The sequence below is a fragment of the Pseudomonas sp. P135 genome, from assembly GCF_020312125.1.
Taxonomy (GTDB): domain Bacteria; phylum Pseudomonadota; class Gammaproteobacteria; order Pseudomonadales; family Pseudomonadaceae; genus Aquipseudomonas; species Aquipseudomonas fragariae.
The window spans coordinates 397,788-479,811 of sequence record NZ_JAGPYR010000004.1; the positions used below are offsets into that span (position 1 = coordinate 397,788).

An 82,024-nucleotide genomic window follows, 5' to 3' on the forward strand; every position below is an offset into this window, starting at 1 on the left:
TGCTCAATCGCGCTAAGCAGCTCGACTTCGACGAAAAAATGGAGGTGATCCGGCTTCTCGGTAAAGCAGTCCGGCTGCTTTCCAAAAAGGAGAACGCTGGAGATCTCGCCGACGCACAGCTTCAACTGGCGCTTGCTTACCAAAGTGCAGGCTTGCTTTGGGCAGCACGCGCGGGCTGTACCTCAGCAGCGGCGACCCTCTTCATCGAAGGTGAAAAGGATGGAGAGCCGCCGCTAATAGTGTTCCCGGCGCTCATGAACGCAGCATGGCAAGCAGCCCAGCTTAAGCACTTCCCCGAACTGCTTGAAACTATCCAGATTGCGCGGGGATGCCTGGCCTCTCTGCCTTTCAGTGATAGCGCAAAGAAGCGCGCCGCTGAACAGCTGAAAAACTATGACATGGTCCTTGCCTGTCAGTTGGCAAACCTGTCCAGGGATCAGATTCCAAGGCTGAAATCGATCCCTGATGTCCTCGCAGGATTAGGACTGGATGTAAGCAGGACTACGCTGCTATACCTCCTGGGATATGAGGACGTACTGAGAAAGGAAGGTTGGGTACCCGAAAGCGAAACTACTGAGGCTGTTGAGACTTTTTTCAATCAGTTAGCAGGACAGCCGGCGGGCGATGCGAGCTGGCGACCGCCAATTTTCAACGGCCCGGATGCTCAAGAGTATGTCACCTCGGTATTGGGCGTTCAGGTGCATGTTCGGCATGAACCTACCGATGTGAGTATCACCGTCGCCGAAGCCATCGTCGGGACGATCGAGGCCTTCTTCGCAACAGCGTTTGAGCTAGAAGCTTTCGCTCATACAGAGCGTTTCCAAATCGAGATCATCGAAACGGAAATCGCGTCTTTCGAGATTGCTGCTGATTTGGATCGAATGAGCGTGACCGTCCGCTGGCCTAAGAATATGTTCCCGTGGAACCCGGCGGTTCACAGCGATTTTCTCTCCATGCTGCTAGAAGTCGCAGCCATAGTTTTCTCTGCGACCTGCACCGCAAAGAATTTCGAAGATGCCGTTGACCAGCTATTCAAAGCAGATGCCGCAATGGAACGGGTCGCGATGATCGGTTCGCTTTGTTTTAGTCGGGAGCGCATTTTCAATGGTGTGGCACGCCTTGAGTTGTGGGAAAAGCATGCACTAAAAACGTTCGAAGCCACTCCAAGTAGGCCGCAGGTTAGACGAGATCCGAAGGCAGCCAGAGCAGGCGTGCAACCCGAGAAACCACTACCCACCGATGCAGAACCTCCGAAGTTTGCGGACCATCGCGGTGTAGCAGTACGATCAGTGATCGACGTTCACCTTTGGGACCGCGCTCGCTGGACAGGCGTGGCTTATGGGGCGCTCGATCTAGCCGCCCCGCCCTTCATGGCGCTAATGTTCAGACATCGGGATGCGGCCGTAAAAATTTTTGAGCGGTGGCGAGAGCGATTCGGGACAATAGATAAGAACGATGAGATCCTCATCGACATAGTTCGCCATTTTTCCTCAGAGCATCCATCGCATTACGGAATGGCTATCACTTCAAACATCCAAAGGGATGAAGAAGATCAACGAACGCCGATGCTCACTGTACGCTCCATAACAATGGAGCCTGCAAGTGAGGTAAATCTTTCAAGGTTTTTGGCAGACTACAAGAAGGCCGGGGCTTACCTGTTAATGCCCATGGTCCTACTCCCAGGGCATCCACCGCAACTCATCAAAGAGGTATACCTTCTGAAGAAGTCGTTGACCGTCAGTGAGGCTTCTGACGTAGGTCCAAGCGACTTAGGGTATATGTTCCTTTACCCCCGAGGCTTCGACCGAAGCCCTGGATGAGCGTGAATCATTCGATAACTTCGGAGGCAGATTGAAACGGATCGCTTGCCTGGGATGGGGCTCTCTGATTTGGGAGCCTAGGGATCTCCCTATTCGTGGCCCGTGGGCAGAGGACGGACCTTTGCTGTCGGTTGAGTTCGCTAGGCAATCACAAGACGGGCGGATGACGCTGGTGCTGGTCGAAAACGAGCGTCTAGTCCCTTCGCAGTGGGTGTTCATGGAGTCGGCGGATCTTGCATCCGCCGTCGAAGCATTACGTCTGAGAGAGGGCATTCCCGCTAAGAACGTGGGTAAGCATATCGGCCAGTGGTCTCGCGGTGAAGCCGCACCAACATCTATACCTTCCTTGACTGGATGGGCGGATGCGCGCGGTATTACCGACGTCGTTTGGACCGGCTTACCGCCGAAATTCAGTGGGCAGGAAACCACACCGTCAGCTGACCAGGTCGTCGAGTATTTGCTCAAGCTCTCTGGCGAAAAACTCCAACGTGCTGAGCGATACGTTCGCTTGGCTCCTGCGCAGATTGATACTCGATACCGGAGCCAAATTGAATTAACGCTTGGCTGGTCTCCTTATGTTGCAGATAGCAAACTTTAGCCTGGATTTGAGTTGAGCAGGACGTTGCTAATCCTTGGGACGGGCTCTCATCTGGCGGCCGAGCGCCGACGCTGCGTCAAAAAACCAAGACGCAGGGCAGGCGTAGCGGCGCCTTTCGACAGGCAACACTGTGCCGTCGAGTAGTCTCGCTAAGGTCGAAAAGATGGGGGAGGATTGACAGCCGCTTTGAAAAAATAGACATTGCGGGTTCTCAGGACGCAAGTCTGCTTCGCTAAGCGCGGTCAGTCCTCTCAGGATTGGCCGCGTTTTTCTACATTTTGGGCTCTCCTTTTCTGCTCATAGGTCATGATATTTATGACTGATCAGAATCTCAAGCAAACGGCTTGCTCTCATTTGTTCTAAACGATCACATATGGATCGTCAGAGCAGTTGAAATCTGGTTTTAAATTTTCGCTTCAATTCGCTGGTTCGATTACGAATCTTCTAAACGAAGCAGAATAATGGTCATTGATCTTATTCCAATATCTATCCAAAATCCACAATAAATCTAACTGTGGATTTTCTAGTCAAATAGTCCCAATACTAAGTTTCTCAAAATAAATACTTAACAAGTAATCATAATTAACTATCTACTTGTACAGCTATTATTTCAACGCATCAGCCTCTCAACACCTGAGTTAGCCTGCTGACCTTTTCAGCCTATACGGGCGGCCATCTGATCCTCCCCCGATGCATCGCCACCTCAGACGAGAGGAGTAGGGCGTTCCGACATGAAAACCTAGGCAAAAAAAACCGCGAAGCGGGCTTGATGATGATCGGCGGAGACCAGAACTGATCCCCGGCCGGTCAACTATTTGTGAAACCGTGCAGCTATTTTGTAAACCTACAGCCTGAAACAGACTCTTGCGGCGAAAATGGAACCGCTCCACCTGTTTGCTCCACTCAAGGTTTGAACCTTTCTGATGGAGTATCAGGACATGATAAATTTCAAATCCCTGCAAAATAACCTCGATTCCACGCTCACCCGCGCGTTGTCCGACGTGGATGACGTGCTGGACGGGGGCAATGGGCATTTCACCGCCGACGACATCGATGCCTTCAGTGAGGCGAGCCAGCAGGCTGCGGTCAGCTCCAACATCGCTGATCAATGCCAGCAGGCTGGTTATAAAATGACCAAAAATGTCATCGATGGATTTCAGTGAGTTCGAGGAGGTCGTCGGCCTGTGGCGTGATCAGCGTCCGGCGAGCCCGCTCGACTGCTGGGTTGACGACGCCAACGCACGGCTGGAAAGGGTGGGCGGCGGAGTCCGTTGCAGCATCGAGTTACTCGACCCCTATGACGCCAACGACCCTCAGCGTATCGAAGCATTGCTCAGTCACGGCGGTGCCAGCCTGGCGTGTGCCTGTGACGGCGCGTTCGCCATCGATCCGCAAACGCGCTGCATGGTGCTGGTCAGCTGGATGCCTGGCCCCTGCAGCCTTGCCGATCTGCTGAACCGTCTGGAAAGCCTGGCCAATCAGCGCGCGGCCTTGCTCAGCCTGATGCACACCACTCTGGTCAATTCCGTGCCCGCCTTAGCCGGGCGCACGACCCTCAATCACCGGCAACCGGGAGTTTGAAATGCGCAAGGCCTTGATGTGGTTGCCTTTATTGTTGATCGGGCTGTCCCCCGCCACGTGGGCGGTGACCCCCGAAGCCTGGAAACATACGGCTTACGCCTACGATGCCCGGCAGACCGAGCTGGCGACAGCGCTGGCCGACTTCGCCAAGGAATTCGGCATGGCGCTGGATATGCCGCCCATTCCCGGGGTCCTCGATGACCGGATACGCGCTCAGAGCCCGGAAGAGTTTCTCGACCGCCTGGGCCAGGAATATCACTTCCAGTGGTTTGTGTATAACGACACGTTGTACGTCAGCCCCTCCAGCGAGCACACCTCGGCACGCATCGAAGTGTCATCCGACGCGGTAGATGACCTGCAGACTGCCTTGACCGATGTAGGGCTGCTGGACAAGCGCTTCGGGTGGGGGGTACTGCCTAACGAGGGCGTGGTTCTGGTTCGTGGCCCGGCAAAATATGTGGAACTGGTGCGCGATTACAGCAAGAAAGTCGAAGCGCCGGAAAAGGGCGACAAGCAGGACATCATCGTATTCCCGCTCAAGTACGCCAGTGCCGCGGACCGCACCATTCGCTATCGCGATCAACAACTGGTGGTCGCCGGGGTGGCCAGTATTCTCCAGGATTTGCTGGATACCCGTTCTCGTGGCGGGTCGATCAATGGTATGGATCTGCTGGGGCGAGGCGGTCGCGGTAACGGCCTGGCGGGCGGTGGCAGCCCGGACGCTCCGAGTCTGCCGATGAGCTCCAGCGGCCTCGATACCAATGCGTTGGAGCAGGGCCTCGATCAGGTGCTGCACTATGGCGGCGGCGGCGGCAAAAGCGCTGGAAAAAGCCGCTCTGGCGGTCGGGCCAACATCCGTGTAACGGCCGATGTCCGTAACAACGCCGTGCTGATCTACGACTTGCCCTCGCGCAAGGCCATGTACGAAAAGCTCATCAAAGAGCTGGATGTTTCGCGCAACCTGATCGAAATCGACGCCGTGATCCTCGACATCGATCGCAACGAGCTGGCAGAACTGTCCAGCCGCTGGAACTTCAATGCCGGGAGTGTCAACGGGGGCGCCAACATGTTCGACGCTGGCACCAGCTCCACCCTGTTCATTCAGAACGCCGGCAAGTTCGCTGCCGAACTGCATGCGCTGGAAGGTAACGGTTCAGCCTCGGTGATCGGCAACCCGTCCATTCTTACCCTTGAAAACCAGCCGGCCGTGATCGACTTCAGTCGCACCGAATACCTCACCGCGACGTCGGAACGCGTGGCCAATATCGAGCCCATCACCGCTGGCACCAGTCTGCAGGTGACTCCGCGCTCGCTGGACCACGATGGCAAGCCTCAGGTGCAACTGATCGTCGATATCGAGGATGGTCAGATCGACATCTCCGACATCAATGACACGCAGCCAAGTGTGCGCAAAGGCAATGTCAGTACCCAGGCCGTCATAGCCGAACACGGTTCACTGGTCATCGGCGGTTTCCATGGCCTTGAAGCCAACGACAAGGTCCACAAGGTTCCGTTGCTGGGCGATATTCCCTACATCGGCAAACTGCTGTTCCAGTCCCGCAGCCGCGAACTGAGCCAGCGCGAGCGCCTGTTCATTCTGACGCCAAGACTGATTGGCGACCAGGTCAACCCGGCTCGCTATGTGCAGAACGGCAACCCTCACGATGTCGATGATCAGATGAAAAGGATCAAGGAACGGCGTGACGGCGGTGAGCTGCCTACCCGCGGCGACATTCAGAAAGTCTTCACGCAGATGGTCGATGGCGCTGCGCCAGAGGGCATGCATGATGGCGAAACACTGCCCTTTGAAACCGACAGCCTGTGTGACCCGGGCCAGGGCCTGAGCCTCGATGGCCAGCGCTCGCAATGGTATGCACGCAAGGACTGGGGTGTGGCCGTCGTGGTAGCGCGTAACAATACCGAAAAACCGGTGCGCATCGACGAGAGTCGCTGCGGTGGTCGCTGGGTCATCGGCGTCGCCGCCTGGCCCCACGCATGGCTGCAACCGGGCGAGGAGAGCGAAGTGTATATCGCGGTACGTCAGCCACAGATATCGAAAATGGCCAAAGAGAGCCGGCCATCACTGCTCCGGGGGGCAAAGCCATGAAGATCAGCAGCGTTGCAGTCGTGTTGGTGGTGTTCGCTACCCTGACCGGGTGCGCCACCCACGGTTGTTCGGGCACTGCCTGCAAACGTCCGGACTCCACCAGCCGCGAACTGGTCATCTGGTGGCCCCCGGACATGCGTGACGGTCTTGACGATCAGGACCACGAGCGCGATTACACCGTCGTGAAGTTAAGGGACTAGACATGATTGAGGTCGAGGAGAAAACAGCGTTCTACTACAACGTTGCGGCACAGAGCCCTGCGGTCTGGCCGGTGGCAAACGGAGTCTCCTTCGTCAGCCGCCGCGAGCACCATGACTGGGGCATTGCGCTGCACATCGAGGGTCGAGCGCTGCGTCCCGAACAACTCAGAGAGGCGCTGCAACTGAGGTTTTCAGAAGCCGAACGATTCAATGACTACTTTCTGTTCCTGGATATGCGGCGTGATTTCGTCGTGTGGCACGCGGTGAGCGACGCCCCCCATGCCGTCACCAATCTGGATGATATCCGGCGAAACGAACTGATACTGGCAGGCCTGGATCATCTGGCTTAGGAGATAACAACCGCATGAAAAAAAGACCGCCCCAGTGCAGATGGGGCGGTCTTTTTTTGGGGCAGCTGAAAGCTGCGAGCGGCAAGCCTCAAGCAGTATTGGGGAATCTTGCAGGACGCAGTCAGTAGCAGGAGATAATACGCAGGGAATGGGAGAGGGCTGGTGCATAAGCAATCACCAGGCTCTATACGTAAAGTGGCTTCGCTCGGTGATGCTGCGTTAAAAACAGGCTCGAGCGCGGGTCCGATCGGAATGCTCATTTACAACACGTAGAGTCGAACGCGACCCCGGCCGTTCCTCGCCTGTTTTTGCCTTGCCTGACCTTCGCTCCTCGACTTTTCGTACAGAGCCTAAAGTCAGTAGGTCAAGATTGCAAAGTGGTATGAACCCCTCGACGTAGTTCGAGACCTGATTTCAGATTCATATCCGCTTTAACGAACAGTATTTGATTGACCTGAAAGATGAGTGATCAACTCCCTACCGTACTAACATCCACAACATACGTGGGCTATCTTTTCGGGCTGACGGTAAGCCCGTCAGCCATTGCATGATCTAATCTATTGCGCAAATGCCATGACGGGCTCCCAGTAGGTGAATGGGGTCTAGATAAGCCGATGCGCTCCATTGGACCTCAGCGGTTTGCTCACAACGTGCCGTTGGAGTTCCCGCACAGCATCCTGGTTTTTAAGAACACCTTGATAGAAGGCCGTCGCCCAATTATTAGGGTATGGATCGCATTCTCGCTCGCTGAGCCTGGACTCAAATATAGATTTTATATCGCAGGGCTTGCTCTGGGCAATCCTAATCCAATGGCGGTATTGTTCATCGCAGTAGTCCACGATTCGCTGCTTGATATGCAGGTTTTTTAAGTGAGAACTTATTCTCTTCTCATCAACATCTGTAATGCTTTCTGGAATACTGAAGGCCGGTGAGAAAACAAGCTTTCCCTTCACGATCGTTACCTCAATCTTAAACCTCAGTGTCGACAACGCAGGGCTATAGATAGGATGAAGAAAGAACGACTGATTTTCATTTTCACAAAAATATTTCACCCCTTTTATTGGGGCGCAGTCACGACATTGAGGCACCAGATTATCAGAAAAAATCGAATATTCCGGCCAACGCTCTTTCGGTAAGAAATGGTCGAGCGTTTCCGGCGCTCGAGGAAATCCACAATAGGGGCACTCATCCAGCGTATGATCATGACGGCGAGCCTCTAACAGTGTTTTTAACGCCGCTGGAGGGCGCTCATAAAAGTCTATCAGTACGTGGCCAGAAAGTGAGATCCCGCTTTTTCGTGGCTCTGTTTGATAGTCCTCAATAAAACCGTCAAACTCTTCATAGCGCTCGCGAACGGCATACTTAATAAATCCAAGTATGGCAGTGTTTTTTTTAGCTGAGCCAATAGCCAATTCAAACCAAGAGCAACCCGGTCCAGTGCGAAGGTATGAGAGGTCCTTCATTTCGGCCTCCGCTCAATATCCGGCTCCACATCATTCTCACCCGCGATAAGTTTACCGCTCAGATACGCCAGTGCCTCGTCTCCTACCTTGGGACCGAGCTTCTCAAGGGCCTCCTCGGGACTCGCGCAATCGGCGACAGCTTCGTCAATTGAGTCTTCGTAGGGCTTGCGCGTCTGATAGTCATCAAACGCCAGTCCCATGATGACTTCCACGGTCTGACCAAATGTTTCAAAATTGGGTCTCGAAACATCTGTCCTATCCTCCACCTTTCGCAGCACCGAAATCGCAGACCGCTCCACCTCTCGCGCTAATATCGTCGAATGCGTAGCAATGATCGCGTTGGATTTTGTCGCGGCAAGCAACTGCTTCAGCATATCCAAAAGCCCGACCTCCATTGACGGGTGGAGATACAGTTCTGGCTCGTCAAGGATGAGCAGGCTCTCCTCGTCCACTTCGGCGACTAAGTTCGGCAGCAGGTAGGAATAGATGGTCTGCCCGGAACTCAGAGGAACCGTTCTACCTCCTTTTAGGAATTCGATACCCGCCGCGTAATTAAAATCCTTGCGCGTAGCGAGACTCAGCCGTACCGCTTCCGTGGTGCGGCTAAGCACTATCGACGAATCATCTGAATTGAAAACTTGAACTGCATCAAAATCAATGGAGTGGGACAACGTATCAAACAGCAGCTCGAAACGGCTACCGCCAGTCCATTCGTTATCTGCATCATATTGAACAATACGATGGAGTGCTCGAGCGCTACTTTCTTTAGGCCACGTCAGGGAAAACTTACCCTCAGGGTCACGGAAACCAATGTAGACATATTCATTGACCAGTCGCCTGCGTCGTTCTTGCTCATCTTTAGCTGTCAGATCACTTTCGTGACTGTCGTCAGTCTGGGCCATGGCTTGGTTTGGCAAGGCATTTGACAGCTCAACCTCGGTTTTGAACGACTCAAAGGGTGAATAGGCTGCCACAATGACTTTATGGAAGAAGGGCCAGCTCTCAGCATGTTTTTCCACTCCCGTAACCAAATCTATCAAGTGGCGGAGGACGTGGCTTTTTCCGACACCGTTCCGGCCAATGAGTAAGTTGATATTGGTACGACCTAACTGCCTGGCGTTGTCAAAATTAAATTCGACAGCGTCAAAGTTATCCGGAAGTCCCTCCAGCTTGAACGAGAACTGTTCCTGCGCTTCATAGCTGCCTAGCGCTATCTGATAGCCTTTTTTTAAGATGGCCTTAGCAAGGCGATCTCTGAACAGGGACAGCTCGAAACCCTCCCAGTTTGAAAAATCTCCGTACGCATGCAGATTATAACTCCCGTCACAAATCTGACGCAGGTAGTCTTCTGCCCTCTGGGGAATGAGAGCGTGGATCCTACGATAATAATCAATGTCGGATGATAGCGAGACCACCTTTTTATGATCCAACAGTTTCGTAATTCGAACGCTTTCTCCGACTTTATCATGGGATGTTAAAAAATAAATTGAAGAGTCATCATAACCATTCACAAGTAACTTGGTGCGCCCCAAGGACTCGCGCCTGCCATGCTCTACATGATAGACCTGAAAGGTGACGATATAACCAAAGTCATCCCAGGCCTTGGAATAATAGGTGCCAATGTGATCTTGCAGTAGATGGATGCCATCAATGTTGTCAATGTTAAGTGCGGTTGAAAAGTAAAACTCTATCCCTGGCATGCATAAGTCCTTTTAAAAATTTTCCCAACTACTTTAAAACAGCCTACGCTTGGCAATGTTCCACTGCAAGCCCTTTGCAATGCATCAAGCGGGTGCCACATCGCCGACTATACTGACCTCTCAGCACAGCGCGCAATGGTATTCAAACAACCCCTTTACTATCCGCCAATCGTCCAGCCCAATTAGAACGACGCTTTATCATCCAGGTTGAGTCTCTGTGCAAGCGTCAACTGACCCACCGCCGACACCTGGTATGGATAGCCACTGTCAATCATTCAAGGCGCTTTCATGGCATACACAGCTCCCGAGGGGCTTAGTCCTAATACAACGATTTACCGATACATGGACCTGGCCACACTTCTCCTTGATTCGTCAGCGACTCCTGTTCTTCGCGGAGGTCAGTCATGAAGGCCTCCTCGAGGGGATGCTCATGGATCTGGATAGTTTAATGGACAGTGGCATGGCAGAGATGCTCGAACATGCCGTAAACAAGTACAGCTGCATTTTGGTTCGTCAGTGGACAATACGCCATCACAGCTCGACTTCAACCTGAATCACCTCATCGGTGACTTCGTCCAGTTGCCGAACCACTTTGTAGATGTGACCGACAGCTTGCAGGGTGGGCCGGGGGATATATTTTCCGACCTTGGCGCGGTACAGCGTCCTGGTCAGCCAGATGCTCTGCACCACCGGGATGCCGGCTTTTTTGGCGCGGGCAATCAATGCCAGGGCTTCCTCGTCTTCACCTTTGCAATGAATCAGCGGCAGAGGCGTTTCGCCTGGTCGGTAATACAGGGCCACCGCGTAGTGCGTCGGGTTGACCAGCAGCATGTCGGCGTCTTCCACCGGCTTGGGCGCAGCACTGGGCTCCTGATTGAGGATCTCCTGGGCAAGTTGCCGACGATGGCCTTTGACGTGGGGGTCGCCTTCCGATTGCTTGTACTCTTTCTTGATGTCCTCGTGGCTCATGCGCAGTTTTTTCGCATGGAAGTATTTCTGCATGGCGAAGTCGATCATCGCGATCGCCAGCAGCAGCCCCAATATCACTCGCAAAATATGCCTGAACAGCTCGACCAGGGCATGCCAGTAGGTCGTCAGATCGCTGTTGGCCAGCAACACCAGGGTGCCCAGCACAGGTTTGACTTGCACATACAGCGTCGCGCCGATGGCAATGGCCTTGAGCACACTGAGCAGCAGGTTGAGCAGGTTTTGCCCGGAAAACATCTGTTTGGCGTGGGAGAACGGGTTGATCTTGTTGGGATCGATTTTCAGCGCCTTGGGCGCGAACAGAAAACCGATCTGCATCCAGCTGCTGATCAAACGCATGAGCATCGCTATACCGACGCTGCACAAGGTAAAGCTGAGCAGTACCGAGAGTCCTTCGCTGGCGATCAGCTCGACCGACGCGGCAAAGCTGCGGTCGATGCCTTGAAAGGACAGCGACAACAGCGCCTCCAGTCGGTTGACGCTTTCATCAGCCAGGGCCAGGGTAATTTCACTGACGGCCATCAACACCAGCAGTTTGCCGAGGTCCTGACTTTGCCCGACCTGACCCTTTTCCCGCGCGTCACGCAGTTGCTTGGGCGTGGCCTTTTCGGTTTTTTCGCTCACGGCACTTGCACCAGAAGCGTCAGTAGCGACTTCAGATCAACCAGCTTCAACAATTGACCGGTGCCCAGTTCCAGCAGCGTCGGCAGATAGATCAGCAGAAAAGCGAGGCCGGCCATACTCTTGGCCGGCATGGCGAGGATCGAAACGTTCAGCTGTTGCGCATACAGACCAATGATCGCGAACGCCGCTTCGATCAACAGCAGCAGCGCAATGAAGGGCGCCGCGTACAGCAGCATGTGCTGCATCGTCTGGTTCAACTGCTCCAGAAAGACATCCAGGCCGCCAGCGTTCATGCCCGGCATCCAGGCCGTTGGAGGCCAGACGCTGTAGCTGTCCCAGATGATCTGAGTCATCAGCGAAAGCCCCCCGGTGAGGATTACCAGCATGATCAGGGTTTCTTGAAACAATTCGCCCAGTGGCGTGGCGTCAGGGCCCAGCGCCGGGTTCAACTGGCCGCCGCTGAGCGCACCGCGCTGGCTGTCGAGCAGCGCGCCCACCGAGGCGAACATCCAGAATGGCGCATACAGCAATAGCCCCAGTAGCGTGCCGAGTACCGCTTCCTTGATCAGCAGGCCGCCGATTGCGAACCAGTTGTCGTCGAGGGACTCCAGAGCCTTGCTGATGGCCGGTGCCGGGATCATCGCCATCACCGCCACGACGGCATAACGCAACGGGCCTTTCAGGTATTTGAAGCAAAAGGCTGGCACCAGCAGCATGCAGGGCATCAGCCGCGCCATTGCCAGTCCCATGCCCAGCATGAATTGAAAGGCGCTGTGCGCGTCGAAGGGCATTTAGTGACTGACCCCGGAGCGGGCAATCAGGTCGAAGGCCATATTGATGAACTCGATCAGCTCGACGCCGATCCAGCGGCCGGTCATGGCCAGGGTCAGTCCGACGGCGCCCAGTTTGATGCCGAAGGGCAATGTCTGATCCTGAATCTGCATGAGTGCCTGCAGCAGCGAGGTGACCACACCCACCAGCACCGCAACGGCCAGCGGCGGGGCGGTCAGGATGACGACCAGAAACATGCCTTGCTTGAACAACGCCAACGCTTCCATGACCGCCTCACATGTAGGAATAGAACAGGCTGTCGAGCAGACGCGACCAGCCCGATACGAGCACGAACAGCAGCAGTTTGAGCGGCAGCGACAGTGTCATCGGCGAGACCATCTGCATGCCCAGTGCCAGCAACAGGTTGGAGACAATCAGGTCAATGACGATGAAGGGGATATAGATCAGAAAACCGATCTCGAAACCGGCCTGCAATTCCGACAGCACAAAGGCCGGGATCGCCAGCAGAAGATCGTCTTTGCTGGCCTGATCGGCCATTTCCTTGGGCCACATGCGCTGGGTATTTTCCAGCAGGTGGGCCACGACGTCCGGATCGGTGTTGCGTGTCATGAAGCGTTGCAGCGGCTCGATGACGACTTTGAGGCTGCTCTGCAGTTTGTCGGCGTTGCTCAGTTCCAGCGGGTGTTCATGGACCCGCTGCTGTATGTCATGCGCCACCGGAGCCATGACGAACATCGTCGCGGCCAGGGCGATGCCATACAACGCCATGTTCGGCGGTACTTGCTGAACGCCGATCGCATTGCGGGTGATCAGCAGCGTCATGGCGATCTTCAGAAAGGCGGTACAGACGATCAACAGGAACGGGATCAGCGACAGCGAGCCGAGAAACAGCGCCAGCATGATCGGGTTGATGCCCTCCATGATCATGAGCGCGCCACCAGCCGGGTAATCTGCAAACCGAGGCGGCCTTCGACGTCGACCAGTTCGCCTTCGGCAACCACCTGCTCGCCATGGCACAGCGTGGCGTGGCCTGGCGCGATGCCGCTGACTTCGAGAATGGTTCCGGCGTCCAGTCGGCGCAGTTCGGCAAGGGTTAATCTGAGCTCGCCGCAGCGCAAGGTCAGGTCCAGCTCCAGTGAGTCGAGCATCGGCGACTCATGGGGGGCTCCGGACTGCTCTTCATGCTCCGGTTCGTCCGCATACCCGAATGCCTGCTCGGCGTGTTCGTCGTCATGCGGTTGCTGATCAGCCTGTTCAGGCACCGGTTCTTCATAGTCGTCGAGCATCTCGACGTCGTCCTGATACAGGTCTTCAGTACTCATGGTGACTGTGCTCCTCATGACTGAGCTGCAGAAAAAGATGCTGTGCCTGTTGGTCGGTGCAGGCCGCCCATTGACGGCCAGCGAGTGTCACGGTCCCTTGTCCGGCGCTGTCGAACCGGCAGCGGGCAGGCAGCACGACGTCACCGGGGCGTAGCGCGGCGATTTGTTCCAGGGTCAGTGACAGTTCGCCTACGATCAGCGGTGTCGCCACCGACCAGGATTGGTCCACGTCACGCTTCAAGACTTGCCAGTCAGCCGAACCCAGAAGCCTGAGCAGGGTGGCGGGTGCGGCGTGCAGGTAGGCATCCAGTCGTTCGCTGCCCAGCCGCACGTGAACCCGGCAGCCGATGGCCGGCTCGGTCGGGGCGTCGGAAAACGGCGCAACAGGCGCCAGCAGGTCGGCAATCACCGGGCTCAGGCGCTGGTTGAATAGCTGCCAGTACCAGGCCTGGTGCTCGCCGCCAAGCGAGAAGGGTATTTCGCCCAGCAGGCTGAGCAACGCTTCGGCATCGCTCAGCAGCAAGGGGCCGACCGCAGTATTCAACCAGACACCGTCTGCCGGTATCCGCGCGTCTTCGAGCTGCGGCAGCAGGCTCAGTTCGGCGTGTTGACCGCGGGTGCTGAAGCCCAGGCGCCGTCCGGCGCCGAGTGCGCGGGTGGCTTGGGCCAGCAGGGCGTCGACCTTGCGCAGACGCAGGGCGCTCATGCTGTGAAGTCTTCATGCATGTCCAGCTCGACATCCTGCCCGAGTGCCTGCGCCAGCGAGTCCCGGCATGCGCCGACCTGGCCCTGCAAGCGCTTGAGAACGTCACGTCGGCCAAAGCCCAGTTGAATGCTCCAGCGGTTTTCGGATTTGCTGGCGTTGACCCGCACGCTCCCCAGATTGGGCATGAGCAGGCTGAAGGCCAGCGGACCGTCCGGCTGATCGGGCAAACGCTGCGCCAGCTCGTCGATCAACTGCGTCGGTACGTTTTCGGATTGTGCAGAGAAGGCCACACCGCTGCCTCCGAAGCCCTGCTGATCCGGCTCTTCACCTACCTGCGGTATCAGCAGTTGCGAGAAGAACATGCCGTCGGCGCTCATCGGGCTGTCGGTGACTGAACGGTTCAGCGCGAAACGAACCTTCTGTACATCGCCGCGAGGCGCCCCGGCAAAGGCTGGCGGCTGGTCATCGGACCTGTCGGGTTGACGCAGCGAAGGCAGGGCGCGTGAGGTGGCCGGCGGGGCACTCGGCACGGGTGGCGCTTTGGCAGGGGTTTTGATCGGTGCGGTCATCGTCACTTAACCTTCTTCGTTGAGCGTCTCCTCCATGCAGGCGAGTTTCTCGACCGCGCGCTGGGACGCCTTGGCTTGCAGCCGTTTCTGTTCAAGCAACGCCTGTTGTTCAGCTACTCGCATTTGCTGTTGCTCCACGTCCTGGCGGATGTAAGCCAGGCGGTCGAGCATGGTTCTTTCCTTTTCGTGCCAGCCGTCGACATCAGTCAGGCTGAGCGTCTTTTGCAAATGCGCATGGGACAGACTCTCGCGGCGGCGCTTATGGTTGTCGCGTTCCTGATTCAGCGACGCCCTGGTCTCTGCTAAGTGGTCGAGCATCGATTTCAGTTCCAACTGCGCCTGGCGATGGGCGCGCTCGGCACTGGCCTGACGATGTTGGCGCAGTGGCGTGAGCAGCCCGATCACCTGCTGCAGAGCGACCTGTTGCGGGTCGTCTTCCAGTGGTTCGTCCATGGCTACTCCGGCAGTTGAGAGGTGAGTTGCAGCAGCCTGTCGAGGGTTTCCTGCAACGGCACGGGCTCACGCAGGTCCTGGCGCAGGAACGCGTTTATAGCCTCGTTCAGTTGCACGGCACAGTCGGTGACCGGGTCGGCCCCGGCCTGGTATTCGCCCAGGCGCAGGAGCATTTCCACTTGTTTATAGGCGGCCAGCAACTGACGCAGGCGATTGTTCGCCCGTTGATGTTCGCGACCGGTGACGTTGCTCAGGATCCGGCTGATGCTGGCCGACACATCGATCGCCGGGTAGTGCCCGCGTTCAGCCAGTTTGCGCGACAGTACGATGTGCCCGTCGAGCAACGAGCGCACTTCGTCGGCGACCGGATCGTTCATCGAGTCCTGTTCGATCAGTACCGTGTAAAGCGCGGTGATCGAACCGTTTTCGCTCATCCCGGCGCGTTCCACCAGGCGTGGCAGCAGGGTGTACACCGAGGGCGGCAGACCGCCGCGCCCCAACGGCTCGCCCGAGGCAATGCCGATTTCCCGTTGCGCGCGGGCGAAGCGGGTCAGCGAGTCGAGCAGCAACAACACTTTCTGGCCGCGGGCGCGAAAGGCTTCGGCAATGGCGGTCGCGGTGAACGCAGCGCGGGCGCGCTCCATGCTGGAACGATCGGATGTCGCACAGACCAGCACCGAGCGGCGGCGCAGGGTTTCATCCAGTTCATGGTCGAGAAACTCGCGCAGCTCGCGGCCCCGTTCGCCGATCAGGCCGAAAACGATGACGTCACAATCCATGTTGCGCGCCAGTTCGGCCATCAGCGTGGTCTTGCCGCAGCCCGCACCGGCGAACAGCCCGACACGCTGGCCCTCGCCGAGCAGAATCGCACTGTCGATGGCGCGTATCCCGGTGGGTAACGCCCGGGTGATACGCGGTCGCTGGGTCGGCGGCAGGGCGTCGGCGATCACCGGCAGCGTCGTGCGGCGATCCTCGGGACCCGCGAAAGCGCCGAGGCAATCGCCCATCAGCGGGCGCCCGAAACCGTCCAGTACACAGCCGAGCAGGCTGTCATCGACACCGATCCGGTGTGCCACGCCCAGCGGGCGGATCGGCGCGCCGACCTGAATACCGTCGGGTGGCCCCAAGGCACTGAGCAGCGTGCATTCTTGGGTGAAGCCGACGATTTCGGCCAGCAGCAACGAGCCGTCGGCTTTGCTCACTTCACAGAGATCGCCGACCTTGGCCGACGGAATCTTGCACTCCAGCAGAATCCCGCGCACGGCGCTGACCCGGCCAATGACGCGCACCGCGCAGTACTCGCTCAAACGCCTGGCGTGGGCGTCTTTCCACAGGTTCAGTGCTGCATTCACCAGTTCACCTCGATATGGCGATTACCGTCGAATTGCAGACGCTGATTGTCGATACGGGTGAGGCGCAGGCCATCCACTTCATCGCCTACGTACACACGTCGACCGTCGGCAGTCACCAGGTGCGCATGCGGCCCGGTCATGATCTGAACCACCACAAAGGGCAGGGTGTTGCGATTGCTGCCCACGTTGTCCAGAACGGTGACCGGCGAGTCGTACAGGGCCTTGAAGCGCTGAAGCATGCGCTGGTAGACCAGCAGCGATTCTTCTTTCAGATCGCCGTTGAGAATCAGCCCGTCGGGCGTCTCTTCCACGCTGACGTCGGTCAGCAGGCGGTCGCTGAGCATGGTGCTCAACTGGTGGCGGACGGCATCTGCGCTGCTCAGGCGTATGCGGTTGTCGGTCACAGGGTTTGCCGCCCTGGCTGGCGCCTTGGGTGTATCGGGCGAGGCCTCTGTCGTGGCGGCCGCCAGGTGTGCCGGGCTCTGATCCATCGCAATAGCGGGCGGGCGGGTCAGGCTCCAGGCGCTGCCGATGACGCCCACCAGCAGCCCGGCGATGATGCCCGTGGTGCGGTTGAGAAACTGCGAGCGGGACTTGACCTTCTCCAGCGGCACGTCGTTGCGTGCCGGCCCGGACTCGGCCTCAGGCTGTTCGGGAATCACGGCGGGCACCGAGGGCCACTCATCGCCCGCAGGCGAAACGCACAGCCACACCGAACCCAGCATGAAGGCGTTATTGAGCGTCAGGTCGATGCTCGGCCGGGCGTTGCCCTGTTCGTCGCAGACCGAGCCTTGTTCAGCGTTCAGTGTCCAGTTGTCGTCGACACGTTGCAGGCGGCAATGCAGGCTTTCCACGCCCGCATCGTCCAGCGCCAGATCGTGTTGCCCGGCAGAGCCAATCGACCATTGCTCACCGATCAGCGGTAATGCCGCGCCTTGGTGCTGGCCGTTCAGTACGCGTAATTCAAACATCTGAAAGTCTCCGTGCATTCAGGCCTTACAGGCTCAGGCAGCGTGCTCGTTGTCCAGCGCCTCGAGATCGTCTTCAAGGTCGAATCGACCCATGACCTTGACCTTGGCCGCGTTGCTGATTTCCGCGAAAGATAGTACGGGTACATGGTAGAACTCCTCCCTCAACAAGGTACGCAGAGGGCTGCGCAGATCCTGTGCCACCAGCAGAACCGCCTGTTCGGGAGCTCGTACCGGGAAGGCAATGTGCAGCTGTTGCACGAGCATCTGGCTGATCTCGTTGCTCAGCGCGAAGAATGTTTCGGTTTGCGTCTGGCGCAGGCCATCACGCAACAACCCCTCGCTTTCCGGCGTCAGCAGCCACACTTGCAGGCCTTCGGCACCGCAGTACTGGTGGTAGATCTGCGACTTGAGCGCAATGCGCACATAGTCGGTCAGCACATTGGTATCGCGTTCATGCTGACAGTGCTCGATCAGGGTTTCGGCAATGACCCGGATCGCCCGCAGCGGCACACACTCCGAGGCCAGGCGTTGCAGGACAGCCGAGAAGCGCGTCAGGGTGAGGACCCGTTGCATTTCCTGAGCGAGTTCCGGTTGCTCGGACTCCAGCCAGCTGAGGATGGCTTTGGTTTCCTGCAAGCCGATGAACTGCGGTGCGCAGGACTGCAATGCGCGCTCCATGCGTTCGATGATCAGGGTTGTGGAGCTGACCGGGTTCAATTCGCCGGACTGCTCGGCAGGCAGCCAGACCCATTGATCTTCCTGGCGGTCGGTATTGCCCGGGATGGCTGCCGGAAGGTTTTCACCTTCCAGCTGGCGCGCTTCCACGGCGACATGGCTCTGCGTAAAGGTGGCCTTGAGCATCGGTACGTCATAGACGGTGAAGCGAAACTCGTCCGGGGCAATGTCATCGACGTGCTCGATGATGAACGAAGGCAGGGTCAGGCCGTACTGCACCACCAGACGGTTGCGGCGCTTGCGTATTTCGCTGACCAGCGCTTCGATCTGCGCGCTGTCCTGACCGGGGTGGAATTGCAGCACAAACTGGCGGCTGGGCGAAAAGGTACGCAGGTCTTCCTTGCCGTTCATTTCTGGCGCCACAGTGGCTGTACGTTGCTCATCGGCCTTGGGTTTTGCCCGCTGCAACTGCAGCAGTCCACCGGCACCGCAGATGATCGCGATGGTGATGAAAACACCGGTCGGCATTCCCGGCAGGGCAGCGAAGCCAAGCATGGCCACCGAGGCGATGATCCAGGCCTTGGGCTGACTGGTGATCTGTTCGGCGATCTCGCGGCCGATGTTGGCTTCCACACCCGCCTCGGTGTTGGGCACGCGGGTGATGATCATGCCGCTGGTCACGGAGATCAGCAGCGCCGGAATCTGCGCGATCAGGCCGTCACCGATGGTCAGCACGGTATACAGCTGCAAGGCGTCGCCCGCCGCCATATTGTGTTGCAGCACGCCGATGGAAATGCCGCCGATCATGTTGATGGCAACAATGATCAGGCTGGCGATCGCATCGCCGTTGACGAACTTCATGGCGCCGTCCATCGCACCGAACAACTGGCTTTCCTTGTTCAGTTCGGCGCGTCGTTTACGGGCCTCGTGGACGGTGATCAGGTTGGCGCGCAGGTCACTGTCGATGGACATCTGCTTGCCGGGCATCGCGTCCAGGGTAAAACGCGCACCGACTTCGGCGACCCGTTCCGAACCTTTGGTGATCACCAGAAAGTTGACCACCGTCAGGATCAGGAAGATCACCAGACCCACCGCCAGGTTGCCGCCCACCACGAACTGCCCGAACGCCTCGACGATGTGCCCGGCGTCCTGGTTGAGCAGAATCAGCCGCGTGGTGGAAACCGACAGGGCCAGGCGAAACATCGTGGTCAGCAGCAGCACGGCAGGGAAGGTCGAGAACGCCAGTGGCCTGGGCAGGTGCATCGCCAGCATGATCAGCAGGCAGGAAATACAGATGTTCACGGCGATCAGCACGTCGATCAAGCCGGTTGGCAGCGGCGTGATCATCATGAACACGATGGCGATCACAAAAAACGCACCGACCAGTTCCGAGCGGCGCATGGCCGACAGCGCGACCATGTTCAGAAAGTTGATGACCCGGTTCATCAGGCAAGCCCCTCGTATAGTTGCTTCTGTTCCTTCTGCGTAAGCTCGGCCATCAGCGTGAGTAGATTATTCAGCGCGGCCTGACGGCTTTTCAGGTCCCGCCAGAGCAGGATCGGCAACTGCATCAGCATCGGCCGCAGGCCATTGAGAAAGGCCAGCTGGTGTTCGAGCCTGTTGCCCCCGATGTGCTGGGTCAGTTGCAAGGTCTGATTCACATTCATGCCATTGGCCGTCAGGGTCAGCATGTGTTTGAGGAAGGCCGGCGGGTCCACCGTCAGTTTGGGATTCTTTTTGCGCATGCGCCCCAGCAGGTGTTCGCAGCCGCGCAGCAGCGTGGTGACATGGCGCGCGGTGGTCAGGCCATGCATCAGCGTGCGCAGTTGTTCATGGGAAGCCGACGGGGTAATCGCCGAAAGATCGTCGGCGATGGCGATGCGCATGTCGCGCAGGTTCAGGTCGAACTCGCCGGGTTCCTGTTGCTCGCCAATCAAGGCTTCGATCAAGCCCGTGACATTGGGTTGTCCGGAAACCGCTACGCCATACAGATTGCGTAAGGCAGTGCGGCGCTTGTTATCGATGTTCTGGCGCCCGAAGGCTCTTGCGGTATTGATTCCGGCGCGGGTACGCGGGCCGAATTGGCGGCGCAGATGTTTAAGCGTCTGGGTCAGCGCTACATATTCTGCTTCCGCCCCATCGTCTTCTGCCTGTTTACGCGCTGCCTGCAACACCACGTGAGCCTTGGCAGCGTCGCCGTCAGCGAATTCCAGAACCTGTTCCAGATCGGCGTCGTTGTCCTGCAGCAGTTTTTTGCGCAGCAGTCTGGCGGCGTTATCCAGCCCGGTGTCGCTGGCGCTCATCAGCAGCTGATAAAGCTCGCCCAGCTTGACGGCCCGCGACTGCAGCGCGTTCCTGCTCGCGATCAGTTCTCGCTCACGCAGGATCCGGCTGTGCTGCACCAGTGCTGCGGCGAAGCGCGAAACCTGCAGTGACGAGGTGCCTTTTTCATCAGGCAACCCGCCGCCGGGAATCGCTCGCACAGCCGGTGTGATGGCGCGGATTGGCGCTACCGGACGAATGGGCAATGTAGGCGGGGCGACAATTTTCATAGGACGATTCTGGGCCTGGTGTGACCGCTGAGTGGGTCGTTGGCCCGGTTCGGTTCCCTGGTGGCGAAGGCTCAGGCGTTTGTGCCAAAAGCTGCAGAGCTAAAAATCGTGTTGCGCAAAAAAATGTATTACAAAGAATTTCATATTTTAAAATATTTATATAAATCATGTGGTTATGATTATTTTTGGGCTGGCATGGTTATCGCTATAGGACTTGCACTCCATCAATTGAGGCAAGCCCATGCTCCCGAATCTTGTGATCCTTGATGCAACCGAACCACGCCAACCATCGTCGTCCGCCGGTATCCGGCAATTGACGGCCGATCAGGTCCAGATGCTCAGGGCGTTCATCCAGAAGCGGGTGAAGAACGCCGATGATGTGGATGACATCCTGCAATGCGTGTTTCTCGAGGCGTTACGCAATGAGCACAAGTTTCAGCACGCCAGCAAACCGCAAACCTGGTTATGTGGCATTGCGCTGAATCTGATCCGCAATCACTTCCGCAAAATGTATCGCCAGCCCTATCAGGAAAGCTGGGAAGACGAAGTCCATACCGATCTGGAGTGGAACGGCGATATCACCCATCAGGTAGACGGTCACCGACAGCTGGCACGCGTCATAGAGGCCATCGATTGCCTGCCGGCGAACATGCAGAAGGTTCTGGAAGTTTCGCTGGAAATGGATGGCAATTATCAGGAAACCGCCAACACGCTCGGTGTTCCGATCGGCACTGTCCGCTCCCGACTGTCCCGGGCGCGGGTGCAGCTCAAGCAACACATAGACCCGTTCGCCTGAGTGGTCATCTGTCTGGAACCAACTTGCACGCAAAACCACACAGTTGCCATCCCACACCACCACTTGGATGGCAACCATGCGTATATCCAGTTCTCCCAGTCCTGCCCTCGGCAGCATCGTGAATCAACCCACCTCTGGCGAACTGGCTGCTGAGACGCCATTGGCCAAAGCCTCGCTTACGCAGGGCAGCGCAGGTGGTGGTCAGGCTTTTGTGCAGTTCGGCCAGGCCAACGACAGCCCATCTTCCTTTTCGGGAACCGAGCAAAGCGGCTCATCGCTGATGAGTCTGCTGACTCGCAGCAGCAGTAGTGACAGCACCTCCAGCGTCGATCAGGACAGCGATCAGGTGTCACCGATGACGTCGGTCTCGTCTACCGCGAGTGCGTCACCCACGACGGCCTCCAACGCGGCGAATGCCCCGAGCGCTACCGATGCAGCGTTTCTCGATAACTCCGAATACTCTTCGCCCGAGGCGCTCAAGCGCTGGGAACCGATGGTTGCCAACCTGCCGCCCGAAGAGCGCGAGCAGGCCGCCAAAGAACTCAACCGGCCCATCGCCGCAGCCTGGATGGCCAGAGAGCATGGTCCCAACGCCGAAAAGGCGATGGCGTTCATCAATGCCAATCCCGCGTTGAAGACGGCAGTCGACGTCGGCAAGGACGGCGGTAATGCGGATGGCAAAATCACCAACAAAGACCTCAAGGCGTTCGCCAAAAACATGGAGAAGGCTGCCGACAATGCCGACAAGGACGTGGCCAAGTACATGGAAGATAACCCCGGCGCCGATCCTCAGTCCCTTGAAATGGTGCGCAGCGCAGCGGTGATGCGCGCCAATATGCCGTTGGCGACGGCTGCCGACCCTCATCATGCAGTCGGGGCGGCGGACAAGACCGATGTCGATGGCAATGTCAGCGCCGAGGGTCTGAAAGCGCTGATTAAAAGTAACCCCGGGTTGTCAGGCACGCTCAAACAGTCCTGCAACATGTGGTCGCAGGCGGGCTTCCTCAGCCAGGTGGACGAAGCCGGTCTGACCGGGCGCAAGAAGGCTGCGCATAGCCCCGACCAAGTGTTCGATGCGTCCAATATGAGCGAGTGGATCAGAAAGAGCGCCCCCAAAAATGGTGGCCAGTTCGCCAGCATGCTCAGCGACGCCGCGACGTTGAATTCGGTAGCCGGTATCGATATCAGCAAACTCAACGCGCAGGTGTTCGAGAAGCCCAAGGCTTACACCGGCGCGCAGAAAGCCGCTGTGATGATCAAGTTGCAGCAGACTCAGCAAAGCGTGATAGCCGGGCGGGATTTGCGCAATACCGAGAAGACCGAGGCGGGCCTTAACGAGCGAATCGCCCAGTTGCAAGCCGATCCCGACGTTCAGGAGTACCTCAACAAAAGCATTCCCGAACAGGAGCGCAGTCTGGTGCGCAGCGATTCAGCGCTGCAAAAGGCCGTGACTGAGCAGGCTCAAAACGTCAACAGCGGAAAGGCCTTGCAAACCGACATGGCAACCGCGGACAAGGCGGTCGACAAACACAACCCCAACCCCGATTACAGCGGCGCCATCACCGGCCTGTCGGTTCAACTGCAACTGCAAAAAGACCTGTTTCCCGATGCTCAGGTGCCCACTGCCCAGCAAGTCTTCAACAACCAGCCTGATGAACTGCAAACGAAGATCGCCGACTCCTACGTTCGCAATTTCAGCGAGGGGGGCGCTCTGAAACAACTGCTTGGCCAGAAAAAGTCTGACGCCGGTGAGTCTCTGCAAACCGCAGATAACCAGAAAGCGGCGTATGAAAGCGTGCTGCCCGCTGACTTCGTTAATGGTGAGCGTGAGAGCTACACGGCCAGCACCCTGTCCGAGCTGCAGAACTCCAAAAAAGGCCGCAAGTTGCTGGAGGGCAAGACCGATGAAGAGGGCGGCCCTTCGCTGGCCGCGCAGCTCGCCGAGCAAGGTATCGGAGGCAAGGCATTCAACTCGGTCATGGGCTTCGCGTCAGTGTCTGACAGACTCGCCAGCGGCGACAAGCTGGGCGCTGCTCAGGGCATCATCGACAGCTCCAGGTTGGGCGCGGAGGCAATCAAGGGCGGCATAGACACCGGCGCGAAAATGATGGGCCGTGAGGCGTCCGCGGGTCTTGGTCGTCTGGGCGGACAGATGATCGGCCGCGCTGTCGGTCTGGTTGCCGGTGAAGCCACAGGGCTTGCCGCAGGCGCAGCGCTGGGTGCTGCAATCCCGGTCATCGGTTGGGCCATCGACGGCGCCATGGCGTTGGGTTTTGGTATTTCGGCGATTATCGACGCAGTCAAAAAGCACAAGGCGCAGAAGGCGTTTGATCATAACGTTGACCCGGTGCTGGATCAGTTCGGGATTGACAGGGCGCATTGATGCAATGGAGCAGGGCGGCGGCCTTATCTTCCATCCTGTTCCGAGAATGCGTTGTTTTGCAGACTTCGATGATTAATACCCCGCCTGGGGAAGTGATTTATCGACCTCGTCCATTCGTACAGTGTTCAGGGCACCGAGGTGTATTAATGACTGACCGATTATACAAAACTGTTCTTGCCGACTTATCAACGTCTTTGACGATGCAACCTTTGATGTTCGACGACACAGGCGCTTGCGACGTGTTGGTCGATGAAGAGATTGCGCTGAAAGTGGTCGTGGACCCCGTATTCCAGCGTCTGTTGCTGATCGGACTGATGGACATTTCCCCCGATCTTCCCTTGCAGCGTTTGTTGAGTGGCGCACTTAACCCTCTGTTCAATGATGGCCCCGGGTTGGGGTGGCATGCAGGCAGCGAGCTGTATATCGGCTTTAAGGCAATTCCCAGAGAAAATGTGAGTGTGGTGACGCTCAAGCAGGCGATCGCTGAACTTGTAGAGTGGATAAAAACGTGGCGCGACGCGCATTGAAAGAGGATGAGTCATGAACCCGATACAAACGCGTTTCTCTAACGTCGAAGCACTTAGACATTCAGAGGTGGATGTACAGGAGCTCAAAGCACACGGTCAAATAGAAGTGGGTGGCAAATGCTACGACATTCGCGCGGCTGCCAATAACGACCTGACTGTCCAGCGTTCTGACAAACAGATGGCGATGAGCAAGTTTTTCAAAAAAGCAGGGTTAAGTGGGAGTTCCGGCAGTCAGTCCGATCAAATTGCGCAGGTACTGAATGACAAGCGCGGCTCTTCCGTTCCCCGTCTTATACGCCAGGGGCAGACCCATCTGGGCCGTATGCAATTCAACATCGAAGAGGGGCAAGGCAGTTCGGCCGCCACGTCCGTCCAGAACAGCAGGCTGCCCAATGGCCGCTTGGTAAACAGCAGTATTTTGCAATGGGCCGAAAAGGCGAAAGCCAATGGCAGCACAAGTACCAGTGCTCTTTATCAGATCTACGCAAAAGAACTCCCGCGTGTAGAACTGCTGCCACGCACTGAGCACCGGGCGTGTCTGGCGCATATGTATAAGCTGAACGGTAAGGACGGTATCAGTATTTGGCCGCAGTTTCTGGATGGCGTGCGCGGGTTGCAGCTAAAACATGACACAAAAGTGTTCATGATGAACAACCCCAAAGCAGCGGACGAGTTCTACAAGATCGAACGTTCGGGCACGCAATTTCCGGATGAGGCTGTCAAGGCGCGCCTGACGATAAATGTCAAACCTCAATTCCAGAAGGCCATGGTCGACGCAGCGGTAAGGTTGACCGCTGAGCGTCACGATATCATTACTGCCAAAGTGGCAGGTCCTGCAAAGATTGGCACGATTACAGATGCAGCGGTTTTCTATGTAAGCGGAGATTTTTCCGCTGCGCAGACACTTGTAAAAGAGCTTCAGGCACTGCTCCCTGACGATGCGTTTATCAATCATACGCCAGCTGGAATGCAATCCATGGGCAAGGGGCTGTGTTACGCCGAGCGTACACCGCAGGACAGGACAAGCCACGGAATGTCGCGCGCCAGCATAATCGAGTCGGCACTGGCAGACACCAGCAGGTCGTCACTGGAGAAGAAGCTGCGCAATGCTTTCAAGAGCGCCGGATACAATCCCGACAACCCGGCGTTCAGACTGGAATGAGTATGAATTGCTGAACATCCCAAAAGTCGCGGGCCCAGGACGACGGACCTGAGGGGCCATTCTCAGGCGTATCCGTCCCTTGCTCGAACACAGGCTTGCCGTGAATCTGTTTCATGTTTCAGGCAGCCTGCCCTGACAGAGAAAGGCGTTTTTAGAGATTGAGCCAGGCAGATTTTTTTCAGGAGATGCATGCGGTAAACGACAACAAGACACTTTCCACCAGACGAAAAAAAAGACCTTGAAATTCAAGGTCTTTTTTTAAGGTGGTGCCCCGAGGGAGAATCGAACTCCCACTTCTTTCGAAAACGGATTTTGAATCCGCCGCGTCTACCAATTCCGCCATCAGGGCTCAATGGCGGCGAAGTATAAGGATGAGTTTTCTGTTGGTCAACAGGGATTTACGCAGGTTTTTTACTAATGCCGTCAAACCGGATAAACTTCCCGGCCCTGCTAAACGAACCCGATCATGCGCGTCGCTGACTTTACCTTCGAACTCCCCGATTCCCTGATTGCTCGCCATCCACTGGCCGAGCGTCGCAGCAGTCGTCTGTTGACCCTCGATGGGCCGACGGGCGCGCTGGCACATCGTCAATTCACCGATTTGCTCGAGCATTTGCGCCCGGGCGACTTGATGGTGTTCAACAATACCCGGGTCATTCCTGCACGCCTGTTCGGGCAGAAAGCCTCCGGCGGCAAGCTGGAGATTCTGGTCGAGCGCGTGCTGGACAGCCATCGTGTGCTGGCGCATGTGCGATCGAGCAAGTCGCCCAAGCCTGGCTCGTCGATTCTGATCGATGGCGGTGGCGAGGCCGAGATGGTGGCGCGGCACGATGCACTATTCGAGCTGCGCTTTGCCGAAGAAGTGCTGCCGTTGCTCGAGCGTGTCGGCCATATGCCGTTGCCTCCTTATATAGACCGTCCGGATGAAGGGGCGGATCGCGAGCGCTATCAGACCGTTTACGCGCAGCGTGCCGGTGCGGTGGCTGCGCCGACTGCCGGCCTGCATTTCGATCAGCCGCTGCTCGAGGCGATTGCTGCCAAGGGCGTTGAAACCACGTTCGTCACTCTGCATGTCGGCGCAGGGACGTTCCAGCCGGTGCGCGTCGAGCAGATCGAAGATCATCACATGCACAGCGAATGGCTGGAAGTTGGCCAGGACGTGGTCGACGCCGTCGCCGCGTGCCGTGCACGGGGCGGGCGGGTGATTGCCGTCGGGACCACCAGCGTGCGCTCGCTGGAGAGTGCCGCGCGTGATGGCGAACTGAAGCCGTTCAGTGGCGATACCGACATCTTCATCTATCCAGGCCGGCCGTTTCACGTGGTCGATGCCCTGGTGACCAATTTCCATTTGCCTGAATCCACGCTGTTGATGCTGGTTTCGGCGTTCGCCGGTTATCCCGAGACGATGGCGGCCTACGCGGCGGCCATCGAGCACGGCTACCGCTTCTTCAGTTACGGTGATGCGATGTTCATCACCCGCAATCCCGCGCCGACGGCCCCACAGGAATCGGCACCAGAGGATCACGCATGAGTCGCACCTGTCGTATGTCTTTCGAGTTGTTGACCACCGATGGCAAGGCCCGTCGCGGTCGGCTGACCTTCCCGCGTGGTGTGGTGGAAACCCCGGCGTTCATGCCGGTGGGCACCTATGGCACGGTCAAGGGCATGCTGCCCCGTGATATAGAGGCGACCGGCGCGCAGATGATTCTGGGCAACACGTTTCACCTGTGGCTGCGTCCGGGGACCGAAGTCATCAAGGGCCACGGCGACCTGCACGATTTCATGCAGTGGAAGGGGCCGATTCTGACCGACTCCGGCGGTTTTCAGGTGTTCAGCCTGGGCGCCATGCGCAAGATCAAGGAAGAGGGCGTGACGTTTGCCTCGCCGGTCGATGGTGCCAAGGTGTTCATGGGGCCGGAAGAGTCGATGCAGGTCCAGCGTGATCTGGGTTCGGACGTGGTGATGATCTTCGACGAATGCACACCATACCCGGCCGACGAAGATGTCGCGCGTGTCTCCATGGAGCTGTCGCTGCGCTGGGCCAAGCGTTCCAAAATCGCCCACGGCGAAAACACTGCCGCGCTGTTCGGCATCGTTCAGGGGGGCATGCACGAGAACCTGCGCAAGCGCTCGCTGGAAGGCCTGGACGAAATCGGTTTCGACGGTCTGGCGATTGGCGGTCTGTCGGTAGGCGAACCCAAGCACGAGATGATCAAGGTGCTCGATTACCTGCCGGGCCTCATGCCGGCAGACAAACCTCGTTACCTGATGGGTGTAGGCAAGCCGGAAGATCTGGTCGAAGGTGTGCGCCGTGGCGTCGACATGTTCGACTGCGTGATGCCCACCCGTAACGCTCGCAACGGCCATCTGTTCACCGATACCGGTGTATTGAAAATCCGTAACGCGTTCCATCGTCACGACAATTCGCCGCTGGATCCGACCTGCGATTGCTACACCTGCCAGAACTTCTCGCGCGCTTATCTGCATCACCTGGACAAGTGCGGGGAAATGCTGGGGAGCATGCTCAATACAATCCACAATTTGCGGCACTACCAGCTGCTTATGGCTGGTTTGCGCGAGGCTATTCAACAGGGTACATTGGCCGCCTTCGTCGATGCCTTCTATGCCAAACGCGGCCTCCCAACGCCGCCTCTGGGTTGAAACAGAACGAGTTTTTCCTGCTTTTTATACTAATTATGTAACTGGAGCGACAAATGAGCTTTTTCATCTCTCCCGCTTTTGCGGATGCTGCTGCACCGGCTGCCGGTCCTGCGGGCAGTGGTTTCGAGTGGATTTTCCTGGTCGGCTTCCTGGTCATCTTCTACCTGATGATCTGGCGTCCACAGGCCAAGCGTGCCAAAGAGCAGAAAAACCTGCTGGGTAACCTGCAGAAAGGCGACGAAGTTGTCACCAGTGGCGGTATCGCGGGCAAGATCAACAAAGTGACCGATGACTTTGTGGTCATCGAAGTGTCTGACACCGTTGAGCTGAAAATCCAGAAGGGCGCCATCGCGGCCACTCTGCCTAAAGGCACCCTGAAAGCGATCTGAGCAACAACTTTTTACCCATCGACGGGGCGCGCAAGGCGCCCCGCGTTTTAAGCGGGCGGCGTGATGCTGAACAAATACCCTCTGTGGAAATACGTACTGATCCTGGCGGTGCTGGTGGTCGGTTTTATTTATTCCGCACCCAATCTCTACCCTGATGATTCTGCCATCCAGATCAGCGGCGCAAGCACTGCGCTGCAAGTCAATCAGGCGGACGTGGATCGTGCAGCCAAGGCGCTTGCCGATGCCGGTATCTCGGTCAAGGCTTCTTCTCTGGCCGAGAATGGCAAGGGCGGTTTGTTGCGTCTGAGCAAGCAGGAAGACCAGTTGCCAGCCAAGGATGTCGTGCGCAAGGCGTTGGGTGACGACTATGTCGTTGCACTGAACCTGGCGCGTACCACGCCGACCTGGTTGCGTAACCTGGGTGCAAGCCCGATGAAGCTCGGTCTCGACCTGTCCGGCGGTGTGCACTTCCTGCTGGAAGTCGACATGGACAAGGCGATCGATGCACGTCTGAAAGTCTACGAAGGCGAAGTCAAATCCCTGTTGCGCAAGGAGAAGGTGCGTTATCGCAGCCTGCCGCAGCTGGGCAATGTGATTCAGCTGGGCTTCACCGACGATGCAGAGCGTGAGCAGGCGCGTGCACTGGTACGCAAGACCTTTACCGATTTCGAAATCACGCCTGCCGAGCTGAACGGTATCCCGGTGCTGCGCATGGCGTTGACGCCGGCCAAGCTGGCCGAGATTCGTGAATACTCGATCAAGCAGAACCTGACCACCGTCCGTAACCGGGTCAACGAGCTGGGTGTTGCCGAGCCGCTGGTTCAGCGTCAGGGCGCCAACCGCATCGTGGTCGAGTTGCCGGGTGTGCAGGACACGGCCGAAGCCAAGCGTATTCTGGGCAAGACCGCCAACCTCGAATTCCGTCTGGGCGCAGGCCCGGATGATTCGAAAGGCACCACCGAGATGTTCGAATTCCGCGAAGGCGGTCGTCCGGCAGCGGCGGTGGAGCGTGGTCTGATCATTACCGGTGATCAGGTGACTGACGCCAAGGCCAGCTTCGACGAGCATGGTCGTCCACAGGTGAACATCAACCTCGATGGTCATGGTGGCGAACTGATGAGCCGTGCAACTCGCAGCAATGTGGGACGCAGCATGGCGGTGATCTTCATCGAACAGCGTCCGACCACCACCTACACCAAGCAGATGGTCGACGGTGTCGAGAAAGACGTGCCGGTGCAGACCTTCAAGGAAGACAAGAAAATCATCAGCCTGGCGACCATTCAGTCGCCACTGGGCAGTCAGTTCCGGATTACCGGTCTGAACGGTCAGGGTGAATCTTCCGAGCTGGCGCTGCTGTTGCGTGCCGGTGGTCTGGCGGCACCGATGTACTTCGCCGAAGAGCGCACCATTGGTCCTAGCCTGGGTGCCGACAACATCACCAAGGGTATCGACGCTTCCCTGTGGGGCATGCTGTTCGTCTCGATCTTCATCATGGCGATCTACCGTTTCTTCGGTCTGATCGCGACTGTCGCGCTGGCCCTGAACATGGTCATGCTGCTGGCCTTGATGTCCTTGCTGGGGGCAACGCTGACCCTGCCGGGTATCGCCGGTATCGTGTTGACCATGGGTATGGCGGTGGATGCCAACGTGCTGATCTTCTCGCGGATTCGTGAAGAGATCGCCAACGGCATGACGGTCCAGCGTGCTATCAACGAAGGTTTCGATCGTGCCTACACGGCGATCCTCGACGCCAACCTGACGACGCTGCTGGTCGGCGGCATTCTCTTTGCGATGGGCACCGGCCCGGTCAAAGGGTTTGCGGTGACCATGTCGCTCGGGATCTTTACCTCGATGTTCACGGCCATCATGGTGACCCGCGCTATGGTCAACCTGATCTACGGCGGTCGTGACTTCAAGAAGTTGTGGATTTAAGGGGCTGCCATGTTACGTACCATCAACTTCATGGGCGTTCGCAATGTTGCGTTCGCCATCACGATGCTCCTTACCGCACTGGCGTTGTTCAGCTGGTTCCATAAAGGGCTCAACTTTGGTCTGGACTTCACCGGCGGTACGCTCATCGAGCTGACCTACGAACGTCCCGCCGACCTGGGCAAGGTCCGTCAGGAGCTGGTTTCGGCGGGCTATCACGAAGCCGTTGTACAGAGCTTCGGCGCCACCACTGACTTGCTGGTGCGCATGCCGGGTGAAGACCCGCAACTGGGCACTCAGGTTGCCGAGGCGCTGCGCAAGGCCGGTGCCGATAACCCGGCAGTGGTCAAGCGTGTCGAATTCGTCGGCCCGCAGGTGGGTGAAGAGCTGCGCGATCAGGGCGGCCTCGGCATGCTGATGGCGCTGGGCGGTGTTCTGATCTACCTGGCATTCCGCTTCCAGTGGAAATTCGCCGTCGGGGCGATCATCTCGCTGATCCACGACGTGGTGGTGACGATGGGTATCCTGTCGTTCTTCCAGATCACCTTCGACCTGACGGTGCTGGCGGCGGTGCTGGCGATCATCGGTTACTCGCTGAACGACACCATCGTGGTCTTCGACCGGGTACGCGAAAACTTCCGCCTGCTGCGCAAGGCTTCGCTGATCGAGAACATCAACATCTCCACCACCCAGACACTGCTGCGCACCATTGCCACCTCGGTTTCGACCCTGCTAGCGATCGTGGCATTGTGGGCATTTGGCGGCGACAGCCTGGAAGGCTTCTCCATCGCGTTGTTCATCGGTGTGCTGGCGGGTACCTACTCGTCCATCTACATCGCCAACGTGGTGCTGATCTGGCTGAACCTGACCACCGAGGACCTGATTCCTCCAGTGGTCGTCGAGAAGGCTGACGACCTGCCGTAGATCCGGCCATCATAAAAAAGGCGCGAGTGCTGAACTCGCGCCTTTTTTTATGCTCCAAGGCTAGGCATTGCGCAGCCATGCTGCGTTTCGATTGGTCAGGAGGTTCAAGTGAACAAGTCTATGCTTGTTGGTGCTGTGTTAGGTGCTGCTGTCGTGACTGCTGGCGGCGCCGTTGCCACCTATAGCTTGGTCAAGGGTGGTCCTGAGTATGCGGATGTATTGGCGGTAGAGCCGATCAACCAGCAGATCAAAACCCCCCGTGAAGTTTGCAAGGACGTAACCGTTACCCGTCAGGCGCCGGTCAAGGACCAGCATCAGATCGTCGGTAGCGTGATTGGCGCGGTTGCCGGTGGTTTGCTCGGCAATCAGGTCGGCGGTGGTAATGGCAAGAAAATCGCCACGGTCGCGGGCGCGCTCGGCGGTGGGTATGCCGGTAACAAGGTTCAGGAAGGCATGCAGGAGCGTGACACCTACACCACTACGCAGAACCGCTGCACGACGGTCAACGATGTGAGCGACAAGGTTGTGGGCTACAACGTCAAATACAAGTTGAATGAGAAGGTCGGTCAGGTTCGTATGGAGCGTGATCCGGGTAGCCAGATTCCGGTCGACAAGAACGGTCAGCTGATACTGGGTCAGGCGCAATAACGCCAGTCGCTGAGTTTCACAAGACATAAAAAAAACCGGCTTGCGCCGGTTTTTTTATGCCTGCCGCTTAACGCTTGAGCGAAGCTGGCAGGTGCGGTGCGATCGCGGTCAGAACCGCCTTGAAGCACTTGGTATTGCCGGCAACGATGTGGCCTTTCTCGAGGAAGTCGTGACCGCCGGTGAAGTCGCTGACCAGGCCGCCTGCTTCCTGAATGAGCAGGGCGCCCGCAGCCATGTCCCACTCGGACAGGCCTGACTCCCAGAACGCATCGAAGCGACCAGCAGCAACATAAGCCAGGTCGAGGCTGGCAGCGCCTGCGCGGCGGATGCCGGCGGTCTGGCCTACCAGGCTGCGGAACATACCCAGGTAGTTCTCGATGTTGTCCATCTGGTTGTCACGAAACGGGAAGCCGGTGCCGAGCAGGGCGCCTTCCAGGCTCTTGCGCTGGCTGACGCGCAGGCGGCGACCGTTCAGGGCTGCGCCACGACCACGGCTGGCGGTGAATTCTTCCTGGCGGACCGGATCGAGAACCACGGCGTGCTCGAGGCGGCCGCGGTATTTGCAGGCGATGCTGACAGCAAAGTGCGGGATGCCGCGAACGAAGTTGGTGGTGCCGTCCAGTGGATCGATGATCCACAGGTAGTCGGTGCCTTCGCCGCTGCCTTCGTGCAGGCCGCTTTCTTCGCCGAGAATGCCGTGAGTCGGGTAGGCCTTGCGCAGAGCGGTGATGATGCTTTGCTCGGCAGCGCGGTCGATCTCTGTGACGTAGTCTTTGGCTTCTTTTTCGTCAACCTTGATGGTATCCAGGCGCTCGATGGAGCGGAAAATCAATTCGCTGGCGCTGCGGGCGGCGCGCAGCGCGATATTCAGCATGGGCTGCATGGATAATTCACCTAAGGTTGTTAAAGAGAGCCGGGCATTCTATGGGCTGATTCGAATTATTTCCAGCCTTGCGTTGTTACGGTTGTCGGGTTCGTGTGTGTTTTTTTGCGTCCGGCGCGGTCGCTTCTGCGGTTGCGGTCCGCACAGCTTCATAGCGTTAGCCGAGCCGTTTCTGTAAGATTTGCCCCCCTAATTCGTGTCAGTGAGCGTTCGCTTTGTTGCAGAACATTCGTGTTGTCCTGGTCGGCACTACCCATCCCGGAAATATCGGCGGGGCGGCTCGCGCCATGAAAAACATGGGGCTTTCGCGTCTGGTGCTGGTCGATCCGCGGATCTTCCCTTCGCCCGATGCCGATGCGCGTGCGTCCGGCGCTACCGACATCCTCGAGGGCGCGCAGGTAGTGGCGACCCTCGAAGAAGCGCTGGTCGGCTGCCGTCTGGTGCTGGGCACCAGCGCGCGGGATCGAAGCCTGCCGTGGCCCATGCTGGATCCGCGCGCCTCGGGTGAAAAAGTCATCGAGCAGGCCGGTGAGGGCGCCGAGGTGGCGCTGGTGTTCGGTCGTGAGCACGCGGGCTTGACCAACGAAGAGCTGCAGCGCTGCCACTTCCATGTGCACATCCCGTCTGACCCTGTGTTCAGTTCGCTCAATCTGGCGGCTGCCGTACAGGTGCTCAGTTATGAGGTGCGCGTGGCCTGGCTGGCTGCGGCGGAGCAGGGCGAGGCTTCCAAGCCCGCCTCGGCGCACAATGCCGAGCTGGCGACGATGGACGAAATGGAAGGTTTCTACACCCATCTTGAGGCCACGCTTGTGGCTATCGGCTTTCTTGATCCGGAAAAGCCGCGGCATCTGATGGCCCGGCTGCGCAGACTGTACGGGCGTAGCGAAGTCGAACGTTCCGAGCTGAGTATCCTGCGCGGTGTGCTCACCGAAACCCAGAAAGCCGCACGCGGTGAACCCTACAAGCGAAAGGATCAGTGATGTTCGAGCGTCTGCGAGAAGACATTCAAAGCGTGTTCCACCGCGATCCCGCAGCGCGCAACGCCTTTGAAGTCCTGACCTGCTATCCGGGGATGCACGCGATCTGGCTGCACCGCTTCGCCCATATTCTGTGGCGCAACGGCTGGAAATGGCCAGCGCGGGTAGTCTCGAACTTCGGCCGCTGGATGACCGGTATCGAGATCCATCCGGGGGCGCGCATCGGTCGCCGCTTTTTTATCGACCACGGCATGGGCATCGTGATTGGCGAGACCGCCGAGATCGGTAATGACGTCACCCTCTATCAGGGCGTGACCCTGGGCGGCACCAGCTGGAATGCCGGCAAGCGCCATCCGACGCTGGAAGACGGTGTGGTGGTCGGGGCGGGCGCCAAGGTGCTCGGGCCGTTCACGGTGGGGGCGGGTGCCAAGATCGGCTCCAACGCAGTGGTCACCAAGGCCGTGCCTGCGGGCGCAACCGCAGTGGGTATTCCGGGGCGGATCATCGTCAAGTCGGACGACGAGGTTGAGGCCAGGCGTAAAGCCATGGCCGAGAAGCTCGGTTTCGACGCGTACGGTGTCAGTGCAGATATGCCTGATCCGGTCGCGCGCGCCATTGGCCAGTTGCTTGACCATTTGCAGGCTGTCGACGGCCGTCTCGAAGGCATGTGCGATGCGCTCGGCAGGCTTGGCAGCGATTACCGCGCCAAGGAGCTGCCGGAGCTGCGCGACGAGGTATTCGACTGCGTGAAAGACCGTCAGGACGACAAGGTCGGCTAGGTATTGCAGCGGGCGAGCGCGTGCCATTACGCCGCACCTTTGCTATGATGCAGCCCGCACTTTTCGCTAATCCCGACTGTTTTACTTGGTCTAATAGTTGACTCTTTTACTCGGGAATAGCATACTCGCTCTCATTCCGAACCTCTGCGGTATACGCCATGCGACTGACTACTAAAGGCCGATACGCTGTAACAGCCATGCTTGACCTGGCGTTGCATGCGCAGAACGGGCCAGTGTCTCTGGCCGACATCTCCGAGCGGCAGGGGATTTCCCTGTCATACCTCGAGCAGCTGTTCGCCAAGCTGCGTCGCGGCAATCTGGTTTCCAGTGTTCGTGGTCCGGGTGGTGGTTACCAGCTGTCGCGCGACATGAAAGGCATCCAGGTTGCTCAGGTTGTCGATGCAGTCAATGAATCGGTCGATGCCACGCGGTGTCAGGGTCTGGGCGATTGCCACGCCGGCGATACCTGCCTGACCCACCACCTGTGGTGCGACCTGAGCCAGCAGATTCACGAATTTCTAAGCGGTATCAGCTTGGCGGATCTTGTCACTCGCCGTGAGGTACAAGAAGTCGCTCAGCGCCAGGATATGCGCCGTGGTCATAACCACATGTCGCAACTGGGTAAGATCGAAACGTCCGCCGTCGAATGAACGCAGATGAATGAGCGGTGCGCCTGCCTGATAGGAGAGCTTCAATGAAATTGCCAATTTACCTCGACTACTCCGCGACGACTCCGGTCGATCCGCGTGTCGCGCAGAAAATGATCGATTGCCTGACCGTCGAAGGAAACTTCGGCAACCCGGCCTCGCGCTCCCACGTCTTTGGCTGGAAAGCCGAAGAAGCGGTCGAGAACGCCCGTCGTCAGGTCGCTGATCTGGTCAACGCCGATCCGCGCGAAATCGTCTGGACCTCGGGTGCTACCGAATCCAACAACCTGGCTATCAAGGGTGTTGCGCATTTCTATGCCAGCAAAGGCAAGCACCTGATCACCTCCAAGGTCGAACACAAGGCTGTCCTCGACACCACTCGCCAGCTGGAACGCGAAGGTTTCGAAGTGACCTACATCGAGCCCGGTGAAGACGGTCTGATCACGCCTGCCATGATTGAAGCGGCACTGCGCGACGACACCATTCTGGTTTCGATCATGCATGTGAACAACGAGATCGGCACGATCAACGATATTGCCGCGATCGGTGAACTGACCCGTTCGCGCGGTGTGCTGTTCCACGTCGATGGCGCGCAGTCGACCGGCAAGGTTGAAATCGATCTGGCCAGCCTCAAGGTTGACCTGATGTCGTTCTCTGCACACAAGACCTACGGCCCTAAAGGCATCGGCGCACTCTACGTCAGCCGCAAGCCACGTGTTCGCCTTGAGGCGACCATGCACGGCGGCGGTCACGAGCGCGGCATGCGTTCCGGCACCCTGGCGACCCACCAGATCGTCGGCATGGGCGAAGCATTCCGTATCGCCAAGGAAGAAATGGCTGCTGAAAACGTGCGCATCAAGGCACTCAGCGATCGTTTCTTCAAGCAGGTCGAAAATCTGGAAGAGCTGTACGTCAACGGCAGCCTGACTGCCCGCGTACCGCACAACCTGAACCTGAGCTTCAACTATGTCGAAGGCGAGTCGCTGATCATGGCACTCAAGGATCTGGCGGTATCGTCCGGTTCGGCCTGTACTTCGGCCTCGCTGGAGCCCTCGTACGTGCTGCGTGCCCTGGGTCGCAACGATGAGCTGGCGCACAGCTCGATTCGTTTCACCTTCGGCCGGTTCAGCACCGAAGAAGAGATCGATTACGCCGCGCAGAAGGTTTGCGAGGCTGTCACCCGGCTGCGCACACTTTCGCCGCTGTGGGACATGTTCAAAGACGGCGTCGACATCTCCAAGATCGAGTGGGCGGCGCACTAATTTAAAGTCGCCTCCAATGCAGGTCATGGGCAATTGCGCGTGACCTGCAGAGCGGCTCCCTGATGTGAGAGGAATAGAATCATGGCTTACAGCGAAAAGGTCATCGACCACTACGAAAATCCACGTAACGTCGGCAAGATGAACGCGGAAGATCCTGACGTTGGCACCGGCATGGTCGGCGCTCCTGCGTGCGGCGACGTGATGCGTCTGCAGATCAAGGTCAACGAGCAGGGCGTTATCGAAGACGCTAAGTTCAAGACCTACGGCTGCGGTTCGGCCATCGCGTCCAGCTCCCTGGCGACCGAGTGGATGAAAGGCAAGACTCTGGATGAAGCAGAGACCATCAAGAACACTCAGCTGGCTGAAGAGCTGGCACTGCCGCCAGTGAAGATTCACTGCTCGGTACTCGCTGAAGACGCCATCAAGGCCGCCGTTCGCGACTACAAGCAGAAGAAAGGTCTGCTGTAAGCAGGCTTTTCAAGAGAAGCTTGCAACAGAGTCAACTGCAACAGGCTAATGCAACAGGCTAAGGAGTTCCGATGTCTATCAGCATGACAGAAGCTGCCGCTAACCACGTACGACGTTCCCTCGAGGGGCGCGGCAAGGGTGACGGCGTTCGTCTGGGTGTTCGCACCACAGGCTGTTCAGGTCTTGCCTATGTGCTCGAGTTCGTCGATGAGGCGGCCAGCGAAGACACCGTGTTCGAAATGCACGGCGTCAAGGTGATCATTGACCCGAAAAGTCTGGTCTATCTGGATGGCACCGAGCTCGACTTCGTGCGCGAAGGGTTGAACGAAGGCTTCAAGTTCAACAATCCCAACTCGCGCGGTGAGTGCGGCTGTGGCGAAAGCTTCAACGTCTGAGGCTTTTATTGTGGGTACTCCCTGTCACTTCGCCCTGTTTGACCTCAAGCCCGAGTTTCAGCTTGATCTTGACCAGCTGGCCACGCGCTACCGTGAGCTTGCGCGCAACGTGCATCCGGATCGTTTTGCGGATGCCCCCGAGCGTGAGCAGCGTGTGGCGCTGGAGCGCTCGGCCAGTCTCAACGAGGCCTATCAGACCCTGAAAAGCCCGCCGAAAAGGGCGCGTTATCTGCTGGCAATGAACGGCAACGAAGTGCCGCTAGAAGTCACGGTGCATGATCCCGAGTTTCTTCTGCAGCAGATGCAATTGCGCGAAGACCTCGAGGACTTGCAGGACGAGGCTGATCTGGCCGGCGTCGCGACCTTCAAGCGTCAGCTCAAGATCGCTCAGGACGAACTGAACCAGAGCTTCGCAGCCTGTTGGAATGATGCTGCACAACGCGAGCACGCTGAAAAGCTGATGCGGCGTATGCAGTTTCTCGACAAGCTCTCTCACGAAGTGCGCCAGTTAGAAGAGCGCCTCGACGATTAACCCCGCGCGGCTTCGGCCGCGCGCCAGTGATTATTCTGAACAGCATGGCTTTACTGCAGATCGCCGAACCCGGCCTGAGTCCTCAACCGCACCAGCGTCGTCTGGCTGTGGGTATCGACCTGGGCACTACCAATTCTCTGGTTGCTGCAGTACGCAGCGGCCTGTCCGAACCGCTGGCCGATGCAGAGGGGCAGGTCATTCTGCCGTCTGCCGTGCGCTATCACGCTGATCGTGTCGAAGTAGGGCAGTCAGCGAAGATCGCCGCCTCCCAGGACCCGTTCAATACCGTTCTATCGGTCAAGCGTCTCATGGGCCGTGGTCTGACCGACGTCAAGCAACTGGGCGAGCAACTGCCGTACCGGTTCGTCGGCGGTGAGTCGCACATGCCGTTCATCGACACCGTGCAGGGGCCGAAAAGCCCGGTCGAAGTGTCTGCCGACATCCTCAAGGTCCTGCGCCAGCGCGCAGAAGCCTCACTGGGTGGCGAGCTGGTAGGCGCGGTGATCACCGTTCCTGCCTACTTCGATGACGCTCAGCGTCAGGCGACCAAGGACGCTGCCAGACTGGCGGGACTCAATGTACTGCGCCTGCTCAATGAGCCTACGGCTGCGGCGGTGGCCTACGGCCTGGATCAAAAGGCCGAAGGTGTGGTTGCCATCTATGACCTGGGCGGCGGAACCTTCGATATTTCGATCCTGCGCCTGACCGGTGGTGTGTTTGAAGTACTGGCCACTGGCGGCGATACCGCTCTGGGTGGCGATGACTTCGATCATGCGATAGCCAGCTGGATTGTCACGGATGCCGGTCTGTCAGCCGATATTGACCCTTCCGCGCAGCGCAGCCTGCTGCAGGCTGCCTGCTCGGCCAAGGAAGCGCTGACTCACGCCGAGTCTGTCGAGGTCGTCTACGGTGAGTGGCGTGGCACGCTGACGCGCGAGGCGCTCAATGCGCTGATCGAACCTATGATTGCCCGCAGCCTCAAGGCCTGTCGTCGTGCGGTGCGTGATACTGGTATCGAGCTTGAAGAAGTCGAGGCGGTGGTCATGGTCGGCGGTTCGACCCGTGTTCCGCGAGTGCGCGAAGCGGTGGCCGAGCTGTTCGGTCGTCAGCCGCTGACCGAGATCGACCCGGATCAGGTGGTGGCCATCGGGGCTGCGATCCAGGCCGATACCCTGGCCGGCAACAAGCGTGACGGTGGCGAACTGCTGCTCCTCGATGTGATTCCGCTCTCGCTGGGGCTGGAAACCATGGGCGGGCTGATGGAGAAAGTCATTCCGCGCAACACCACCATTCCTGTGGCGCGTGGTCAGGAATTCACCACGTACAAGGATGGCCAGACGGCCATGAAGATTCATGTCCTGCAGGGCGAGCGTGAATTGATCAGCGACTGTCGTTCGCTGGCGCGCTTCGAACTGCGTGGCATCCCGCCGATGGTCGCTGGCGCGGCAAAGATTCGTGTCACTTTCCAGGTCGATGCTGATGGTCTGCTCAGCGTCTCGGCGCGTGAAATGGGCTCGGGCATCGAGTCGAGCATTCAGGTCAAGCCGTCCTACGGGCTGACCGATGACGAGGTCACCCGCATGCTCAAGGATTCCTTCGAGTATGCCGGCGACGACAAGGTCGCTCGCGTGCTGCGTGAGCATCAGGTTGATGCCGAGCGTCTGCTCGAAGCTGTTCAGGGTGCTCTGGACGCCGATGGCGAGCGTCTTCTCGACGAGGAAGAGCGCCTGGTCATCAACCTGCAGATGGACGAACTCCGTGAACTGATGCAAGGCACCGATGGTTATGCCATCGAGCAGCAGACCAAGCGTCTGTCGCAGGTGACCGATGCGTTTGCTGCCCGACGCCTCGATTCGACGGTAAAAGCCGCACTGGCCGGGCGCAACTTGAATGAGATTGAGGAATAACTGATGCCGCAGGTGATTTTTCTGCCCCACGCCGAGCATTGCCCGGACGGGCTGGTTGTAGAAGTGGAGCCCGGCACGTCTATTCTCGACATTGCCCACGAGCACCACATCGAGATTGAAAGCGCCTGTGGTGGCGTGTGTGCGTGCACTACCTGCCATTGCGTCATTCGCGAAGGGTTCGATTCGCTGAATGAGGCCGATGAGCTGGAAGAAGACATGCTCGACAAGGCGTGGGGGCTGGAACGGCAGTCACGTCTGTCCTGTCAGGCCATTGTCGGCAACGAAGACCTGACGGTCGAAATACCCAAGTATTCGCTCAACCACGCCGCTGAAGCGCCGCACTGATTCAAGGATTGCTCATGAGTCTCAAATGGGTTGATGTTCAGGAAATCGCCATCCAGCTGGCTGAAAGCCACCCGGAGGTAAATCCGCTCACCGTGAGCTTCCCCAGGCTGCGTGGTCTGGTCATGGCCTTGCCTGAATTCGATGACCATCCGGACCGCAGCGGGGAAAAGGTCCTGGAAGCGATCCAGACATTGTGGATCGAAGAGCTGGATTGACGTTCAGTAACGCGCGCAGTTAGGCAATACACCAGAACCCGCGTATAATTCGCGGGTTTAATTTTTCGCTTCAATCACTGCTTCTGGAGTTTCACCATGGCTGTTCAACGTACTTTCTCCATCATCAAGCCTGACGCCGTTGCCAAGAACGTAATCGGCGAGATCACCACTCGTTTCGAAAAAGCCGGTCTGCGCGTTGTCGCTTCCAAGCTGAAGCAACTGTCCAAGGCCGAAGCTGAAGGTTTCTACGCTGAGCACAGCGCTCGCGGTTTCTTCGGCGACCTGGTTGCTTTCATGATCTCCGGTCCGGTTGTCGTTCAGGTTCTGGAAGGCGAAAACGCTATCGCTCTGAACCGTGAGCTGATGGGCGCTACCAACCCTAAAGAAGCGGCTGCCGGCACCATCCGTGCTGACTTCGCTGATTCCATCGACGCCAACGCTGTTCACGGCTCCGATTCCGAAGCAGCCGCCGCTCGCGAAATCTCGTACTTCTTCGCAGCTACCGAAGTAACCGCTCGCTAAGTCATTTTTGACTGACGAGTGAAGGGTGAATTCATGATTGCATCGACTGGTAAAACCAACCTGCTGGGGCTGACTCAACAGGAAATGGAGAAATTCTTCGACTCTATCGGGGAGAAGCGCTTCCGTGCCGGTCAGGTCATGAAGTGGATTCACCACTTCGGCGTCGACGATTTCGACGCGATGACGAACCTCAGCAAGGCCCTGCGCGAAAAGCTCAAGGCCTGTGCTGAGGTTCGCGGTCCTGAAGTGGTCAGCGAGGACATCTCCAGCGACGGCACCCGTAAATGGGTGGTGCGCGTAGAGTCCGGCAGCTGTGTCGAGACCGTCTATATTCCGCAGGGCAAGCGCGGCACCTTGTGTGTTTCGTCCCAGGCGGGCTGTGCCCTGGATTGCAGTTTCTGCTCCACGGGCAAGCAAGGCTTCAACAGCAACCTCACCGCCGCCGAAGTCATCGGTCAGGTGTGGATTGCCAACAAATCCTTTGGCAGCGTCCCGGCGACCGTCGACCGTGCCATCACCAACGTGGTGATGATGGGCATGGGTGAGCCGCTGCTGAACTTCGACAATGTCATTGCCGCCATGCATCTGATGATGGATGACCTGGGGTATGGCATTTCCAAACGCCGGGTGACCTTGTCCACTTCCGGTGTGGTACCGATGATCGATGAGCTTTCCAAGCACATCGACGTGTCCCTGGCCTTGTCGCTGCACGCACCGAACGATGCGCTGCGCAACCAGCTGGTGCCGATCAACAAGAAATACCCGCTGAAAATGCTTCTCGAGTCCTGCCGTCGCTACATGTCCAGTCTGGGCGAAAAGCGTGTGCTCACCATCGAGTACACCATGCTCAAGGACATCAACGACAAGGTAGAGCACGCGGTCGAGATGATCGAACTGCTCAAGGACACGCCTTGCAAGATCAACCTGATCCCGTTCAACCCGTTTCCGCACTCCGGTTACGAGCGTCCCAGCAATAACGCGATACGTCGTTTTCAGGACCTGTTGCATCAGGCCGGTTATAACGTCACTGTGCGCACCACGCGTGGTGAAGACATCGATGCTGCATGCGGCCAGTTGGTCGGGCAGGTGATGGACCGCACACGCCGTAGCGAACGCTATATAGCCGTGCGTGAGTTGAGCGCCGAGGCCGATGCGGCCCCTGTCGCGGTGACTCGAACCTGACTGCGAACCTGACCGAGAGAGACCCCATGCCTGTGCGTGCCTCGCTGCTGCTCTGTGTTGTCGTCTTGCTGACAGCGTGCGTGTCCACCGGCAACGTCAACCCGCTGACGACGGCCCAGGGGCGCGAGGAAGCGCGCAAGGCTTACGTGCAGCTGGGGCTGGGTTATTTTCAGCAGGGCCAGACCGAGCGTGCCAAGGTTCCGCTGAAAAAGGCGCTCGAACTCGACAGTTCCGATGCGCAGGCCAACGCCGCGCTGGCCCTGGTGTTCCAGACAGAGATGGAGCCGGAGCTGGCTGAGCAGTACTTTCGCAAGGCGTTGGCCGCTAGCAATAACGAAACACGCATCGTCAATAATTACGGCAGTTTTCTGTTCGAACAAAAGCGTTACAAGGAAGCCTACGAGCGTTTTGAACAGGCGGCTGCCGACAACCTGTATCCTGAGCGGTCACGGGTTTTTGAAAGCCTGGGCATGACCTCGCTGAAACTGGGCAACCGCGAGCAGGCTCGCGAGCATTTTACCAAGGCATTGCGCCTGGACCGTCAGTTGCCGTTATCCTTGCTGGAAATGGCTCAGCTGTCCTACGAAGACAAGCAATATGTGCCGGCGCGTGACTATTACGACCGTTTTAGCCAGCTCAGCGAGCAAAATGCACGTAGTCTATTGCTCGGTACGCGGCTGGCGAAGATATATGATGATCGTAACAAGGCGGCCAGCTTTGGCCTGCTGTTGAAAAGACTCTATCCCGGTACGCCGGAATATCAGCAATACCTGTCGGAGCAATGATGAAAGCGGCGCATCCCGAAGTTGTAGCAACCAATCGCGTGAATCCTGGAGAAACCCTGCGCCAGGCCCGCGAGAGCAGGAGCTGGTCGCTGCCAGATGTGGCCTTGAGATTGAATCTCACCGTGACCTCCCTGACCAATCTGGAGAACGGCCAGTTTGAAAAGCTGCCTGGGCATACGTTTGCCCGGGGTTATGTGCGTGCTTACGCCAAACTGCTTGACCTTGATCAGGCGGCGCTGGTCGAGCAGTTCGACCAGTTCACCGGCACCGACGGTAAAGGCAGTTCGGTTCACGCGCTGGGCCGTATCGAAGAGCCGGTCAGGCTGTCGCACAATATTCTGCGTATCGTCAGCCTGCTGTTGCTGGTGATTCTGGTCGGCGGCGGTTTCTTCTGGTGGCAGGATCAGGCGACCTTGCGCGGCAAGGATCAGTCCGGGCTGAACATGGAGCACGTCGAAGTCGAAAGCGCGGATGGCACCACGCAGATTCACCCGCTTGACGAACCGGAAGAGCCTGCTGTGGCTGAAACGCCTGCCTCTGGACAAACTTCCTTGCCGTTGAATACCGGTGCGCCTGCCAGTGAGGCGCCCGCTGCTGCGCCTGCGGCCCCGGCTTCCAGCGTCACAGGTCACGCAACCGCACAACCACAGACACCTGCTGCTGCCACGCCACCGGCGAGCGCGCCTCAAGCACCCGTTGCTGCGCCGAACGTGCCGTCGATGCCGACTGCACCTGCCGAGCAGCCAGCGCCTGTCGCGGCGGGTGCCGGTCAGGTGACCGTACAGTTCGTTGCCGACTGCTGGACCCAGGTCACTGACGGGAACGGCAAGGTGCTGGTCAGCGGTCTCAAGCGCAAGGGCGAGAGTCTGGATGTCAACGGCAAGCCGCCGTTGACCCTGCGTCTGGGCTACGCGCGCGGTGCGCAGGTCAGCTACAACGGTCAGCCTGTGGATGTAGCACCTTTTACCAGCGGCGAAACTGCTCGCCTGAAGCTAGGGCAATAAGTCATGCACGGCGAATCTCCAATCAAGCGTCGCGAATCCCGGAAAATATGGGTCGGTTCCGTACCGGTCGGCGGTGATGCGCCGATCGCGGTGCAGAGCATGACCAACAGCGATACCAACGATGTGGCCGCTACCGTGGCACAGATCAATCGTCTGGAAGCGGCGGGTGTCGACATCGTGCGTGTTTCGGTGCCGGACATGGACGCTGCCGAAGCATTCGGCCGCATCAAGCAACTGGTCAAGGTGCCGCTGGTCGCCGACATTCACTTCGATCACCGCATCGCCTTGCGTGTGGCGGAGCTGGGCGTCGACTGTCTGCGTATCAACCCGGGCAACATCGGTCGCGAAGACCGTGTGCGGGCGGTGGTCGATGCTGCACGTGATCGGGGCATCCCGATCCGTATCGGCGTCAATGCCGGTTCGCTGGAAAAAGACCTGCAGAAGAAGTACGGCGAGCCCACGCCAGAGGCCCTGGTAGAGTCTGCGCTGCGCCATGTCGAGCATCTGCAACGCCTGAACTTTCAGGACTTCAAGGTCAGCGTCAAGGCTTCCGATGTGTTCATGGCGGTCGCGGCCTATCGGCTGCTGGCCAAGGAGATTGTTCAGCCGCTGCACCTGGGCATCACCGAAGCCGGTGGCTTGCGTTCGGGTACGGTGAAATCGGCTGTCGGTCTCGGTATGCTGCTTGCCGAAGGAATTGGCGATACTATCCGCATCTCGCTGGCGGCTGACCCGGTCGAGGAAGTGAAGGTCGGGTACGACATTCTCAAATCGTTGCGCCTTCGTTCGCGTGGAATCAACTTCATCGCCTGTCCGAGCTGCTCGCGGCAGAACTTCGATGTGGTCAAGACCATGAACGAGCTGGAAGGTCGACTCGAGGATTTGCTGGTGCCGCTCGATGTCGCGGTCATCGGTTGTGTGGTCAATGGTCCGGGCGAAGCCAAAGAGGCGCACATCGGCCTGACCGGTGGCACGCCGAACCTGATCTACATCGACGGCAAACCCGCGCAGAAACTGACCAATGACAATCTCGTGAATGAGCTGGAACGCTTGATTCGCGAGAAAGCGGCTGAAAAAGCCGAAGCCGACGCCTCGGTCATCGTGCGCGGCTAACCCGGATTGCTAAGGATTTTTTGTGAGTAAGTCTCTACAAGCCATTCGTGGCATGAACGACATTCTGCCCGAGCAGACGCCGCTGTGGCGTCACTTCGAAGGCACTGTTGCCCGTCTGCTGGATAACTACGGTTACCGGCAGATTCGTATGCCTATCGTCGAATTCACCGAGCTGTTCAAGCGCTCCATCGGTGAAGTGACCGATATCGTCGAGAAAGAGATGTACACCTTCGCCGACCGCAACGGCGACTCTCTGACCCTGCGCCCTGAAGGCACTGCCGCGTGCGTGCGTGCGGTCCTCGAGCACGGCATCACTGGCGGCGGCCAGGTTCAGAAACTGTGGTACATCGGTCCGATGTTCCGTCACGAGCGCCCGCAGAAAGGCCGTTATCGTCAGTTTCACCAGATCGGTGTCGAGGTCTTCAACCTGGACGGTCCCGATATCGATGCCGAACTGATTGTCATGACCTGGCGCCTGTGGGGCCTGCTGGGCATTCGCAACGCCGTCAAGCTCGAGCTGAACAGCCTGGGCACCAGCGAGGCGCGTGCGCGTTATCGCGAGGCGCTGGTCGAATACCTCTCGGCACGTCTCGACCAACTGGACGAAGACAGCCAGCGCCGCCTGAAAACCAACCCGTTGCGCGTGCTGGACACCAAGCACCCTGAAACCCAGGCTGTGCTGATCGATGCGCCGAAACTGGCTGACTATCTGGATGACGAATCCCGCGTTCACTTCGAAGGCCTGAAGGCCCGTCTGGACGCCGCCGGTATTCCTTATGTGATCAATCCCAAGCTGGTGCGTGGCCTGGATTACTACAGCAAGACCGTTTTCGAGTGGGTCACCGACCAGCTCGGTGCCCAGGGTACGGTCTGTGCGGGCGGTCGTTACGACGGTCTGGTCGAGCAGATGGGCGGCAAGCCTACTGCAGGCGTCGGTTTCGCGATGGGCATCGAGCGACTGGTGCTGCTGCTCGAAACCCTTGAGCAGGTGCCGGAAGAGATTGCCCGTCAGGTCGATGTCTACCTGTGCGCATTTGGCGAAGCCGCCGAGCTGGCTGCGCTGGCACTGACCGAAAAGGTGCGTGATCAGCTGCCGACTCTGCGGTTGCAGGTCAACGCCGGTGCCGGCAGCTTCAAAAGCCAGTTCAAGAAAGCCGACAAGAGCGGTGCGCTGTACGCGCTGATCCTCGGCGAAGAAGAACTGGCGGCGAAGGTCATTGGCGTCAAACCCCTGCGCGGTCAGGGTGAACAACAAAATATTGCCTGGGATGCTCTGTCGGAGCACCTGGCCTCCTGCGTCGTGCAGGGTTGAAGCTGATTTAACAGCCGTTTAGCGAATAGGAGTATTGGGGTGTCGGGTACCGAAGATGAAGAGCTGGCGGTAATGAAGGACTGGTGGCAGCGCAACGGCAAACCTCTGTTGACCGGCGGTCTGCTTGCGCTGGTCGTGGTTCTGGGTTGGCAGTTCTGGCACAGGTATCAGGCCAGCCAGTCGCAAGGCGCCTCGATGCTTTATCAGCAATTGCTGGAAACCGCACTGACGCCCAGTGGCCAGGCAGACACCGCACGTGTCGCCGAGATCTCCGGCAAACTGAAAAGCGAATTCGGTGGCACTACCTACGCACAGTTCGGTAGCCTGTTCGTCGCCAAGGTGGCGGTCGATGCCGGCAAGCTGGATGATGCTGCAGCCGAGCTGAAAACCGTGGCCGACAAGCCTGCCAACGACACGCTGGGCGAGATTGCCCGTCAGCGTCTGGCACGCGTGCTGGCTGCGCAGAACAAGACCGATGACGCGCTGAAGCTGCTCGACGGCGATGCCGACAAGGCTTTCCTCGCCAGTCGTGAAGAACTCAAGGGTGACCTGCTGGTACAGCTGGGTCGTACCGACGAGGCGTATGCTGCATACCAAAAGGCCAAATCTGCTCTGTCCGAAGACGCAGCAGTGGGTGGCCTGCAAATGAAGCTCGACGATCTGGCGAAAGGGGATGCGTGACGTGATTCGTTGGAAACATGCAGCATTGCTGGCTCTGGCCATTCTGGCCGCGGGTTGCAGCAGCAACAGCAAAAAGGAATTGCCTCCGGCCGAGCTGACCGACTTCAAAGAAGAAGTGGTTCTGCACAAGCAGTGGAGCCGTTCCGTTGGCGACGGCCAGGGCAAGACTTACAACATGCTCGTGCCAGCCATTGACGGCGACCGCATCTATGCGGCGGACGTCACGGGCGAAGTCGTGTCGCTGGATCGTCTGACTGGCGACGTGATCTGGAAGAAGGATCTCGATCTGCCCGTTTCCGGTGCAGTCGGCGTGGGCTATGGCCTGGTAATGATCGGCACCCTCAAGGGTGAAGTGATTGCCATGGACGCCACGTCCGGTGAGGAAAAGTGGCGCGCCCATGTGACCAGTGAAGTGCTGGCTCCGCCGGCCACCAACGGTTCTGTGGTCGTTGTCCAGACTCAGGATGACCGCATCGTCGGTTTCGACGCTTCTACCGGTTCGCAGCTCTGGATCTACGAAAGTACGCCGGCGGTGCTGACCCTGCGCGGCACGGGTGCTCCGCTGGCAACCAACCGTCTTGCCGTAGCGGGTCTGTCGACCGGCAAGGTCGTCGCTCTGGATATCACCAACGGCGTGCCGATCTGGGAACAGCGTGTTGCCATCCCGCAAGGCCGCTCGGAACTGGATCGTGTCGTCGATATCGACGGCGGCCTGTTGCTGTCCGGCGGTACGCTGTACGTCGCTACCTATCAGGGTCGCGTCGCCGGTCTCGATCTGGAAAGCGGTCGTGTGCTCTGGCAGCGTGATGCTTCGAGCTACTCGGGTGTCGCCCAGGGCTTTGGCAGCGTCTATGCCACTCTGGCCTCCGGTACTGTCGAAGGTATCGACGAGCGTTCGTCCTCTGCACTGTGGAGCAACGAATCACTGGCTCGCCGCCAGCTCGGCGCGCCGGAAGTGTATTCCAGCTACGTAGCGGTCGGTGACATGGAAGGCTACCTGCACCTGTTGAGCCAGGTGGACGGTCGTTTTGTCGGTCGCGAACGTATCGACAGCGACGGCCTGCGTGCGCGTCCGCTGGTGGTTGGGGACATGATTTACGTGTATGGCAACAGCGGCAAACTGGAAGCCCTGACCATCAAGCAATAAGTGTCCATGCCCGGGGCCAATGGCCCCGGGTGCCCTTGCTTCGGCAAGGCTGCGGTGCCTTTGTGGCATCGCCCCGAACTCCGGCCGCTGCCCTGCAGCGGCTTTTGTATTTTCTGAAATAACGAAGTGGAGAGCCGCATGGTTCCCGTAATCGCCCTGGTGGGTCGACCGAACGTCGGCAAGTCCACCATGTTCAACCGCCTGACCAGGACTCGCGACGCCATTGTCGGCGATCTGTCCGGTCTTACCCGTGATCGCCAATACGGAGAGGCGAAGTGGCAAGGGCGCTCCTATATTCTGATCGACACCGGCGGTATCTCCGGTGACGAGCATGGCATGGACGAAAAGATGGCCGAGCAGTCGCTGCTGGCCATTGAAGAAGCCGATGTGGTGCTGTTTCTGGTGGACGCCCGTGCGGGCTACACCGCTGCTGATCAGATGATTGGTGAGCACCTGCGCAAGCGCAACAAGCGTTCCTACGTAGTTGCCAACAAGATCGACAACATCGACGAGAACCTGGCGCGTGCCGAGTTCAGCCCGATGGGTCTGGGCGACGCCATTCCGGTGGCCGGTGCCCACGGCCGTGGCATCTCGCAGATGCTTGAAATCGCCCTGCGGGAATTCCCCAGGGACGAGGACGAGCCTGAAGAGGGCGTTGAGGTCGAGGAAGTCGCCGAAGGTCAGGAAGCCAAGCGCATCCCCGGCCCGAGCGAGAAAGACGGCATCAAGATCGCCATCATCGGTCGTCCCAACGTCGGCAAGTCGACGCTGGTCAACCGCATGCTGGGTGAAGACCGGGTTATCGTCTATGACGAGCCAGGCACCACGCGCGACAGTATCTACATTCCCTTCGAGCGTAACGAAGAGAAGTACACGCTGATCGACACCGCCGGTGTGCGCAAGCGCGGCAAGATCCACGAGGAAGTCGAAAAGTTCTCGGTGGTCAAGACGCTGCAGGCCATCAAGGACGCCAACGTGGTGATCTTTGTGATGGACGCCCGCGAAGGTGTGGTCGACCACGACCTGAACCTGCTGGGCTTCGCCCTTGAAGCGGGTCGTGCGCTGGTCATCGCGCTGAACAAGTGGGACGGCATGACGCCGGGCGAACGCGATTTCGTGAAGATCGAACTGGAGCGCCGGTTGTTCTTCGTCGACTTCGCCGACATCCACTTTATCTCGGCCATGCATGGCACGGGCGTGGGCAACCTGTATCAGTCGGTACAGAACTCGTTCAAGTCCGCGGTAACGCGCTGGCCAACCAGCCGCCTGACGCAGATTCTCGAAGATGCGGTCAGCGAGCATGCGCCACCGATGGTCGGCAGCCGCCGCATCAAGCTGCGTTATGCCCACCTGGGGGGTGCCAACCCGCCGCTGATCGTAATCCACGGTAACCAGGTCGAGAAGGTACCCAAGTCCTACGTCCGTTATCTGGAAAACACCTACCGGCGTGTGCTCAAGCTGGTCGGTACGCCAATCCGTATCGAGTTCAAGGGCGGCGAGAACCCGTATGAAGGCAACAAGAACACGCTCACTGACCGTCAGGTCAACAAGAAGCGTCGGATGATGTCGCACCACAAGAAGGCCGACAAGAAGCGCCGCGACAAGCGCTGAGTCAGCATCGGGAAAAAGGCGCTTCGGCGCCTTTTTTTGTGGCCGTTTAATGGGCTATCCTGCTTGACCCGTGCCGCCCGGTGCCGGGAGATTGCAGGGAAAGGGTTCCATGATCGACAGCAAGTTGCCCAACGTGGGCACCACTATCTTCACCGTCATGTCACAGCTGGCCGCCGAAACCGGCGCTATCAACCTGTCCCAGGGGTTTCCCGATTTTGACGGGCCGCAGGCGCTGCGTGATGCAGTCTGCCGACACGTCACTCAAGGCCATAACCAATACTCACCGATGACCGGCCTGCCTGCGCTTCGTCAGCAAGTCGCGGCAAAGATCGCCCGCAGCTATGGGCGTACGGTCAATCCGGACAGCGAAATCACCATCACACCGGGTGCCACGCAGGCGATTTTCTGCGCGATCCATAGCGTTATTCGCGCTGGTGACGAAGTGATCATTTTCGACCCTTGCTATGACAGCTACGAGCCCGCCGTCGAACTGGCCGGTGGGCGCTGCGTGCATGTGCAACTGGGGCTGGATGACTTCTCCATCGACTGGCAAAAGCTCAGCGATGCGCTGAGCCCGCGTACCCGCATGATCGTCATCAACAGCCCGCACAACCCCAGCGGCGCGTTGATCAGCCGTGCAGAGCTCGATCGGCTGGCCGCGTTGATTGCCGATCGCCACATCTACCTGCTCAGCGACGAAGTCTATGAGCATCTGGTGTTCGACGGCGCACGCCATGTCAGTGTGCTTGACCATGAAGCGTTGTATCAGCGCGCCTTCGTCGTCAGCTCGTTCGGCAAGACGTATCACGTCACTGGCTGGAAAACCGGCTATGTGGTCGCGCCGCCAGCATTGACCGCCGAGTTGCGCAAGGTGCATCAGTATGTGAGCTTCTGCGGTGTCACGCCTTTGCAGTACGCGTTGGCCGACTTCATGGCCGAACACCCGGAGCATGTCGATGAACTGCCAGGCTTTTATCAGGCCAAGCGCGACTTTTTCTGTGGTCATCTGGCCGAGTCGCGTTTCAGCTTCCGGCCGGTGGGCGGGACTTATTTCCAGTTGGTCGATTACTCGCAGATCAGGCCCGACCTCAACGATGTCGACATGGCCTTGTGGATGACCCGTGAACACGGTGTGGCGAGCATTCCGATTTCTGTGTTCTACCAGAGCCCGCCAGCAGGGCAGCGCCTGATCCGCCTGTGCTTTGCCAAACAGGAAGAGACGTTGCGTCAGGCGGCGGAGAAACTATGCGCGATCTAAGCGGGCTGCCGAACCTCAACCTCGCGCTGATCCAGACCACGCTGGCGTGGCATGATCGCGAGGCCAATCTCGAGCATTTCGAGCCATTGCTGGATCAGGCGCGCGGCGCGGACCTGGTGATCCTGCCGGAAATGTTCACCACCGGGTTCTCGATGGAGTCCGAGGCGCTGTCAGAACCGGAAGCCGGGCCTACATCGGCATGGCTACTGGCGCAGGCCAGGCGTATCGACGCCGTAGTGACCGGCAGCGTCATGATCCGCGCTGCCGATGGCAGTCATCGCAACCGCTTGCTGTGGGCGCGACCGGATGGTGCGCTGCTGCATTACGACAAGCGCCACCTGTTTCGCATGGCCGGAGAGCACGAGCATTACACGCCGGGCGATCGCCAGGTCATGTTTGAACTCAACGGCTGGCGTGTACGGCCGCTGATCTGCTATGACCTGCGCTTTCCGGTCTGGAGCCGTGACGCTCAGGACACCGACCTGTTGCTGTACACCGCCAACTGGCCGGGTGCGCGGCGTCTGCACTGGAATCGCTTGCTGCCTGCCAGAGCCATTGAAAACCTGTGCTATGTGGCGGCAGTCAACCGGGTCGGATCGGACGGCAAGGGCTTCGCTTACACTGGTGACAGTCAGGTTCTGGATTTCCAGGGCGAGAGCCTGTTGAGCGTGGGCGAAGCGGACGGAGTGTTCAAGGCGAAGCTAAGCGCGGCAGACTTGCATGCCTATCGCACACGGTTTCCAGCCGGGCTGGATGCTGATTCATTTAATATTGAATAAAAGTACTTCAGAATGTTTCTGGTCGGCCGATAGCTTCTCCAGAATTCCTGGAGACCGCCATGACTACCATCAATACATCCACGCTGAACAGTTACTCAAGCTCGTTGACCTTAGCGATTAAACCTACCGAGGCTGAAACAGCCAAGGCCACTGCTGCTGCCGCCACCACGACTACCGAAACAGAGAAAAGCTCTGATCAGGCATCCACCGAAGGTGGCAAGGCCGGTGCGGCGGGTGGCGGCGGCAGCGTGGGTGGCTCCAGCGAGTCGTCTCTCAATCAGACCATCGAGCAAATAAAGCAGCAGATCAAGGACGCTCAGAAACAACTCGCCGAGCAGAAAGCGCAGTTGGCTGCCGCACAGAGCAGCAAAGGCACGGCGGAAGAAAAGGCCCAGAAATCCATGGCGATTCAGGGTCAGATAGCGAGCACCAGTGCCAACCTGCAGACCTTGCAGGCCTCGTTGTTGCAATTGGAGACTGAAGGTGGCGTGAACACCACTGCGTGATCCCTCCTGATGAGCGTCCGAAGTGACGCTCATCATGCCCACGCGCGGTGTCGCGTGGGCATTCAGCTGCGTCTGCCCCCGATCAGGCGGCGCAGCGTCCGGCGTTGCCTGTCACTCGTTCACGTTCATGAACTTGCGGGCCCACTCTACGTAGTCTTCAGGCTGCGTATAGGTGTGGGTCAGTTCGGTTGCGCTCATGTTCGATTCGTTGCCCAGTATCTGGCGCTGTTCGCGCAGGCAATCGTAGGTGGCCTTGATCGCGGCGAAGTACGCTGCGTGGCCATGTACGCAGACCCTCACACCCATCTCGGCAAGGCGCGCGTTATCGTGCAGTTCCGGGTTGCCGTACGTCACCAGCATCAGCGGCACGGTCACACCTTCGGATATCTGCGCCAGGTGATCGAAGTCACGAATGCCGACGATGGTAATGCCGTCAGCTCCGGCAGCCTGGTATTGCTGGACCCGGCTGATGGCTTCCTGAACCGGAATGATCGCCGCGTTGGTGCGAGCGAAAATCGACATCTCCGGATCGACACGTGCTTCCAGCGCTGCGCGGATCTTGCCAACACCTTCTGCAGTGGAAATCAGGTCCGTGGATTTGCGTCCGAACTGCGCCGGCAGCAGGGTATCTTCAATCGTCAGTGCAGAAATACCGGCACGTTCCAGTTCGACAACGGTGCGCATGACGTTAAGGGCATTGCCATAACCATGGTCTGCGTCCGCGATGACCGGGAGCTGTGCGACACGGCCGATGCGCGTGGCCTGTTCAACGAATTCACTCAGGGTGATGAGGGCGAAGTCAGGGGCTGCCAGGACTTGCAGCGACGCCACGGAGCCGCCGAGGATGCCTACTTCAAAGCCCAGATCCGCTGCGATTCGCGCTGACATGGGGTCGAACACCGAGGCTGTGTGAAAGCAAGCGTTCGACGAGGTGAGCGCACGGAAGCTGCGGCGCAAATCTTGATGGGAAGCCTTGGGCATAATCGCTCCAAATGTGATTGGATCAGCTCAGCGTACCGAGGCCGATGGTAATTTCAATGCACGGTGGGTCTGCCCGAGCATTCTTTTCGTCCGGAAATCAATGCAATAGTCGTCTTGGTTTTATAGGAAAGGTGCAGCTGGCAGGTAAGTCCGAGCAGGCATCGTCAGCATATGAATTGCTGTTGGATTGGGCGCGCTCTGGAGTAAGGGCAGCATGCTACCACAGCATAAATGAAAAAGATTATGCCGAAACAGGCAGGGTCATGCGCGGAATGCAAGAGGCAGGTGCCGCGTGAGGCGGGGGAGGGAAGCGGGCGCTGCGGATGGCGGACCTGCGTCCGCCATCCGGCTATCGAATCAGGCAGCCTTGGCTTGCGTCTGACTGATTGAACGATTAAGCGCGCTGAACAGGGCGCGGAAGCTCGCCGTGGTGATGTTTTCATCGATGCCCACACCATGCACGGCGCGTTCGCCATTCACGCGCAGCTCAATGTAGGCGGCCGCCTTGGCGGTCGTACCCGAACCGATCGCATGCTCGTTGTAGTCCATGATTTCCACGGCCACTGGCAGACCGGCGACCAGTGCTTCCAGGGCGCCCTTGCCCTTGCCACGCCAGTGCTGGGTTTCGCCGTCGACGTGCACCTCGGCATCTACCGAGCTGTTGCCGTTCTCTTCCTGCAACTTATGGCTGATCAGCGCATAAGGAACGTTGGCTTGCAGGTATTCACGACGCAACAGCGAGTGAATCTGCTCGGCCGTCATCTCCAGGCCCAGGCGATCGGTTTCACCCTGAACCACCTGGCTGAACTCGATCTGCATGCGGCGTGGCAGGGAAATGCCATATTCCTGTTCCAGCAGGTAAGCGATGCCACCTTTGCCTGACTGGCTGTTGACGCGAATCACCGCCTCGTAGCTGCGACCGATGTCGGCCGGGTCGATCGGCAGGTAAGGCACTTCCCACAACTCGCCTTCCTTCTGCTGGGTGAAACCCTTGCGGATCGCATCCTGGTGCGAGCCGGAGAACGCGGTGTGAACCAGGTCGCCAACGTACGGATGACGTGGGTGCACCGGGATCTGGTTGCACTCTTCGACGACCTTGCGCACGCCGTCGATGTCCGAGAAGTCCAGCCCGGGATTGATGCCCTGGGTGTAGAGGTTCAGCGCCACGGTGACCAGATCGACGTTACCGGTCCGCTCGCCGTTACCGAACAGGCAGCCTTCGACGCGATCCGCACCGGCCATCAGGCCCAGTTCGGTAGCTGCAACGCCCGTACCACGGTCGTTGTGGGTATGCAGGCTGATCAGCACGCTGTCGCGGCGGGTAATGTTGCGGCCAAACCATTCGATCTGGTCGGCGTAAATGTTGGGTGTCGCCACTTCCACGGTGGCCGGGAGGTTGAGGATCACCTTGTTCTCGGGTGTGGGGTTCCACACCTCGATCACCGCATCACAGACTTCCTTGGCGAATTCCAGCTCGGTCGCACTGAAGGTCTCCGGCGAGTACTGGAAGGTCCACTGGGTTTCCGGCTGCTGTGCTGCGTATTTGACGAACAGCTTGGCGGCGTTGACCGCGATCTCCTTCACCCCGGCCTTGTCCTGATTGAAGACAATGCGGCGGAACGATGGGCAGGTCGCGTTATACAGATGAACGATGGCTTTCTTGGCGCCGCGCAGTGATTCGAAGGTGCGGGCGATCAGGTCTTCGCGAGCCTGGGTCAGTACCTGAATGGTGGTGTCATCCGGGATGTGGCCGTCTTCGATCAGGGTACGCACGAAGTCGAAGTCAGTCTGCGAAGCCGATGGAAAGGATGCCTCGATTTCCTTGACGCCGACGCTGACCAGGGTTTTCCAGAAGCGCAGCTTCTTGGCCGCGTCCATCGGTTCGATCAGCGACTGGTTGCCGTCGCGCAGATCGGAGCTGCACCAGATCGGCACTGCGTCGATGGTCTTCGAAGGCCAGGTACGGTCAGGCAGATCAATGGTCGGGAACGCGCGGTACTTCTTCGACGGGTCTTTGAGCATGGTCATCAGGAAATCCTTTTGTATTCACGGGGCCGGGGTTGGGCGGCCTGCCGTTCTGGATAGATAGCACAGGGAATTGCGAACACAGGGACGGGGCACGGCATGCTAGCCAGGCAGTCGGGCGCTGACCAGGCTGAGGCACCGGTGTTGGCGCAACAGAATAAGGGTTTGAGAGGTTTTCATGAGGCCAACCGTAACCATTGGCATGGATGATGGCAAGCACTTGAAAAAGATTAGAATAAATTCTCGAAAATACGTCGTTGGCGAGTTTTTATAGCGGTATCTGAAGCGTTATGTGCGGGTTATTGTTGTTCGAAAGCGATGTGCGCAAGTGAGGGGTCGTGTGAGCGAGCGCCGTAGCGCTCGCTCACCAACAGGCTTACGGCTGAAACGCGCCGATGAAGATCGCCGGGTCCACGCGTGCATCGTTGAGGCTGACGTTCCAGTGCATGTGCGGCCCGGTTGCGCGACCTGTGGCGCCGACTTTGCCGACCACTCCGCCACGCGGGACGAGGTCGCCGACCTTCACGTCGATCTTCGACATATGGCAAAACATGCTGATGAAGCCTTGCCCGTGGTCGACGAATACCGTGTTGCCATTGAAGAAGTAATTGCCGGTCAGGATGACCTTGCCCGCTGCCGGGGATTTGATCGGCGTGCCGGCCGGCACCGCGAAGTCGAGGCCCGAATGCGGGTTGCGCTCTTCGCCATTGAAGAAGCGACGCACGCCGAACTTGCTCGACAGCGGGCCGTTGACCGGCTTGTCCAGAATCAGGTTGCTCGGCGTGCCTGGGCTGAAACTGCGGTAGGCGCGCAGTTGCTCGGCCAGTTCGCCCTCGATGCGTTTGTTGTCTTCGGGGTTGGGATTGACCTGACGTTTGTTCTTGAGCGTGATGTGCTGTTCCGGGTATTTCTTGATGCCAACGGTGAAGTTGAGCGTGCGCCCGCCGGAGGTGACCTGCTGGGTGCCGGGTTTGACGGTCAAAGGAATGCCGACGATGGCCAGCCAGCGCGTGCCCTGTTCCTTGACCACCAGCACCGGTTTGCCTTGATAGGTGGCGGTCGGTGCCTGGGCGCCTGTGCCCAGATCGATAACCGCCACACCGCCGGGCACCGGTTTGTCGAGTGCGCGGGCAATAAAGCTGTCGGCGTGGGCGGGCAGACAGAGCAGCAGGGCGAACAGCGGGGCGATAAAACGTAGCATCAGGCAGTCAGTCCAGAAGGGAGAGGGTCACAGGTGTGAGGTGATTGTCTTCGACGCGTACTTGCAGTTCGCCTTCGCCGAGCCTGGCGGTAAGTCGTTGGCCCGTTTGCGTCTGTGCCGCGTTGCGGATCGCGTGGCCGCGCTCGTCGAGCAGAATGCTGTAACCGCGTCCCAGTGTGGCGAGCGGGCTGACCACGTTGAGGGTCTGCACCTGGCTTTGCAGTTGCAGCTTGCGCGCCTTGATCTGTTCGCGAATGGCTCGCGGCAGACGCTCGGCCAGGGTATCCAGACGCTGGCGCAAAAAGGCCAGGGTCCGGCCTGGATGCTGGGCAGCAAGGCGGCTCTGCATATGCGCCAGACGCAGCTGACGTTGATGCATGTTCTGTTCAAAGGCGCGGCGCAGGCGCATGTCCAGGTCATCCAGCCGCTGCGACTGCTGACGCAAGCGCTCGCCGGGGTGACGCAGACGCCGGGAAATACCCTCGAGACGCAGCCGCTCGCGCATCAGACGGTCCTGCATGCGGCTGACCAGTCGCCGGTGCAGGTTGTCGACGCGTCGATGCAGGTCGCTGGAGTCCGGGGCGAGCAGTTCAGCGGCGGCAGAGGGCGTCGGTGCCCGCACGTCGGCGACAAAGTCGCTGATGGACACATCGGTTTCATGCCCGACAGCGCTGACAATCGGCGTTACGCAGGCGTCGATGGCACGGGCGACGGCTTCTTCGTTGAAGCACCACAGGTCTTCCAGCGAGCCGCCGCCACGGGCCAGGATCAGCGCATCGAAGCCTCTGCTGTCGGCCAGCTTCAGTGCGCGGACAATCTGGTTGATCGCCTCGCGGCCCTGAACGGCGGTGGGAATCAAGGTCAGCTCGACCCGCGGCGCGCGACGGCGGAACACGCTGATGATGTCGCGGATCACCGCACCGGTCGGAGAACTGATAATTCCGATGCGTTGCGGGTGCAGCGGCAGCGCGACCTTGCGCTCGGCGCTGAACAGGCCTTCGTCGCTGAGCTTGGCTTTCAGCGCATCGAACGCCAGGCGCAATGCACCGTCACCGGCAGGTTCCACCGTATCGAGAATCAACTGATAGTCGCCGCGGCCTTCAAACAGCGATACCTTACCGCGCACCTTGACCTGCAAGCCGTCCTTGAGCGCCTGACGCACCCGCGCCGCGCTCTGCCGGAACAAGGCGCAGCGGACCTGCGCGCCGGAGTCCTTCAACGTGAAGTACACATGGCCCGAGGCCGGGCGCGAGAGGTTGGAGATCTCGCCCTCGACCCAGATGCTGCTGAACACGTCTTCCAGCAGCACGCGGGCGCGGCCGTTGAGCTGGCTGACAGTAAGGACTTCCCGGTCGAGGCCGAGTCTTGCGAAAGGGTCTTTGATCATGTCGGGCATCATAATGGCAATGCCGGTCTGGCGCACAGGTCTGTCTCGTCAGTAAAGGCAGGATTGCTTCTTGACCTGAATGGCCAGCCCATTAAGCTGCGGCCTCGAACAGCTTTAAGCGACGCTCCGTTATGAACACCCAAAGCATCATCGTCCCGCAAATTTCCACCTTTCCCGGGCACGAGGCCAGGGCGCGGCTCATTCTGCGCTGGCTGGTCAAGCTCGATGTGGTCGAGCCGGAGCTGACCACCTGCGGACGCACCTATAACAAGATGGCCTACGCGGTGGCATCGGGAGCGAAGCGGGTGGTGAAGAGTCCCGATGCGCTGCCGTTCGGGCAGGTCGTCAATGGCCTGGAAATCGTCACCAAGCGCTGCATCTATACCCCGCTGAACGACTTCGCCGAAGAGGCCGGTTGCCCGGAGTGTCGCCGTGAAGTGGGGGAGGCGCTGTTCGACAGCCTGGAAGACTGGATGCCCGGTCACACCGATAATTTCACCTGCCCCGAATGCCGCCATGAAGATGACATCAACGGCTTTCTTTTTCTCGACGCCTGCGGGTTTTCCAACCTCGGTTTCATCTTCAACAACTGGCTGGATGCGTCGTTCACGCAGACCTTTCTGGATGACTTCGCCGAACGTCTGGATCGCCCGGTCTCCTGCGTTAATGTGCATCTATAAACAGCTTTGATAATAGGCTGAGGTTTACATTGAGCCGGGCGGGGTCTGTGGGTATAATGGCGCGCTTCCAATTTCCCGCCCGGGAGCCCCCGCGATGCTGCGTATCAGTCAAGAAGCCCTTACATTCGACGACATTCTCCTTGTGCCCGGTTATTCCGAGGTACTCCCTAACGAAGTCAGTCTGAAAACCCGTTTGACCCGTGGCATCGAGCTGAATATACCTTTGGTCTCTGCTGCAATGGATACTGTCACCGAGGCCCGTCTGGCAATTGCCATGGCCCAGGAAGGCGGTATCGGTATCATCCACAAGAACATGACCATCGAGCAGCAAGCTGCCGAAGTGCGCAAGGTCAAGAAGTTCGAGGCCGGTGTCGTCAAGGACCCGATCACGATCGAAGCCGACGCCACTGTTCGCGATCTGTTCGAACTCACCCGCATGCACAACATTTCCGGCGTACCGGTCCTGCACAATGGCGACCTGGTCGGCATCGTGACGTCCCGCGACGTACGCTTCGAAAACCGTCTTGATGTCCCTGTCCGCGAAGTGATGACGCCCAAAGAGCGTCTGGTCACCGTGCGCGAAGGCGCCGACAAGAACGAAGTGCGCGAACTGCTGCACAAGCACCGTCTTGAAAAAGTCCTGATCGTGGATGCCAATTTCGCGCTCAAGGGCATGATGACCGTCAAGGACATCGAAAAAGCCAAGGCTTACCCGCTGGCCAGCAAGGACGATCAGGCTCGCCTGCGTGTCGGCGCTGCAGTCGGTACCGGCAAGGACACCGGCGAGCGCGTCACCGCACTGGTCGCGGCTGGCGTTGACGTTGTTGTCGTCGACACCGCTCACGGTCACTCCAAAGGCGTGATCGACCGCGTCCGCTGGGTCAAGGAAAACTTCCCTCAGGTGCAGGTCATCGGCGGCAACATCGCCACTGGCGAAGCAGCCAGGGCACTGGTTGCCGCAGGCGCCGATGCAGTCAAGGTCGGTATCGGCCCGGGCTCCATCTGCACCACGCGTATCGTTGCCGGTGTCGGCGTGCCGCAGATCAGCGCCATCGCCAACGTCTCCGCTGCCCTTGAAGGCACTGGCGTGCCGATGATCGCCGACGGCGGTATCCGCTTCTCCGGTGACCTGTCCAAGGCCATCGTGGCTGGCGCCTCCTGCGTGATGATGGGCTCGATGTTCGCCGGTACTGAAGAAGCGCCAGGCGAGATCGAACTGTTCCAGGGCCGTTCCTACAAGGCCTATCGCGGCATGGGCTCGCTGGGTGCGATGTCCCAGGCGCAAGGCTCTTCCGATCGCTACTTCCAGGATTCGTCCGCCGGTGCCGAGAAGCTGGTGCCGGAAGGTATCGAAGGCCGTGTGGCCTATAAAGGTCCGCTGTCGGCCATCATCCATCAGTTGATGGGCGGCCTGCGTTCCTCCATGGGTTACACCGGCAGTGCCGACATCGAACAGATGCGCACCAAGCCCGAGTTCGTTCGCATCACCGGCGCCGGTATGGCTGAGTCCCACGTCCATGACGTGCAGATCACCAAGGAAGCGCCGAACTATCGCGTCGGCTAAAGCCTCCAGCTTCAAGCCCCAAGCAATCAGCTACAAGCGGTAGTTACGCACATGTAACTACCGCATTGATTCCGACAACTTGCCGCTTGCAGCTTATAGCTTGCAGCTGCTCAGAGAGTTTCCATGGCCCTCGACATTCACGCCCACCGTATCCTGATCCTCGACTTTGGTTCCCAGTACACCCAGCTGATCGCCCGCCGCGTGCGCGAAATCGGCGTGTATTGCGAGCTGCATCCGTTTGACATGGACGACGAAGCGATTCGCGAATTCGCTCCAAAAGGCGTGATCCTCGCCGGCGGCCCCGAGTCCGTACACGAAGCCGACAGCCCGCGCTGCCCGCAAGCGGTATTTGACCTGGGTGTGCCGGTTTTCGGTATTTGCTACGGCATGCAGACCATGGCCGAGCAGTTGGGCGGCAAGGTTGCCGGTTCCGAGTTGCGCGAGTTCGGCTACGCTCGCGTTGACGTAGTCGGCAAAAGCCGTCTGCTCGATGGTATCGAAGACCATATCGACGCCGACGGCCTGTTTGGCCTCGACGTATGGATGAGTCACGGTGACAAGGTCACCAAACTGCCGGAAGACTTTCACATTCTGGCCAGCACCCCGAGCTGCCCGATTGCCGGTATGGCTGACGACGCTCGCGGTTACTACGGCGTGCAGTTCCACCCGGAAGTGACCCACACCAAGCAGGGCGGTCGCATCCTGTCGCGCTTCATCCTCGACATCTGCGGCTGTGAAGCACTGTGGACCCCTTCGAAGATTGCTGAAGACGCTATCGCTCAGGTTCGCGCTCAGGTGGGTACTGACAACGTGTTGCTGGGCCTGTCCGGCGGCGTTGACTCCTCTGTCGTTGCCGCGCTGCTGCACAAGGCCATCGGCGATCAACTGACCTGCGTATTCGTCGACAACGGCCTGCTGCGCCTGCACGAAGGCGAGCAGGTGATGGCCATGTTCGCCGAGAACATGGGCGTCAAGGTGATCCGCGCCAACGCCGAAGAGCAGTTCCTGAACAACCTGGCAGGCGAGAGCGATCCAGAGAAGAAGCGCAAGATCATCGGCCGCACCTTCATCGATGTGTTCGATGCCGAGTCCTGCAAGCTGGACAACATCAAGTACCTGGCGCAAGGCACCATCTACCCGGACGTCATCGAGTCGGCTGGCGCGAAAAGCGGCAAGGCCCACGTCATCAAGTCGCACCACAACGTGGGCGGCCTGCCGGAAGAAATGAACCTCAAGCTGGTCGAGCCACTGCGCGAGCTGTTCAAGGACGAAGTCCGCCGCCTGGGCCTCGAACTCGGCCTGCCCTACGACATGGTCTACCGCCACCCATTCCCAGGCCCAGGCCTGGGCGTGCGCATCCTCGGCGAAGTGAAGAAGGAATACGCCGACCTCCTGCGTCGTGCCGACCACATCTTCATCGAAGAACTGCGCAAGGCCGACTGGTACCACAAGGTCAGCCAGGCATTCGTCGTGTTCCAGCCGGTCAAATCAGTCGGCGTCGTCGGCGACGGCCGCCGTTATGCCTGGGTTGTCGCGCTGCGCGCTGTCGAAACCATCGACTTCATGACCGCTCGCTGGGCCCACCTGCCTTATGAGCTGCTGGAGACAGTGAGCGGCCGGATCATCAACGAGATCGAAGGGATTTCGCGGGTGACTTACGACGTGTCGAGCAAGCCGCCGGCTACTATTGAGTGGGAATGATTGGACGTCCGGCATTGTCCGGCACGATCTAGTAAGAAATGCCCTGGAGCCCGCGTAATTGCGGGCTTTTGGCTTTTTGGGTCTGGCAAATTCCGGCAGCTTTGTGCATCGCCAAGCACCGTGTTTGTATGGCATGGTACGGGGTATTGACTGAGCCAAATGCCATGTTCGGTGCTCGATACCATGTCGCCCTAGTAGGGAGGGGCATGGTATCAAATCTCATCATCAGCCCGGTTTCATTGGGTTTTATCGTGGTGCATGAGTGCTTTTCTGAGCATGGTATTTTTTCCATGGAATCCGTAACTGCCATGCTGACCGATACCAAGCTGCGTAACCTCAAACCGCAAGAAAAACTCTACAAGGTGAACGACCGCGACGGGCTGTACGTGGCCGTCACTGCTGCCGGTTCCATCTCATTTCGTTACAACTACTCAATCAATGGCCGTCAGGAGACCATCACGTTCGGTCGTTATGGCGTGGGTGGCATCACACTTGCGGAAGCCAGAGAGCGCTTGGGCGAGGCTAAAAAGATGGTTTCGGCGGGTAAGTCACCTGCCAAAGAGAAAGCCCGTGCCAAGGCACGCACCAAAGGGGCAGTGTAGTGGTCAACTGATCCCGGACACGACGTTAAGGTTTTTCTCGTACTGAGCGGGTGCCAGTCCATCATTGAACTGGTGTGGCCGAATCCAGTTATAACGATTCATAAGATAATGACTGATATCCCGCTGAGCCTCTTGGGCCGTCATGTAGCCCACGGTCGGCATCCATTCAGTTTTCAAACTGCGGAACACACGCTCCATCGGCGAGTTGTCGTAGCAATTACCCCGGCGAATCATGCTCTGGCGCATGCGGTATCGCCAAAGCCGCTGGCGAAACTGTCGGCTCCCATATTGGGAGCCCTGAGTGAAACAGCAGGCCTTGAGGCTTGCCGCGTTGCTCATAAGCCATGTCCAGCGCCTTGATCACCAAGTCCGTATCCGGCTTGTTCGAAAACGCCCAACCCACAATCCGACGCGCTTAAAGATCCATAACCACTGCCAGGTAATGCCATTTCCCTTGCGCCCAGATGTAGGTGATGTCGCCACACCAGACCTGATTGGGCGCGGGTACATTGAACTCTCGATTCAAAATGTTCGGAATGTCAGGCCGCTCCACTGTTGCTTTTTTATAAGCATGCGAGCCCGGTTGCTTGCTGATCAATCCCAGTTCCCGCATCAGGCCACGGACCTTGAACCGACCGATTTGCTCGCCATCTTCTTGCATCATCGACACGATACTGCGGCTGCCGCCAGCGCTTCGACTTTGCCCGAACAGCTCATTGACTCGGCTGAGTAAACGAACCCGCTCGGGGTCTGGAGCCCGGCGTCGCAGGCAATAGTCGTAGTAACACGAGCGAGGTATCTCGAACGCTTCGCACAGCAACTCGATCGGCTCATGGGCACCGAGCTGATCGATCAGCGCATGCGCTCGTGTTCTTCCGACATCAAGAGCGCGGTAGCCTTTTTTAAAATGGATTTCTCCCGCTCAAGACGGGCGATCCGGGCTTCTAGTTCCTGGATTTTCTGCTGCTCTGGCGTCAGGGCTTTGCTCTGAGGCGTTACGCCATTGGGCTCCTGCTGGAGTTGGCTCACCCAACGACGCAGCGCAGACTCGACCACCCCAAGCGAGCGTGAGGCTTCGATATGGCTATAGCCTTGATCAAGCACGAGGCCTGCGGCTTCACGTTTGAATTCAGTGGAAAAGGTACGGCGTTGTTTGGCCATCAGACACCTCTATATCTGGCGATATTCTCGCCTAAATGAGTGTCCAGAATCATTAGACCACTACAATACGTTAGCGTCGAATCGAACGGCAAGATGTGTGTTGTACGGGTGCGGGCTTCCCCCCCCCCTTCCAACACCTTGCCTTATTCGCCTTCGGCTCAACGGAGATCTTGCTCCACAAGGCATCCCGTCGCTGCCGCGACCAAGCGCTTGAGAGGCAATGGAGAGTACCGTCATGACAAGCAACACCAATGCGCAGCCATCGGCTCGCCGGCGGGGGAAGACAATAGAGGTATGGGTTACCGAGGAAGAGAAAGCGATCATCACAGCGCGGGCAAAAGAGGCTGGTATGGCACGTTCGGCGTACCTGCGCGCGTTTAGTTTGAATACGCCTGTAAGGTCAGTTGTAGATCTATCGTCTGTGACCGAACTGGCGAGGATAAATGGTGATATGAGCCGGGCTGCTGCTCTGCTGAAGCTTTGTCTTGCGCATAAGCACGGAGAAGGGATGAGTACCGTTGACCTCGAAGCCACGATGCTAGAGTTTAGAAGATTGCAAGTCTCTATCGGGAAGGAAATGGGATCTATAGTTAATGCCCATAAGTGAGTTTTTTGGTGCCGAGTGAGTGCAGCCTTCTGGTGATCACAAATGTAATGGCTGGAGGGCCTTTTTATTCGTAACAGCCATCTACACTGGTAGATTGGATTTCTATTCATGGATTGGAGTTGAAATATGCAGCTTGAGGAAGCAATTAAGCACGCCCTGGATGGAGACGCGGTACTTTTTGTAGGGTCCGGGTTTTCCTTTGGTGCGACCAGTCTATCGGGCGGGCAGCCCCTTTCTGGACGAGAGCTCGCGAAAGAGCTGTATAAATTAGCAGGCATAGATGCAGAGGATTCAGATCTAACAAATGCGTCACAGTTCTACGTTGAGAAATTTGGTGAGGCCAATTTAACAAAATTTTGTCGGGAAATGTTCACGATTCGTTCTCCAGCGCCGCACCATCAAGAAATTATGAACTTGCCGTGGCAGCGAATTTACACCACTAACTATGATGATTTGGTTGAAAGGAGTGGTGTAGAAAATGGGAAGGTGATCACGGCGCTTACCCCATCAGACTCACCTGAGCGATATTTATCGAATAGTAACGTTTGTTTGCATATCAATGGACTCATAAGCAGATTAGGGTCCGGAGATTTGTCAGGTGATTTCAAGCTAACATTCAAAAGCTATCTTACGGATGCATTTAAAGATACGCCGTGGCTGAGGGTTTTTCGTCAAGATCTGCAATTGGCGAGGTCGGTAGTTTTCATAGGCTATTCAATGTATGACTGGAATCTAGCGCAAATTGTCCATGCGGAAGATATTCAGAGCAAGACTGTTTTTATTACAGGGCCTGGCTTAAAGTCTAATTCCCCAGATGCTCTAAGGTTGCCGCATTTTGGGGCGCTATTCCCTATCGGTGTCGGAGCTTTTTCGAACGAGGTGGCAAACTTAAGGAGTAGCTATGTCCCTTCTCCATCCTCGATTAAGTTTCTTTCCCTCGATAAGGTTAAAGTCGAGGTTAGTACAAAATCCCCATCGAACGCTGATGTAGAGAAACTTTTCCTTTACGGGGATGTTGATGAAAAGCTTGTTGGTGCAACATCGGCTAATGTGCTTCCTAGATGTTATCTGCTCGATCGTGATATCGTAGCTGATGCGGTTAAGGTCATTACAGAGGGAAATGATGTTCTTATAACATCTGAGTTAGGTAATGGGAAAACAATTGTCTCAGAGCAAATTGGGCGAGAGTTATCTAGTCTAGGGTGGTCAGTCTACAAGGTCTCTGAAGACACTCGCCAAGCGCGAAAAGAGGCTGGATCTCTTAGGTCGAGAGAAAACCCTGTTGCAATCATAATAGATGGGTATATCCCATTTCTTGAATTTATTGATTTTGTTTCTGTTCGGAGAGTTGGTAGGGACATTAAATTTATCCTTACTGCTCGCTCTCATGCGCACGAGGCTTATCTCGAAAGGCTAGAGAATGCACTGCATGTCCAACAAGTTTATGAACTTGATGCGGATGTGCTTACCAAGAAAGATACTAAAAATTTGGTGTCAATGATTGACGCGTACGGTTTGTGGGCAGAGCTTTCTGCGCTGCCAGATATAAATCGAATGCGGGCAATTGACTTGGAGTGTGCAGGTCAGTTTCATCAGATTTTACTGAGGCTATACGAAGCCCCGCAAATAGCAAGTCGGATTAAAGTTCTATTTGAATCTATAAAGCCCGAGGTTCGCCGCCTCGCGATATCGATATTTTTGGTAAAGATCAGTGGCCTAGAGGTTCAAAAGCTTCTTATTAATGATCTCTTAGATAACTCTCCTTTGATAAACTTATCAAATAACGATAAAGATTCGGTAAGGTTTCTATGGAGTGAGAACTCAGGCCATATTCGGTTGAAATCATCGATCTTGGCAGAGTACTTCCTGACATCATTAGGTGATGCTTCTGAAGTTCTTGGTGTGCTGAAAGGGATGTTCTTAAAGGCGGATGGAGCAGATAAAACAGAAAATCCAGATATTGCGAAATATGGGTATTTTATGCGCAGTGTGATGACGTATTCGTCCCTGCAAAAAATGCTTCCTAGGAATGGGCTGCCGGTGGCGGTGGTGAAATTCTATGAAGATATTCAACAAACAAAGTTTGCGAAGAAGAATCCCCACTATTGGTTGCAATATGCGATTGCGCGTATGGCGTTGCAAGGTAATACATTGGAGCAAGTAGAGCAGTACTTTAAGTCTGCATACGAATTTTCTAGGCTGAGGCCTAACTATAATACCTATCAAATCGATAATCATTTTGCCAGATTTCGACTTGAGCAAGCGATTCAGAGCGAGGATGTGCAACAAGCATTTGGTATGTATCTAGATGCTAAGGCGATTCTTCTTAAGCAGATGCTAAATGAGTTGAAGCATTACCCTTATCGAGTTGCTACAAGCGTGGCAAAGGTTGTTTCTATACATATTGATAATATGTCTTCAGTCCAGATTTCAGACGTCGCTAAGTTTTGTGAGTTGGTTTCTGAGAGGATTGGTAGGTTGCCTGTTGCAATACGCACCCATAAATATGTTGAGACTTGTAAGCAGCAATTGGCCATTGCGTATGACAGCTTAGCATCCCGAATTAATTAAGAGGTCTATTGTCTGCAAGCCCACTTAGTGTGGGCTTGATCTATTCTGATGTTGTCAGTAGGGCCAGGATTATGGTGGGAATGCAAACCATATACGGTTCAGTTCATAATTCACACGAGTAGCTTAATTTGCTGGAATTTTACGAGATAACCGAGAAGTATGATGCATCTTATATCGATAAGCACTTCAGCTCTTTAGAAGGGATACACGCGTTTTCGATTAATTTTTTTCAAGATGTAGCGCAAATCTATGACGCCCTTACTAGAGTTCGGAATATTGAACGCAATCCAACGGGCTTTTCGATCAATGATGCACCCATACTTGGACTTCTCGTTCGAATTTCCAAGCTCCTCAGAGAATGTGTGAAATATCACGAGCAAAACAATGCTGAAGTGATCGCGATTTTCGAGCGTCCCCTCATCGAGGCGACAACTATTGCTAGCTATTTGATGCAGGGTGGTAGCAATACCATCGAGGATTACCGTAAATGCTCCTATAAAGATAGACTCAGGATTCTGAGGGAGTTGGAAGGCGGTTCATTGTTTTTTCATACGAAAGCTGGGAAGCGCTTACTATTTGCAGTTCAAGAGAAGATGGATTTGGAAGGCCTTACTAAGGACGATTTTGCTGAGCAAAAAAAGAATAAGTGGCGTCTTCAAGGTAAAAGCTTCAGAGAAATATTCGCTGAAATTGAGCGTGATGATTTGTATCCTGTAACCTATGGGATGATGTCTGAATCGATCCATGGCTCTTGGAATGAGTCCATGGATTGGGGATTAGTGCGTAATGGCGATGGCACATTCTCAGCATTCACAGACTATCATCCCGCCGACATTAGATACATGGCCCCGACTGTCAAATTCACTATCAAACCTTTCAAACTTTGGCTTCAGCGGATCGGCGCTTACGATAATGGCTTTGAAAGCACGATGGAGTGGATCGATCGGGTGAATACCCGTCTCTTTCATGCGTTTGATCGTCTCTACGATGGTGATTACGACGCCAAGGTTGGTAAGGGCACTTAGGTAAGGCTTGTCGTCCAAGGGTTTGGCGCAACGTTTCGGTGCTTGGCCGGAGTGCGGCCGCACAAGCGTCGACCGATTTCCATTCGCGGCAAGGGGTTGGGCGGGAGGTGCGCCGATAATTCCGCAAGTTCGCGTTTGTCATTTTTGGCTTATTAAATGTCCTTGACGTATGAGCATCCCTCTGTAATCTGGAACACACTTAATGTGTTTCAGAGGGCTGAGCGATGAGTCTGGTCAGATATCCTGAATTTGCTGTGCTTCTCCTTTCACTCAGAAACGCTAAAGGTTGGAAGCAGAAAGAATTCGCCACACGAGTGGGCGTTACCCAGCAGACTATAAGTCGTTGGGAGCAAGGGGTATCCCGACCAAGGGCGAAGGAGCTCATTAATCTAGCTCTGCTTCTCGATGTAGATTTGAGCTCCATGACGGTGGCGGCTGAGTACGCGCTGTCGAATTCCAGCAGCTGTCAGGCTGAGGGTGCACCTACATATGACATTCCTCTCCCGCTGCACTCACTGCGTCCTGATAGCTTCGAGAACTTCAGCTCTGACTTCCTTGCCCGTTATTACCGGGACCGTGGTGGCGTGGTGAATCGCTTTGGCGGTACCGGCAGCAAACAGCACGGCATTGATATTGAGGTGCGAGGAAGCCTTTTCGGGGTTCATACATTCCAGTGCAAACGGGTTGAGGAGTTCGGGGAGCAGAAGGTCCATGGGGTTGTAGCTGAGCAAACATATGTTTCAGACCTCAAAGTTTTGCTGCTTTCCAATATAGCGAGTCCGAAGGCACGTATTGCAATCGCGCAGCATCAGGGCTGGCAAATGTGGGATCGGATCGATATATCTGCGAAATTCCGTGAGCTCTCCATGGTCGATCGGAGGGATTTGGTCGATATCTATTTTCGAGGGCAACGCCAAGCACTTCTTGGCGAGGCTGAGTCAGGGCCGTTTCAAAAACCTGATGACTTTTTTAAAGGCTTCACCGACCCCGATAGGTTCTTCAATCACGCATGGTCGCTGGTTGGTAGGGAGGAGGAGCTTGAGAAGGTGACAGAGGGAGTTTTGGATGACAACTCTCTAGTTACGATGCTCTTGGGGGCACCGGGTAATGGGAAGACTCGCCTACTGCGAGAAGTCGTTGAGAGTGTGCGTGAAAAACGACCTGATATTTCCATTCTGTTCGTCTCACCCACGGAGGACGTCAAAGCCCAGCATTTAGGGGAGTTGGGCAGCAGTACAAAGCTATTGATAATTGACGATGCTCATGACCGTGACGACCTGGCACAGTTGATGCGATATGCGACAGTGGCTGAGAACGATACCAAACTGCTGATCTCGTTGAGATCATACGGGCGGGCTATGGTTCGCAGTCAGGCGTCACTCGTCGCGATGGATAGCCCGCAGGTAGCGACTGTTGAATTGAGGCCGCGCACAAAGCAGGACGCGGTGATCCTCGCTACACAAGTATTACAGGCCTGCAACGGACGCCTTGAGATGGCTGAGGTCATCGCGGAGTTGACCTATGCTACGCCACTAGTCACGGTGTTAGCTGCTCAGATAGTTGCTAAAGAGAACGTTCCTCCGGCGTTGATTGGCAATAGAGAGGACTTCCAGGAGCACGTGCTCGCTAGACTTGAGGACATTATCGCTGGCAGGATCGTCACAGGGCAGGATGTGCCGAAGCTCCAAGCCGTCTTACGAATGGTGGCATTATTGCAGCCTGTGGTGTTTGATGACCCTGCTTTTCTTAGCATCTTGAGGGCGGTTGAGGGGCTGGAGCATGAAGACGCTCAGCGCCTTCTTCGCCTTTTAAGTGAGGGAGGGGTTCTATTTAAACGCGGCCTTCGCCACCGACTGGCCCCCGACCTCCTAGCTGACTCAATCATCCAGCGCAACTTTATAGGTGTCGGCGGGGGCGTAACTCCCAAGGTGGAACACGCATTCGACCTTGCCGATGCAGAGTATTTGAAGCATCTGCTGGTCAACCTTGGTCGTCTTGACTGGCGTTTGCGGAACGGGGACACCGAGGGCAGCACATTGCTCTCCAGTATTGTGCGCAAGCTCCGATGGCACGACGATTATCATAATCCGCATGTTCAAGCCGTTGAGGCAGTAGCCTATTACCAGCCACGTTTAGCATTGAATTTCGCTGAGAGACTTATAGAGGATGGTCATGGTGACCACGACGGCGTATGCGGAATAATTCGGAATGCAGTCTTTAACCCGGAGGTTCTGGAGGATGGATGCGTTTTGCTTTGGCAAGCTGGGCGTCGGGACTCCCGTGCGCTGAACTCGGAACCGAATCACGGAATTCGGATTTTAAAAGAGCTCGCTGAGTTTGCTCCAAATAAACCTGTCAGTTACGTCAAGCAAGTGGTTGCTTTTGCGATTGATCTTCTGGAACGCCCTGTATCTCTGACTGGGTTGTACACGCCTTTCACTATTTTGGAAGGCGCTTTAAAAACTGAGATGGAAGAAGTCACCTCCAGCAACCGCAGCTTAACTATCAAACGATATCGACTTGATTTCGAGCTCGCGAAGTCTGTGCGTGCACAAGTGGTCGACGCCATAGTTAGCTCCCTTAAGACAGGTTCCCCGCGTAAGGCATTGCTTGCTGCGGGTCTGCTTTCCGAAGCCCTGCGCGGACCTATGCATGATAGCGAAGATCATGAAGCATGGGCCGTCGCGCATTCAGAGTTGCTCGATCGAGTGCATCGTGCACTGGACAATGCCGAGATTCATCCAGTAGCGATAGTGCAGGCGGGGATATCTGTTAGCTGGCATGCTTTTTACAATAGCAAATTAGAATGTCGTTCTAAGGCACTTGCCGTAATAAAACTGTCCGCTCGTGATCTGCCTACCCGACTTGTCAGGCTAATTGGAGATGCCTGGGGGCATCAAACCTGGGACTGTAACGAGCCATTTGAGCATAAAAATCATGAGTTGGAAATCCGCAATCTCATCACCGATCTTGCCGCCGAATTTCCAAAGGCATCGGACTTATACAGCTTTCTGAATGAGTGGCTTCGCCAGATAGAGCAGGTTGCAAGTGGAGGTTGGGGCAATCCGCAAATTTTTATTAGTCACCTTCTACAAGCTCGCCCTGATGTTGCCAAAGTTGTGTTGGCCAAACAGTCTGATTCGCGCGCACCATTGGATAATTTCTCAGGTGCTGCGCTCGCAGTTCTCATGAGGGATCAGATTCACCATACGCAAATTAATTCCTTGTTAAGGACTGATTCAACCCGCGCTTGGGAGATGGTTTCTGAAGCGTATGCACGTCAGGCTGATGATTTTTTCACCGACGCTGATCTACCAATTCTGCGGCGTATTTTCTGTTCGAATGAACCGTCAGTTTTACGCAACGCCGCGGCAATTGCGCGCCAAGTTGCTCGACGTAATCCTGCGCTAGCGGTGGAGCTCATCTGCACCGCAGACTTGATTGTAAGCCCTGCCGCCACCCATGAGTTCTTCATGTTGCTGGGATATCGCAGCACCGTTCCTGCAGGGAGAATAAGCTCCGATCAATTGCGAGTTCTGTTGCGGGCGTTAGGGAAGTTGCCGGAGCTTGATGATCATTGGGTAATTAAATTCCTCAAACAAGCTGTTGAGACGGTCCCCGCGGACGTTGTTGACATGTTGAAGGAAAGGTTGCAGGCAGTAGGCCGCGGCCTTGGGTATAGGTCGATGCGCATGGACCGTAAAGGTGCAGGGCTTGGGCTGCTTTCTCACCCTGATGGGCATCGACTGTTGCAGGAACTTCTCGCGTGGGCTGTGGATGTCCAGAAGGAAGGAAAATTGGCCATGGATCTAGGTGCTTGTGTGACGGGGCTTTCCGGTAAATATGGTGCTCAGGTTCTTGATTTGTTGCTGGATGTCCTTAAGGGCGGGGGCCAGGCTCATGTGAACGTCGTCGTGAGCACCTTGCGAAGCGCTTACCAGACATTTGTTATCGATGAGATGCCTTTTGTTCGGAAAGTGTTGAATCAGGCGGAGCTCGTGAGTGATCAAGCAGTAAAAGATATCTCTTCAGCGTTATGGTCGTCTGCCGTCTCCGGTGGACGTAGTGGTCTAGCCGGAGAGCCTTTTAAAGAAGATTTAGAGTTACAGGATTATGCAGAAAAAACTCTTAAAGGAATGAGTCGTATGGATCCGGCACATAAATTGTACAGCTGGCTCTTTCAGCACGCCAAGGACAGCATTGAGCGGCAAGCAGACGAGAGACGGGCCATGGAGTTAGACGAGGAGTAATACAGCATTGCTATGACAGTATTGATATTAATCTCATCATCTGTTCAAGCAGGTCGTCGTAAGTCATGATCTTAATAGTGCGGTTGGTGTTTATTACGCGGAGCGTTTCTTTCTGCCTGAGAGTGAGGTTTTTTGATCGGCCGATTACAATGGCACCTTCAACGACATATTCCTTGCTAAGCCAGTCGGGGACATTATCTTTGCCTCCTCTAATTTCACCTATCCAGTCTTCGACTTGCTGTCCCGCATGGGTCACTTTGCTACGTAAACGGTTGTCTTTGGTGAAGATTTGATCCACATGCCTTTCCAATTCCACCAGTAATATCCGCCTGTGTGACTGATCATACTCCAGGACCATGTCGGCCCTAAAGTTACCAATGGGTACCTCCATATGTATTTTCCCGAAGTGACAATCGAATATTTCCGGGTGGTTTTTTATGAATTTGTGAAGGTCTTTTTCGAGTGTCGAGTCTTTCCCTAATAGTCTGCAGAAATCTGTAAACTTTCGCTTCATGGTGTTTTTTGAGCTGCTGGTAGGTATAAGGGCTAATAATTTTCGATCTAGCTGTTCGTCTTTCGAAAGAGTGTGCGTTTGCGCTCTTTTGCTCGGGTGATTAACTTGTATTGGCGGTATTAGTTCGCCATGCCCTCGAGCAAGAATCTTTATATTAGACTCATCGAAGTTTCCGACGACTACGGCTGTTATTAAATTTACTTCCAGTGCCCTGTAGGCGCAGTATGTTACGTAGTCATCGTCCATTGTAAGATGACCATTTTCTTCATATAGCAAAATCTCCGCCAGCGGAGCTCCCCAAGTTGCGATCCTTCGCATGAAACTTTTTATCTCGCTTTCCGCTATGCTGAGGGTATAATCAATATCGCGTGGCAGGATACGGGTGATTGGTATTCTGATACGGGTGCATGGAACAGTTCCTTTGAAAGCATCCGCGATCAATCTTACTAGATAGTCATTCTCAGCTGGTTTCGAAAGTCGAGTATCAATAATCCGATTCGTATCAATTCTTGGATTTTTATAGTTGCAGTATGCTGCTAACGACCTAAAGATTAAATCTAGGTAGTCATTTTTAGAAAATACCTCCTTGCTCACCCGAATCCATCCATTGTTGCTCAGTCGCGATATGAACGGTTCAGGGCTTGCGGCGTTAACTCTGAGTTCAAGTCTTGATACCTTGCCGCCCAGGTCACATGAATCAAACCCGGTTACGGAATAGACTCGGCCGCCATCCCTCAAGGCTTCTCTTTGAAATAGAAAGCCCACAAACTCATCTTCATAGTCAGTGGAAACAAAAAAGTATTCGGGGATCGGATAGTGCTCAAGTGCATGTAGTTGTTCTAGCGCAGCTTTACTCGATGGTAATTGAGCTGACGGTGACACATAGTCTTCGCCAAGAGACAGTAGCGCGCGGTAGATGTCACCTGCTGAGGCGTTATCTTGATATTTTTTCAGTATCCATGTGGTGATTTCTTCGTCAGTTGCCGCACGTTTTTCACCGGAAGTTATCTCCCTAAGCATTTCCTGCCTCAACTCTGTCAGCAGCGGCATTGCTTCTCTGGAACCGGGTAAGGTTTCAGCGCTGCGCTTACCGCTGCTGGCAGCACCGTGTTTAATCTCTCTCACGTCCATGCGTAATTTACCGGTCATCAGTCCTCAAGTAGGGGGAGGCTACCAATCCTCGCGCAACGGTGTCTATCCGAAACGAAACAATCCATGACTTGGGAAGGATCACATCAGTGGAGGGTTGGGCTCGAAGCGGACTTTTTATCAGGAATGGCACTTTTCATGGCACTAACGGATTGTGCCAATCTAAGACACTGATTTATATGAATTTTACCTTATTAAAAATAATAGAGTGGGATGATTGGACGTCCGGCACTGCCCGGCACGATCTAGCAAGAAATGCCCTGGAGCCCGCGTAATTGCGGGCTTTTTGGTTCTGGCCGATCTCTTTTTGAGAATGATGTGATTACTTTTCACGCAAGATGCTCACCCCCAGCCTACCTGCGAGCCGAGTCAGGTTCGCGCGATCCAGATTAAGACCTCTAGCTGCAGCAGAAACATTGCCTTCTGAAAGCCTGAGAGCCTCTTCCAATATCGCTTTCTTGTATCCGTCGACAGATGATTTGAAATCGTGAGACGGGAGCTGCTGTGCAAGGATAGAGCCTGATTTTTCCGCAACCCGCTCGGAGGGCGATTCCAGTAGGTCAAGGTCCTGCAATTCCAGCGACAAAACACTCTGCCTTTTCAAAGACGCCGCTCTTTTTTTTGCCTTCAGCGCGGCCCTCGCCATCAGGTGTTCCAGTTCCCGGATATTCCCTGGCCACGAGTAGCCGACTAATGCTTGGCGGGCAGAGTCGGAAAATCGCAATGAAGGTACGCCGACCCTCCAGCGGTTTTCTTCCGCGAATGCTCCGGCGAGCAACATGATGTCGTCCCGACGTTCTTTCAAAGAGGGGACGCGTAATGGGTAGACGCTTAGTCGGTGATACAAGTCTGCTCGAAAGCGACCCGCACGCACTTCCTCAATCAGGTCTCGGTTGGTGGCGGCAATCAAACGAATATCGACGACATGGAGCTTGTCTGAACCGACCCGCTGAAGCTGGCCACCCTGAAGTACGCGAAGCAGGGTGGCTTGCGCGGCCAACGGCAGCTCGCCGAGCTCATCCAGAAATAGTGTGCCAGTGCTGGCCACTTCAAATTTACCCAGCCGATTTTCGATGGCTCCCGAAAAGGCGCCTTTGACGTGTCCGAAAAGCTCGCTTTCAATCAGGTGCTCAGGAAGGGCGGCGCAATTGACCGTTATGAACGGTTTGTCCGCTCGCGTCGAGAGATCGTGCAGCCGCTGGGCAACCAGTTCCTTACCTACTCCGGTTTCGCCGGTAATCAAAACCGTGAGGTCGCTTGAAGCGACCAGATCGATTTCAGAGAGGAGTTGCCTGAAACTTTCGCTGTTCCCAATCATTTCAGGCTTGGGCCTGCGTGCAGAGAGCCGGTACGCTTCTGCTCGTTTCCGTTCTCCGGCAACGGTGCGCAATAGATCATCAAATCGGGATGCCGCTACGACGGTCGCCGCAGCGAACATGGCAAAGGTCTCGACGGTTTGAAGATCCTGCTCAGAGAACTGCCCCACGGTCAGGGCGTCCAGTGTCAGAACCCCCCAGGTTTTGTCATTGATCCGCAACGAGCAGCCCATGCAGTCGTGTACGGGCAAGGCGCTTGAACCGATCAGTCCGTCATAGGGGTCCGGAAGATCACAGTTCGGTGGAAACAGAACGGCTCCCTGCGCTTCAATGATCGCCTCCAGTCGCGGATTGCTTGCCACGCGGTAGCGTCGGGCCATTGCGTCACTGGCCAAGCCATGCGCGGCAACCGGTATGAGTTCGCCCTGCTCCAGGCGCAGTAATGCCACAGCATCCGAGGGGACCAGCTCTCGCAATGCGTTCAGAACACGGTAGTAACGATGCTCTGCAGGCAGCTCTACTGCTAAATCACCCAAGAGCGGAAGAAGGGCATGCAACGCATTCAGTTGATGAGTCGAAATGACATCTTTTTTCACGGATCAGGTCTTAATAACACAGTCATAAAGACTCTATACGCCTTCGGCTTGCTGTTTTACAAGGCTTTTATGCCTGGCACGGCGGTTGCTCTAACCAAGGGTATAGATTCCTACCCTCTGGAGCCCACCATGCTGACCTCAACCCAGCGCGACATCATCAAAGCAACTGTGCCTCTGCTTGAAACTGGAGGGGAAGCGCTGATCACTTATTTTTATCAACTCATGCTCGACACGCACCCTGAAGTGCGTCCGTTGTTCAATGAGGCGCATCAAGCTAACGGGTCGCAGCCCCGCGCGCTTGCCAACGGCGTGCTGATGTATGCCAGGAATATCGACAGGCTCGAAAACCTGGGCGGGCTGGCGAGCCAGATAATCAACAAGCATGTGGCGCTGCAGATCCTTCCCGAGCATTACCCTATTGTCGGCTCCTGCCTTTTGCAGGCTATCCGCGAGGTGCTGGGCGCAGAAATCGCGACAGATGAAGTCATCGCAGCGTGGGCTGCAGCCTATCAACAGCTCGCAGACATCCTCATCGCCGGTGAGCAGAGTGTCTACGACGCCATTGCTGCAGCACCGGGCGGCTGGCGGGGTGGTCGTCAATTCACAATCCTTAGAAAGGTGGCCGAAAGCGCTGAAATTACGTCATTTTATCTTGCGCCCACTGATCATCAGCCCGTTATCCGGCATAAAGCCGGACAGTACATCGGCCTACGGCTCATGATCGATGGTAAGGAAGTGCGGCGTAACTACTCTTTGAGTGAGCAGGCTGACGGTGTTCGATATCGAATCAGCGTCAAGCGCGAGCTGGGGGGACTCGCGTCTACCTATCTGCACGATCATGTGGAAGAGGGAAGCACGCTCGATGTGTTTCCTCCTTCCGGGGATTTCACGCTTAACGACCATATCAAGCCTCTGGTACTTATCAGCGGCGGTGTCGGAATCACGCCAACGTTGGCAATGGCCGAGCAAGCGCTGGAGTCCGGGGAGCGACCAGTAACCTTCATTCACTATGCACGTAATGGTCAGGTGCATGCGTTCTCAGACCTCCTGCGTGACTGGCAACTATGCTATCCGCTGTTCAGGGCTCATGTCGTTTATGCGGAGCGGGCCGATCATGAGGTCTACACGCCAGACGCCATTGGCTTTCCCTTAATCACTCACCTTGAACAATGGCTGCCTGCCGACCGCGATGTCGACGCTTATTTCCTGGGGCCCAAACCATTCATGGCATTCATGAAACGGGCCTTAAAGGATCTGGGAGTACCAGAGAAGCAGGCCCGGTATGAGTTTTTCGGTCCTGCGCAAGCCTTGGCGTGAGGTTGCAAGGCAACTCTAGGCTCTGTACGAAAAGTGGCTGCGCTCGGTGATGCTTCGTTAAAAACAGGCTCGGAATGCTCATTTACAACACGTAGACTCCGCTTCCTCGCCTGTTTTTGCCTCGCCTGACCTTCGCTCGCCGACTTTTCGTACAGAGCCTAGGGCAGTGGCTAAAGAGTTCGTATTTGCTTTGGCAGATTCGGCTCAAAGACAATAAATGAGACCAGAGTGATGCATAACCAGGCGTTACCGGCACGAAATAATCAAAACCAGAACTTGCTATGGTCTGCGGTCGCTGCGGCCATGGTAATGGCCATTGGCATGGGCTTTGGACGTTTTGCTTATACCGGCGTCTATCCTGTGATGGTTCACGAGGGCATAGTGAACCTGCATGATGGCACTTTGGCTGCGTCAGCCAATTATGCCGGATACTTGTTAGGCGCTTTACTGGCTGCGCGCTTATCAAGCGGTCATTCACGCAGGTGGATAGTGGTCTCTATCCTCGCCAGCGTGGCGTGCCTGATTGCGCTGGCCTATACCGCGCTGCCTTGGCTAATTATCAGCATTCGAGGCGTGGCAGGGCTCTTCAGTGCGCTGTCCATGATCGCCGCATCGCAGTGGTTGTTGCAGCACAAGGGGCATCATGAGGGAGCCCCCATACTCTTTTCAGGAGTGGGCATAGGAATCTTCTTGTCAGCAGAAATTCTGGCCATTGCTCAAGGCGTCGGACTTAACAGTTTTAGTCTGTGGCTTACGCTGGGCGCGAGCAGCGCCGTACTAAGCGGCATTGCCATAAAGAAACTGGATAAGCGCTCCACCCATTTAATAGCCCCATCAGCCAGTGATGCTCCTGGGCGTCATATGGCGTTAGGCGCATGGCCTTTAATTGCGGTCTACGGGTTGGCGGGTTTTGGCTACATTATTACGGCGACGTACCTTCCGATGCTGGTGAAAAGCGCCTTTGGAGATATGAACCCCGTTCACATCTGGGCTATTTTCGGTCTTGGAGCCGCGCCCTCCTGCTACCTCTGGCACACACTTCACCTGAGATTTGGCACTCACGTTGCGCTCCGTGCAAACCTTCTGCTTCAAGCGTTCGGCGTCATTCTGCCAGTTATATCACCTACCGAGGTGGGATACGTGGGCAGCGCGTTAATTGTTGGCGGAACATTCATGGGCACCGTAACCATAGCCATGCCCGCCGCAAAACGCGTTTCACACACTATTAAGCACAACCTTATCGCTGTCATGACTGCTGCCTATGGCACAGGCCAAATCATTGGGCCGTTATTAGCGAGCTACCTGTTCGCATACAGCGGCTCGTTTAACACCTCGCTGATCGCCGCAGGCGTTGGCCTGCTGCTCTCGACACTGCTGACCGTTCGACTTCCTTCACCACTCCAGACAGACAGGTAGTGACATGAACACCACGAATTTCTGGTCCAGCATAGGGGTTCGGCTACCCATTATTCAGGCGCCGATGGTTGGCGTTTCAACTCCAGTACTTGCTGCCGAGGTTAGTAACGCAGGAGCCCTGGGATCGATCGGCCTTGGCGCCAGCACCCCGGATCAGGCACGAGCCCTTATAAAACAGACGCGCGAACTGACTGACCAACCGTTCAACGTGAACATGTTCTGCCATAGACCTGCCCGTTTTAGCCATACGCAGAACGATGCCTGGCTGGCCTATACCGCAAAATGGTTCTCCGAATTCAATGCAGCGCCTCCTCAAGAAATACGCGAAATTTATAAAAGTTTTCTGAGTGACCGGGTGATGCTTGAAGTGCTATTAGCCGAGCGGCCCGCCGTAGTCAGCTTCCACTTCGGCACACCCGACGCGGCCTGGGTAGCTGAGCTAAGAGAGGCGGGCATTGTTACGCTGGGTTGTGCCACCACGCTCAAGGAAGCACAAATGCTTCAGAAGACAGGCGTGGACGCCATTGTCGCGCAAGGCTATGAGGCAGGAGGGCACCGTGGTGTATTCGACGATACGCCCAACCAGGACCACGAGCTTGGGTTGTTCCCCTTGACCCGGATGTTGACTACACACGTAGGCTTACCGGTGATCGCAGCCGGTGGGATCATGGACGGCGTAGGCATTAACGCGGCATTGGCATTGGGGGCCATAGGTGTACAAATGGGAACCGCCTTTATCCTGTGTCCCGAGTCCTCAGCTACGCCCGAGCATCGCGCAGTGCTTGTCTCCGCAAGAGCCCATGAAACTCGCGTAACCAGCTATGTATCCGGCCGTCCTGCCCGTGGCTTGGCGAATCGTTTGTACCTGGAAAACACCGAACAACAGATCCCTGTCCCAGCCGAATATCCCTTGGCTTATGATGTGGCCAAAGCACTGCACGCCGCCGCTGTTCTAAAAGGCTGTCATGATTTTGCCGCTCAATGGGCCGGGCAAGGGGCGCCACTCGCACGCGCACTCCCTGCAGCAGAATTGATCAAAACCCTGGTGGAAGAGATGCGTTCAGCGTCTACATCCACAACCTTCCTGTAGAGAGACAATCAATGCCATTGCTGAAAATTGATGTAATAGAGGGCCGTTCGGATCAGGAAATCGAGACGTTGCTGGATGCGATCCACGACGCGATGGTGAACGCATTCCAGGTTCCTGAACGTGACCGCTACCAGGTGTTGAATGAACACAAAAGAAATCGACTGATCATTCAGGATACGGGTCTTGGATTTACGCGGTCCGACAAAGTCGTTGTCATCACCGCCATTAGCAGGCCGCGTCCAGCAGAGATGAAAAAGCGGTTTTATGCCCTGATAGCAGAAGGATTGGAGCGCAACTGTGGCATCGCAGCAGAGGACGTCATGGTTTCGATAGTGATCAACAGTGACGAAGACTGGAGTTTCGGTCTGGGGCGCGCTCAATTTCTAACAGGTGAGCTATAACGGCACTTCCGCCAATCACCACCTCGAACTTCACGCTAGATGCTGGGCAGAAATCAATCAGGGTTGGAGCTTATGTGATCTATCAAACGGCCCGAGAACGCAAAGGAATCAGCGCTACGTTACCCGCTGGTGATACGTCCCAATGAGCACTTTCACGCAAGAGGCTGCCTTCGTGACGGGCGTCTCAGCTCCTTACCGACCGCAAAACACCTCATTTGATACTGATCTGAAGTTCGAGGAAAATCGTTACGGACAACCCGCTCAAAGGCACCCCAGCCCCAACGCCGGGGTAGCCTAGCAAAAAATATTCGATATCCGCATCCCTAAAAACCAAGGACCCCATTCATGAAATCCCGATTTTCTCTCAGTTCATCTTTCCTGATCATGTTGTCGCTGACAGGATGCGCAGCGAATATGGATGCTCCAAAGCACGATCAGCCTGGAGAAAGCGCGCTTTACGGCAGTTGGCATGTTGCAGGTGTAGCGGTATCAGACTCGGGCGTGCAGGCACTGGGGGATGATGATCCGAGCTTTATGGGGCGACGTCTCAGTTTCAGTCACGACCAGCTTGCATGGAAAGCGTCCACAGACTCCACGGAAGATGTGTGCAAGGGGCCTGTTTTTCATAAGCTTCCGGCGATGAGTGGAGCTGAACTGGAGCCGCAACTCCATAAGCTTGGCATCGAAAAAGCTGTGCGCTATAGCGTTGAATGCAAATCTGGGAGCTGGGGTCCTTTTGACAAAGAAACTCCGGCATTTTTCCTGGCACAGGACGGGTCGTTAGCTCTTTCCTGGTATGACGGCGGACTGCTGAAGCTCGTGCGAGACTGATCACGCACAGACCCTTCGCATAGCGCTGTGAAGGGTCTCCTGAAAAAGTAACCTGCGTTGCAATCAGTACAACTGAGGCGGAACATCGGCTATTGGTACTAAGGGCTGCGCTCGGCAGTTACCTCTCTCTTACCACACAAGTCCCCCTGAGCATCAACTGTTGCTATCAGATCAGCCCCGACTGTAACTATCTCCCCATCAATAATCCGCTTATCGTCGTGCTTGTACTACGGAGTGACAGTCATGCCGGATGCAGCCAATCTCTACCTGTTCATTGTCGCCGCCACGTTACTTTTAATCGTTCCGGGTCCGAACATGGCTTTTGTGACCAGTCATGCGTTGGCCCACGGTTGGCGTGCTGGCTTCGCTGCCGCTCTCGGTATCTCCTTCGCCGACGTGCTGATGACCGCTCTGGTCAGTGCAGGTATTGGCGCTGTGGTCATGAGTTGGGCACCTGCATTTGAAGTACTACGCTTGGCAGGGGCGTGTTATCTGATATGGATCGCCTGGCAAGCTTTAAAAGCGCCAGCCGCGACTGCCAGCGGGCAGCCCCAATTGGCTTCCTTCCGGAAAATATTCGCCAGAGGCACACTGAATAGCCTGTTGAATCCCAAGGCGCTTTTGTTCTTTATGGTATTCCTGCCTCAGTTTGTCAGCGTAACTGGTGGCAATGTCAGCCTCCAGTTGATGTTTCTCGGAGCGCTGCTTGCGCTGATCGCGCTACTTTTCCACACCGCACTCGGAATATTTGCCGGGCAGCTAAGAGGGAAACTGGGCGGCGGCAAGATTGCCAGATGTTTAGGGATTTATGGCTTTGCCGGGATAATGGCAGCGTTGGCGGCACGCTTGTTGTTTCTTGACCGCCCGCTTTGAGGCGGTGAATGAAAACTCGCAGCCGAGTCATGCGTACTCGGCGAGTAAGCGGCAGGCCATGTCACGTCCCAAACGCCACATCACCACCAGTTGCGCATGTACACGCTGGCCCTCCGCACACGTTATGACCTTGCCCCCGAGAAACGTATCCCTTAACCCGGCGTCGGGGTTGAGTATCTAAGGTTGTTGCCTTTGCCAGTTCTGCTCGTATTGCA

The 82,024-nt window shown here is 56.8% G+C and carries 74 protein-coding genes, 1 tRNA gene and 2 pseudogenes (1 of these 77 running past the window's edge); 54 read left to right on the forward strand and 23 right to left on the reverse strand.

Annotated elements, in window-relative coordinates; translation table 11 throughout:
- The 7 genes from KBY08_RS08725 to KBY08_RS08755 all read left to right on the forward strand — a co-directional run.
- Positions 1–1,820, forward strand: the 3' portion of a protein-coding gene (locus KBY08_RS08725; protein ID WP_225651116.1) for a tetratricopeptide repeat protein. The gene continues 1,381 nt to the left of window position 1, outside the view; 1,820 of the gene's 3,201 nt are visible here — the last part of the coding sequence; the start codon falls outside the window, past its left edge; it ends in the stop codon at positions 1,818–1,820.
- A gap of 163 nt (positions 1,821–1,983) precedes the next feature.
- Positions 1,984–2,418: a hypothetical protein gene (locus KBY08_RS08730; protein WP_010424307.1), complete on the forward strand. Its 435-nt coding sequence runs from the start codon at positions 1,984–1,986 to the stop codon at positions 2,416–2,418.
- A gap of 923 nt (positions 2,419–3,341) precedes the next feature.
- The gene (locus KBY08_RS08735) at positions 3,342–3,581 is read left to right on the forward strand and encodes a hypothetical protein (RefSeq protein ID WP_173427831.1); all 240 of its coding nucleotides are present in this window, start codon (positions 3,342–3,344) and stop codon (positions 3,579–3,581) included.
- Positions 3,559–3,999 (forward strand): type III secretion system protein HrpG, encoded by a 441-nt coding sequence (locus tag KBY08_RS08740; protein WP_004418828.1) that lies wholly within the window; start codon positions 3,559–3,561, stop codon positions 3,997–3,999. The genes KBY08_RS08735 and KBY08_RS08740 overlap by 23 nt, the downstream gene beginning before the upstream one ends.
- A gap of 1 nt (position 4,000) precedes the next feature.
- A complete protein-coding gene (sctC, locus tag KBY08_RS08745; RefSeq protein WP_225651117.1) occupies positions 4,001–6,106 on the forward strand; it encodes a type III secretion system outer membrane ring subunit SctC in 2,106 nt (701 codons plus the stop codon).
- Positions 6,103–6,306 carry an HrpT family type III secretion system protein gene (gene hrpT, locus KBY08_RS08750; protein WP_003314144.1) on the forward strand — a complete coding sequence of 68 codons (204 nt, stop codon included), beginning with the start codon at positions 6,103–6,105 and terminating at the stop codon, positions 6,304–6,306. The genes sctC and hrpT overlap by 4 nt, the downstream gene beginning before the upstream one ends.
- 2 nt (positions 6,307–6,308) lie before the next feature.
- A complete protein-coding gene (locus KBY08_RS08755) occupies positions 6,309–6,656 on the forward strand; it encodes a negative regulator of hrp expression HrpV (RefSeq protein ID WP_003339817.1) in 348 nt (115 codons plus the stop codon).
- A gap of 602 nt (positions 6,657–7,258) precedes the next feature.
- On the opposite strand, the gene KBY08_RS08760 is transcribed toward KBY08_RS08755, so the two are convergent.
- From KBY08_RS08760 to sctW, 14 genes are all read right to left on the reverse strand, one after another.
- Entirely contained in the window at positions 7,259–8,119 is an 861-nt protein-coding gene (locus KBY08_RS08760; protein WP_004406544.1) for an HNH endonuclease, read from the reverse strand.
- Positions 8,116–9,819: an AAA family ATPase gene (locus KBY08_RS08765; protein WP_024659973.1), complete on the reverse strand. Its 1,704-nt coding sequence runs from the start codon at positions 9,817–9,819 to the stop codon at positions 8,116–8,118. Before KBY08_RS08765 ends, KBY08_RS08760 begins: the two co-directional genes overlap by 4 nt.
- A gap of 531 nt (positions 9,820–10,350) precedes the next feature.
- Entirely contained in the window at positions 10,351–11,430 is a 1,080-nt protein-coding gene (sctU, locus tag KBY08_RS08770) for a type III secretion system export apparatus subunit SctU (RefSeq protein ID WP_024651706.1), read from the reverse strand.
- Complete coding sequence (sctT, locus tag KBY08_RS08775; RefSeq protein WP_003339813.1) at positions 11,427–12,221, reverse strand: type III secretion system export apparatus subunit SctT; 795 nt, start codon at positions 12,219–12,221, stop codon at positions 11,427–11,429. Before sctT ends, sctU begins: the two co-directional genes overlap by 4 nt.
- Positions 12,222–12,488, reverse strand: coding sequence for a type III secretion system export apparatus subunit SctS (gene sctS, locus KBY08_RS08780; RefSeq protein ID WP_004406535.1), 267 nt, complete (start codon positions 12,486–12,488; stop codon positions 12,222–12,224).
- Between the two features lie 7 nt (positions 12,489–12,495).
- A complete protein-coding gene (sctR, locus tag KBY08_RS08785) occupies positions 12,496–13,149 on the reverse strand; it encodes a type III secretion system export apparatus subunit SctR (protein ID WP_004406534.1) in 654 nt (217 codons plus the stop codon).
- Positions 13,146–13,544, reverse strand: a complete 399-nt coding sequence (locus tag KBY08_RS08790) for a FliM/FliN family flagellar motor switch protein (protein ID WP_129450199.1) — start codon at positions 13,542–13,544, stop codon at positions 13,146–13,148. The genes sctR and KBY08_RS08790 overlap by 4 nt, the downstream gene beginning before the upstream one ends.
- Positions 13,534–14,250, reverse strand: coding sequence for a hypothetical protein (locus KBY08_RS08795; protein ID WP_024659972.1), 717 nt, complete (start codon positions 14,248–14,250; stop codon positions 13,534–13,536). The genes KBY08_RS08790 and KBY08_RS08795 overlap by 11 nt, the downstream gene beginning before the upstream one ends.
- Positions 14,247–14,819: a type III secretion system protein HrpP gene (hrpP, locus tag KBY08_RS08800; protein WP_011266889.1), complete on the reverse strand. Its 573-nt coding sequence runs from the start codon at positions 14,817–14,819 to the stop codon at positions 14,247–14,249. The genes KBY08_RS08795 and hrpP overlap by 4 nt, the downstream gene beginning before the upstream one ends.
- A 6-nt stretch (positions 14,820–14,825) precedes the next feature.
- Complete coding sequence (locus KBY08_RS08805; protein WP_004405163.1) at positions 14,826–15,272, reverse strand: hypothetical protein; 447 nt, start codon at positions 15,270–15,272, stop codon at positions 14,826–14,828.
- A gap of 2 nt (positions 15,273–15,274) precedes the next feature.
- Positions 15,275–16,624: a type III secretion system ATPase HrcN gene (gene hrcN / locus KBY08_RS08810; RefSeq protein WP_011266891.1), complete on the reverse strand. Its 1,350-nt coding sequence runs from the start codon at positions 16,622–16,624 to the stop codon at positions 15,275–15,277.
- On the reverse strand, positions 16,621–17,595 hold the full coding sequence (gene sctD, locus KBY08_RS08815; protein ID WP_024643012.1) for a type III secretion system inner membrane ring subunit SctD: 975 nt from the start codon (positions 17,593–17,595) through the stop codon (positions 16,621–16,623). Before sctD ends, hrcN begins: the two co-directional genes overlap by 4 nt.
- A 33-nt stretch (positions 17,596–17,628) precedes the next feature.
- Complete coding sequence (gene sctV / locus KBY08_RS08820) at positions 17,629–19,716, reverse strand: type III secretion system export apparatus subunit SctV (protein ID WP_024643013.1); 2,088 nt, start codon at positions 19,714–19,716, stop codon at positions 17,629–17,631.
- A complete protein-coding gene (gene sctW, locus KBY08_RS08825) occupies positions 19,716–20,822 on the reverse strand; it encodes a type III secretion system gatekeeper subunit SctW (protein WP_004406523.1) in 1,107 nt (368 codons plus the stop codon). Before sctW ends, sctV begins: the two co-directional genes overlap by 1 nt.
- Before the next feature lie 39 nt (positions 20,823–20,861).
- On the opposite strand from sctW, the gene KBY08_RS08830 reads away from it, so the two are divergent.
- From KBY08_RS08830 to KBY08_RS08850, 5 genes are all read left to right on the forward strand, one after another.
- Positions 20,862–21,089: a hypothetical protein gene (locus KBY08_RS08830; RefSeq protein ID WP_141251160.1), complete on the forward strand. Its 228-nt coding sequence runs from the start codon at positions 20,862–20,864 to the stop codon at positions 21,087–21,089.
- Positions 21,064–21,618 (forward strand): RNA polymerase sigma factor HrpL, encoded by a 555-nt coding sequence (gene hrpL, locus KBY08_RS08835; RefSeq protein ID WP_004406521.1) that lies wholly within the window; start codon positions 21,064–21,066, stop codon positions 21,616–21,618. The genes KBY08_RS08830 and hrpL overlap by 26 nt, the downstream gene beginning before the upstream one ends.
- A gap of 76 nt (positions 21,619–21,694) precedes the next feature.
- Positions 21,695–24,001, forward strand: a complete 2,307-nt coding sequence (locus KBY08_RS08840) for a type III effector HrpK domain-containing protein (RefSeq protein ID WP_225651118.1) — start codon at positions 21,695–21,697, stop codon at positions 23,999–24,001.
- A gap of 146 nt (positions 24,002–24,147) precedes the next feature.
- Positions 24,148–24,528, forward strand: a complete 381-nt coding sequence (locus tag KBY08_RS08845) for a type III secretion system chaperone (protein ID WP_032656364.1) — start codon at positions 24,148–24,150, stop codon at positions 24,526–24,528.
- Between the two features lie 13 nt (positions 24,529–24,541).
- Positions 24,542–25,690: a T3SS effector HopA1 family protein gene (locus KBY08_RS08850; RefSeq protein ID WP_032656368.1), complete on the forward strand. Its 1,149-nt coding sequence runs from the start codon at positions 24,542–24,544 to the stop codon at positions 25,688–25,690.
- A 264-nt stretch (positions 25,691–25,954) separates the two neighbouring features.
- Here KBY08_RS08850 and KBY08_RS08855 read toward each other — a convergent pair.
- Positions 25,955–26,039, reverse strand: a tRNA-Leu gene (locus KBY08_RS08855).
- A 117-nt stretch (positions 26,040–26,156) separates the two neighbouring features.
- On the opposite strand from KBY08_RS08855, the gene queA reads away from it, so the two are divergent.
- The 6 genes from queA to KBY08_RS08885 all read left to right on the forward strand — a co-directional run bounded on the left by queA (position 26,157) and on the right by KBY08_RS08885 (position 32,241).
- Entirely contained in the window at positions 26,157–27,221 is a 1,065-nt protein-coding gene (queA, locus tag KBY08_RS08860; protein WP_024638516.1) for a tRNA preQ1(34) S-adenosylmethionine ribosyltransferase-isomerase QueA, read from the forward strand.
- A 14-nt stretch (positions 27,222–27,235) separates the two neighbouring features.
- Positions 27,236–28,351 (forward strand): tRNA guanosine(34) transglycosylase Tgt, encoded by a 1,116-nt coding sequence (gene tgt, locus KBY08_RS08865; protein ID WP_172980091.1) that lies wholly within the window; start codon positions 27,236–27,238, stop codon positions 28,349–28,351.
- A gap of 53 nt (positions 28,352–28,404) precedes the next feature.
- Positions 28,405–28,740 (forward strand): preprotein translocase subunit YajC, encoded by a 336-nt coding sequence (gene yajC / locus KBY08_RS08870; RefSeq protein ID WP_002552468.1) that lies wholly within the window; start codon positions 28,405–28,407, stop codon positions 28,738–28,740.
- Between the two features lie 63 nt (positions 28,741–28,803).
- Positions 28,804–30,672 carry a protein translocase subunit SecD gene (gene secD / locus KBY08_RS08875; protein WP_004406506.1) on the forward strand — a complete coding sequence of 623 codons (1,869 nt, stop codon included), beginning with the start codon at positions 28,804–28,806 and terminating at the stop codon, positions 30,670–30,672.
- Between the two features lie 9 nt (positions 30,673–30,681).
- A complete protein-coding gene (gene secF / locus KBY08_RS08880; protein WP_004666079.1) occupies positions 30,682–31,593 on the forward strand; it encodes a protein translocase subunit SecF in 912 nt (303 codons plus the stop codon).
- Between the two features lie 108 nt (positions 31,594–31,701).
- Positions 31,702–32,241 (forward strand): glycine zipper 2TM domain-containing protein, encoded by a 540-nt coding sequence (locus KBY08_RS08885; RefSeq protein WP_003421912.1) that lies wholly within the window; start codon positions 31,702–31,704, stop codon positions 32,239–32,241.
- A 67-nt stretch (positions 32,242–32,308) separates the two neighbouring features.
- On the opposite strand, the gene suhB is transcribed toward KBY08_RS08885, so the two are convergent.
- Positions 32,309–33,124, reverse strand: coding sequence for an inositol-phosphate phosphatase (gene suhB, locus KBY08_RS08890; RefSeq protein WP_003314166.1), 816 nt, complete (start codon positions 33,122–33,124; stop codon positions 32,309–32,311).
- A gap of 215 nt (positions 33,125–33,339) precedes the next feature.
- Here suhB and trmJ point away from each other — a divergent pair, with 215 nt between their 5' ends.
- From trmJ to KBY08_RS09000, 22 genes are all read left to right on the forward strand, one after another.
- Entirely contained in the window at positions 33,340–34,104 is a 765-nt protein-coding gene (gene trmJ, locus KBY08_RS08895; protein WP_024642821.1) for a tRNA (cytosine(32)/uridine(32)-2'-O)-methyltransferase TrmJ, read from the forward strand.
- Positions 34,104–34,880, forward strand: coding sequence for a serine O-acetyltransferase (cysE, locus tag KBY08_RS08900; RefSeq protein ID WP_024660534.1), 777 nt, complete (start codon positions 34,104–34,106; stop codon positions 34,878–34,880). The genes trmJ and cysE overlap by 1 nt, the downstream gene beginning before the upstream one ends.
- 158 nt (positions 34,881–35,038) lie before the next feature.
- Positions 35,039–35,530, forward strand: coding sequence for a Fe-S cluster assembly transcriptional regulator IscR (gene iscR / locus KBY08_RS08905; protein WP_002552474.1), 492 nt, complete (start codon positions 35,039–35,041; stop codon positions 35,528–35,530).
- A 44-nt stretch (positions 35,531–35,574) separates the two neighbouring features.
- The gene (locus tag KBY08_RS08910; RefSeq protein ID WP_003365095.1) at positions 35,575–36,789 is read left to right on the forward strand and encodes an IscS subfamily cysteine desulfurase; all 1,215 of its coding nucleotides are present in this window, start codon (positions 35,575–35,577) and stop codon (positions 36,787–36,789) included.
- 81 nt (positions 36,790–36,870) lie between these two features.
- Positions 36,871–37,257 (forward strand): Fe-S cluster assembly scaffold IscU, encoded by a 387-nt coding sequence (iscU, locus tag KBY08_RS08915; protein WP_002552476.1) that lies wholly within the window; start codon positions 36,871–36,873, stop codon positions 37,255–37,257.
- Positions 37,258–37,328: 71 nt separating this feature from the next.
- Complete coding sequence (gene iscA / locus KBY08_RS08920; protein ID WP_024642820.1) at positions 37,329–37,652, forward strand: iron-sulfur cluster assembly protein IscA; 324 nt, start codon at positions 37,329–37,331, stop codon at positions 37,650–37,652.
- 10 nt (positions 37,653–37,662) lie between these two features.
- Positions 37,663–38,184, forward strand: a complete 522-nt coding sequence (gene hscB / locus KBY08_RS08925) for a co-chaperone HscB (RefSeq protein ID WP_003339753.1) — start codon at positions 37,663–37,665, stop codon at positions 38,182–38,184.
- 44 nt (positions 38,185–38,228) lie between these two features.
- Positions 38,229–40,091 carry a Fe-S protein assembly chaperone HscA gene (gene hscA, locus KBY08_RS08930; RefSeq protein WP_111522042.1) on the forward strand — a complete coding sequence of 621 codons (1,863 nt, stop codon included), beginning with the start codon at positions 38,229–38,231 and terminating at the stop codon, positions 40,089–40,091.
- 3 nt (positions 40,092–40,094) lie between these two features.
- Positions 40,095–40,436 (forward strand): ISC system 2Fe-2S type ferredoxin, encoded by a 342-nt coding sequence (fdx, locus tag KBY08_RS08935; protein ID WP_004406488.1) that lies wholly within the window; start codon positions 40,095–40,097, stop codon positions 40,434–40,436.
- A 14-nt stretch (positions 40,437–40,450) separates the two neighbouring features.
- Positions 40,451–40,651 (forward strand): Fe-S cluster assembly protein IscX, encoded by a 201-nt coding sequence (gene iscX, locus KBY08_RS08940; RefSeq protein WP_003415412.1) that lies wholly within the window; start codon positions 40,451–40,453, stop codon positions 40,649–40,651.
- A gap of 96 nt (positions 40,652–40,747) precedes the next feature.
- Positions 40,748–41,173: a nucleoside-diphosphate kinase gene (gene ndk, locus KBY08_RS08945; RefSeq protein ID WP_002552482.1), complete on the forward strand. Its 426-nt coding sequence runs from the start codon at positions 40,748–40,750 to the stop codon at positions 41,171–41,173.
- A 33-nt stretch (positions 41,174–41,206) separates the two neighbouring features.
- The gene (gene rlmN / locus KBY08_RS08950) at positions 41,207–42,355 is read left to right on the forward strand and encodes a 23S rRNA (adenine(2503)-C(2))-methyltransferase RlmN (protein WP_111522041.1); all 1,149 of its coding nucleotides are present in this window, start codon (positions 41,207–41,209) and stop codon (positions 42,353–42,355) included.
- A 26-nt stretch (positions 42,356–42,381) separates the two neighbouring features.
- On the forward strand, positions 42,382–43,140 hold the full coding sequence (gene pilW, locus KBY08_RS08955) for a type IV pilus biogenesis/stability protein PilW (RefSeq protein WP_003409116.1): 759 nt from the start codon (positions 42,382–42,384) through the stop codon (positions 43,138–43,140).
- Positions 43,140–44,144, forward strand: coding sequence for a helix-turn-helix domain-containing protein (locus KBY08_RS08960; RefSeq protein WP_032656373.1), 1,005 nt, complete (start codon positions 43,140–43,142; stop codon positions 44,142–44,144). Before pilW ends, KBY08_RS08960 begins: the two co-directional genes overlap by 1 nt.
- Positions 44,145–44,147: 3 nt before the next feature.
- Positions 44,148–45,257, forward strand: a complete 1,110-nt coding sequence (ispG, locus tag KBY08_RS08965) for a flavodoxin-dependent (E)-4-hydroxy-3-methylbut-2-enyl-diphosphate synthase (protein WP_004406481.1) — start codon at positions 44,148–44,150, stop codon at positions 45,255–45,257.
- 22 nt (positions 45,258–45,279) lie between these two features.
- Positions 45,280–46,569, forward strand: a complete 1,290-nt coding sequence (hisS, locus tag KBY08_RS08970; protein WP_032656375.1) for a histidine--tRNA ligase — start codon at positions 45,280–45,282, stop codon at positions 46,567–46,569.
- 39 nt (positions 46,570–46,608) lie between these two features.
- Positions 46,609–47,250 (forward strand): YfgM family protein, encoded by a 642-nt coding sequence (locus tag KBY08_RS08975; protein ID WP_002552488.1) that lies wholly within the window; start codon positions 46,609–46,611, stop codon positions 47,248–47,250.
- Positions 47,243–48,397 (forward strand): outer membrane protein assembly factor BamB, encoded by a 1,155-nt coding sequence (bamB, locus tag KBY08_RS08980; RefSeq protein ID WP_024642815.1) that lies wholly within the window; start codon positions 47,243–47,245, stop codon positions 48,395–48,397. The genes KBY08_RS08975 and bamB overlap by 8 nt, the downstream gene beginning before the upstream one ends.
- 138 nt (positions 48,398–48,535) lie before the next feature.
- A complete protein-coding gene (gene der, locus KBY08_RS08985; RefSeq protein WP_011266911.1) occupies positions 48,536–50,008 on the forward strand; it encodes a ribosome biogenesis GTPase Der in 1,473 nt (490 codons plus the stop codon).
- A 109-nt stretch (positions 50,009–50,117) separates the two neighbouring features.
- Positions 50,118–51,266 carry a pyridoxal phosphate-dependent aminotransferase gene (locus KBY08_RS08990; protein WP_054092904.1) on the forward strand — a complete coding sequence of 383 codons (1,149 nt, stop codon included), beginning with the start codon at positions 50,118–50,120 and terminating at the stop codon, positions 51,264–51,266.
- Positions 51,254–52,045 carry an amidohydrolase gene (locus KBY08_RS08995; RefSeq protein ID WP_103377973.1) on the forward strand — a complete coding sequence of 264 codons (792 nt, stop codon included), beginning with the start codon at positions 51,254–51,256 and terminating at the stop codon, positions 52,043–52,045. The genes KBY08_RS08990 and KBY08_RS08995 overlap by 13 nt, the downstream gene beginning before the upstream one ends.
- A 59-nt stretch (positions 52,046–52,104) precedes the next feature.
- On the forward strand, positions 52,105–52,551 hold the full coding sequence (locus KBY08_RS09000) for a FlxA-like family protein (protein ID WP_004406464.1): 447 nt from the start codon (positions 52,105–52,107) through the stop codon (positions 52,549–52,551).
- A gap of 111 nt (positions 52,552–52,662) precedes the next feature.
- Here KBY08_RS09000 and KBY08_RS09005 read toward each other — a convergent pair whose 3' ends face one another.
- From KBY08_RS09005 to xseA, 4 genes are all read right to left on the reverse strand, one after another.
- Positions 52,663–53,532, reverse strand: coding sequence for an isocitrate lyase/PEP mutase family protein (locus tag KBY08_RS09005; protein WP_004406462.1), 870 nt, complete (start codon positions 53,530–53,532; stop codon positions 52,663–52,665).
- Between the two features lie 357 nt (positions 53,533–53,889).
- On the reverse strand, positions 53,890–55,560 hold the full coding sequence (leuA, locus tag KBY08_RS09010; protein WP_054092906.1) for a 2-isopropylmalate synthase: 1,671 nt from the start codon (positions 55,558–55,560) through the stop codon (positions 53,890–53,892).
- A gap of 373 nt (positions 55,561–55,933) precedes the next feature.
- Positions 55,934–56,758 (reverse strand): peptidoglycan DD-metalloendopeptidase family protein, encoded by an 825-nt coding sequence (locus KBY08_RS09015; protein WP_024652113.1) that lies wholly within the window; start codon positions 56,756–56,758, stop codon positions 55,934–55,936.
- A 7-nt stretch (positions 56,759–56,765) separates the two neighbouring features.
- Positions 56,766–58,145, reverse strand: a complete 1,380-nt coding sequence (gene xseA / locus KBY08_RS09020; protein ID WP_024652114.1) for an exodeoxyribonuclease VII large subunit — start codon at positions 58,143–58,145, stop codon at positions 56,766–56,768.
- 131 nt (positions 58,146–58,276) lie between these two features.
- On the opposite strand from xseA, the gene KBY08_RS09025 reads away from it, so the two are divergent.
- The 4 genes and pseudogenes from KBY08_RS09025 to KBY08_RS09040 all read left to right on the forward strand — a co-directional run.
- A complete protein-coding gene (locus KBY08_RS09025; protein WP_024660543.1) occupies positions 58,277–58,825 on the forward strand; it encodes a hypothetical protein in 549 nt (182 codons plus the stop codon).
- A 94-nt stretch (positions 58,826–58,919) separates the two neighbouring features.
- Entirely contained in the window at positions 58,920–60,389 is a 1,470-nt protein-coding gene (gene guaB / locus KBY08_RS09030) for an IMP dehydrogenase (protein WP_003314194.1), read from the forward strand.
- A gap of 123 nt (positions 60,390–60,512) precedes the next feature.
- Entirely contained in the window at positions 60,513–62,090 is a 1,578-nt protein-coding gene (guaA, locus tag KBY08_RS09035) for a glutamine-hydrolyzing GMP synthase (protein ID WP_003433442.1), read from the forward strand.
- A gap of 308 nt (positions 62,091–62,398) precedes the next feature.
- A pseudogene (locus KBY08_RS09040) lies at positions 62,399–62,686 on the forward strand (Arm DNA-binding domain-containing protein); the annotation flags it as partial.
- Positions 62,687–62,695: 9 nt separating this feature from the next.
- Here the strand turns inward: KBY08_RS09040 and KBY08_RS09045 are convergent.
- Positions 62,696–63,853 (reverse strand): annotated as a pseudogene (locus KBY08_RS09045) (IS3 family transposase).
- A 235-nt stretch (positions 63,854–64,088) separates the two neighbouring features.
- Here KBY08_RS09045 and KBY08_RS09050 point away from each other — a divergent pair.
- The 4 genes from KBY08_RS09050 (at position 64,089) to KBY08_RS09065 (ending at position 72,306) form a co-directional block, all read left to right on the forward strand.
- Positions 64,089–64,460: a plasmid mobilization protein gene (locus tag KBY08_RS09050; protein ID WP_111522068.1), complete on the forward strand. Its 372-nt coding sequence runs from the start codon at positions 64,089–64,091 to the stop codon at positions 64,458–64,460.
- Positions 64,461–64,586: 126 nt separating this feature from the next.
- Complete coding sequence (locus tag KBY08_RS09055; protein ID WP_111522038.1) at positions 64,587–67,031, forward strand: SIR2 family protein; 2,445 nt, start codon at positions 64,587–64,589, stop codon at positions 67,029–67,031.
- Positions 67,032–67,159: 128 nt separating this feature from the next.
- A complete protein-coding gene (locus KBY08_RS09060) occupies positions 67,160–68,056 on the forward strand; it encodes a DUF5677 domain-containing protein (protein ID WP_111522037.1) in 897 nt (298 codons plus the stop codon).
- A gap of 224 nt (positions 68,057–68,280) precedes the next feature.
- On the forward strand, positions 68,281–72,306 hold the full coding sequence (locus KBY08_RS09065) for a helix-turn-helix domain-containing protein (RefSeq protein ID WP_111522036.1): 4,026 nt from the start codon (positions 68,281–68,283) through the stop codon (positions 72,304–72,306).
- Between the two features lie 10 nt (positions 72,307–72,316).
- Here KBY08_RS09065 and KBY08_RS09070 read toward each other — a convergent pair whose 3' ends face one another.
- Together KBY08_RS09070 and norR are read right to left on the reverse strand one after the other, a co-directional pair.
- Positions 72,317–73,969, reverse strand: a complete 1,653-nt coding sequence (locus tag KBY08_RS09070) for a Shedu immune nuclease family protein (protein WP_111522035.1) — start codon at positions 73,967–73,969, stop codon at positions 72,317–72,319.
- Between the two features lie 322 nt (positions 73,970–74,291).
- Entirely contained in the window at positions 74,292–75,881 is a 1,590-nt protein-coding gene (gene norR, locus KBY08_RS09075) for a nitric oxide reductase transcriptional regulator NorR (protein ID WP_104683815.1), read from the reverse strand.
- 129 nt (positions 75,882–76,010) lie between these two features.
- Between norR and hmpA the strand changes: the two genes are divergently transcribed.
- The 6 genes from hmpA (at position 76,011) to KBY08_RS09105 (ending at position 81,809) form a co-directional block, all read left to right on the forward strand.
- On the forward strand, positions 76,011–77,198 hold the full coding sequence (gene hmpA / locus KBY08_RS09080) for an NO-inducible flavohemoprotein (RefSeq protein ID WP_111522067.1): 1,188 nt from the start codon (positions 76,011–76,013) through the stop codon (positions 77,196–77,198).
- Between the two features lie 231 nt (positions 77,199–77,429).
- On the forward strand, positions 77,430–78,614 hold the full coding sequence (locus KBY08_RS09085) for a YbfB/YjiJ family MFS transporter (protein WP_024659497.1): 1,185 nt from the start codon (positions 77,430–77,432) through the stop codon (positions 78,612–78,614).
- 4 nt (positions 78,615–78,618) lie between these two features.
- Positions 78,619–79,704 carry an NAD(P)H-dependent flavin oxidoreductase gene (locus KBY08_RS09090; protein ID WP_058399010.1) on the forward strand — a complete coding sequence of 362 codons (1,086 nt, stop codon included), beginning with the start codon at positions 78,619–78,621 and terminating at the stop codon, positions 79,702–79,704.
- Positions 79,705–79,715: 11 nt separating this feature from the next.
- Entirely contained in the window at positions 79,716–80,105 is a 390-nt protein-coding gene (locus tag KBY08_RS09095; protein WP_003409144.1) for a tautomerase family protein, read from the forward strand.
- Between the two features lie 345 nt (positions 80,106–80,450).
- A complete protein-coding gene (locus KBY08_RS09100; protein WP_004406435.1) occupies positions 80,451–80,936 on the forward strand; it encodes a hypothetical protein in 486 nt (161 codons plus the stop codon).
- Between the two features lie 243 nt (positions 80,937–81,179).
- The gene (locus KBY08_RS09105) at positions 81,180–81,809 is read left to right on the forward strand and encodes a LysE family translocator (protein ID WP_024659500.1); all 630 of its coding nucleotides are present in this window, start codon (positions 81,180–81,182) and stop codon (positions 81,807–81,809) included.
- Positions 81,810–82,024 lie beyond the last annotated feature (215 nt).

Excerpts from the sequence above, each read along its gene's own strand:
- sctT (WP_003339813.1), bottom strand. The coding sequence starts at position 12,221 with ATGCCCTTCGACGCGCACAGCGCCTTTCAATTCATGCTGGGCATGGGA.
- KBY08_RS09055 (WP_111522038.1), top strand. The coding sequence starts at position 64,587 with ATGCAGCTTGAGGAAGCAATTAAGCACGCCCTGGATGGAGACGCGGTA.
- queA (WP_024638516.1), top strand. The coding sequence starts at position 26,157 with ATGCGCGTCGCTGACTTTACCTTCGAACTCCCCGATTCCCTGATTGCT.
- KBY08_RS09065 (WP_111522036.1), top strand. The coding sequence starts at position 68,281 with ATGAGTCTGGTCAGATATCCTGAATTTGCTGTGCTTCTCCTTTCACTC.
- ispG (WP_004406481.1), top strand. The coding sequence starts at position 44,148 with ATGCACGGCGAATCTCCAATCAAGCGTCGCGAATCCCGGAAAATATGG.
- KBY08_RS08840 (WP_225651118.1), top strand. The coding sequence starts at position 21,695 with ATGCGTATATCCAGTTCTCCCAGTCCTGCCCTCGGCAGCATCGTGAAT.
- sctD (WP_024643012.1), bottom strand. The coding sequence starts at position 17,595 with ATGTTTGAATTACGCGTACTGAACGGCCAGCACCAAGGCGCGGCATTA.
- KBY08_RS09090 (WP_058399010.1), top strand. The coding sequence starts at position 78,619 with ATGAACACCACGAATTTCTGGTCCAGCATAGGGGTTCGGCTACCCATT.
- KBY08_RS08760 (WP_004406544.1), bottom strand. The coding sequence starts at position 8,119 with ATGAAGGACCTCTCATACCTTCGCACTGGACCGGGTTGCTCTTGGTTT.
- KBY08_RS08755 (WP_003339817.1), top strand. The coding sequence starts at position 6,309 with ATGATTGAGGTCGAGGAGAAAACAGCGTTCTACTACAACGTTGCGGCA.
- hrpT (WP_003314144.1), top strand. The coding sequence starts at position 6,103 with ATGAAGATCAGCAGCGTTGCAGTCGTGTTGGTGGTGTTCGCTACCCTG.
- hrpP (WP_011266889.1), bottom strand. The coding sequence starts at position 14,819 with ATGACCGCACCGATCAAAACCCCTGCCAAAGCGCCACCCGTGCCGAGT.
- rlmN (WP_111522041.1), top strand. The coding sequence starts at position 41,207 with ATGATTGCATCGACTGGTAAAACCAACCTGCTGGGGCTGACTCAACAG.
- KBY08_RS08740 (WP_004418828.1), top strand. The coding sequence starts at position 3,559 with ATGTCATCGATGGATTTCAGTGAGTTCGAGGAGGTCGTCGGCCTGTGG.
- yajC (WP_002552468.1), top strand. The coding sequence starts at position 28,405 with ATGAGCTTTTTCATCTCTCCCGCTTTTGCGGATGCTGCTGCACCGGCT.
- KBY08_RS09095 (WP_003409144.1), top strand. The coding sequence starts at position 79,716 with ATGCCATTGCTGAAAATTGATGTAATAGAGGGCCGTTCGGATCAGGAA.
- KBY08_RS08910 (WP_003365095.1), top strand. The coding sequence starts at position 35,575 with ATGAAATTGCCAATTTACCTCGACTACTCCGCGACGACTCCGGTCGAT.
- KBY08_RS08960 (WP_032656373.1), top strand. The coding sequence starts at position 43,140 with ATGAAAGCGGCGCATCCCGAAGTTGTAGCAACCAATCGCGTGAATCCT.
- ndk (WP_002552482.1), top strand. The coding sequence starts at position 40,748 with ATGGCTGTTCAACGTACTTTCTCCATCATCAAGCCTGACGCCGTTGCC.
- KBY08_RS09105 (WP_024659500.1), top strand. The coding sequence starts at position 81,180 with ATGCCGGATGCAGCCAATCTCTACCTGTTCATTGTCGCCGCCACGTTA.
- KBY08_RS09070 (WP_111522035.1), bottom strand. The coding sequence starts at position 73,969 with ATGACCGGTAAATTACGCATGGACGTGAGAGAGATTAAACACGGTGCT.
- KBY08_RS09100 (WP_004406435.1), top strand. The coding sequence starts at position 80,451 with ATGAAATCCCGATTTTCTCTCAGTTCATCTTTCCTGATCATGTTGTCG.
- sctC (WP_225651117.1), top strand. The coding sequence starts at position 4,001 with ATGCGCAAGGCCTTGATGTGGTTGCCTTTATTGTTGATCGGGCTGTCC.
- guaA (WP_003433442.1), top strand. The coding sequence starts at position 60,513 with ATGGCCCTCGACATTCACGCCCACCGTATCCTGATCCTCGACTTTGGT.
- KBY08_RS08795 (WP_024659972.1), bottom strand. The coding sequence starts at position 14,250 with ATGAGCGCCCTGCGTCTGCGCAAGGTCGACGCCCTGCTGGCCCAAGCC.
- hmpA (WP_111522067.1), top strand. The coding sequence starts at position 76,011 with ATGCTGACCTCAACCCAGCGCGACATCATCAAAGCAACTGTGCCTCTG.
- KBY08_RS09000 (WP_004406464.1), top strand. The coding sequence starts at position 52,105 with ATGACTACCATCAATACATCCACGCTGAACAGTTACTCAAGCTCGTTG.
- iscX (WP_003415412.1), top strand. The coding sequence starts at position 40,451 with ATGAGTCTCAAATGGGTTGATGTTCAGGAAATCGCCATCCAGCTGGCT.
- KBY08_RS09050 (WP_111522068.1), top strand. The coding sequence starts at position 64,089 with ATGACAAGCAACACCAATGCGCAGCCATCGGCTCGCCGGCGGGGGAAG.
- pilW (WP_003409116.1), top strand. The coding sequence starts at position 42,382 with ATGCCTGTGCGTGCCTCGCTGCTGCTCTGTGTTGTCGTCTTGCTGACA.
- cysE (WP_024660534.1), top strand. The coding sequence starts at position 34,104 with ATGTTCGAGCGTCTGCGAGAAGACATTCAAAGCGTGTTCCACCGCGAT.
- KBY08_RS09015 (WP_024652113.1), bottom strand. The coding sequence starts at position 56,758 with ATGCTACGTTTTATCGCCCCGCTGTTCGCCCTGCTGCTCTGTCTGCCC.
- der (WP_011266911.1), top strand. The coding sequence starts at position 48,536 with ATGGTTCCCGTAATCGCCCTGGTGGGTCGACCGAACGTCGGCAAGTCC.
- KBY08_RS09025 (WP_024660543.1), top strand. The coding sequence starts at position 58,277 with ATGAACACCCAAAGCATCATCGTCCCGCAAATTTCCACCTTTCCCGGG.
- fdx (WP_004406488.1), top strand. The coding sequence starts at position 40,095 with ATGCCGCAGGTGATTTTTCTGCCCCACGCCGAGCATTGCCCGGACGGG.
- iscU (WP_002552476.1), top strand. The coding sequence starts at position 36,871 with ATGGCTTACAGCGAAAAGGTCATCGACCACTACGAAAATCCACGTAAC.
- KBY08_RS08730 (WP_010424307.1), top strand. The coding sequence starts at position 1,984 with ATGACGCTGGTGCTGGTCGAAAACGAGCGTCTAGTCCCTTCGCAGTGG.
- KBY08_RS08845 (WP_032656364.1), top strand. The coding sequence starts at position 24,148 with ATGACTGACCGATTATACAAAACTGTTCTTGCCGACTTATCAACGTCT.
- secD (WP_004406506.1), top strand. The coding sequence starts at position 28,804 with ATGCTGAACAAATACCCTCTGTGGAAATACGTACTGATCCTGGCGGTG.
- sctV (WP_024643013.1), bottom strand. The coding sequence starts at position 19,716 with ATGAACCGGGTCATCAACTTTCTGAACATGGTCGCGCTGTCGGCCATG.
- KBY08_RS08990 (WP_054092904.1), top strand. The coding sequence starts at position 50,118 with ATGATCGACAGCAAGTTGCCCAACGTGGGCACCACTATCTTCACCGTC.
- leuA (WP_054092906.1), bottom strand. The coding sequence starts at position 55,560 with ATGACCATGCTCAAAGACCCGTCGAAGAAGTACCGCGCGTTCCCGACC.
- KBY08_RS08805 (WP_004405163.1), bottom strand. The coding sequence starts at position 15,272 with ATGGACGAACCACTGGAAGACGACCCGCAACAGGTCGCTCTGCAGCAG.
- bamB (WP_024642815.1), top strand. The coding sequence starts at position 47,243 with ATGCGTGACGTGATTCGTTGGAAACATGCAGCATTGCTGGCTCTGGCC.
- sctR (WP_004406534.1), bottom strand. The coding sequence starts at position 13,149 with ATGATCATGGAGGGCATCAACCCGATCATGCTGGCGCTGTTTCTCGGC.
- iscR (WP_002552474.1), top strand. The coding sequence starts at position 35,039 with ATGCGACTGACTACTAAAGGCCGATACGCTGTAACAGCCATGCTTGAC.
- sctW (WP_004406523.1), bottom strand. The coding sequence starts at position 20,822 with ATGAAAATTGTCGCCCCGCCTACATTGCCCATTCGTCCGGTAGCGCCA.
- sctS (WP_004406535.1), bottom strand. The coding sequence starts at position 12,488 with ATGGAAGCGTTGGCGTTGTTCAAGCAAGGCATGTTTCTGGTCGTCATC.
- KBY08_RS08790 (WP_129450199.1), bottom strand. The coding sequence starts at position 13,544 with ATGAGTACTGAAGACCTGTATCAGGACGACGTCGAGATGCTCGACGAC.
- tgt (WP_172980091.1), top strand. The coding sequence starts at position 27,236 with ATGTCTTTCGAGTTGTTGACCACCGATGGCAAGGCCCGTCGCGGTCGG.
- iscA (WP_024642820.1), top strand. The coding sequence starts at position 37,329 with ATGTCTATCAGCATGACAGAAGCTGCCGCTAACCACGTACGACGTTCC.
- xseA (WP_024652114.1), bottom strand. The coding sequence starts at position 58,145 with ATGATCAAAGACCCTTTCGCAAGACTCGGCCTCGACCGGGAAGTCCTT.
- secF (WP_004666079.1), top strand. The coding sequence starts at position 30,682 with ATGTTACGTACCATCAACTTCATGGGCGTTCGCAATGTTGCGTTCGCC.
- KBY08_RS09085 (WP_024659497.1), top strand. The coding sequence starts at position 77,430 with ATGCATAACCAGGCGTTACCGGCACGAAATAATCAAAACCAGAACTTG.
- KBY08_RS09005 (WP_004406462.1), bottom strand. The coding sequence starts at position 53,532 with ATGCCCAAGGCTTCCCATCAAGATTTGCGCCGCAGCTTCCGTGCGCTC.
- KBY08_RS08735 (WP_173427831.1), top strand. The coding sequence starts at position 3,342 with ATGGAGTATCAGGACATGATAAATTTCAAATCCCTGCAAAATAACCTC.
- guaB (WP_003314194.1), top strand. The coding sequence starts at position 58,920 with ATGCTGCGTATCAGTCAAGAAGCCCTTACATTCGACGACATTCTCCTT.
- suhB (WP_003314166.1), bottom strand. The coding sequence starts at position 33,124 with ATGCAGCCCATGCTGAATATCGCGCTGCGCGCCGCCCGCAGCGCCAGC.
- KBY08_RS08995 (WP_103377973.1), top strand. The coding sequence starts at position 51,254 with ATGCGCGATCTAAGCGGGCTGCCGAACCTCAACCTCGCGCTGATCCAG.
- hrpL (WP_004406521.1), top strand. The coding sequence starts at position 21,064 with ATGCTCCCGAATCTTGTGATCCTTGATGCAACCGAACCACGCCAACCA.
- KBY08_RS08850 (WP_032656368.1), top strand. The coding sequence starts at position 24,542 with ATGAACCCGATACAAACGCGTTTCTCTAACGTCGAAGCACTTAGACAT.
- hscA (WP_111522042.1), top strand. The coding sequence starts at position 38,229 with ATGGCTTTACTGCAGATCGCCGAACCCGGCCTGAGTCCTCAACCGCAC.
- KBY08_RS08765 (WP_024659973.1), bottom strand. The coding sequence starts at position 9,819 with ATGCCAGGGATAGAGTTTTACTTTTCAACCGCACTTAACATTGACAAC.